The organism is Rosettibacter firmus, from assembly GCF_036860695.1.
Classification (GTDB): domain Bacteria; phylum Bacteroidota; class Ignavibacteria; order Ignavibacteriales; family Melioribacteraceae; genus Rosettibacter; species Rosettibacter firmus.
This window is the reverse complement of sequence record NZ_JAYKGJ010000001.1, coordinates 288,358-403,700: the sequence shown is the minus strand read 5'-3', so window position 1 is coordinate 403,700 and position 115,343 is coordinate 288,358. Positions and strand designations below refer to the sequence as shown.

The 115,343-nt window shown below is 29.6% G+C and carries 106 protein-coding genes, 4 tRNA genes and 1 riboswitch (2 of these 111 only partly in view); of the genes, 78 read left to right on the top strand and 32 right to left on the bottom strand.

Annotated elements, in window-relative coordinates; genetic code table 11:
* The 16 genes from cas10 to VJY38_RS01645 all read left to right on the top strand — a co-directional run.
* Positions 1-1,908 carry the 3' portion of a type III-A CRISPR-associated protein Cas10/Csm1 gene (gene cas10 / locus VJY38_RS01720; protein ID WP_353678942.1) on the top strand. The gene continues 627 nt to the left of window position 1, outside the view, so 1,908 of the gene's 2,535 nt are visible here — the last part of the coding sequence; its start codon lies off the left edge, out of view; the stop codon is at positions 1,906-1,908.
* On the top strand, positions 1,909-2,361 hold the full coding sequence (gene csm2, locus VJY38_RS01715) for a type III-A CRISPR-associated protein Csm2 (protein ID WP_353678941.1): 453 nt from the start codon (positions 1,909-1,911) through the stop codon (positions 2,359-2,361).
* Position 2,362: 1 nt separating this feature from the next.
* The gene (gene csm3 / locus VJY38_RS01710; protein ID WP_353678940.1) at positions 2,363-3,157 is read left to right on the top strand and encodes a type III-A CRISPR-associated RAMP protein Csm3; all 795 of its coding nucleotides are present in this window, start codon (positions 2,363-2,365) and stop codon (positions 3,155-3,157) included.
* Between the two features lie 9 nt (positions 3,158-3,166).
* Positions 3,167-4,168: a type III-A CRISPR-associated RAMP protein Csm4 gene (csm4, locus tag VJY38_RS01705; protein WP_353678939.1), complete on the top strand. Its 1,002-nt coding sequence runs from the start codon at positions 3,167-3,169 to the stop codon at positions 4,166-4,168.
* A complete protein-coding gene (csm5, locus tag VJY38_RS01700) occupies positions 4,155-5,411 on the top strand; it encodes a type III-A CRISPR-associated RAMP protein Csm5 (protein ID WP_353678938.1) in 1,257 nt (418 codons plus the stop codon). Before csm4 ends, csm5 begins: the two co-directional genes overlap by 14 nt.
* Positions 5,412-5,533: 122 nt before the next feature.
* The gene (locus tag VJY38_RS01695) at positions 5,534-5,947 is read left to right on the top strand and encodes a GxxExxY protein (protein WP_353678937.1); all 414 of its coding nucleotides are present in this window, start codon (positions 5,534-5,536) and stop codon (positions 5,945-5,947) included.
* Positions 5,948-5,985: 38 nt separating this feature from the next.
* Complete coding sequence (gene csx2, locus VJY38_RS01690; protein WP_353678936.1) at positions 5,986-7,212, top strand: TIGR02221 family CRISPR-associated protein; 1,227 nt, start codon at positions 5,986-5,988, stop codon at positions 7,210-7,212.
* Between the two features lie 23 nt (positions 7,213-7,235).
* Positions 7,236-8,273: a Card1-like endonuclease domain-containing protein gene (locus tag VJY38_RS01685; protein ID WP_353678935.1), complete on the top strand. Its 1,038-nt coding sequence runs from the start codon at positions 7,236-7,238 to the stop codon at positions 8,271-8,273.
* Positions 8,270-9,352, top strand: a complete 1,083-nt coding sequence (csm6, locus tag VJY38_RS01680; RefSeq protein ID WP_353678934.1) for a CRISPR-associated ring nuclease Csm6 — start codon at positions 8,270-8,272, stop codon at positions 9,350-9,352. Before VJY38_RS01685 ends, csm6 begins: the two co-directional genes overlap by 4 nt.
* A 491-nt stretch (positions 9,353-9,843) precedes the next feature.
* Positions 9,844-11,034, top strand: a complete 1,191-nt coding sequence (locus VJY38_RS01675; protein WP_353678933.1) for an MFS transporter — start codon at positions 9,844-9,846, stop codon at positions 11,032-11,034.
* A 3-nt stretch (positions 11,035-11,037) separates the two neighbouring features.
* On the top strand, positions 11,038-11,979 hold the full coding sequence (locus VJY38_RS01670) for a hypothetical protein (protein WP_353678932.1): 942 nt from the start codon (positions 11,038-11,040) through the stop codon (positions 11,977-11,979).
* Complete coding sequence (locus tag VJY38_RS01665; RefSeq protein WP_353678931.1) at positions 11,966-12,124, top strand: hypothetical protein; 159 nt, start codon at positions 11,966-11,968, stop codon at positions 12,122-12,124. Before VJY38_RS01670 ends, VJY38_RS01665 begins: the two co-directional genes overlap by 14 nt.
* 621 nt (positions 12,125-12,745) lie before the next feature.
* On the top strand, positions 12,746-13,093 hold the full coding sequence (locus VJY38_RS01660) for a hypothetical protein (RefSeq protein WP_353678930.1): 348 nt from the start codon (positions 12,746-12,748) through the stop codon (positions 13,091-13,093).
* A gap of 2 nt (positions 13,094-13,095) precedes the next feature.
* Positions 13,096-14,172 carry a type I-B CRISPR-associated endonuclease Cas1b gene (gene cas1b / locus VJY38_RS01655; protein WP_353678929.1) on the top strand — a complete coding sequence of 359 codons (1,077 nt, stop codon included), beginning with the start codon at positions 13,096-13,098 and terminating at the stop codon, positions 14,170-14,172.
* Positions 14,150-14,443 (top strand): CRISPR-associated endonuclease Cas2, encoded by a 294-nt coding sequence (cas2, locus tag VJY38_RS01650; RefSeq protein WP_353678928.1) that lies wholly within the window; start codon positions 14,150-14,152, stop codon positions 14,441-14,443. Before cas1b ends, cas2 begins: the two co-directional genes overlap by 23 nt.
* 11 nt (positions 14,444-14,454) lie before the next feature.
* The gene (locus VJY38_RS01645) at positions 14,455-16,158 is read left to right on the top strand and encodes a hypothetical protein (protein WP_353678927.1); all 1,704 of its coding nucleotides are present in this window, start codon (positions 14,455-14,457) and stop codon (positions 16,156-16,158) included.
* A 318-nt stretch (positions 16,159-16,476) separates the two neighbouring features.
* Here VJY38_RS01645 and VJY38_RS01640 read toward each other — a convergent pair whose 3' ends face one another.
* Complete coding sequence (locus VJY38_RS01640) at positions 16,477-16,620, bottom strand: hypothetical protein (RefSeq protein WP_353678926.1); 144 nt, start codon at positions 16,618-16,620, stop codon at positions 16,477-16,479.
* A 728-nt stretch (positions 16,621-17,348) separates the two neighbouring features.
* Between VJY38_RS01640 and VJY38_RS01635 the strand changes: the two genes are divergently transcribed.
* From VJY38_RS01635 to VJY38_RS01525, 23 genes are all read left to right on the top strand, one after another.
* Positions 17,349-18,128 (top strand): hypothetical protein, encoded by a 780-nt coding sequence (locus VJY38_RS01635; RefSeq protein WP_353678925.1) that lies wholly within the window; start codon positions 17,349-17,351, stop codon positions 18,126-18,128.
* 140 nt (positions 18,129-18,268) lie between these two features.
* Complete coding sequence (locus VJY38_RS01630; protein WP_353678924.1) at positions 18,269-18,505, top strand: hypothetical protein; 237 nt, start codon at positions 18,269-18,271, stop codon at positions 18,503-18,505.
* 1,271 nt (positions 18,506-19,776) lie between these two features.
* A complete protein-coding gene (locus VJY38_RS01625; protein ID WP_353678923.1) occupies positions 19,777-23,505 on the top strand; it encodes a PAS domain S-box protein in 3,729 nt (1,242 codons plus the stop codon).
* Between the two features lie 534 nt (positions 23,506-24,039).
* Positions 24,040-25,362 (top strand): MFS transporter, encoded by a 1,323-nt coding sequence (locus tag VJY38_RS01620; protein WP_353678922.1) that lies wholly within the window; start codon positions 24,040-24,042, stop codon positions 25,360-25,362.
* Between the two features lie 17 nt (positions 25,363-25,379).
* The gene (locus VJY38_RS01615) at positions 25,380-28,895 is read left to right on the top strand and encodes a molybdopterin-dependent oxidoreductase (protein ID WP_353678921.1); all 3,516 of its coding nucleotides are present in this window, start codon (positions 25,380-25,382) and stop codon (positions 28,893-28,895) included.
* A gap of 9 nt (positions 28,896-28,904) precedes the next feature.
* Positions 28,905-30,332, top strand: coding sequence for a rubredoxin (locus VJY38_RS01610; RefSeq protein WP_353678920.1), 1,428 nt, complete (start codon positions 28,905-28,907; stop codon positions 30,330-30,332).
* Between the two features lie 107 nt (positions 30,333-30,439).
* A complete protein-coding gene (locus VJY38_RS01605) occupies positions 30,440-30,682 on the top strand; it encodes a MoaD/ThiS family protein (RefSeq protein ID WP_353678919.1) in 243 nt (80 codons plus the stop codon).
* Positions 30,683-31,114, top strand: coding sequence for a molybdenum cofactor biosynthesis protein MoaE (locus VJY38_RS01600; RefSeq protein ID WP_353678918.1), 432 nt, complete (start codon positions 30,683-30,685; stop codon positions 31,112-31,114). It begins immediately after the preceding gene.
* An 11-nt stretch (positions 31,115-31,125) separates the two neighbouring features.
* Positions 31,126-33,675 carry a nitrite reductase large subunit NirB gene (nirB, locus tag VJY38_RS01595; protein ID WP_353678917.1) on the top strand — a complete coding sequence of 850 codons (2,550 nt, stop codon included), beginning with the start codon at positions 31,126-31,128 and terminating at the stop codon, positions 33,673-33,675.
* A 4-nt stretch (positions 33,676-33,679) separates the two neighbouring features.
* On the top strand, positions 33,680-34,492 hold the full coding sequence (locus tag VJY38_RS01590; protein WP_353678916.1) for a uroporphyrinogen-III synthase: 813 nt from the start codon (positions 33,680-33,682) through the stop codon (positions 34,490-34,492).
* Positions 34,479-34,841, top strand: coding sequence for a nitrite reductase small subunit NirD (nirD, locus tag VJY38_RS01585; RefSeq protein WP_353678915.1), 363 nt, complete (start codon positions 34,479-34,481; stop codon positions 34,839-34,841). Before VJY38_RS01590 ends, nirD begins: the two co-directional genes overlap by 14 nt.
* A 194-nt stretch (positions 34,842-35,035) precedes the next feature.
* Positions 35,036-35,890, top strand: coding sequence for a diaminopimelate epimerase (gene dapF / locus VJY38_RS01580; RefSeq protein WP_353678914.1), 855 nt, complete (start codon positions 35,036-35,038; stop codon positions 35,888-35,890).
* An 11-nt stretch (positions 35,891-35,901) separates the two neighbouring features.
* Positions 35,902-36,204 (top strand): antibiotic biosynthesis monooxygenase, encoded by a 303-nt coding sequence (locus tag VJY38_RS01575; RefSeq protein ID WP_353678913.1) that lies wholly within the window; start codon positions 35,902-35,904, stop codon positions 36,202-36,204.
* 50 nt (positions 36,205-36,254) lie between these two features.
* The gene (locus VJY38_RS01570) at positions 36,255-37,295 is read left to right on the top strand and encodes a CehA/McbA family metallohydrolase (protein WP_353678912.1); all 1,041 of its coding nucleotides are present in this window, start codon (positions 36,255-36,257) and stop codon (positions 37,293-37,295) included.
* Positions 37,296-37,345: 50 nt separating this feature from the next.
* A complete protein-coding gene (locus VJY38_RS01565) occupies positions 37,346-38,035 on the top strand; it encodes a tetratricopeptide repeat protein (protein WP_353678911.1) in 690 nt (229 codons plus the stop codon).
* 196 nt (positions 38,036-38,231) lie between these two features.
* Entirely contained in the window at positions 38,232-38,705 is a 474-nt protein-coding gene (accB, locus tag VJY38_RS01560; RefSeq protein WP_353678910.1) for an acetyl-CoA carboxylase biotin carboxyl carrier protein, read from the top strand.
* A gap of 26 nt (positions 38,706-38,731) precedes the next feature.
* On the top strand, positions 38,732-40,072 hold the full coding sequence (accC, locus tag VJY38_RS01555) for an acetyl-CoA carboxylase biotin carboxylase subunit (RefSeq protein WP_353678909.1): 1,341 nt from the start codon (positions 38,732-38,734) through the stop codon (positions 40,070-40,072).
* A gap of 8 nt (positions 40,073-40,080) precedes the next feature.
* Positions 40,081-40,461, top strand: coding sequence for a glycine cleavage system protein GcvH (gene gcvH / locus VJY38_RS01550; RefSeq protein WP_353678908.1), 381 nt, complete (start codon positions 40,081-40,083; stop codon positions 40,459-40,461).
* 42 nt (positions 40,462-40,503) lie between these two features.
* Positions 40,504-42,045, top strand: a complete 1,542-nt coding sequence (gene guaA, locus VJY38_RS01545) for a glutamine-hydrolyzing GMP synthase (RefSeq protein ID WP_353678907.1) — start codon at positions 40,504-40,506, stop codon at positions 42,043-42,045.
* A 1-nt stretch (position 42,046) separates the two neighbouring features.
* On the top strand, positions 42,047-42,727 hold the full coding sequence (gene radC, locus VJY38_RS01540; RefSeq protein ID WP_353678906.1) for a RadC family protein: 681 nt from the start codon (positions 42,047-42,049) through the stop codon (positions 42,725-42,727).
* 144 nt (positions 42,728-42,871) lie between these two features.
* Entirely contained in the window at positions 42,872-43,147 is a 276-nt protein-coding gene (locus VJY38_RS01535) for a hypothetical protein (RefSeq protein WP_353678905.1), read from the top strand.
* 31 nt (positions 43,148-43,178) lie between these two features.
* A complete protein-coding gene (locus VJY38_RS01530) occupies positions 43,179-43,874 on the top strand; it encodes a LysM peptidoglycan-binding domain-containing protein (RefSeq protein ID WP_353678904.1) in 696 nt (231 codons plus the stop codon).
* Positions 43,875-44,105: 231 nt separating this feature from the next.
* A complete protein-coding gene (locus tag VJY38_RS01525) occupies positions 44,106-44,933 on the top strand; it encodes a PhoH family protein (protein ID WP_353679929.1) in 828 nt (275 codons plus the stop codon).
* Positions 44,934-44,963: 30 nt separating this feature from the next.
* On the opposite strand, the gene mazG is transcribed toward VJY38_RS01525, so the two are convergent.
* On the bottom strand, positions 44,964-45,725 hold the full coding sequence (mazG, locus tag VJY38_RS01520) for a nucleoside triphosphate pyrophosphohydrolase (RefSeq protein ID WP_353678903.1): 762 nt from the start codon (positions 45,723-45,725) through the stop codon (positions 44,964-44,966).
* A gap of 130 nt (positions 45,726-45,855) precedes the next feature.
* Between mazG and VJY38_RS01515 the strand changes: the two genes are divergently transcribed.
* From VJY38_RS01515 to argS, 5 genes are all read left to right on the top strand, one after another.
* The gene (locus tag VJY38_RS01515; protein WP_353678902.1) at positions 45,856-46,314 is read left to right on the top strand and encodes a RidA family protein; all 459 of its coding nucleotides are present in this window, start codon (positions 45,856-45,858) and stop codon (positions 46,312-46,314) included.
* Positions 46,315-46,426: 112 nt separating this feature from the next.
* Positions 46,427-46,921, top strand: coding sequence for a hypothetical protein (locus VJY38_RS01510; protein WP_353678901.1), 495 nt, complete (start codon positions 46,427-46,429; stop codon positions 46,919-46,921).
* Positions 46,922-47,099: 178 nt separating this feature from the next.
* A complete protein-coding gene (locus tag VJY38_RS01505) occupies positions 47,100-47,456 on the top strand; it encodes a LytR C-terminal domain-containing protein (RefSeq protein WP_353678900.1) in 357 nt (118 codons plus the stop codon).
* A 7-nt stretch (positions 47,457-47,463) separates the two neighbouring features.
* The gene (gene rsfS, locus VJY38_RS01500) at positions 47,464-47,874 is read left to right on the top strand and encodes a ribosome silencing factor (RefSeq protein ID WP_353678899.1); all 411 of its coding nucleotides are present in this window, start codon (positions 47,464-47,466) and stop codon (positions 47,872-47,874) included.
* 3 nt (positions 47,875-47,877) lie between these two features.
* Positions 47,878-49,506: an arginine--tRNA ligase gene (argS, locus tag VJY38_RS01495; protein ID WP_353678898.1), complete on the top strand. Its 1,629-nt coding sequence runs from the start codon at positions 47,878-47,880 to the stop codon at positions 49,504-49,506.
* Here argS and VJY38_RS01490 read toward each other — a convergent pair whose 3' ends face one another.
* From VJY38_RS01490 to surE, 3 genes are read right to left on the bottom strand one after another with little or no spacing between them, the layout of a single operon-like run.
* Positions 49,507-50,190 (bottom strand): ComF family protein, encoded by a 684-nt coding sequence (locus VJY38_RS01490; protein ID WP_353678897.1) that lies wholly within the window; start codon positions 50,188-50,190, stop codon positions 49,507-49,509.
* A 23-nt stretch (positions 50,191-50,213) separates the two neighbouring features.
* Positions 50,214-52,343: a vWA domain-containing protein gene (locus tag VJY38_RS01485; RefSeq protein WP_353678896.1), complete on the bottom strand. Its 2,130-nt coding sequence runs from the start codon at positions 52,341-52,343 to the stop codon at positions 50,214-50,216.
* Positions 52,344-52,346: 3 nt separating this feature from the next.
* Complete coding sequence (gene surE / locus VJY38_RS01480) at positions 52,347-53,129, bottom strand: 5'/3'-nucleotidase SurE (RefSeq protein WP_353678895.1); 783 nt, start codon at positions 53,127-53,129, stop codon at positions 52,347-52,349.
* A 164-nt stretch (positions 53,130-53,293) separates the two neighbouring features.
* Between surE and VJY38_RS01475 the strand changes: the two genes are divergently transcribed.
* The 21 genes from VJY38_RS01475 to VJY38_RS01375 all read left to right on the top strand — a co-directional run bounded on the left by VJY38_RS01475 (position 53,294) and on the right by VJY38_RS01375 (position 71,554).
* Entirely contained in the window at positions 53,294-54,124 is an 831-nt protein-coding gene (locus VJY38_RS01475; protein ID WP_353678894.1) for a hypothetical protein, read from the top strand.
* Between the two features lie 26 nt (positions 54,125-54,150).
* Positions 54,151-55,350 carry an exodeoxyribonuclease VII large subunit gene (gene xseA / locus VJY38_RS01470; protein ID WP_353678893.1) on the top strand — a complete coding sequence of 400 codons (1,200 nt, stop codon included), beginning with the start codon at positions 54,151-54,153 and terminating at the stop codon, positions 55,348-55,350.
* On the top strand, positions 55,322-55,561 hold the full coding sequence (locus VJY38_RS01465; protein ID WP_353678892.1) for an exodeoxyribonuclease VII small subunit: 240 nt from the start codon (positions 55,322-55,324) through the stop codon (positions 55,559-55,561). The genes xseA and VJY38_RS01465 overlap by 29 nt, the downstream gene beginning before the upstream one ends.
* A complete protein-coding gene (dxs, locus tag VJY38_RS01460; RefSeq protein WP_353678891.1) occupies positions 55,558-57,477 on the top strand; it encodes a 1-deoxy-D-xylulose-5-phosphate synthase in 1,920 nt (639 codons plus the stop codon). The genes VJY38_RS01465 and dxs overlap by 4 nt, the downstream gene beginning before the upstream one ends.
* Entirely contained in the window at positions 57,477-58,475 is a 999-nt protein-coding gene (locus VJY38_RS01455) for a Gfo/Idh/MocA family protein (RefSeq protein ID WP_353678890.1), read from the top strand. Before dxs ends, VJY38_RS01455 begins: the two co-directional genes overlap by 1 nt.
* Before the next feature lies 1 nt (position 58,476).
* Entirely contained in the window at positions 58,477-59,163 is a 687-nt protein-coding gene (locus tag VJY38_RS01450) for a response regulator transcription factor (protein ID WP_353678889.1), read from the top strand.
* Complete coding sequence (locus VJY38_RS01445) at positions 59,150-60,178, top strand: sensor histidine kinase (RefSeq protein WP_353678888.1); 1,029 nt, start codon at positions 59,150-59,152, stop codon at positions 60,176-60,178. The genes VJY38_RS01450 and VJY38_RS01445 overlap by 14 nt, the downstream gene beginning before the upstream one ends.
* A gap of 21 nt (positions 60,179-60,199) precedes the next feature.
* Positions 60,200-60,790 carry a YdeI/OmpD-associated family protein gene (locus VJY38_RS01440; RefSeq protein WP_353678887.1) on the top strand — a complete coding sequence of 197 codons (591 nt, stop codon included), beginning with the start codon at positions 60,200-60,202 and terminating at the stop codon, positions 60,788-60,790.
* 101 nt (positions 60,791-60,891) lie between these two features.
* A tRNA-Leu gene (locus VJY38_RS01435) sits at positions 60,892-60,978 on the top strand.
* A 77-nt stretch (positions 60,979-61,055) separates the two neighbouring features.
* Positions 61,056-61,129 (top strand) — tRNA-Val (locus VJY38_RS01430).
* Positions 61,130-61,173: 44 nt separating this feature from the next.
* Entirely contained in the window at positions 61,174-63,105 is a 1,932-nt protein-coding gene (gene thrS / locus VJY38_RS01425) for a threonine--tRNA ligase (protein ID WP_353678886.1), read from the top strand.
* A gap of 11 nt (positions 63,106-63,116) precedes the next feature.
* Positions 63,117-63,644, top strand: coding sequence for a translation initiation factor IF-3 (gene infC, locus VJY38_RS01420; protein WP_353679928.1), 528 nt, complete (start codon positions 63,117-63,119; stop codon positions 63,642-63,644).
* Positions 63,645-63,656: 12 nt separating this feature from the next.
* Positions 63,657-63,848, top strand: coding sequence for a 50S ribosomal protein L35 (rpmI, locus tag VJY38_RS01415; RefSeq protein ID WP_353678885.1), 192 nt, complete (start codon positions 63,657-63,659; stop codon positions 63,846-63,848).
* A 17-nt stretch (positions 63,849-63,865) separates the two neighbouring features.
* Entirely contained in the window at positions 63,866-64,213 is a 348-nt protein-coding gene (rplT, locus tag VJY38_RS01410) for a 50S ribosomal protein L20 (protein ID WP_353678884.1), read from the top strand.
* Positions 64,214-64,283: 70 nt separating this feature from the next.
* Positions 64,284-65,276 carry a phenylalanine--tRNA ligase subunit alpha gene (gene pheS, locus VJY38_RS01405; RefSeq protein WP_353678883.1) on the top strand — a complete coding sequence of 331 codons (993 nt, stop codon included), beginning with the start codon at positions 64,284-64,286 and terminating at the stop codon, positions 65,274-65,276.
* Positions 65,277-65,285: 9 nt separating this feature from the next.
* A complete protein-coding gene (gene pheT, locus VJY38_RS01400) occupies positions 65,286-67,688 on the top strand; it encodes a phenylalanine--tRNA ligase subunit beta (RefSeq protein ID WP_353678882.1) in 2,403 nt (800 codons plus the stop codon).
* Positions 67,688-68,002, top strand: coding sequence for a hypothetical protein (locus VJY38_RS01395; RefSeq protein ID WP_353678881.1), 315 nt, complete (start codon positions 67,688-67,690; stop codon positions 68,000-68,002). The genes pheT and VJY38_RS01395 overlap by 1 nt, the downstream gene beginning before the upstream one ends.
* 30 nt (positions 68,003-68,032) lie before the next feature.
* Positions 68,033-68,332 (top strand): cell division protein ZapA, encoded by a 300-nt coding sequence (zapA, locus tag VJY38_RS01390; RefSeq protein WP_353678880.1) that lies wholly within the window; start codon positions 68,033-68,035, stop codon positions 68,330-68,332.
* Positions 68,333-68,561: 229 nt separating this feature from the next.
* Positions 68,562-70,130, top strand: coding sequence for a ribonuclease Y (gene rny / locus VJY38_RS01385; RefSeq protein ID WP_353678879.1), 1,569 nt, complete (start codon positions 68,562-68,564; stop codon positions 70,128-70,130).
* Positions 70,131-70,204: 74 nt separating this feature from the next.
* Positions 70,205-70,807 carry a dephospho-CoA kinase gene (gene coaE, locus VJY38_RS01380; RefSeq protein WP_353678878.1) on the top strand — a complete coding sequence of 201 codons (603 nt, stop codon included), beginning with the start codon at positions 70,205-70,207 and terminating at the stop codon, positions 70,805-70,807.
* A 72-nt stretch (positions 70,808-70,879) separates the two neighbouring features.
* Entirely contained in the window at positions 70,880-71,554 is a 675-nt protein-coding gene (locus tag VJY38_RS01375; protein WP_353678877.1) for a CDP-alcohol phosphatidyltransferase family protein, read from the top strand.
* Between the two features lie 61 nt (positions 71,555-71,615).
* Here VJY38_RS01375 and VJY38_RS01370 read toward each other — a convergent pair whose 3' ends face one another.
* The 13 genes from VJY38_RS01370 to tatA form a co-directional block, all read right to left on the bottom strand.
* Positions 71,616-71,900 (bottom strand): GYD domain-containing protein, encoded by a 285-nt coding sequence (locus VJY38_RS01370; protein ID WP_353678876.1) that lies wholly within the window; start codon positions 71,898-71,900, stop codon positions 71,616-71,618.
* Positions 71,901-72,133: 233 nt separating this feature from the next.
* Positions 72,134-72,736, bottom strand: a complete 603-nt coding sequence (gene mobA / locus VJY38_RS01365; RefSeq protein WP_353678875.1) for a molybdenum cofactor guanylyltransferase — start codon at positions 72,734-72,736, stop codon at positions 72,134-72,136.
* Positions 72,721-73,923, bottom strand: coding sequence for a molybdopterin molybdotransferase MoeA (locus tag VJY38_RS01360; protein WP_353678874.1), 1,203 nt, complete (start codon positions 73,921-73,923; stop codon positions 72,721-72,723). The genes mobA and VJY38_RS01360 overlap by 16 nt, the downstream gene beginning before the upstream one ends.
* Before the next feature lie 71 nt (positions 73,924-73,994).
* The gene (locus VJY38_RS01355; RefSeq protein ID WP_353679927.1) at positions 73,995-74,480 is read right to left on the bottom strand and encodes an MOSC domain-containing protein; all 486 of its coding nucleotides are present in this window, start codon (positions 74,478-74,480) and stop codon (positions 73,995-73,997) included.
* The gene (gene moaC / locus VJY38_RS01350) at positions 74,458-74,943 is read right to left on the bottom strand and encodes a cyclic pyranopterin monophosphate synthase MoaC (protein WP_353678873.1); all 486 of its coding nucleotides are present in this window, start codon (positions 74,941-74,943) and stop codon (positions 74,458-74,460) included. Before moaC ends, VJY38_RS01355 begins: the two co-directional genes overlap by 23 nt.
* On the bottom strand, positions 74,940-75,935 hold the full coding sequence (gene moaA / locus VJY38_RS01345; RefSeq protein WP_353678872.1) for a GTP 3',8-cyclase MoaA: 996 nt from the start codon (positions 75,933-75,935) through the stop codon (positions 74,940-74,942). Before moaA ends, moaC begins: the two co-directional genes overlap by 4 nt.
* Positions 75,936-76,200: 265 nt before the next feature.
* Positions 76,201-76,725 (bottom strand): chromate transporter, encoded by a 525-nt coding sequence (locus VJY38_RS01340; RefSeq protein WP_353678871.1) that lies wholly within the window; start codon positions 76,723-76,725, stop codon positions 76,201-76,203.
* Positions 76,722-77,039, bottom strand: coding sequence for a carboxymuconolactone decarboxylase family protein (locus tag VJY38_RS01335; RefSeq protein ID WP_353678870.1), 318 nt, complete (start codon positions 77,037-77,039; stop codon positions 76,722-76,724). Before VJY38_RS01335 ends, VJY38_RS01340 begins: the two co-directional genes overlap by 4 nt.
* A gap of 192 nt (positions 77,040-77,231) precedes the next feature.
* A riboswitch (molybdenum cofactor riboswitch) is annotated at positions 77,232-77,511 on the bottom strand.
* Between the two features lie 15 nt (positions 77,512-77,526).
* On the bottom strand, positions 77,527-80,028 hold the full coding sequence (locus VJY38_RS01330) for a molybdopterin-containing oxidoreductase family protein (RefSeq protein WP_353678869.1): 2,502 nt from the start codon (positions 80,026-80,028) through the stop codon (positions 77,527-77,529).
* Positions 80,029-80,040: 12 nt separating this feature from the next.
* Entirely contained in the window at positions 80,041-81,327 is a 1,287-nt protein-coding gene (gene nrfD, locus VJY38_RS01325) for an NrfD/PsrC family molybdoenzyme membrane anchor subunit (RefSeq protein ID WP_353678868.1), read from the bottom strand.
* 11 nt (positions 81,328-81,338) lie between these two features.
* The gene (locus tag VJY38_RS01320; protein WP_353678867.1) at positions 81,339-82,181 is read right to left on the bottom strand and encodes a 4Fe-4S dicluster domain-containing protein; all 843 of its coding nucleotides are present in this window, start codon (positions 82,179-82,181) and stop codon (positions 81,339-81,341) included.
* 59 nt (positions 82,182-82,240) lie between these two features.
* On the bottom strand, positions 82,241-83,338 hold the full coding sequence (locus tag VJY38_RS01315; protein WP_353678866.1) for a porin family protein: 1,098 nt from the start codon (positions 83,336-83,338) through the stop codon (positions 82,241-82,243).
* Positions 83,339-83,355: 17 nt separating this feature from the next.
* The gene (gene tatA, locus VJY38_RS01310; protein ID WP_353678865.1) at positions 83,356-83,517 is read right to left on the bottom strand and encodes a twin-arginine translocase TatA/TatE family subunit; all 162 of its coding nucleotides are present in this window, start codon (positions 83,515-83,517) and stop codon (positions 83,356-83,358) included.
* A gap of 225 nt (positions 83,518-83,742) precedes the next feature.
* Between tatA and VJY38_RS01305 the strand changes: the two genes are divergently transcribed.
* Complete coding sequence (locus VJY38_RS01305) at positions 83,743-84,087, top strand: hypothetical protein (protein WP_353678864.1); 345 nt, start codon at positions 83,743-83,745, stop codon at positions 84,085-84,087.
* 66 nt (positions 84,088-84,153) lie between these two features.
* Here the strand turns inward: VJY38_RS01305 and VJY38_RS01300 are convergent, their stop codons facing one another.
* From VJY38_RS01300 to VJY38_RS01275, 6 genes are all read right to left on the bottom strand, one after another.
* On the bottom strand, positions 84,154-85,509 hold the full coding sequence (locus VJY38_RS01300; protein WP_353678863.1) for a sigma-54-dependent transcriptional regulator: 1,356 nt from the start codon (positions 85,507-85,509) through the stop codon (positions 84,154-84,156).
* A 114-nt stretch (positions 85,510-85,623) separates the two neighbouring features.
* The gene (locus VJY38_RS01295; protein ID WP_353678862.1) at positions 85,624-87,153 is read right to left on the bottom strand and encodes an ATP-binding protein; all 1,530 of its coding nucleotides are present in this window, start codon (positions 87,151-87,153) and stop codon (positions 85,624-85,626) included.
* The gene (locus VJY38_RS01290; RefSeq protein ID WP_353678861.1) at positions 87,134-88,012 is read right to left on the bottom strand and encodes a substrate-binding domain-containing protein; all 879 of its coding nucleotides are present in this window, start codon (positions 88,010-88,012) and stop codon (positions 87,134-87,136) included. The genes VJY38_RS01295 and VJY38_RS01290 overlap by 20 nt, the downstream gene beginning before the upstream one ends.
* Positions 88,013-88,347: 335 nt before the next feature.
* Positions 88,348-89,442: an ACR3 family arsenite efflux transporter gene (arsB, locus tag VJY38_RS01285; protein WP_353678860.1), complete on the bottom strand. Its 1,095-nt coding sequence runs from the start codon at positions 89,440-89,442 to the stop codon at positions 88,348-88,350.
* Between the two features lie 94 nt (positions 89,443-89,536).
* Positions 89,537-89,974, bottom strand: a complete 438-nt coding sequence (locus VJY38_RS01280) for an arsenate reductase ArsC (protein ID WP_353678859.1) — start codon at positions 89,972-89,974, stop codon at positions 89,537-89,539.
* Positions 89,975-90,081: 107 nt separating this feature from the next.
* Positions 90,082-90,486 carry an ArsR/SmtB family transcription factor gene (locus tag VJY38_RS01275; RefSeq protein ID WP_353678858.1) on the bottom strand — a complete coding sequence of 135 codons (405 nt, stop codon included), beginning with the start codon at positions 90,484-90,486 and terminating at the stop codon, positions 90,082-90,084.
* A gap of 838 nt (positions 90,487-91,324) precedes the next feature.
* On the opposite strand from VJY38_RS01275, the gene VJY38_RS01270 reads away from it, so the two are divergent.
* From VJY38_RS01270 to VJY38_RS01250, 5 genes are all read left to right on the top strand, one after another.
* Positions 91,325-93,769 (top strand): histidine kinase, encoded by a 2,445-nt coding sequence (locus VJY38_RS01270; protein WP_353678857.1) that lies wholly within the window; start codon positions 91,325-91,327, stop codon positions 93,767-93,769.
* A gap of 115 nt (positions 93,770-93,884) precedes the next feature.
* The gene (locus VJY38_RS01265; RefSeq protein WP_353678856.1) at positions 93,885-94,532 is read left to right on the top strand and encodes a response regulator; all 648 of its coding nucleotides are present in this window, start codon (positions 93,885-93,887) and stop codon (positions 94,530-94,532) included.
* A 137-nt stretch (positions 94,533-94,669) separates the two neighbouring features.
* Entirely contained in the window at positions 94,670-96,313 is a 1,644-nt protein-coding gene (locus VJY38_RS01260) for an ELWxxDGT repeat protein (protein ID WP_353678855.1), read from the top strand.
* A gap of 38 nt (positions 96,314-96,351) precedes the next feature.
* Positions 96,352-96,879, top strand: a complete 528-nt coding sequence (locus VJY38_RS01255) for a hypothetical protein (RefSeq protein ID WP_353678854.1) — start codon at positions 96,352-96,354, stop codon at positions 96,877-96,879.
* A 34-nt stretch (positions 96,880-96,913) separates the two neighbouring features.
* Positions 96,914-97,318 (top strand): hypothetical protein, encoded by a 405-nt coding sequence (locus tag VJY38_RS01250; protein ID WP_353678853.1) that lies wholly within the window; start codon positions 96,914-96,916, stop codon positions 97,316-97,318.
* A gap of 203 nt (positions 97,319-97,521) precedes the next feature.
* On the opposite strand, the gene VJY38_RS01245 is transcribed toward VJY38_RS01250, so the two are convergent.
* From VJY38_RS01245 to VJY38_RS01215, 7 genes are all read right to left on the bottom strand, one after another.
* On the bottom strand, positions 97,522-99,627 hold the full coding sequence (locus tag VJY38_RS01245; RefSeq protein ID WP_353678852.1) for a heavy metal translocating P-type ATPase: 2,106 nt from the start codon (positions 99,625-99,627) through the stop codon (positions 97,522-97,524).
* Between the two features lie 43 nt (positions 99,628-99,670).
* The gene (locus VJY38_RS01240; RefSeq protein ID WP_353678851.1) at positions 99,671-100,312 is read right to left on the bottom strand and encodes a hypothetical protein; all 642 of its coding nucleotides are present in this window, start codon (positions 100,310-100,312) and stop codon (positions 99,671-99,673) included.
* Positions 100,309-103,398 carry an efflux RND transporter permease subunit gene (locus VJY38_RS01235; RefSeq protein WP_353678850.1) on the bottom strand — a complete coding sequence of 1,030 codons (3,090 nt, stop codon included), beginning with the start codon at positions 103,396-103,398 and terminating at the stop codon, positions 100,309-100,311. Before VJY38_RS01235 ends, VJY38_RS01240 begins: the two co-directional genes overlap by 4 nt.
* On the bottom strand, positions 103,395-104,516 hold the full coding sequence (locus tag VJY38_RS01230) for an efflux RND transporter periplasmic adaptor subunit (RefSeq protein ID WP_353678849.1): 1,122 nt from the start codon (positions 104,514-104,516) through the stop codon (positions 103,395-103,397). Before VJY38_RS01230 ends, VJY38_RS01235 begins: the two co-directional genes overlap by 4 nt.
* A 94-nt stretch (positions 104,517-104,610) precedes the next feature.
* Positions 104,611-105,918, bottom strand: coding sequence for a TolC family protein (locus VJY38_RS01225; RefSeq protein ID WP_353678848.1), 1,308 nt, complete (start codon positions 105,916-105,918; stop codon positions 104,611-104,613).
* A gap of 74 nt (positions 105,919-105,992) precedes the next feature.
* Positions 105,993-106,316: a hypothetical protein gene (locus tag VJY38_RS01220; RefSeq protein ID WP_353678847.1), complete on the bottom strand. Its 324-nt coding sequence runs from the start codon at positions 106,314-106,316 to the stop codon at positions 105,993-105,995.
* A gap of 323 nt (positions 106,317-106,639) precedes the next feature.
* Positions 106,640-106,713 (bottom strand) — tRNA-Arg (locus VJY38_RS01215).
* Between the two features lie 296 nt (positions 106,714-107,009).
* On the opposite strand from VJY38_RS01215, the gene glmS reads away from it, so the two are divergent.
* The 7 genes from glmS to rpmA all read left to right on the top strand — a co-directional run bounded on the left by glmS (position 107,010) and on the right by rpmA (position 113,106).
* Complete coding sequence (gene glmS, locus VJY38_RS01210; RefSeq protein ID WP_353678846.1) at positions 107,010-108,842, top strand: glutamine--fructose-6-phosphate transaminase (isomerizing); 1,833 nt, start codon at positions 107,010-107,012, stop codon at positions 108,840-108,842.
* Positions 108,843-108,858: 16 nt separating this feature from the next.
* On the top strand, positions 108,859-110,178 hold the full coding sequence (locus tag VJY38_RS01205) for a cyclic 2,3-diphosphoglycerate synthase (protein WP_353678845.1): 1,320 nt from the start codon (positions 108,859-108,861) through the stop codon (positions 110,176-110,178).
* A complete protein-coding gene (gene arcC, locus VJY38_RS01200) occupies positions 110,175-111,122 on the top strand; it encodes a carbamate kinase (RefSeq protein ID WP_353678844.1) in 948 nt (315 codons plus the stop codon). The genes VJY38_RS01205 and arcC overlap by 4 nt, the downstream gene beginning before the upstream one ends.
* A gap of 85 nt (positions 111,123-111,207) precedes the next feature.
* Entirely contained in the window at positions 111,208-112,140 is a 933-nt protein-coding gene (gene argF / locus VJY38_RS01195) for an ornithine carbamoyltransferase (RefSeq protein ID WP_353678843.1), read from the top strand.
* A 134-nt stretch (positions 112,141-112,274) separates the two neighbouring features.
* Positions 112,275-112,347: transfer RNA gene (locus VJY38_RS01190), tRNA-Phe, on the top strand.
* A 174-nt stretch (positions 112,348-112,521) separates the two neighbouring features.
* Positions 112,522-112,830, top strand: a complete 309-nt coding sequence (rplU, locus tag VJY38_RS01185; RefSeq protein ID WP_353678842.1) for a 50S ribosomal protein L21 — start codon at positions 112,522-112,524, stop codon at positions 112,828-112,830.
* Positions 112,831-112,845: 15 nt separating this feature from the next.
* Positions 112,846-113,106: a 50S ribosomal protein L27 gene (gene rpmA, locus VJY38_RS01180; RefSeq protein ID WP_353678841.1), complete on the top strand. Its 261-nt coding sequence runs from the start codon at positions 112,846-112,848 to the stop codon at positions 113,104-113,106.
* 69 nt (positions 113,107-113,175) lie between these two features.
* Here rpmA and VJY38_RS01175 read toward each other — a convergent pair whose 3' ends face one another.
* Positions 113,176-115,343, bottom strand: partial view of a two-component regulator propeller domain-containing protein gene (locus tag VJY38_RS01175; RefSeq protein ID WP_353678840.1) — the 3' portion only. The gene runs 1,168 nt beyond the window's last position; the window shows 2,168 of its 3,336 coding nt (coding positions 1,169-3,336); its start codon lies off the right edge, out of view; its stop codon occupies positions 113,176-113,178.

The following is a 115,343-nucleotide window of genomic DNA, read 5'->3' as shown; positions in this document are numbered from 1 at the left end:
TCAATGTTTAGATTTATGATTGAAAATTTTGGTCAAGATATTACCAAGTTCAATGATTTTGGAAATAGAGATGAATACCGCTATCAACTTGTTCTGGCTGATATAACAGGAATACAGAATTATATTTATAATGTTGGTCATAAAGGTGCAGCAAAAGCATTAAAAGGTAGGTCCTTTTATTTAAATCAAATGTTGGAAAATATTGCCTATTACTTCTTAAATAAACTCGATTTACCAATAACAAATCTTATTTATTCAAGTGGTGGTAAATTTTATCTTTTTGTGTCCAATACACCTAAAGTAAACTTAATACTCGAAGAACTTCAAATGAATGTTGAACAAAAGTTTCTTGAAGAATATAAGGGAGCGTTAGGTTTAATCATCGGAAAAATTTTAATCAATGGTAGGGATTTAGAGTATAATGAAGTGGGAAAGGACCATCCTATTTCCGAAAAGTGGGATGAATTAAATTCTATAGTAGAAAAAGAGAAGAAAAGAAAACTTTCTAATAATTGGAGTTATTCATTATTTGAACCTTCTGGCCCTGACGGCGAGCTAATAAAATGTGCATATACTGGAATTCCTTTGATTGAAAAAGAAGTTGTGTTAGAAAAGAAAACCTTGGCCGAAGAGGTAAAACTCGATGAACACTCACCAGTTAAGTTTTTAAAACATACTATTGATAGAGAAGTATTTTATCAGGTTTATGATGGTGATACTTTAACCGATGATTTTATTTCAAAAGAACAATTTTATTCCCAAAAAATTGGAAACGATCTTAAAAAAAATTTTGATTCTCTAATTTATCAAGATGTCTTAGAAGGCTATTCTGTTTTAGGGTTAAACTCTTTTAACATCAGCAAAGAACGGAAGTATGAAAATAAATTAAATGCTAAAGAACCTAGACAATTTTTAATAAATAGCCTAAAAATAACTGAGCTGGAAGGCGATGCAAATAAAGGCTTTAAATTTTATGGTGGTGATTGGAGGTTTGGAGATACTTACGAAGAAATAGTAAAAAATAAGATAGGCATTCCACGATTAGGTGTTCTTCGACTTGATGTCGATAATCTTGGAAAGATCTTTAAAGACGGATTTGGCAAACACGCAACTTTTGGACGCGTTGTTCAACTTTCTTTAATGCTTGATTTCTTCTTTAGTCATTATTTGAATAAACTAAAGTTTTATTCCTGGGATCCTATTGAAGGATTATCAAATATATTTAATAAACATAATTATAAAGTGAGAGATTTAATTGAAATTATTTACTCTGGTGGTGATGATGTTTTTATTGTTGGGCATTGGTCAGTTTTACCTGACATAGCAATTTGGATAAATGATGAGTTCAAAAAATTTACATCATATAATGATAACTTTTCTATTTCAGCTGGTATCTCACTTTTTGATGCTAAATATCCAGTCTACAAAGCAGCAATAGAAGCTGGCGAGCTTGAAGAAAAAGCCAAAAGAAATGAAAGAAAAAATAAGGAAAGCAACACTATAAAAACTAAAAATGGAATTTGTTTCCTTGATGACAAAACCCCAGTAAGCTGGAATGATTTTAAGCAAATTAGAAAATGGGTTGTGAAATTTTATAAATGGATTGAAAAAGGATTAGATAATCAGAATAAAGAAAATAAAAAAATCAGTAAGGGTTTAATTTCCCGTTTGTATAATATTTACTATGAATTTGAAGAAGGTAAATATAGTAATTGGGCAAAATGGCGCTGGCGTGCATCATATTCTTTAACAAGATTAGCAAATCAATACAAAGATCCTTATGATAATGAAATTAAAGAATTTGCTGCAGAACTTTTTACAAGTTCTAAAACTGAACAAGAATTAATACAATTACTATACATAATAGCTAATTGGACAGATTTATTAACAAGAAAGGAGAATAAATAAATGGCAACAACATTTAATATCGATGGTCAACAAGTGGATGGTATTCTAAAAGCTCCGCACTGGATTCAAAATGGCCTTGATAAAGAAGCAATTGCTTTTGCAGAAGCTTTTGGGCAAGAATTAACAAAACCCCATAATCCCAAAAAACAAAATAATCCAGATGATAAAGAAGCTTTAACAACTTCACAAATAAGAAATGTTTATGGGGAAGTTCAAAGAATGAAAATGAAAGGATTTAATAAGTCAGATTTACTTTTACTAAAACCGAGGCTTGCTTATTTAACAGAAAGAAAAGGAACCATAGGTTCTAAGGAATTTCGTAAAGTTATAGAAAAAGCACTTGATGAAGTTCTTAATAGTAATAATGAGCAAGTAATGGAAACGAAGTTTAATAACTTTGCAAATTTTTTTGAAGCAATTTTAGCATATCACAGATCATTTGGAGGTAAATAAAATGAATAACAATAATGGACAACTTGTAAAGAAAATTTTAATTGAGGGAACAATAACCGCAAAAACCGGTTTACATATCGGTGGTACTAGCGTAGGAATGTCAATTGGCGGTGCTGATGCTACAGTAGTAAGAAATCCAATAACAAATGAACCATACATTCCAGGTAGCTCATTAAAAGGGAAAATGAGAAGTTTACTCGAGAAAGTTGAGGGTAAATTTGGTCCTGCTGTTGGTGAACATGTACAACGAGGCCCACTTACAGAGTTTGTAAAAGCTGGAAATGGATTAAAAGAAGAAGATGCTGATAGAATAAATCTCATTGTGAAAATATTTGGAACGATGCCAGAAAAGATCAAAGGAAGTGAAGAAGTCCCTTCTCGTTTAATTGTTAGAGATTGTGAACTTGAGAGAACAAGTGCAGAGAAATTGGCTACTTCTAAAGATACAGATATGCCTTTCACAGAAGTTAAGACCGAAGTTGTTATTGATAGAATTACTTCTGCTGCAACACCGAGACAACTAGAAAGAGTTCCAGCTGGAGCTGTTTTTAATATGAGAATGATTCTTAATGTTTATAATGGTGATAATGAAAAAGCGATGCTTGATAAAATTTTTGAAGGATTGGCACTTGTTCAAAATGATTATTTGGGTGGTAAAGGAACAAGGGGAAGCGGCGAGGTTGATATTAAAATTTCTGGATTGAAGTATAAGGATAAAGGTATATATGAGACTGGTGGTATCTGGAAAGACTATAAAAATAATGAAGTTAAAATTCCTGATGAATTAAAGAATTAAGAGGCTCGTATGAAAGCCTATAAACTAAATTTTCATTCATCATTTCATATTGATTCTGGAACAGCAGTAGATGGTTCATCTGAAACTTTTATCCGCTCAGATACATTGTTTAGTGCCTTGGTAAGTGCTGCAATAAAATTTTATGGTGATGACATTACTCGAAAATTTCTTGAGCCCAAAGCAGTGATATTGTCTTCTGCATTTCCATTTTTTAAAGATGAATACTTCTTACCAAAACCGTTTCATTTTTTCCCAGAAGATCTTAAAGAATATGAGATGATAAAAATATTTAAGAAAGTAAAATTTATTTCAAAAGATTTACTATTGAAGATTTTGAAAAATGAAAAAATTGAACAAACATTATTTAATAAGGATTATATCTTAAATGGTTGCTGGAGAGTGTTGAAAAATCAAAAAGATGGAAATAATGAAGACAAAATTTTTGATGAGAAAGAAGTTCCACATATTATTATGGACAGAGTAACAAATCAAACTCAGATTTTTTATAAAACCGAAGTTTATTTTCATAAAAATGCTGGTTTATATTTTATTGCTGAGGTAAAAGACGAAATACTTCAAAATTTTGAAACTGTTTTAAGATTTTTAGGTGATGAAGGGATTGGAGCAGATAGAACAACTGGCAAAGGTTTCTTTGAAGTAGAAGAAGTACAGAATTTTAATTTTGATTTAAATACGGAGTCTGATTATTATTACTTATTATCACTTTATTCACCGACAGAAGAAGAATTTGAAAATATTAATCCTAGAGAATCTTTCTACGATTTTACTATTAGAGGTGGATGGATTTCAAATAACACCCTAAATAGAAAAACACTTCGAATGTTTGTTGAAGGTTCAGTATTAAAATTATCTACTAAACAAAAACCGGTGGGTAAAATTCATAAGGTCTTGGAAGCAAAAGATTATCCTGATCATTTAAAATATGATGTTTATAGAAGTGGACAGGCTTTATTTTTACCAATAGCTGGAGGAATTAATGGAAACAATTGAAGAAAGAATAAAGTCAGCTAAACAAAAACTTGGAGAAAAAATTCCTTGTTCAATTGAGGTATTGACACCAGTACATGTAGGAAGTGGTGTTAAACTTGCTGAAGGAATTGATTTTATTAAAACCGATTATTCAGTTCACATTGTATCTCAACCAGAGTTAATGGAATATCTTGCACATAATCCAGATGAAATGAATAAATTTATTGATGGTAATTACAAGTTGTCTGCATTAAAGAAAATTCCTCCTGGTAAAAAATATAATATTTCAATCGGTAAAACTTCAGAAATAAACGAGTTTGAAAAAAATGGTAATGGAAAACCTTATATCCCTGGTTCTTCTATTAAGGGAGCTTTGAGAACAATCATATTAAGAAAAAGATTTAATCAATTAACCCCTATTGAACAAAATAATTTGTTACAGAGAGTAACAAGTAATAAAAAAGAATGGGCATCTGAACCAATTGTTAAAAAACTGCTGGGCGATACTTCAAACGAAAATTTAATGAGAATATTAGAAATTTTTGATGCTGAATTTGAAGAATTAGAATTAGAAAAAATCTTGATATTAAGTTTAACAAATAATGAAGGAACCAGCTATGGATGGAAACAATTGTGGAATAGACAAAATACCTCTAATCCAAATCAGGCTTCACAAATTATAGCAGAGACATTACCTATAGGAGCTAAGGGTTATTCATCAATTTCTCTAAGTAATTTCTTATTTAATGACCCAACGGCTCAATCAATTTTGCATTTTCATGAAAATGCACTTCAAAGTTTTCAAAATTTAATAACTGAATTAAATAATTATTCAATAGAAAAACTTAAAAAGGATAAGGAATTCTTTGAAAAACTGACTAATCCTAAAAAGTTAAATCTCGTTATAAAAGAAATTGATAATCTCATACATAAAATTAAAAATCTTTCTAAAGATGAATTTATCATGCGAATTTCCTGGGGTAGTGGTTGGAAAGGAATGACGGGCGATTACTTAGATGAAACTTGGTTAAATAATTTCAGACAAAAATATCAGTTAGGGAAAAAAAATTTCCCAATATTTCCCAAAACCAGAAGAATTGTATTTGAGGATAATGAACCTAAATATTTGACTGGTTGGGTTAAAATAAAATTGTATGATAAAAAGCCAGAAATATCAGTAACTGATAAAAAAACAGAAAATGAAAATGACCCAATAGAATCCCTTAAGCAAAAATTTAAGGTAATAGAATCAAAAAAGAAATAATAATAACTTTGCCGTTCAATTCGGCATGCCTTTTACTTTTAATTTTAACTTAGTGAGCTAAGTGGTCTAAGTGGTTCAACAAATTATGAACCACTAAGGGCACTAAGAGCACAAAGATTTATATGAGAATTACAAAAAAATATGTTAATAATCTCTCATATCAAATTGTTGGGGCAGCAATAGAAGTTCATAAAACTCTTGGACCTGGTTTATTAGAATCTGTTTACGAAAAGTGCCTCTTGCACGAACTTAAACTTAGAGGATTAATGGCTGAGCAACAAGTGTTTGTACCTTTGGATTATAAGGGACTTAAATTTGAGGTAGAATTAAGAGCTGATGTTATTGTAGAAAAACTTATCGTAGTAGAGCTTAAAACAGTTGATATAATTCTTCCTATTCACAAAGCACAGTTACTTACTTATCTTAAGTTACTAAATGCACCTAAAGGTTTATTGATTAATTTTCATTCTACAAATATAACAGAAAGTCTTATCCCTCTTGTTACTGAATATTTTGCTAAGTTATCAGACGAGTAATTTTAAACCACTAAGTTCACTAAGAACATGGAGGAAATATGATATTAATTTCATTTTTAGGAAAGGGGAATTATCAAGAAGTAATTTATTTTTTGCCAAATGATATGAAAGAATTTAAAACAAAGTTTTTCGTGCATGCTTTAAATGAGTTTTATAATCCACAGAAAACAATAATTTTTATGACAGATGAAGCTGCAAGAAAATATGAAAGTGAAATGCGCACATTTATTTCTTTTGATAAAGTAAAGATTATGGAAGGTAAAAATGAAGAAGAGTTATGGAATATCTTTGAAACTTTAGCAGAATCTATACCAACTGACGACGAAATTATTATTGATGTTACTCATGGTTTTCGTTCTATTCCTATAGTGGCACTTTCTGTAATTACATTCCTGAAAATTTTAAATAATATTAAAATAACAAAAGTATTATATGGAGCTTTTGAAGCAAAAGATACCTATGGAGGTAAAGCACCTATATTTGATATAACTAATTTTCTTGATCTAATTAATTGGTCTTATGCTATAGATGAGTTTATCCATTTTGGTAATGCAAAGAGATTACGAAATATTCTGGAGTTAATTCATAATGAAACTTACAAACAAGACTCTGTTATTAAATCTAAATCATTGAAATCTCTTGGTAAGAATCTAGATGAATTGACTACTGCACTTTCTGTTATCAGACCTAATGAAGTTTTTAAAAGTGCTAAGGAACTACCAAAACTTATTAAAAATGTTAAAGATGATATAGAAAAATTAGCGAAAGTCAAACCTTTGGGTAAATTGTTAGATAAGATACAATCTGAGTATAATTTAATTTCTGAAGCAGAAGGTAATCTATTTGATGATAAAGGATTCAAAGCACAGGCTCAAATGATAAATTTTTATATTAAGATTGAAAAATATCAACAAGCAATAACGTTAACTCGTGAAGCATTGGTGTCTTATTTGTGTATTAAAGAAAAATTAAATCCTCTAAGTAAAAGTGATAGAGAACAATCAGAAAAAATGCTTAACGAATGGCTAGATTTATCTCGCAAAAATATAGAATTAGATGAAAAAGCTTCTCTTTTTTCAAAAATATGGAGTGATTTAATAACTTATCGTAATGATATTAATCATGCAGGTATGAGAGAAAATCCTATTCCGGCTTCAACATTAATTGCGAATATTAAAGAGATTTGTGAAAAAGTTGCACATCTAATACAAAATAACTTAGTGTTCTCAGTGTTCTTAGTGGTTCAGAAATTTTTAAATGCATAGAACACTAAGATCTCGGAGAAATTATGAATACTATTTTCTGTCTTGTCTCTCGTCAATCAATGGCTAATGTTTTACCAATTTTGATGTTTCAACCAAAACAGGTCGTTCTTTTTTCTACCCCCGAAGAATGTAGAAGTGCAGATAATCTTGAAAAATTATTCAAATCAAAAAATATAATTGTTCAAAGAAAAGATGGTCTGAATGCATATGATTTTACTGAATTTAAAAACGTAATTAATAATGAGATTAACAAGTTTCATGATGATGTTTGCTTAAATGTTACAGGTGGTACAAAATTAATGGCTCTTGCAGCTTACGAAGCTTTTAAAGAACATAATAAAAAAATAATTTATTGTGATACTGAACATCAAAATATAATATTTCTTTCTCCCGAATATAAAATAGAAAATCTTAAAGCCGATCTAACAATAAAAGATTACTTGCTTTCTTATGGATATCAAATTAAAGAATCGAAAAATGTTAATTTAGTAGAAAAGTTCTTTCCCTTATTCGAGTTTATTTTAGCAAATAATTTAATTTATGAGTTCGTTCTGCTCTTCAAAGAAATTAGAGAAAGACATGTTGAAGATTATCCTAAAATAACAATTACAAGTAGAAGTAAAAATTTTATCTTTTCAAAAAACTTTGATATGTATAACATTATCTTCGGAATTCAAAATAAAAGAACAATTTCCATTCAAAGCTACGAATATAAATCTGGTGATTGGCTTGAATACTATGTGTACTATATCCTTAAAAAACATTATAAATTAAATCCATTGACTGGAGTAAAAATTGTAAGCGATAAGAATGTTGAAAATGAAATTGATGTTTTGGTTTTAAAAGATTACAAACTTTATAGTTATTCATGTAAAAGCGGGAAGAGCGATAATCAATATGATTTATTTCAATTAGAAACTTTGAGAAATATTACAAGCGGAACATTTGGTAAAGGAATTTTTGTCTCAAGTAAAAAAGCTAATAGAAAATTTTTAGAACGTGCTAAAGAACTCAGTATTAAGATTATTAATATCTTGGATAAACAGGAGCAATATATATGAAGCAAAAAAATTTGCTAATATGTGTCTCGGGACTTACTCCTCAAATTGTAACCGAAACTCTTTTCTGTCTTACTTTTAAAGAAAAAATTAAAATTGATGAAGTATATGTACTCACAACCAAAAGAGGTCGAGATGTTATTCTTGGTAAAGATACTGCACCTGCAACACCAAAAACTTCTTTGAAAAGTGAAATAAAAAGTATGTGTGAACTTTATAAAATAAAACCACCACGGTTTGAAGAAAACAATGAGCACATAATTGTTGCAAAAGAAGAATCTATTGAACTCCCTGATATTCGCTCTGATAAAGACAATATTTTATTTCCAAATAAAGTTTGTGAATTTTTAAGAATAAAATCTTCTGATCCAAATAATGTCCTTTATTGCTCTATAACTGGTGGAAGAAAATCAATGAGTGTTCATCTGGCAAATGCACTTTCTATATTTGCCCGAGAAAATGATAGATTGTTACATGTTTTAACAAAAGAGGAGCATGAGTTCAAAGGATTTTATCCAAAATCTAAAAAAGAAATTGATGATCTTGAATTAGCAGATATTCCTTTTGTGCGATTAAGACCTATTCTTACCGCTGAGATTAAAGATCCTGACTTACTTAAATCTAATTTTGATGACATTGTAAGATTCACACAGGCACAATTAAAAATTTTAGCACCTTCTACTAAAATGATTATTGATATTGAAAGAAGGGAATTAAGATTTGGTAACGATAGTGTAATTTTAGAACCAATGGAATTTTTATTTTATTATTATTTTGTTGAATCAAAAGAAAGAGGGAAAGGGAATATATCTATCTATGAATTTTGCTCAGATGAAACCAGAATTAGATTTAATGAACTTCGCGAAGAATTCTTTCCTATGAGAGATCGAGATGATAGAAGATTAACTAAAAGGTTTAATGATAATTTTTTCTTGCAAAAAAGATCTAAGGTTAATAAAAAATTAGACCAGTTATTTGATGATGCAGAAGTCGCTGATTTCTTTAAGATAAATGTTAATAGAAAATGGGGAGATTCAACTTATTACATTAAAGCAACCAAAGATAGTTTTATAATAAAATAGTAATTATTGTAGCACAGACTTTCAGTCTGTGATTAATACTTTTTGTTGCACAGACTTTCAGTCTGTGATTTACACATTATCCACGATTTCGAACTAAAAAGAAAACTTCCAGATAAATATTTAATGATGGTACGTTTTTTATTGCTTCACAGTATTGCAGCACAGGTTATTAGATTATGATAATACATACTTATAGTCTGTGTACGTTTAATACTCCATACTACAATTTTATTTCCAAAATATTTTCAAAATGTTTCTATCGTTTTATATATAAAAATTAATACAGATTTTTCAGAACAAAAATTGAGGGCTTTATAATGCAAGTAAAACTAATATCATTTCAGAAAAAAATTATCAATAGTTCAATTTTTATATGAACCAGCAAATTCTTTAGTAATAAATTAACTTGGTTTTTTACTCTTTCATATCAGGGCAATATGATTCATACATCTTTATCAAATAAAAACATTTGAAATCATAAAGGAGGATTTATGTCGTCAATTTTACCGTTTTTTAAAGATCAAAAAGATGAATCATTAAATAACACAAATCATGATTTCTTTACACAGGGCTTTCGTGATGCTGGTAAAGTTGGAGGAGCTACATCTGCATTTAATATAAGTCTTGAAAATTTTTATTCAGATTTAATATCTAAAGTAGAAAGAATGCAATATACAGTTGAAGCAAAGAATGCTGAAATTGAAAAGCAGAAAGAAGTAATAATGGAAAAAATTTCAATTCATACAGAAGAAAAGAAAAGATTACAGGAAAAAGAATTACCAGAAGCCGAAGATCAACTTAAAGAAGCTACAACTGCACTGAATGAATTTAAAAAAGATCCATCGAAATTTATCTCGCTTGAGAAAGATAATATGTTCCTTTGGATATATGGACTTTTAAGTTTATTTGTGGCAGTATTTCTATATTTCTTTTATACATCTGTTGTTTACTCTGCTGTTTTTCGCGATATCAGTATTACAAAATATACATTGTTCGATTCAATATTTTATCCAAAAGCAATTGAAGAAGCTTTTCGTAAAGGAATCTCTGCTTTTATGCTGGTTATTTTTTCTCCTTTTATATTTCTTGGATTGGGATTAGTTATTGAATATGTAAAAAATAATAAAACAAAATATTATAAATATACTTGGGTAGGAGTAGCTTTATTTACTTTTTTTGTTGATGCTATTTTAGCTTATCATATCTCAGAAAGAATTTATAACTCTAAAGCAATAAATACTTATGGTAATGTCAAACCTTTTACACTTATAGATGCATTACAAGATTTAAATTTCTGGGTAATAATTGCACTTGGCTTTTGTGTCTATTTACTTTTTGGTAAACTATTTGCACTCTACAACGAACAAAGAATGCATAAAAATAAATTTGAACAAATGGAACAATATCTTATTGACAAAAAATTAGAAGCTGAATCCAGAGTAAATGAAATTAAAAACCAGATTACTAATCTCGAAAGCTTGGTTTATAATCTTAATATTGAAACAACAGAAATTACTAAAGTATACGACAAAATTGGTTTTAGTAATCATGAAATAAGAAAAATTATTACTGAATATGCAATTGGCTGGATTAATTATCTTAAAAATGGTAACTACGAAGAATCTGAAATATTAAAAATTGAAAACTCACTCGAAAACTTTTGTAATAAAAAAGGAATTTAAACAATGCACAAAAAAGTATCGATTAAGATTATAATAAAAATACTTTTGTTACTGTATGTTAGCTTATTTATGTCATGTTCAGAAAATGAAACAAACAAAAAGAAAAATGAATCTCAACGTTATAATTACAAGAATTTAAATGTTTCTATCTTACTCGATCTTTCTGATAGAATATCATCAAAACTAAATCCAGAACAGGCAGAAAAAGATATTTACATTATATCATATGTAATTGATGCATTCAAAAATTATTTGAATAAAAAGGGAGTTGTTCAAAGTGATGATAAAATTAAAACAATTTTCTATCCTTCTCAGAATTATTATATATATCAGGAAATTGCAGATTCTCTTAATATCGATTTTGGTCGATTAGAATTTAAGCAACGCAAAATTATGTTCGAGAAAATATCACAACTTTATAATGACCAGCTAAAAAAATTATATTCCTTTGCAACAAAATCTAAAGTTTATGACGGTTCTGATCTTTTTAATTACTTCAAACATAGAATTGTAGATGATTGTATATCGAGAGATACTAATTTTATTAACATACTCGTTATACTTACCGATGGCTATATCTATCATAAAAATAGCATGTATAATAGTGGTAAAAGATTTAGTTATTTGATTCCCAGAGCAGAACACGTAAGAGCATTTAGAAATTTAGAAAATTGGGAAGAAGTTTTTGATCGAGAAGATTATGGACTCATAAAATTAAATAATGATCTCTCAAATCTTTATATACTTGTTACAGAAATGAATCCTTCTGAAAATTCACCAAAAGATTTTGATATTCTTAAGAAATACTGGTCAAAGTGGTTTGAAGAACAAAATATGAAACCAGATCAATATAAAATTCTTAGAACAGATCTTAATACATTAAATCGCGATTTAATTTATAATTTCTTTCAAAAAATACTTGAGGGTGAATATGACAATAAATAGCTTGCGGAATATTCTCTATACACTTGCTCGTCTACTCGGCGATGTTAATGCAATTAAAAAAGGAAAAATTGGAGAAAGAATTTTAAGACGTAGTGCGGGTAGAATCACTGGAAAATTTTTGCAAAAAATATTTAGAAAATTTTGAAACTCTCATCTTATCAATCTCTTATTCAATAGAAAAAATAATTTTGTATTAGAGGGTTAACAGTAGAAAAAATTATGAGATTGAACTTTCTATTTGCATCCTGATAAATAACATTTCTGAAATGTTTCTATTCTTTAATTCTTGACTACACTGTGATAATTTTTGATTGTTAGATTTTTGTTCTTTCAGTCATTCTGAGTGCGGTTAAAATTGTGGTTCACTGAATTTGAGGGCATTCAGTCCCGAATCACATTTTGCCGCACTTCTTAAATAAATAATAATTATAACATTAACTGGAGTTTAAATGGAAAAAATATTTCAAACTATTAAAGTTCACAAATGTAGTGTTAAGAACTGTACTAATTTAGTTAAACATAAGGATTCTTTTTGTCAGGAATGTTTGGACAAGCTTTCGAATAATTATTATGTAATGAATTTTTGTTTTTATTGTGAGGAGTTTCTCAGTATTTCACATACAGATATACGTGGACAATGTATTCATGAACTTATCGAATATGATTGCTGTGACGAGTGCAGAGAACGTCACATTGATTTAGATTATGACTCTGATATGGATGATTTCTAATAATAAATTTTATAATCAAAAATAAAGAGGTAAATATGCAAAAGAGTATGAATGTAAATAAAAATTACAAATGCAGCATAGAAAATTGTTCTAATTCAGTTCAATACAAAGGTTCTTTTTGTTCTAACTGCATTGATAAAATTTATCATAATCAGTTTTATGTTGAGATATGTGGATTTTGTGAAAATGTATACAAAATTTTTACAACTGAGAACTCAAAGAATGATGATGAAGAATTATTTATATACGTAGCATGTGAAAAATGTAAAAAGCATATTATGGATCAGTTACAAGATACAATAAATAGAATTAACGATGATGATAATAACGATGATAGTGATGAATCAGATGATTGGTTAAACGAATTAGATAAATTCTTTTAAGTATGAAAACCAATATCTACATATTTTCAAATTCTATATTAAGCAGAAAGAGTAACTCATTTACAATCGATACTATACCAGAGACTGAACCTGTTCACAATATTGATATATATGAAGGTGAAAATGAACAGGTTTTATTACCTGCTACTAAAGTTGAAATTAATGGTAAATCTAAGCACATACCAGCAGAATCAATAGAGGCATTCTATACATTTGGAGAGGTGAGATTCAATACTCAATTTTTCAAATGTGCTTCTTTTTATGAAATACCAGTTCATATGTTTAATTATTATGGGAATTATATAGGCAGCTTTATACCAGTTAATAATAATGGATCTGGCGAAGTTCAGATTCTACAATACGAAACTTATCTAAATAATTATAAAAGAATCTATTTGGCAAAAAGTATTATAGAAGCTGCTGTAAAAAATATGCTACATATACTTAAGTCTTATTCTTATTCAGGTTCAGATTTAATGGAAATTATATCAGCTTTAAATTCAATTATTGAACAAATTCGCTTTGTAGATTCTATTAATGAATTACTTGGAATTGAAGGTATTGCAAGAAATCATTACTATGAAAGTTGGAGATTAATTTTCAAACACGAAACAGATTTTGAAAAAAGAATTAAACAACCTCCTTTTGGTGTAATTAATTCACTTATTTCTTTTGGGAATTCATTGCTATATGCTGTATGTCTTAATGAAATTTATAGAACAAAACTAAATCCATACGTTGGCTTTATTCACGAAATTGGTGATAAAAAACAACCTCTTGTTTACGATATCTCTGAAATATTTAAGCCTGTTATAGCAGATAGAGTAATATTCAAAGTAATTAATATGAATATGATTAAAGAAAAAGATTTTGAAATAACTACTAAAGGTTATCGTTTGAAAGAAGAAGCTCGCAAAAAATTTGTTGAGGAATTTGAAAATAGGTTATCGACTGTAATTCATCATAAAAGATTGAATAGAAAAATATCATATAGATCTTTAATTCGAATGGAATGTTATAATCTAATTAATTATTTAAAAGGTAATATCAAATCCTATGAACCATATAGAGCCAGTTAATAAGGTGTTTTACATAGCAGTTTACGATATAGCCAGTAATAAAAGATTACAGAAAGTTCTCAATACTCTTAGAAAATATATGAATTGGGTTCAAAACTCTGCTTTCGAGGGAGAACTTACTGCAAAACAATTTCATAGCTTAAAAGAAGAACTCAATCAAATAATAAATAAAGAAAAAGATTCAATTATTTTCTACCATGCAGAAGAACAAAAATATATTGGTAAAAAAATTCTTGGGATTGAAAAAAATGAAATTACTCAATTTTATTAATGGAGAATAAAATGATTTTTATAATTGCTACATCCAATACTTCATTAAATGATAATAGTAATTTATACTGGGGTAAAGAATATTTTAAAAAAATATTACAATTCAATAAAGATAACATTAATGAACTTTCAAACATAAACTCTGCAATTGTATATTTTACCAAAGCACAGAACAAAGATAATCTTGCATATAAACTGAATATTCTATCTTCAAAACTAACGGATAATTATCTTCTTATTAATTATAAAATTGATAGACAACTGGAATTTAAATCATACCATATTCGAAATTCTCTCAAAAGATATTTTGAAATTCATGATATCTCAAGTATTCCTTTCTGTACAATAGTTGACGAAAATAAATTCATTGAAATATTGAGCGATATTAGAATACAGACAGAACTTGATATTTTAATTCAAAAAAATAACTGGTCAGCTATATATGAAATATTAAAAAATTATTTTCCTCTCGAAAAAAGTTATATCTGGAATGATCCTACTTTATTAAATAAATTTTCGTTTGCAACTGCTAAACTTGCTGAATGCACTGTTAACTTAAAAAAGATGTTCCAGGATAAAAAAGATAAAAACAAGTTTATTGAAGAAAAAAGATATTATCGAAATCTAACATTAAAGCTTAGAACAAGATGCATTGAACTTGAACCTCATAATGCAGCCTTTTATTCTTCTCTTGCTTATTCATATTATCAATCTATTAATGAACTTACAAGGCCAAATGGAAGAAAAGATGGGAAAATAATTGATGAGATAAATAATGCATTAAATCTATTGGATAAAGCTATTGAACTAAATCCAACAAATATTAAAGATTATTACAGAAAAGGAATAATATTATCAGAAATAATGACTAAACAAACTTTATTTGTAAATAATGAGCAGAAACAATATAACGAAATAAAAATGACAACTTACGATTTACTAAAAAAATCCGAATTGTCATTCAAACAATTAATAAAAAATTATGAAAGAGACCCAGAACAAAATAAGATTCATAAAAAATATTACATAAAAGCTTTATACCATCTTGCATTAACCTATATAAAATTATTTAGAAATAAAATAAAAGTAGAGGATCTAATAATCGATGACAACGAGCATGGTTTAAATTATGCTGAACCTATTAATTATTTAGAACTGGCAGATAAAACTATTAATAAGTGCATTATTGCAGATTATAACAGAAATGAAAATTCTAAAAATTTATTAGACTTAGTTGAACAAAATAATTACTTATGTGGTGCATACAAGGCATATATAAAAGGAGTGATTAATTTGTATCTTTACATTACAAAGAAAGATGATAAATACAAAAATATATCGTACGAGTATTTAATGAGAGCAAACGAGATAAGATTCCCGGAAGAACTAAAAAGACAAAATAAAATCTTTATACTTGATAAACTTGCAACTTTAAATTTATTAGAAAAAAAATCTGCAGCTGCAATTAAAATATTAGAACCAATCTATAAAAGAGGATTACCAGATTATGCACAATATACCTTGGCATTAGCATATTATAAAAATAATCAGTTAGATAATGCATTAAATATTATAGAAGAACAGCTGAAGAAAGAAAATACATTAAAAAATAAATTTGAAAGATTAAAAAGAGTATTAGAATCACGATTAGAAAAGAAGAATATTTTAGACAATCATTACACGAGATACATAAATATAGAGAGCAAAAAGCACTGATTCTGATTCTAAAAACTCAGGAATTAACTCAAACCCGAAAGTAAATTCTTGAAACTCGAGAAAAATAAAAAAGAACTTTAATAAAATAATGGAAGAGCAAAAATTGGTGATTTTAAAAGCTTTGAAAACAGAGTAAAAACTAAGGAAAAATTTTGAACCTCGAGAAAAATTTTAGAGAAATTGGGAACTTTTTTAAAAAAATGTGAAAATGAGCTAAAAACTAAACTTGAATCTCCCGGGCTTTTTAAAGAAAATGAGGTTCAAAAAAATTTTTTTAGTTACTGCTTGATTTTAGTAAGAAAATGCATATTTTTGTTATCAAAATAGACGTATGAATCGAACCTGCCTGCTGTAAGCAGGCCATAGTGGAATTGTGACAGATTTAGCATCGACTGGATGTCCAACCAGATGCCATGTATGAATCGAACCATAGTGGAATTGTCCGATAGGCTTAACAGCCAATCGAGATCTCCGTGGCTAAAGCCACTTCGATGATTTAAAATGATATTAAATATAATCGCAAGTATTAAGTATGAATCGAACCTGCCTGCTGTAAGCAGGCCATAGTGGAATTGTGACAAATCTAAATCTCCTTCAATTACTTCTTGTTGGAGTAGTATGAATCGAACCATAGTGGAATTGTGATGGTATCTCCTCGGTAATAAGTACCCTTAATGTTGTTTGGTATGAATCGAACCATAGTGGAATTGTCCGATAGGCTTAACAGCCTATCGAGATCTTCGTGGCTAAAGCCACTTCGATGATTTAAAATGATATGAAATATAATCGCAAGTATTAAGTATGAATCGAATCCGACTTCGTCGGGACAAGCCATAGTGGAATTGTTCCGATAGGCATTAGAGCTTATCGAGATCGTGGCTAAAGCTACTTAGAAAAATCTAAATTGAATGATAATATTGATTGCTTATAAAAGTAAGAATCGAATATGCTTACCTTGAGAGCTGACCTTTCATTAGATAATAATGAAATTAAAATTATTTTAGACAATCCTATAAAAAATGTAATAACTGAATATTGTTAATGAAATTTTATGTAATGCAACAAGAAGAGTTAGCCGATGCTAAGACAGATTATATCGCTCAGTTATAAAGATAGCATTCTTGAAAATCAATTTGATATCTCTATTTGAAAATAAAAATATATTAACTAATAAAATGGAGTTAAAAAATATGGTTCATCTTAGAGATATTCTTGTAATCGCTGAAATGGTTAATGCTATTAATACTAAAGCCGAAATCTCTGAGATAGTTTTATCTCTTGAAAGCGAGATTCAAGCATTACGTTCTGCTGTTGTATCAGGAACAAAGGATGCTATTGATTTAAATACTGTTTTGATTATTTGTAATAGTTTGTTGTTAGCTCATAAACTTTCTTTGTCCAAAAAAACAATTGATGCTTTTATTGCTGATGTTTTAGCAACGTTTAAAAAGTCAAAAGAAAGTAGTGAAAGTGTATCTGTCAATAATGATGAAAAGAATTATTTTGCAGACGATGCAACAGTTAAGATTTTAGCAGGCTGGTTATTTGATGATGGAAATATTGAAATAGAGCAGATAAAGAAAGAACAGATTAAGAGTGTAGCACAAGCAAATAATTTAATGGACAGTATTAAATTTGATAATAAAACAGGTCAAATAATAAATCTAAATTTGCCAGCAGAGTTTAGACCTACAATTTTTACCAAGAAAAATAATCGTCCTACTTTAATATTAACTGGATATGTTAATGATGATGAAGCCAAAAATTTTGGAACTCATGAATATTGTGTAAAAATCTTTGATGCTTGTGTTTTAGAAAAGTTTAATAATAAAAATGAAACATACGCAGAAATTGATGGCTTTACAGTTGATATGGATTCATTGATGAATGAATTAAAATATTTCGTTTTGAAGCGTAATGGTAAGGCATTTGCAATTCTTGCTGATTATACCAAACAGTATGCGAGTTGATATGAAATTATATCAAAGTGTAACAAAAAGTAATATTGGTAATGTTATTCCATTTATGATTTTGAATTCTGGTTTTTGTGGTTATTAATATTAATTAAAGAAATGGCTAATTTATTCTACTCACAATAAAAGTGATAATCGTGAGAACGAGAAAACTTAAAAGTAATTTTATTATTGAATTGATACGTGCAATACAGCCCAGGGCAGTAACATTAGCTTGTGTGTTCTTTTGTATTATTGGACAATTTGGTTTAGCTATTTTTTGTGCTATCCTTTACTTCGCTCTTTTTTTCATAAGAGCTATTATTGACACTTATTTTGAAAAATCAACAGAAGGACTTAAAAATCAAAATGAAAATCAAAACAATACTGTATAAAGCACAGTAATGTTTTTTAATAAAAATCAGACTTAACAATGTTTAATAGAATCTTATATACCTAAATTCGTTATATCATATTACTTTAATCAATAAAAAATTTTTTTTAATTCTGGGGCATTTAAAACCTTATTGAATAAAATAGTAACAAACATATTCAAGAGTTTGCAAGAATATTATGAATTAAATAATACTTAGATGAAGTAAGATTTTTAGAAAGATCAGGATTTTTAATTTTACTGCATATAAAAAATTGAATTACAAGGTGACTTCTCATTTGAAACTGTAAAGAAAGTCTGGAAAGTAAAAGAGATTCAATTTTTGATTTTAATAAGAATATAGTTTAAAGAGACCGTTGATTATTGATTTGAAAAATGAAAATAAGTGTAATCTTTTTTAGTTTAGTTTATTTAGAATATCTTGGTGATAATTATATAAATAGATAAATGATTAAGTTCATTGAACTTGAACAGGTACAGATTACGAGTAGATCAACACTGGAGAGTGTTAATCGAACCTGTCTGCCTTTGGCAGACTATAGTAGAATTGTCCGATAAGCTTTGCTCCCTAACGAGATTTTCGTAAATAAAGTCACTCCTAAAAATCTTTAATGGATTTGATAATTTTAAATAATATTCAAGTGTTAATCGAATTTACCTGCCTTCAGTAGGTTTACACCTGCCTTTATGAAATCAAGTTGAAAATGAATTCATCTTAATGAGAGAAATAATGTTATAATTATTGTAGGATTTAAAGTGATTTTATTTTTATTTCATTAATCATAAAACTCACAAAATAGGTATAATTAATTCCAAGCTTTAGTACTTTGTGTTTTTACGAGCTCACGCAGGTTCAGTATGGTTAATTCTCAATGTGGAAAATAGTCGCAGATCTCATAGAAAATCAAAACTTCATATACATCACAATCTAATTTATTTTCTTGTTGGACTAGTAAACCAATTGCATGTTTTTCCGAATATAAATTGTTTTATCAAGGATGTACATGTTCAAACTAATATTAATGTCTAAGGTGATGTTTTTTATTGTGTTTCTGACTTAGCTTATTTATAATTTATTCCTGAAATTACATTGTTGTTAATCATTTAATTACAAATAAATACATTTTGTAAGAACTTATTCAAATAAAGTTATGTTTTACTACATTGTCTATAATTTTAAAACTAATTAATTTTTAAGCAGGGTTAATTAAACCAGATAAAATAAAACAACTCATTTTCGATAATAATAGTGTTAATACTATAAATTAGTCTATGTTTATTATTCAATTAATTTATAACCTTTCTATTCTTGTTGCAGCAAGTGTTATATCGAATTTTATTGATGTAAGATGGAATAAAAATTCTGTTTCTGGTAAAATTCTTCAGGGAATTTTGTTTGGTTTCATTTCTATACTTGCAATGCAATATCCATTTGTATTAACCAGAGGAATTATATTTGATGGTCGATCTGTTGTTCTGAGTATCTGTGCTCTGTTCTTTGGTCCAGCATCAGGTTTTATAGCTGGTATTATGGCAATTTTAATGAGAATCTCCATTGGAGGTGCTGGTGCTCTAATGGGGGTTTCTGTAATCTCTTCTTCTGTACTTATTGGATTAATTTTTAATCGACTAATCAAAGAAAATAAAATCACTCTTAATAATTTTACACTTTATCTACTGGGTCTTATAGTTCATACCATAATGATATTAATGATGTCATTGTTGCCTTCAAATTATACAGTGCATGCATTAAAAACTATTGGAATAACTGTTATAATTTTTTATCCTGTTGCTACTGTATTAATAGGTAAAATTTTACTCGATCATGAAATAAATCTAAAAACTAATAAAGAATTAAAAGAAAGCGAAGAACGTTTTAGATTACTGTTTGAAAATAGTGCTGATGGAATAATATTAGGTTCACCAGATGGTTCTATATATGCTGCGAATAAAGCTGCATGCAATATTTTACAAAGAAGCGAAGAAGAAATCTGTCTACTTGGAAGAGATAAAATTGTTGATATGACAGATCCTAATTTGAAAAAACTATTTGAAGAGAGAAGTAAATATGGTAAAGCTGAAGGTGAACTTCATATAATTAGAAAAGATGGTACAAGAATTTTAGTAGAGGGTTCTTCTACATTATTTACAGATAAAAATGGTAAACTGAAAACAAGCTTGATTTTTAGAGATATAACTGAAAAGAAAAAAGCAGATGAAGAGATAAGAAAACTAAGTCGTTTGTATGCAGTACTAAGTGATATAAATCAGATGATTGTAAGAACTAAAGATATTCAGAAAATTTATGATGAAACATGCCGAATTGCAGTTGAAATTGGAAAATTTAAATTTGCGTGGATTAGTGCTGTAGATAATAAAAATCAAAAAGTTGTTCCAGTTGCTTTTTTTGGACCCGATAAAAGTTATTTAGATAATCTAAATATTGATTTGACAGACGAAATTAGAAGTTCAGGTCCAACAGGTAAGGCTGTTAAGTTTAAAAAATATTTTATTGCAAATAATATTGAGCAAGATCCTCAAATGAAACCATGGCGTGATGCCGCAATGCAATATCAATATAAATCGTCAGCATCTTTCCCTATCATTACAGATAATAGTGTAATTGCAACATTAAATCTATACTCAGAAGAATCATTTTTCTTTGATGAACAAGAAATAAAATTATTAGATGAATTAACAAAAGATATTTCATTTGCTATACAATCCATCGAAAATGATAAACAAAGACAGCTGGCTGAAGAAAAAATTAGAGAAAATGAAAGATTCTTATCTACATTAATTGATAATTTGCCTGGATTTATTTATCGATGTGCTAACGATAGAGATTGGACTATGCTTTATATTACAAAACAATGTGAAGATGTTACTGGCTATAAACCCGATGAGTTTATAAATAATCGTGTCCTTGCTTTTAATGATATAATTCATCCTGATTATAGAGAATTAGTATGGAATAAGTGGCAAGAAATCTTAAAGCAGAAAAAATATTTTGAATATGAATACCCCATTATTACAAAATCAGATAATATAAAATGGGTTTGGGAAAGAGGTAGAGGAGTTTTTAATGAAAATGGTGATCTTCAATATTTAGAAGGTTTTATTACAGATATAACAAAAAGAGTGCAATTAGAAACAGAACTTAAAGAAAATGAAGAGAAGATGCGTCTTCTTGTTGAAGGTACATCTTATTTCTTTTTCTATACGCATGATCTGGAAGGAAGAATTACTTATATATCTCCATCTGTAGAAAAAATTACTGGTCATAAAGTAGAAGAATGGCTAAATCAGAATCATTGGTTTTTAACAGATTCACCTATTAATGAATTAGCAAAAGAAAATACAAGAAAAATGCTAAGAGGTGAACAAGCAGAATATCCTGTTTATGTAGAAATTTATAATGCAAAAAACGAAAAATTACTTCTCGAGGTTTTTGAAGTAACCCATTATAAAGAGGGCAAAATAATTGGTCTTCATGGAGTAGCAAGAGATGTTACTGCACAGAAACACGCCGAAGATGAAATTCGTAAATTATATTATGCTATCGAGAAAAGTCCAGTTTCTATTTTTATAACAAATATTAATGGTGAAATAGAATATGCTAATGAAAAATTTTTCCAAATAACTGGATATTCAAAAGAAGAATTAATTGGGAAACATATAAGCATAATACGTTCTGGTTACCACGACGATGAATTTATAAAAAATTTGTGGAATACTATTCTTCAAGGTAATGAGTGGCGTGGTGAAATATTAAATAAAAAGAAAAATGGCGAAACTTACTGGAACCTTGTCCATATTTCTCCATTAACAGATAAAAATGGAAAAATTACTCATTTTATTTCAATACATGAAGATATTACGGACAAGAAAAAAGCAGAAGAATTATTGGAGAAAAGTGTTATTAGACTAAATAGAGCAGAAATAGCATCCAAATCTGGTAACTGGGAACTTAACCTCGAAACAAGAAAAATTGTAGGATCAAAAGGTGCACAATTAATATATGGAATTGAAGGAGATGAGTTTGATTATGAGATTATAAAAAAAGTACCTTTGCCGGAATATCGTAAGATGCTCGATGATGCATTGAAAAATTTAATTGAAAATAACATTCCTTACGATGTTGAATTTAAAATAAGAAAATTTGATACCGGAGAAATTAGAGATATACATTCAGTTGCTCTATATGATAAAGAAAGAAAAACTGTATTTGGTATAATTCAGGATATTACAGAAAAGAAAAAAATGCTCGAAGAATTAATTAAAGCAAAAGAACGTGCAGAAATCTCAGAAAAAATTAAAACTAACTTTTTAGCACAAATGTCTCACGAAATTAGAACTCCTATAAATATAATTATGGGGAATATGTCACTAATTAAAGAGGAAGTATGCAGTGAAAAAAGATCAGAAATTTGTGAATTATTTGATGGAATTGAACTCGCAAATAAAAGAATCATGAGAACAATTGATTTGATATTAAATATGTCTGAACTACAAACAAAATCCTATGAACCAATTTTTAGAGAAATTGACCTTGAAACAGATGTATTAAAAAATCTAATTGATGAATATAAATTAATGGCAGAGAAAAAGAAATTAGAATTAATATTTATAAATAAATTAAAGAAAAGTAGAATTAAAGCAGATGAATATAGTGTAACACAAATATTTGCAAACCTTATTGATAATGCATTGAAATATACAAAAGAAGGGAAAGTAGAAATTATCCTGAATGAAAATGAACAAAAAGAAATTTATGTTGAAGTTAAAGATACTGGAATAGGAATGAGTGATGAATATATGGAAAATTTATTTAAGCCCTTTAATCAGGAAGAACAGGGTTATTCAAGAACTTATGATGGAACTGGACTTGGACTTGCTCTCGTAAAAAGTTATTGTGATTTAAATAATGCAAAGATCGATGTAGAAAGTAAAAAAGGAATAGGTACAACTTTTAGAGTTACTTTTCAAAATATTAATTAAATTATTAACACACTTCCTTAAATAATTTCCAGGATAAATACCTTAATCTAATAAAACATTTTGCCTGCATGACTCACAACCGAATAATCTTTCCCATTAAATAAAAAGTATCAAGATTAAGCAGGAATTAATATTCTAATTTTTTAATCCCCAAAACTATTCAATATAATTTTTCATAAGAGTATGAATAAAACTTGACATCTAATCTTAATTACTTTATATTTGTAGGTGAAACAGCATAATAGACTATTTTATTAAGGGATATAATTAAATACAACTAAATTATTAAGTTTATAAATTGAGGTTGCCTTATAAGTTTTTTAGTTCTTAAATAAAAAAAGCAGGTAAACTAAGCTATTATCACTATTGTTAACGAACTTGCCGGTCCGTAATAGTGATAATTAATAACTATATAAGAAAGTATAATCCTTAAATGGATATAGCTTTCTTATAATTAGGCTTTTTTGTTTACCTGCTCGAATTAAATATAAGTATTTTGTAATTCATAGACAATAACTAATAATGAGGGGGAATATGAGTTATACAAAGCCACTGGATAAATTAAACTTATTTGACCTTTCAAGTGTACAGATGAAAACTTTTCATATTGTTTGGGTTACTTTCTTTACTTGTTTTTTTTCATGGTTTGCTATTGCACCATTAATGCCAGTTATAAGAGAAGAATTAAAATTGAGTAAAGATGAAATTGGTAATATTGTCATAGCTTCTGTATTTGCAACTACATTTGCTCGTATAATTATAGGAAGAGTTTGTGACTCCATAGGTCCCAGATTAACACATGTAATGTTACTAATAATTGGTGCCATTCCGGTTTTACTGGTGGGTTTAAGTTATAACTATATATCATTGTTAGTATTTAGGTTATTAATTGGGATAATTGGTGCATCAATTGTAATTACCCAATTTCATACAACTCAAATGTTTGCTCCTAATATAGTAGGAACTGCAAATGCATTAACAGCAGGGTGGGGAAATTTAGGTGGAGGAGTAGCAAATCTTATTATGCCTATAATTTTTACAGGTATAATATCGTTGGGTTTTACAAAGTTTGTTGCCTGGCGTATAGCTATGATTATTCCTGGTATCTTACTATTGTTGATGGCTTATATTTATTATAAATACACCCAAGATACTCCTTATGGGAATTATAAAGATCTTAAGAAAATAAGAGACTCTAAAAAAACTGGTCAAGTAAAATTTATAGAAGTCATTAAGGAATATAAAGTATGGTTATTAACACTTGCTTATGCAGCAAGTTTTGGAATAGAGATTACATTCGATAATGTAGCTGCTATTTATTTTGTGGATTATTTTGATGCTAATTTAATTCTGGCTGGTACACTTGCAAGTCTTTTTGGCTTAATGAACATCTTTGCAAGATTTTTAGGTGGCTTTTATGTTGATAAAGTAGGAAATAAATATGGAATTAAAGGGAAATGGATTTTTTTAGGTATACTATTACTTTTTGAAGGCTTTGGAATATTTCTATTTGCCAATACACACAATTTATCATTGGCTATTATTTCAATGTTTACATTTGCCCTATTTCTTAAAATGGCAAATGGTGCTAATTATGGAATTGTTCCTTTTATAAATAAAAAAGCAACGGGTACTATTAGTGGTATTGTAGCTGCAGGTGGAAATGTGGGGGCTATTTTAGCAGGTTTCCTTTTCAAATCAAATTCTATCAGTTATAAAGAAGCTTTCTTGATTATAGGTATAACAGTTTTTGTGATAGGATTAATATTTACTGTTTTGGTTATGAAGTTATTGCAAGAGAGTAAGAAAGAAATTGAACAATCTGAAAATTTAGTAATTGAGCCTATAAGTGATTAAATAAAAAAGAGGTTTTTATGGGAAGTAATAGTTATAAATCTACTTGTTGCTACTGCGGCGTTGGATGTGGTATTGTAATTAAAAAAATATCTGAAAACAAAATTGTTGTTGAAGGCGATTATGATAATCCAGTCAATCGAGGAATGCTTTGTTCGAAAGGGATTAATCTGAATTTTACAGTTAATGATGTATCCGATAGGTTAACTTATCCAATGATGAGATTGTCACGTAATCATAAACATGAACGAGTTTCCTGGGACGATGCTCTTGAGAGAATAGCAAGTGTGTTTAAAACATTAATCAAAAAATATGGTCCGGATTCGATCGGATTTTATGGATCAGGACAATGCTTAACAGAAGAATATTATCTTCTAAATAAATTGGTTAAAGGGTTTATTGGTACAAATAATATTGATACTAATTCAAGATTATGTATGAGTTCTGCAGTATCGGCTTATAAAATGGCATTAGGAGAAGATGCTGTACCTGTTTGTTATGAAGATATTGAATATGCTGATTGCTTTTATATAGTTGGGGCAAATCCTGCATGGTGCCATCCAATATTATTTAGAAGAATTGAAAAACATAAAGAGAATAATCCTGAAGTAAAAGTAATAGTTGTTGATCCGAGATATACAGATACTTGCTCAATTGCTGATATACATTTACAAATAAGACCAGGCACAGATATATTTTTGAATAATGCAATAGGACGTTGTTTAATCGAAATGAATTTTATAGATAAAGATTTCATTGATAATCATACAGAAGGATTTGATGATTATAAAAATTTAGTAATGAAATATAGCGTAAGTGAAGTATCTGAAATTTGTGACATTCCTGTCGAACAAATATTTAAAACAGCAGAATTTATTGGGAAATCAAAAGGCTTTTTATCTCTCTGGGCAATGGGATTAAATCAAAGTAGTATTGGAGTTAAAAAGAATTTGAGTCTAATAAATTTATCACTGATTACAGGTAAAATTGGTAAAAAAGGTTCCGGACCATTTTCTTTAACTGGTCAACCTAATGCAATGGGAGGAAGAGAAGTTGGTGGTATGTGTAATTTATTGCCCCATCATAGAGAATTATCAAATCCAGAACATCGAAAATTTTTACAGGAATTTTGGGATTCAAAAGAAATTAGTCCAGTTCCAGGACTTTCAGCAACAGAGATGTTTGATGCATTAATTACCGGGAAATTAAAAGCAATTTGGATTATTTGTACTAATCCGGCAGTAACTCAACCTGATTCAAGAAAAATTGCAAAGGCATTACAAATGGCAAAATTTGTTGTAGTCCAGGAAATATCTAAAAATGCAGAAACTATTAATTATGCAGATGTGATTTTACCAGCTGCTACCTGGGCTGAAAAGGAAGGTACAATGACAAATTCCGAAAGAAGAATTTCATATTTATCTCAGGTTGTTTCTCCGCCAGGCGAAGCCTTACCTGATTCAGAAATAATAATTCGTTTTGCACATAAGATGGGCTTTGAAAAAGCATTTAATTATAAAAGTGTAAGCGAAATTTTTGATGAACATTGTAAACTATCTAAAGATACAAATGTTGATATATCAGCACTTAACTATGATATTCTCAAACAAGTAGGTACAGTACAATGGCCATTTAAACAGTATAACGATTTCCATACAAAAAGATTATTTACCGATCATATTTTCTATACACAATCAAAAAAGGCTAAAATTTATCCAGTAGATTTTGAAGTTGAATCAAAAATTACAAATGAAAATTCTTCCTTAATTCTCACAACAGGAAGAATTCGTGACCAGTGGCATACAATGACTAAAACTGGAAAGATAAATAAACTTAAACTGCATTCACCTTATCCTTATTTAGAAATTAATAAGTCTGATGCAAAAGAAAGAAATATAAATGATGGGGATTTAGTAGAAATATTTAATAATAGAGGGAATGTTATTGTAGAAGCAAAACTAACTGATGATATAAAAAAAGGAGTGGTATTTCTACCTATGCATTATGGTAAAATTCTGGATTCTGATTTATGTAAGACAAATAATCTAACTGATAATAAAATAGATCCTATTTCTAAAGAACCTGCACTTAAATTTACATATGTTGAAGTAAAAAAATACATTAAGCCAAAACAAAAAATTATTCTGATTGGAACAGGTATTGCGTCATATAATTTTGTTAAGCACTATACTGGTTTGAATAAGAATGATGAAATAATAGTTTTTTCAGAAGAATGCTATTCATCTTATAATAAAAATTTATTACCAAATTATTTCTCTTCTAAATTAAACTGGCAAAGTATTAGTATAAAAAATTCTGATAACAAAAATAACTTTATACTTAAAAATGACGTAGTAATAACAAATATTATAAAAGATAAAAAAATTGTAGTGGATACTTTTGGTAATGAATATGATTATGATATTTTAATTTTAGCTACAGGTAGTAAGCCTAAAAATTTAGAATACTTTGATTTTAGTAAAGAGGGAATTTTTCATTTAATTACAACTAATGATGCAGATAAAATTCATAAATATTGTAAACAGAATTCTCAAGTTGTTATTGTAGGGGGTGGATTCTTAGGAATTGAATTAGCATTTGCATTATTTGAGAAAGGGAGCAATGTAAGTATAATTCATAGAAACTCTCGCCTGATCGATAAATATCTTGATTTCCACGCAAGCCAAATTTTGTTAGATGAACTTTTAGAAAGGGGAATAAATGTCTATTTGAATAATGAAATTGATTTAATTTTTGGAAAAGAACAAATCTCTGGAATTAAACTGAAAAGTGGGCACTATTTGGATTGTGATATTTTGGTCATTGCAACAGAAACTGTTCCTAATATTGAACTCGCAAAAAGGGCAGGTTTAAATTGTAAAAAAGGTATTATAGTAAATGAATACCTGCAAACATCAGACACTTCAATTTATGCTATAGGTGAAGCAGCTGAGTTTAATAATATTTGTTATTCCAACATCTTAGCAATTAAAGAACAATCAGAAATACTTGCAAAACATATTTCAGGTAATATGAGCTTTATTTATGAAGGCTCATTATTAACTAATACAATTAAAGCTAATAACTTTAACTTAGCTTTTATGGGGTTAACTCAAAATTTATATGATAATAAGGATTATGAAGAAATTATGTTTATAGATAGAAAGAGAAGATATTATAAAAAATGTATAATTCACAATAACAAACTAATCGGAGCTATTTTAATAGGTGATATAAATAAATCTAATGAATTTAAAAACCTTATAAAAAATAAAATCGAACTATCTGAAGAAAAAAGATCAAAGTTATTGATGACATCCGACGGGACGATATTATCTGATCTTAAAGTTGTTTGTTCTTGCAATAGTGTTAGTGAATCGTCACTTATTGATAAGATTAATTCAGGTGTATCCAGCATTGATGACTTATGCAATATAACAGGAGCTGGAACAAATTGTGGCAGTTGTATTCCTGAAATTAAAAAATTGTATAAAACATATAGTAAAAACAATGTTAATCAGTTTGTTAGTTTATGAGAAGTTACTATGAAAAGAAAACAAATTATAGTTATTAATTTCAAAGGTGGAATTGTTTATACAGAATTACTCCGTACTATAATTAGTATTGAAAATGTAAAATTTTATTTTGGATGCAGACAAAATTTATATTTAGTAATTAATTCACATCAGGTAGATGAAATTTATGAACTTCTCAAGCAGAGAAATATAAATTGTTTTCTTTATAAAGAAGGTTATTCAAATATTGTTAGTTCTTATTTAGCAATTGATATTTTTGATACAAATGCCTGGTTAACAGAAAGTATTTTTGATGAAATATTAGATAGTTTTGATCTCTACCATAAACTAAAAATTAATATTGTTAATTTAGAACAAAATTTTGTATCACCTTTTGATGCCGATTTATGTTTCATTCCATCTAAATATCCCAATTTCTGGTATTTATTAATTAAAAATCCAGAAAGTAAAAAATTCTTTTTATGGTTTAATCTAATTTATAGCACAGATTTAGGATTACTGGCAAAAGAAATTGAAAATTATATTTGGCTTACAGGTGATTATAACATTAATAATATTTACAATGCAATTAATAACAAAATAAAATACATTTTTATTGAAAAAAATGTTGAACCTGATTTTAAAATTCACTCTCAATACCACTATAAAAATAACAATTCGTGGATTGAACTTTATAATTCAAAAAACTTATATGATTTTTTGAAGCTTGTTGTAGATGAATGTTTATTAAATAAAATTAACAAAATTTATTTTACTACAAAAAGAACCATAGTTATAAAAAACTTAACCGAAGATGATTTATATAAATGGAAAATTTTTATAGGTAAACATAACTCTATTATTAAACTACAAGATTTAGAAAGTAACTGGAAGTATAAAGATTTTGATAGAAGAGCAGAAAGATTAAAATCATACTTAATAAAAGAATTATATAAGAATAATATTAATTGCCAGAATATAACATTTTCTATTGTAAGTGATGAAAACTATGAATTAATATCTGATATAATAATTAAGATTAAATATTTATCTCGTTATATTCCATTACTCAAATATTATGAAATCTATTATTTAGAAAAAAATACCTTTCCGAATTTTCACTACACATCGTTTTATAGATGTTTATTAAAAAGCAATTTGATAAATGTCATCGAGTATCTTTATAAAAAATATTACGATGATTTATGGAGAAAATTATTTACTGAAGAAAATGTAATTAAAAAACCTGCACAGATAAAACAATACTGGGTTCCAGGTAAAATTTATTATTGTAAAGACTGTCTAACAGTTTACGATCCAGAAGTGGGCGATTCTATCAATAATATTCCACCAGGTACTAAATTCGAAGATTTACCAGATTCATATATGTGCTTTGTATGTTCGGCTCCCAAAAGTAATTTCGATATAAAATTGAAAACGATGAAAAAATTTGAATAATAATATGATTCTAATTACAGTGAATATTTATAGTAAATATTTATGATGGCTTATTGTATAAGATAGCATTTATTCAAATACAAGATGTATTATAAAAAGGAAAGCTTATGAAAATAACAATAAAAATATTTGCTGGTTTAAGAGAATTTATACCAGATGAGTTTAATATTAATGTGGATAATAATTGTACTGTAGAACAACTTAAGAAATTGCTTATAAAAAAATTTCCAGAGGCAAGTAAACTTCTTAATAGTTCAAGATTTGTAGTAAATGAAGAATTTGTTGACAATAAAGAAGTAATAAACAAAAATGCTACTGTATACATTATTCCACCTGTAAGTGGGGGTTGAATGAAATATCTAACTAATAAAAAAATTAATCTGGAAAAAATATTCACAAAAATATTTCGATATAACGGAGGTGCTATCGTAGTATTTTTAGGTAAAATTAGACCATATAATAATTCAAAATCTATTAAATATATTTTTTATGAATCATATGAAGTAATGGCAGAAAAATTAATTCAAGAATATATACAATTAGCAAAATATAAATGGAATTTATCTGATGCCCTGATCATACATAGAATCGGGAAAGTTAAAGTTAATGAGATTTCTGTAATTATAATTACACAACATGACCACAGAAAAGAAGCTTATAAGGCAAATTTATTTCTAATAGAAAAAATTAAACATGAAATTCCTATATGGAAATGTGAGTATTATGAAGATGGCACATATGAATGGAATACTAATCAATCTGGAAAAATTTTAAAAATATAAAAGGAGGGTCTATGAACTTAATTACAAAAGATAAACCTAAAATTATCATAATCGGAAACGGTATGGTTGGATATAAATTTTGTGAAAAACTTATTGAAAAAAGTGGCAAAGATTATTTTGATATTAAAATTTTTGGAGAAGAACCAAAGTTAGCATACAATAGAGTTAATCTAACCAAATACTTTTACGATAAAAATGAAGATGATTTTATATTAGCACCAGAGGAATGGTACAGAGAAAATAATATAGATGTATATATTAATAATCCCATTATATCAATTATCCCGGAACAGAAAAAAGTAATAGATAAATATGGAAATGAATACAGATATGATAAATTAATATTGGCTACAGGTTCAACTCCTTTTATACCTCAAATAGAAGGTATAGAAAAGGAAGGAATTTTTGTCTATAGAACTATTACTGATCTAAATAATATAGTTAGATATGCAGAGAATTCAAGAATTGGTGCAGTTTTAGGTGGAGGCTTATTAGGACTTGAAGCAGCTAAGTTACTTGTAGATTTGGGACTGGAAACTCACGTTATAGAATATTCATCTCGTTTAATGCCACGCCAGCTTGATAGTGAAGGCTCTAAAATCCTAAAATCTAAAATTGAATCTATGAATATTAAAGTTCATTTAGGCAAATCATCTAAACAAATTTTTGGTAATGGCAAAGTTGAAAAATTAGTTTTTACCGATGAAACGTTTTTAGAAGCTGATTTATTAATTGTTGCAGCTGGAATTCGCCCTCGAGATGAATTGGCAAGAAAGGCAGGTTTATTGGTGGGCAAAAATGGTGGTATAGTAGTGAATGATTATTTACAAACATCGAATCCGGATATTTATGCAATTGGAGAATGTGCTTTGCATAATAATAAAATCTATGGACTTGTTGCTCCTGGTTATGCAATGGCTGATGTGGTAGCATCTAATATTGTTGGTTACGATAAAAAATTTGTTGATTATGATATTATTACAAAATTAAAATTGTTATCCATTGATGTCGTAAGTTTTGGAGATGCAGTTGATGAAAAGAATAATAGTTATTCGGTTGTTTATAATAATTTCTATAAAGGAATTTATAAAAGAATAAATATATCAACTGATGGTAAATATCTTCTTGGAGGAATTTTAATAGGTGATATTAAAGATTATAACAACTTAATAAATTTATATAAGAACAAAAGCATTATCACAGGTAATCCAGAAGATTTAATTCTTACCAACTTATTACCAAAAGAAAATAGTGATAAAGGAATTTCTATTTTGTCTGAAGATGCTATAGTATGTTCTTGTGAGGGAATTCCGAAAAATAAAATTTGCAATGCTATCTTAGAATATAATCTTACAGATGTTAATTCAATTAAAAAGATAACGAAGGCAGGTACTGGTTGTGGTGGTTGTACACCAGTACTTAATGATTTATTGAATATGACATTGAAACAAATTGGTATTGAACGAAAAAAAATCTTATGTGAACACTTTAAATATTCACGTCAGGAATTGTTTCATATTATTAAGATTAACCGGATTAAAACATTTGATGAATTAATCAAAAAATATGGTTCTGGTACAGGTTGTGAAATTTGTAAACCAGCTATTGCATCTATACTTGCAAGTTTATGGAATGAAAATATTCTTAGCGAAAAAAATAGACACTTACAGGATACAAACGATAGATTTTTAGCAAATATTCAACGTGGTGGAACTTATTCTGTTGTCCCTAGAATTCCTGGTGGAGAAATAACTCCAGATAAATTAATAATTCTTGGCAAAATTGCTAAAAAGTATAACCTTTATTGTAAAATAACTGGTGGTCAGAGAATTGATATGTTTGGGGCACATCTAAATGATTTACCTTTGATATGGAAAGAATTAATTGATGCTGGTTTTGAAAGTGGGCATGCATATGCTAAAGCAGTTCGAACTGTTAAAAGTTGTGTGGGTTCTACCTGGTGCCGATTTGGTGTACAAGATTCTGTAAGTTTTGCAATTAAGATTGAAAATAGATATAAAGGAATAAGGGCACCTCATAAAATTAAAGGAGGAGTATCTGGTTGTATAAGAGAATGTGCTGAAGCACAAGCTAAGGATTTTGGTATAATTGCTACTGAAAAAGGCTGGAATTTATATGTATGTGGTAATGGAGGTGCTAAACCTCAGCATGCTGTTCTATTAGCCGCTGACCTCGATGAAAACACCTGTATTAAATATCTTGATAGATTTCTGATGTTTTATATAAGAACCGCCGATCCATTGACAAGAACCGCAACTTGGTTGAATAATTTAGAAGGTGGCATTGATTACCTAAAAGATGTAATAATAAATGATACTTTAGGTTTTTGTGAAGAGTTAGAAAAAGAAATGCAAAGTCTGATTGATTCATATAAATGCGAATGGAAAGAAGCTATAGAAAATGAAAACATTAAAAAGCATTTTAAACAATTTTATAATTCAGATGAAAAAGATCCAACTTTAGTTTTTAAAGAAGTCAGACAACAAAAGATTCCCGAAGGTTGGGGGAATATTTATAGTATGGAAAAATTTGAAGTGTAAAACGATGAACAAAAAAACAATTGCAATTTTAGAAAACAGAGCACAAAGGCAACTCGCAAATTTAATATTGAAAAATGGCTGGTCTCCTATCCTTGCACCAGTTATTGTAGAAGTACCTGATATAAATTTAGTAGAACTTAAAAACATTGTTACTCAATGGGAAAATAAACCACCGGACTTTTTTATCTTTCAGACTGGTGCAGGTGTTAGATATTTATTTGATGCTCTTGAGAAGCTTGGTTTACTACAAAAGTTTTTTGATTACTTAAAGTATGCTAATATAATTGTAAGAAGTATAAAACCAGCAGCAGTATTAAAAACTTATGGAATAAGTCCAACAGATTATACCGAAAATCCGTTTACTACAAACGAAGTTATTTCTTTATTAAGTAAATATGATCTGCAAGGTAAACACGTTTTTATCCAGGGTTATGGAGAAAAAAATAACTTATTGATTGATTTAATTAAAAACAAAGGTGCTGATGTTATTGAAGTTTCAGTATATAAATGGGATTTGCCAGAAGATTTAGAACCTATTATAAATTTTTTCCATTTATTAAATGAAAACAAAATTGATATTGTAGTTTTTACAAGTGCTGCTCAGGTTATAAATTTAATTAAAATAGCCGATAAACTAAATAAATTAGAAGATCTGAGAAGAAATTTAAACAATACAAATATTGTATCCATTGGACCATATTGTTCTTCTGTGCTAAAACAATTTAATATAAATGTAACAAAAGAAGCTAACCCTCCAAAAATGAATTTTATAATTAATGCTATAAAAGAATTAGAGGAAAACTATGACAAATTTTAATGACGACAAAATCTGGATCCATGCTTGCAAAATAGATGATGTCCCGGAAAATAGTGGTATATGCTTAAAATATATGGGAAAACAAATTGCACTATTTAATTTTACTTCTTATGGTAAATGGTTTGCTGCACAAAATATGTGTCCACATAAAAATCAATTTGTTTTATCAAGAGGGATTTTAGGAGATAAAAATAATGAACCAAAAATAGCATGTCCGTTACATAAAAAAACTTTTTCACTTATAAATGGTAAAAATTTAGAAGGAGAAGATTATGAAATTGAGATTTATCCTGTTAAAATTGTAAACCAATCAATATATATTGGGATCCCTCAAAAAGTTAAGTATTAATTTACAAAATAAAATTTTTGTGGAATTTTGAATGATTTTGTTTAAAGAAAGTTATTCCAATTTTTATTCAAATTACTAATTAATCTTTAGTCTGTTCGTAGATTCGTAAATATTAATAAGCTTAAATTAAATTTCCCACCCAAATACCTTTTTCGTTGCTTTCAGTTTAAGTTTGCCTTAAATTTGAAATCGTTATGAATAATTTTTTATTTACAAAATTAACTGCTGCAGGAAATGATTTTATATTAATCGATAGAAAGCTGAATCCTTCTATCGATTTAAATAGTGCTTTTATAAAAAAAATATGTGATAGAAGAACAGGAATTGGAGCCGATGGAGTTCTGGAATTTTCTGATTCTTCTACTTATCCGTTCGAATTAAAGTATTTTAATTCTGATGGATCTACAGGAGTACTTTGTGCAAATGGTGCACGTTGTGCTCTTAGATATGCTTTTTTAAGTGGTAGAATTGGCAAAGAACACACAAAATTTATTGTAAATGATACTGAATATAGCGGAGAAGTTCTGGACGACAAACTTGTTAAATTTAATTTGAATGAACCAAAAAATATTAAAATGAATTTTAAGATTAAAGCAGCTAATCAATTAATTAATGCTTCTTATATTAATACTGGTGCACCACACGTTGTTATTAAAATTACTGATATACTTAAAAATCCAAAACAACCATATTCTTTTTATAATGAACTTGAAGAAATCCCAGTTTTTGAGATAGGAAGGGAAATTAGATATCACAGAGACTTTCAACCTGATGGTACAAATGTAAATTTTATTGATATTCAAAATGATTATATAAAAATAAGGACTTATGAGAAAGGGATAGAGGATGAAACACTGGCATGTGGTACTGGAAGTGTGGCTTCTGCATTAATTGGATACTTTAATTATAATATTCATCCTCCCATCAAGTTAATTACCAGATCGGGAGAGACATTTATTGTTGATTTTAAAATTGAAAATAATTCTATAAAGGATTTGTCGTTGACAGGTCCTGCAATTTTAGTATTTAAAGGTGAATTAATAAATTAATAGAGGAATACATGAGTAAAGTAATTTTTTCAATTCGCTACAATATTTATCCTGAAAAACGAAAAGAATATCTTGACATTGTTCGAGAATTAAAGACACTTGTAAAGGCAGAAGGCTTGGAAAGCTATTCAGTATATGAACAAAAAAATAAACCTAATAACTTTGAAGAAGTATACATATTTTCTTCACAAGAAGCTTTTGAAAATTTTGATGATAATCAAGATGAAAGGATAGACATTTTGATGACAAAACTTTCTGATCTAATAAAAGAACAATCTACTCAGTACACAACATTGATTGAGGTGAACAGCTGATAAATAACAATCCAGGATTAAAAAGCCTGCCTTTACAAGAAAGGTAATTTATGTTCGAATATACAGGTGCAATACATGTACATTCTATTTTCTCTGATGGCTCTGGTGATATAAAGGAAATAACTCAGAGTGCTAACGAGTCAGGATTAGATTTTGTTATTTTGACTGACCATAATACTCTGCGTGCATTACACGAAGGATATGAAGGTTGGTATGGTAATACTTTTCTTCTGGTTGGTTGTGAAATAAATGATAAAGAAAATAGAAATCATCTATTGGCACTTAATATAAACGAAGCTTATTCAACCCGTCTTCCTGCAAAAGAATATGTTCATAAAGTTAAAGAAGCCGGGGGGCTGGGTTTTATTGCACATCCTCACGAAAAAAGAAATTCAATGGAAAAACATCCACCATATCCCTGGACTGAATGGGACACAGATGAATTTACTGGAATAGAAATCTGGAATCATATGTCTGTATGGATGGAAAGTTTAACAGAAGAAAATAAGTATAATTATTTTGTTCACCCTTTAAGATCTATAACTCCACCACCAAAAGAAACTCTTGAGGTTTGGGATAAACTTAATCTTGAAAGAAAAGTTGTGGGCATTGGAGGAGTCGATGCACATGCTCATAAAGTAAATCTGCTCGGTTTTTTTGAAGTGGAAGTTTTTCCATATAAAGTTATGTTCAAATCTATAAGAACAAATATTCTACTTGATGAAGAAATAAATCCTTCCTGTGATATTTTGAAGACCAAAAGATTAATATACGATGCATTAAAAGAAGGAAGGTGTTTTGTGAATAATTATTACTATGGTGATGCAAAGGGTTTTCGCTTTTATGCTTTTGATGATAAAAATATTTTTCAAATGGGAGATACAATACCTCATTCACATGAACTAAAATTAAAAGTGATTATACCAGGCTCAAATGCCGAAATTAGATTAATTAGAAATGGAGAATTAGTTACAAAACAAATTGCTTCGGAATTAGAGTTCATGGTTATGGAAATTGGAGCTTATAGGGTAGAAGTTTATTTAAACGAAAATGCCTGGATTTTTTCAAATCACATTAGAATAGGTTTGTAATATTTACTAAATTTTAAGCTGTATTTTTTAAAATTTTTAAAGAGGTAACTGTGTTAGAAAAAAAGAAAAAAATCACAAAAAAAGAAATTAAACATGACCCATTAGTAACTTCATATTACAGGGCTTATAATTTCTTTCTGGAGAATCAGGCAAAAATTTTAATTGGTTTAGCAGTAGTAGCTTTAATAATTGTTTCAATAATTATATACTCTAATAAACGTTCCAGCGATAATATAACTGCAGCAAATTTACTTTCTAAAGTAATACCACTTTATAATAATGGAATGTATCATGAAGCTATTTATGGTCAGAAAGCTCAAAATATAACAGGATTAAAGACCATTGTAGAAAATTATGGTAACACAGAACAAGGGGAAGCAGCAAAAATATTTCTTGCAAATAGTTATTTGTTTTTAGGTAAAGTTGATAGTGCTTATCAATTTTTTAAAGATTACGATGGTTCGAATTTAATATTTAAAGCTGCATCTTTAGCAGGACAGGCTGTATATTTTGAAACTAAAAAAGAATATGAAAAAGCAGTAGATGCTTATAAAAAAGCAGCTAAAATTTCTAAAGAAAATCCTCTGAATGCAGATTATTTATTAAAAGCAGGGATCGACCTCCTCAAATTAAATAGAAAGGAAGAAGCTAAAGAAGTATTTGAAATTATTAAAAAAGAATACAAATCTTATCCCGAAGCAAGAGAAGTTGAAAGATATTTAATTCAAGTTGAAAGTTGAATTTTAAGTATTAACTTGATTTTATAGTTAATGCTAAATATATTTCACTGTATTTAAAGAATAAATTAAATATAAAATTATTATTTGCTTAAGGATGGACTTGTTTATAAAAAAAATTACCTTTCTAAAGCCTTCGGGGAAGAAATTAATTGTAATACCAATCTTCAATTAAAATAAAACTAATTTAAGAACGAACATGGATATAAATTTAATTAAGAAGTTGATTAAAATCGTTGAACAAAGTCAAATAACAGATTTCTCTGTAGAAGAAGGTGACTTAAAAATCAAAATATCAAAAAACTCACATTCTGGAAATGCAATAGCATATCAACAAACACCAGTATCAACTGAAACAATTATTAATCAAAGTACTGTACCTGCTTTAGAAGCACCAAAATTAATTGAAGCTAAAGAAGAAAAGAAAACGAATTTACATGAAATACGGTCTCCTATAGTAGGAACATTTTACAGAGCACCTGCCCCCGATGCAGATCCTTATGTGCAGGTAGGGGATATAGTATCTCCTGGAACTGTCTTATGTATTGTAGAGGCTATGAAATTAATGAATGAGATTGAGAGTGATGTGAGCGGTAAGATAGTAAAAATACTTGTCGAAAATGCCACACCAGTAGAATACAATCAACCTCTTTTTTTAATTGAATTAATGTAGTTTAATCTAACTTAAGAGAGGTTCTATTGTTCAAGAAAATTTTGATAGCTAATCGAGGCGAAATAGCACTTAGAATTATCCGAACTTGTAAAGAAATGGGGATTAAAACTGTTGCTGTTTATTCAGAAGCAGATAAAGAATCATTACATACATATCTTGCCGACGAAGCAGTATGTATTGGTCCTCCACCAAGTTCAGAAAGTTATTTGAAAATCCCTAACATAATTTCGGCAGCTGTTATTACAGGAGCTGAGGCAATTCATCCTGGTTATGGATTCTTAGCCGAAAATGCCTACTTCAGCGAAATTTGTGCTGATTCCAATATAAAGTTTATTGGTCCATCTGCAGATGCAATAAGAAAGATGGGCGATAAGGCTTTTGCAAAAGAAACAATGAAGAAAGTTGGCGTGCCTGTGGTTCCAGGTAGCAATGGAGTAGTTAAAGATATTAATGAGGCTAAGAAAATTGCTAAAGAAATTGGTTATCCGATTATGCTTAAAGCATCGGCAGGTGGTGGTGGAAAAGGTATGAGAATTGTCTGGGAAGAAAAAGATTTGCCAACTTTATTTCAAACCGCTAGTTCAGAAGCTAAAGCGGCATTTGGTGTACCTGATTTGTATATCGAAAAGTATATAGAAAACCCAAGACATGTTGAAATTCAAATATTAAGCGATTCGCATGGTAATGCTTATCATTATGGTGAAAGAGATTGCTCTATTCAACGAAGACATCAAAAACTAATTGAAGAATCTCCTTCGCCAATTATTACTCCAGAAGTACGACAAAAAATGGGCGAAGCAGCTTTACTTGGAGTAAAAGCTGTAAATTATGAAGGAGCTGGTACTGTTGAATTTCTTGTTGATAAACATCTGAATTTTTATTTCATAGAAATGAATACAAGAATTCAAGTAGAACATCCTGTAACAGAGATGGTTCGTAATCTTGACTTAATTAAACAACAAATTTTAATTGCTGCCGGAGAAAAAATTCAGGATCCACCATTAGAACCCAGAGGCCATGCAATTGAATTTAGAATTAATGCAGAAGACTCTGAAAATGGTTTTAGACCTTCTCCTGGCAAAATTGAATACCTTCATTTCCCCGGTGGTTTTGGAGTTCGTGTAGATTCTCATGTTTATAATGAATATGTTATTCCACCTTATTACGATTCTTTAATTGCTAAATTGATTGTTTGGGGAACCGATAGAAAACATGCTATTAATCGTGCACGTAGAGCTTTTGAAGAATTTGCAATTGAAGGAATTAAAACTACTATCCCATTCCATAAAAAAGTTCTTGAACACGAAAAATTTATAGAAGGAAATTTTGACACTTCTTTTATTGATAAATATTTTAATAATAAATAGAGGTAATTATGAACATTCCGAATAATCTGAAATATACAAAAGATCATGAATGGCTAAAGATTGATGGTAATATTGGTTATATTGGCATCACCGATTTTGCTCAAAGTGAATTAGGTGATATAGTTTTTGTCGATATTAAACCTGATTTAAAAGAGGTCAAAATGGGTGAACCTTTTGGTACTATAGAAGCAGTAAAAACAGTAAGTGATTTATATGCACCAGTTGATGGAAAAATTATTGAGATTAATCCTAAAATTAATAGTGAACCACAATTAATTAATTCAGATCCATATGGCGAAGGATGGATAATTAAAATTGAATTAACAAATCCACAACAAGTTAATGAACTATTGAATGCCGAAGAATATGAAGCACAACTGAGTAGTTAATTAAGTTATTATATGAATTATTATTGATAGAATTTGTTTATTATGACTCATCCACAAAAAATATTGGTATTAGATTTTGGTTCTCAATATACTCAATTGATTGCTCGCCGCATTCGTGAATCTAAAGTTTATTCTGAAATTTTACCCTGTAATGTTCCAATAGAAAAAATTATAAATGAAAAACCAACTGGAATCATCCTTTCTGGTGGCCCAATGAGTGTTTATGATGAAGATGCTCTTACAGTCGATAGAAAAATATTTGATCTGAATATTCCAGTACTTGGTATTTGTTATGGAATGCAATTAATAGCAAAATATTTTAATGGTAAAGTTGAACCTGCAAAAAATAGAGAGTATGGAAAAGTTCAATTGCAAATCATTGACAAAGATGAATTGCTTGAAGATGTTACGAATAAATCAATTGTGTGGATGAGTCACGGCGATTTTATAACTGAATTACCAGAAGGTTTTATAGTAACAGCTAAAACAGAAAATTCGCCTATCTGTGCAATATCAGATTCAAAAAGAAAAATTTATGGACTTCAATTTCATCCAGAAGTAGCACATACACAGGAAGGTAAAAAAATCATCGATAATTTTTTATTTCATATTTGTAAATGTAAACCTGATTGGACTCCGGAAAATTTTATTACAACAACAATTAATGATATTAAAGAAAAAGTTGGTAACAAAAAAGCAATTTGTGCTTTAAGTGGGGGAGTTGATTCTTCTGTTGCAGCAGTTTTAGTGCATCGAGCATTAAAAGAAAATTTAATTTGTATTCATGTCGATACTGGCTTGATGAGAAAAAATGAAAGTTCTGAAATTATTAAATTATTTCGAGACAATTTTAATATCCAGTTAATATTTGTTGATGCTTCAGATTTATTTTTAGAAAGATTAAAAAATGTAATCGATCCGGAAAAGAAAAGAAAAATAATTGGCAACACTTTTATCGAAGTCTTTGAAAATGAAGCTCGTAAATTTCAAGATGCAGAGTTTTTAGTACAGGGAACATTATATCCTGATGTAATAGAATCTGTTTCTGTAAAAGGGAAATCCGTTACAATTAAAACTCATCACAACGTTGGTGGTCTTCCAGAAAAAATGAATTTAAAATTAATTGAACCTTTTCGAGAATTATTTAAAGACGAAGTGCGTGCAATAGGGAAAGAATTAGGATTACCTGAATTATTTATTAATCGTCATCCCTTCCCTGGTCCTGGACTTGCTGTTAGAGTTTTGGGTGAAATAACAAAAGAAAGATTAGATATTTTACGCGAAGCTGATGATATTTTCATTAATTTATTACACGAAGAAGGTTATTATAATCAAATCTGGCAGGCTTTTGCTGTATTACTTCCAGTTCAAAGTGTTGGTGTTATGGGAGATTCCAGAACTTATGAAAATGTACTGGCTTTAAGAGCTGTAACTTCTGTAGACGGAATGACAGCTGACTGGTTTCGATTCGACTATAACTTTTTAGAGAAAGTAGCAAATAAAATAATTCGTTCTGTTAAAGGAATAAATCGTGTAGTATACGATATAAGTTCAAAACCACCTTCAACAATTGAATGGGAATAAAATGTCGAGGGTAAAAGAACTACCACCTGACGATAGGCCCAGAGAAAAATTAATTTTAAGAGGTGCACAAAGTCTTTCTGATGCAGAATTGATTGCTATATTATTAAGGACAGGAACTAAAGGAAAAAATGTAATTCAAATTGCACAAAGCTTGATAAGTAAATATGGAAATTTGAATATACTCTCTATGCAAACTATAGATGCAATAAGAAATTTCCCGGGTATAGGGAAAGATAAAGCAGCTACATTAATAGCTGCATTTGAAATAAGTAGAAGAGCTGATGCACAGAAGAAATGGTTCTCAAATAAAAAAATTACATCTCCACAGGATGTAGCAGAAATTTTTATTCCTCTATTACGTGATGAAGTAAAAGAAAAATTTTATGTAATATGCCTTAATACTGCTAATAAAATTATAAAGTATGAACTAATCTCAGTAGGTAATTTAAATTCAAGTGTTGTACATGCAAGGGAAATATTTAAAGTTGCAATTGAAAATAATTCTGCAAACATAATTTTACTTCACAATCATCCAAGTGGTAATCCAGACCCAAGCAAAGAAGATATTTCTATAACCAGAAAATTAGTTGAAGCTGGAAATTTATTGGAGATAAAAGTTTTTGATCACCTGATTATAGCCGGGAACAACTATACCAGTTTAGTTGAAAAAAGGCTGATTTAATAATAATTTTATTTAATAGTATAACGAATTTACTTTATTTTATTAAGAAAATAATTATATTTATATTTAATTATAAACGCTCTTTAATTTTTTAGTAATACTTAGATAAAGTTTACAAATTTTCACTAACTAAAGGAGAAGCATATGAAAAAGACCAAAAAATTAATTAGTACCGGGCTTATTACAGCCTTATTTGTTGGATTGTTTAGTTTAGCAGGTTGTGGTGGAGTATCGGAAAAAGAAATGGCAGAGTTAGAAGCTTTACGTTCAGAAGTAAAAGCACTTGAGAAGGAAGTTAATTCTTTAAAGAGTGAAAAAGCAGCCCTTGAAAGAGAAATTGCAGAAAAAAATGCAAAGCTCGATGAGTGCGCAAAAATTAAAGCAGAGACCAAAAAAAATCTTGAAAAACTTGGTTTATAAAAATAAAGTTTAATAACATAAAGGAGGAATAATGAAAGTTTACAAATATTTATTCGGAATTATAGCTTTAATACTCCTCTCCGCTAATGTTTTTGCGCAGGAGCAAGAAATGACAAAAGAGGAGTGGCAAAATGAAATAAATCGTTTGACTGAAAGAAAGGCATCTTTAACAACAGAATTAAACGCACTTAAGAAAGAAGTTGCTGATTTGAAAGCTACAAATGAAAAACTACAAAGTTATGATGATTGTATGAAAGAATTATATTCTATGGTAGGTGCAACAAAAGCTGATGTTGATAATTTTAGAACTAAACTTGATGCATTAACCAAAAAAATTGACAATAAAGAAGCTCCAAAAGCAGATCGACAGGCAGAATTAGATGGGATGAAGAAAAATAAAATATCTGCTCTTCCAGAATTTTTTGATAAAGTTCATAATCAATTACAAAGAAAACTTGATGCATGGGTAGAAGCTCCAAAGGAAATTAATTATACTGTTGTAAAAGGTGATTGCCTCTGGAATATTGCTAAAAAGAAAGAACATTATGATAATCCATTTGCCTGGCCAATTATTTACAGAGCTAATCGTGATAAAATTAAAAATCCAGATTTGATTTATCCTAAACAGGTATTTAAGATTCCTAATTTGACAGAAGAGGAAAAGGCTAAATATGATAAAATTAGAAGAAATTACAAGCCAGCTCCTCCAGCACAAACTGCAAAATAATTGGGTTTCGTTTTCAAAAAGTGTTAAAATATAATTTACATAAAGCCCTTTTCATTTAATAATGAAGAGGGCTTTTTGTTTATTAAAAAGGAGGTGCTTACGCAAATAGAAAAAGTATTAAAATTAGAAAACGTTGATTTAATTTCTTTACTCGGTTATAGAGATTCAAATCTGAAACCAATCGAAAATAGATTTTCGAGTAATATTGTTGTAAGGGGTGATAATGTAATTATTCAGGGTGTCGAAGAAGAAGTTAATGCTATCGAAAAAGTTTTTAAGGAAATGATTTTTGTTCTAAATACTACAGGAAAATTACAGGCTAATGATGTAGAAACTATAATCGATTTAACACTTCAAGGTAAAGAAATTATAAGTGAGAATGAATATGATAACATAGTTTTATATTCTAAAAAAGATGTTATAAAAGCTAAAACACCAAATCAAGTTCAATACATAAAATCTGTTAGAGAAAATGATATCTGCTTTGCTATTGGTCCAGCTGGCACCGGTAAAACTTATCTGGCAGTTGCTTTAGCAGTGGCTGCACTCAAAAAAGGTTTGGTGAAAAAAATAATATTAGCACGACCTGCTGTAGAGGCTGGAGAAAGTTTAGGATTTTTACCCGGAGACTTCAGAGAAAAAATTGATCCATATTTAAGACCTCTTTACGATGCACTTGAAGAAATGTTACCTTTAGAACAACTGAGAAACTATATTGAAAAAGGAATTATTGAAATTGTACCACTTGCTTATATGCGAGGTAGAACACTTAATAACGCTTATGTAATTCTTGATGAAGCACAAAATGCTACTGGCATGCAAATGAAAATGTTTTTAACAAGATTAGGACCAAATTCTAAAGCAATAATTACTGGTGATATAACACAAATCGATTTACCTTCATATTCTCAAAGTGGACTAGTTCAGGTAAAAGAAATATTAAAAGGTATTGAAGGTGTAAGTTTTGTTTATTTTGATAAGACAGATGTTGTTCGCCATAAACTTGTAAAAGATATTATTGATGCTTACGAAAAGCATTATAATGGAAATAAAAGTTGAATCTTAATTTCATAAATTGTAAATGAACACTTATAATTTAGATTTACTTTCCTCCCAGTATTTATCCATCTCTTCGAGAGAAGATTGAGTTATAGATTTACCACTTTCTTTAATTTTACTTTCAACATAATTAAAACGTGCAATAAATTTTTCGTTGGTTATTCTCAACGCATTCTCTGGATTAATACCAAGAAATCTTGCATAATTTGTTAAAGCAAAAAAGACATCCCCAATTTCTTCTTCTAATTTTTTATGATTATTCAATTTTTCACAGGCATGCATTTCATTTATTTCTTCTAAAACTTTTTTCCATACATCCTCTTTATTGCTCCAGTCGAATCCTATCTTGGAAGCTTTTTCTTGCAATCTATATGCCCTTGCTAAACTGGGTAAATTTTTTGGAACACCTTCCAGAATCGATTCTCTCCCTTCTGATAATTTAATTTCTTCCCAGTTTTTAAGAATCTCATCTGTGCCATTTACTTTTACTTCACCAAATACATGTGGATGACGTCGAATTAATTTTTCTTTTATTGTATCAATAACATCATTTATATTGAAGTGTTTATCTTCTTCAGCCATTACAGAGTGAAACAAAATATGAAGTAAAAGATCTCCAAGTTCTGCTTTCATTTCATCATAATTTTTTTCATCTATTGCTTCTATCAATTCATAAGTTTCTTCTATCGTTGCTCCTTTAATTGAATCGTGAGTTTGTTCTCGATCCCATGGACATTCTTTTCTTAATCTTTTCATAATATTGTATAGTTCTTCAAATTTTTCACCAGTCATAATTCACCTTTTTTTATTGCAAAGATAAGTATTGGTTTCTATAAAAATCTAATTTTAATAATATTTATTAATTTTTATAAATAAAAAAATAATTTCAATATATTTGCAATGAAATTATGGAGGAGTAAAAATGTATGAACAAAAAATTCGAGAAATATTAGGTTTCGATCTTCCAAATGCACCCAAACCAATTGCAGCTTATGTACCAGCTAACAGAATTGGAGATTTTATTTTTACCTCGGGGCAGCTACCAATTAAAAATGGTAAATTAATAGCCGAAGGGAAAGTAGGTTACGAAGTAGGAGAGGAAAAAGCAAAAGAATGCGCTCAAATGTGTGTTGTTAATTGTTTAAGTGCAATTAAATCATTGATAGGCGACCTTGATCGAATTGAACAAATTGTGAAGTTAACTGTCTATGTAAATTCCAGAATTGGATATTTAGAGCAACCAAAAATTGCTAATGGTGCATCAGAGTTTTTAATTAACGTATTTGGTGAAAAAGGGAAACACGCACGCTCTGCAGTAGGTGTTAGTGATTTACCATTAAATGCACCTGTTGAAATTGAGATGGTAGTTTTAGTAAAGTAATGTGATAATATTTTAATACCTTGATACTTTAAAAAAGATATTCTAAAATTGTGTAAGAATTTTGAAACAATCTTTAAAGTCGAATGTTAAATGTCAAAAAGCGAGGTTTACTATGAAAAAGCTTTTATTTCTTATGTTAATTGGTGTAGCTACTCTTAATGCACAGTTTAAAGATCAGAATAACAGTGTCGACATTAGAAATGGGGTCATTAAAAATTATTCATCCAGTTTATTTAATTTTTTTAAATCAGAAAATTTTAAAATGAACCATACATTTGATATATCTTATCAAACATTTGGTGCAGCAGGAAGTTTAGCATTAACCACATATACAAACAGTATGTTTTACAGAATTAATGATAAATTAAATATTCAAGCTGATATCAGTCTTGTAAATTCACCTTTTAATTCATTTGGGAAAGAATTTTCAAATAAAATTAATGGACTGTATTTAAGTCGTGCACAAATTAATTATAAACCTACTGAAAATATGTCCATAACTTTTCAATACAGAAACATACCTTCTTATTATTATCCTTACAATTATTACTCAAATTTTTATTACAGGGATATGTTTGAAAGATTCAATTATGATAATGAAAGATAGATTTTTATTAAATTTAGATTCGTAATTTTAGCTTAAATAATCCGCACAACAATTGGAAAAAAATAGCATTAAAAAATCCGCTAAGAAAAGAACAGATATAAAATCTTCCTCTGTAAACCTCCTTTTGAATATTATTAATTTCTTTTTACTTGCTATTATCATTTTTATGTTATACTCTTTGTATCTAAAAATTTCTGATGCTAAGACTACAACTAATACAGATCTACAATTACCTTCCGATATTATTCAGGTTGAAGTTTTAAATGGTTGCAATGTTTCTGGTGTTGCAGATAGATTTACAGAATATTTAAGAAACAATGGATTCGATGTTGTTAATATTGGTAATTATATTAACAATGATATGGATGAAACAATAATTATTGATAGAACTGGAAGAAAAGCTAATGCATATAAAGTTGCAGAAGCTCTTGGAGTAAAAAGAGAAAATGTAATTCAACAATTAAATGATAATTACTTTCTCGATGTTTCTATTATTATTGGAAAAGATTATTATAACTTAAAACCATTAAAATGAGGCTCTGGTGGATTCATTAAAATTTGCAAAACAGATTGCTCAATTAATACTTAATAAAAAAGGCTACGATATCAAAATACTCGATATTCGTAAAATATCTACTATTTCTGACTTTTTTGTTATCTGCTCGGCAGAAGTTGATAAACAGGTAAAAGCAATAGCAGATGAAGTAGAAGAAAAACTTACTAAAAAAGGAATTAAGTGTTTTAGCAAAGAAGGATACGAAACTTTGAACTGGGTTATTTTAGATTACTTTGATGTAATAGTTCATATATTTAGAAATGAAACAAGAAATTATTATAATCTTGAAAAACTCTGGGGTGATGCCCCATTAATTTCTTTCGATAACGAAGAAGAATCAACTATAAAAAGTACTAACAAAAAATCTAAAAGTACCACAAAAAAGAAAACGGAGTAATAATTGAAAAATTATCTTTATACTATTTTCGAAAAGCTCTCTAGTAGACTGGATTACTTAAAAAATGTTGATTTAATTTTTACTGTACCTAATCAGCAGTCGCATGGAGATTATGCGACTAATGTTGCAATGATTTTAGCAAAGTCATTAAAAAGAAATCCAAAAGATATTGCTAATGAAATTATTTCTAATCTTGATTATGATAATTCAATTATAGAAAAAATTGAAATTGCTGGACCAGGTTTTATTAACTTTTATTTTACAAAAAAATATGTGACAAATGTAGTTAAAGAAATAATAGAACAATCAGATAATTATGGTAGGTGGAATAAGTATAAAGGTAAAATTGCACAGGTAGAATTTGTATCTGCAAATCCAACAGGACCATTAACAGTTGGACATGGTAGAAATGCAGTTACAGGAGATACAATCGCAAATCTATTAGAGTGGATTGGTTATAAAGTAGAACGAGAATACTACTTTAATAATGCTGGTAGACAAATGCGTATACTTGGTGATTCTGTGCGTCTGCGATATCTTGAATTATTGGGGAATAAAATTGATTTTCCAGAAGAATATTATCAAGGAGATTATATAAAAGATATTGCAAAGAAATTATACGAAGAGTATGGTGATAAATTAATTAACGAAGATGCTGAAGGTATTTTTAAAAAGAGAGCAGAAAAAGAAATATTTGAAGACATTAATAAAACACTGAGTAGACTCAATATTCACTTTGATAATTATTTCAATGAAAATAGTTTGTATGAAGATGGTAGTATAAAAAAATTACTTGAAGTATTTGAAGAAAAGAATTTATCTTATGAGAAAGATAATGCTATCTGGCTTAAACTTTCTGAGCTGGGAAATGAAAAAGATAAAGTAATAGTTAAATCAACTGGCGAACCTACTTATCGCTTACCTGATATTGCATATCATATTACGAAGTTTGAAAGAAATTATGATTTAATTGTTGATTTATTTGGCTCTGACCACAATGCTACATACCCTGATGTTCTGGCAGGACTAAAAGCACTCGGTTATGATATTAATAAAGTAAAAGTGCTAATTCATCAATTTGTTACAATTGTTCAAAATGGCGAAGTTGTAAAAATGTCTACACGAAAAGCAAATTATATCACACTCGATGAACTGATTGATGAAGTCGGTAGTGATGTAGTTAGATACTTTTTTAACATGCGAAGTATTTCAAGTCATCTTAATTTTGATGTAGGTTTGGCTAAAAAACAAACAGAAGAAAATCCAGTATTTTATCTGCAATATGCTCATGCAAGAATATCTTCGATTTTAAGAATGACAAAAGATGAAAATCTAAATCTTTCTACTGAAAATCTTGAATTATTAACTACTGATGAAGAACAAAATCTCTTAAAAAAATTATATGAATTCCCAGACGAAGTTTTATATAGTGCAGAAAATTTTGAACCACATAGATTATGTATATACCTTGAAGAACTTGCAGCATTGTTTCATAAATTTTATACAGAGTGTAGAATAATTGGAAGTCGAAAAGAATTAGCAGAAGCAAGAATAGCACTGATTGTAGCTGTTCAAATAGTTTTAAGAAATGGTCTTAAAATTTTAGGAGTAACAGCACCCGAAAAAATGTAGTTACTGTGCTATTGCTATTGATAAAGCAAAAACATTTGATGCACCATTTAATTTTAATACTTTTCCACATTCCGAGATAGTTGCACCTGTCGTAATCACATCATCTACAAGAATTATGACTTTATCAACAATTAAATCTTTATTCTTAACTGTAAAAGCACCTTTTACATTTTCTTTTCTTTCTTCTAAATTTAATTCTGTTTGAGAAATTGTATAACGATTTCTTTTTAGTGCTCTCTCACTTACAGATATCGATGTAATTTCACTTAATCCTTTTGAAATATAATATGATTGATTATAACCCCTTTCAGCTTTTTTTAAATGAAATAGCGGGACAGGTATTATTAATTCAGCTTTCCAGTTTTTAATTTCCTGATAGAAATACTCACCAAGTAATTTGCCCAAATAGTGTCCTACTTTTATGTTTCCATTATACTTTAAATCGTGAATTACTGTTTGAAGTGCTTTATCTTTTTCAAAAACAAATAAAGAATAAAAGTCAGAAATTATTTTTTCTGTTTCAAACTTTCTTAAGAATTCATTTTTTAAAAACTCTTTATCTGTCCTTTTGATTGCAGCTAAACAGGTATTGCAAATATATTTTTCGATCTTTTTTAGTTTTGATTGACAGGATATACAGGTTCTCGGTAGAAAAAAGTCAATTGTTTGACTAATGATATCCATTTTAGAACTAAATTTGATTTATACTAAATCATTCCAGACCTTTTTCTTATAACCCATTCAACAGTAAGTAATATTATAATAATTATCAAAGTCCATTTATCTGTATGTAAATCTATTTCGATATTAGAAATTTTTTCTTTTGAAGCAGTTTTAAGAATTTTTGATAAATCTTCTTTTAATAAGTTAAGATCATCAATAAAATAAAATTTACCATTTGTTGAATTTGCAAGTTGATTCAAGAAATTAACATCCATTCTGGTGTTTAATTTTTCAATTTCGGTATCGGTTATAGTAAATCTATCTTTGTTGCTTTTCAATGTTATTCCATCATATTCTGCAGTAGCTTCGTAATAAAAATTTCCTGGTTGATTAATATTTAATTGTGTTTGGAATAAGCCATCTTTTATCTTATCTAAAACTAAGTTATACTTTTGTGTTTGATTATAGACTACTAAATTTATTTTTGCTGAATCAATAGGTGAAAAAGTATTATCATATAATTCAGCAATAAATTCAATAGGTTCACCAGTTGAGAAAATCTTTTTGTTTGTTCTAACAATAAATTGATTCTGTTTTTCTGAAATATTAAGCCATTTAATTATGTTATTGATAAAGTTAGAAAAAAATAAAGGATTTTTTTCTGCAGTTAAAAGTTGCCACTTCCATAAATCGCCAGATAATATTGCAAAAGATTTTATACTACCTAAATTCATACTTATAATTAAAGGAATATTTGTAGAAAGATTTCTTGATGTTCCTTTTACAAGAATTTCGCTTGCAGGCTTTGGTGTTAATTCTGTTGTGGTTCTCGTTAATGGAGGAAGATTTGACCATTCATTTTCTTCAAAAGATTTTTGAAAAATTAATTTAATTGAATTGCTTATAATGTTTGGTTCGATTTGAATAAAATTATTTGAGATATTATTAATATTAAAAGGTAATATTCTTTCAAAATTTTTTAATTGATGAATATCTGTATTATTTGAAACAACAATTAAGAAAGGTATTTTATTTTTTTCAATCTTTGAAAATATTTGCTCAGAATAATTGGAAGAAGTATTTATTGAAGGGAAATCGATTAGTATAATTACGTTTGCACTATCTACTTTATTATTAAAATTATCCCAGAATTTATTTTTTGTTATTTGAATAATTTTCTTTAGTTCTATACTTTTATCTTCTTCCAGTGCTTTTGAAATAGCTGATAAATCTGGTGAAGGACTCCCTGCAATTAAAACAACTTTTATCTTATCTTTTAATACATTTATAAAAAATGTTTTTTTATTGTTATAAGGATTTTCTTCTTCTTTTAATTGAGAAGTTTGTAAATGTAATTTTACATTGCCTATCCGTGATGGAGTGTAATCAAATTTAATTCTGTTCAATCCACTTTCGCTTAAAGTAATATTTTTTGTGCTGATTAATTTATCTTCTTCAAATAAAGAAACCGAAATAGTTTTATTACTTAAACCTGTATTTGTGATTAAAGCTTCAATTTCAGTTTGTTTGTTAGCATAAATAAATTTATTATGAATAACTTCTTTGATAGAAATATCTTTATAAGATGAAGTATCACCAATACCTACAGTGTAAATTGGTATATTTAATTTTTCAGCATCATATACTGGATTAGTTCCTTCTGTAATTATTCCGTCGCTAATAATTACTGCAGCAGCAATGTTATCTTCTGATTTTGAAAGATGAGAAATAACATTATTGAAGTTTGTCAGTGATTCATTATTATTAATTTTATTTAATGAATCAGGAGAAAGGGGAACTACCTTTACTCCAAATGTATGAATATTAAATTCTGAATTATTAACTGTAATTAATTCCTTAACAGCATTGATATTATCTTTAATTCTTTTTAAGCTATCTTTTACTACTATTGATTTTGAGTTATCAACATAAACATAAATTTTTGGTTTAATAATTTTCTTATAAGCAATTGTAACTATAGGTTCGAAAACCAGAAGTAAAATCAAAATAATGGTTAAACTTCTTAGAATAATTAAAAAAGTTTTAACTGGAGATGATACTTTTGGTAATGTATGTTTATAGATAAAAAAAGAATAAGCTGCCAGTATTAGAAAGAATATAATCAGGTAAACAAAATTTATGTCAGTAGAAATATTCAAGTAATCGAAAAACATTTGTTAACCTTTTTCAACAATTGATAACAAATTCTCTATATTCCAGGATTTCATAGTATTGTAGGTGGAATAATCAGTTAAATCAAAATGAATGGGAGAAATTGATACATAGTTATTTTTTATTGCAAAATGATCTGTGTTTAAATCTTTGTCTGTTTCAATTAGATTTCCTGTGAGCCAGTAATATTTTTTTCCATAAGGATCAATTCTTTCTTCATAAATATCGTCCCATTTAGATTTTCCCTGTCGTGTTAATTTTATTCCAGCTATTTGATTTTCTGGTAAGTCAGGCACATTAACATTTAATAATGTACCATTTGGTAATCCATTTTTTAAAACAAGTAAGGTAAGTGCTTTTGAAATTTTAGCTGCGTAATCGAAATGTTTTGCTGTATGATTGGTTACAGAAACAGCAATAGAAGGTATATCCATTATAGCCGCTTCTCGAGCAGCAGATACAGTTCCTGAATAAATAATGTTAATTGCAGTATTAGAACCATGATTAATTCCCGAGATAACAATATCAGGGGGACTCTTCATTATATTTCTTATGCCAATTTTCACACAATCAGCAGGTGTCCCTTCAACTGCATATCCGAAGAATTCACCATTATTAAAATATTCAATCACTCTTAATGGTATTTTCATTGTTATTGCATGACCAACTGCACTCTGTTCTGTTCTGGGAGCTACAACAGTTACTTCTCCAATTTTTTTCATTTCATTAGCAAGGGCTTTTATTCCTGCCGAATCGATTCCATCATCATTAGTAATTAGTATTTTCACAAGTCACCCTATTTTAATTAAAAAAGTATTGTTAGTTTTTTAATGCAAATTAAATTGATTTTAAAAACAAATATACTTAATAAATCATTTATTCATGATGTATAATTTTGTAATAAATCTTATCCTAAAATATCTTAATTTTGTAAATAATAATTATGGTCATCATGAATTTCAAAAGCACATTTTTTATTTTAATTATTTTTCCGTTATTAATAAGGGCACAGATTGATTCTTTAGAGAGTACCTACATTGATATTTACATAATTGATTCCTATATAACACCTGAACAACATAATTTTGTTCTTTCTTTTTTTACAGGGGACAGTTGTAAATCAAAAATTTTATTTGATAGTAAAGAAATGGTTGTATCGGATACTTTAACGAAAACGCATAAAATAGAAATTAATTTAAATGGAATGATAAATAATACAAGTGTAATTAAGTACAAAATATTATTAACAGATAAAAACAATCATAAAATCGAAAGCCAGATTTACGAAGTTGAAATTCCAGGTAACATATTATCTACATATCGAAAAGATGTTAGTCTAATGCAGGTTTGTTGTTTTGGTGGTATCTTTTTTGGTTTACCTTCACCTACATTAATTTTTAGAAACAATCAAAAACACTTAAGTCTAACAAAAGAAATTCCTGTTTTCTCTTTTTATAAAGGGAGTTACAACTATCCTTTTGGTTATATTGGTATTGAATATTCTTATATTTTTAAAGAAAAAGAGAATTTCTTGCGAGCAGGATATAAGCAATTAATTCAATTGAATTTTATAAAATATATTTCTTTGGGATTAAACTATTTTATGAACTTCAAAGGTTATAATGGTATTAGTTCTGAATTATCACTTGGATTGTTTCAAATACAAAATGTGTTTACTGCATATGTTCGTTATAGATATAACTTTCAACCCGATAGAAAAGGGACAGATTTTCATGAAGCTTCAATAGGAATTTACTCAAATTTCTTTTCAATAAATTTATGATGAGATAGGAGTGATAAACTAATTATATGTATGAAAATATTTTATCCGTAAGTGAAATTACAAATCTTATAAAAGTAACACTTGAAGAAAATTTTTCTGAGATAAATGTAATTGGTGAAATATCTAATTTCAAAGCTCATGTATCAGGTCACTGGTATTTTACATTAAAAGATGCCGAAGCTCAGATAAATTGTACAATGTGGCGTGGTTTAAACAATTATGTTTTTTTTACTCCACAGGATGGAATGAAAGTTATAGTTAGTGGAAGGATTACTGTATATCCACCTCGTGGGAATTATCAGATAGATGTTCGCTCTATGAAACCTGCTGGTGTTGGTGAATTACAACTGGCATTTGAAAAATTGAAACAGAAATTAGCAGCCGAGGGTTTATTCGACACTGAACATAAAAAGCCAATTCCCAAATTCCCTAAAAAAATTGGGATTGTTACTGCAATTGATGGTGCAGCACTTCAAGATATGAAAAGCATTGCTTCGAGAAGATATCCACTGGTTGAATTAGTAATTGCACCATGTCGAGTTCAGGGAGAAGGTGCAGCTCAGGAAATTGTTGAAAGTATAAAATTACTTAATCAATATAATGATATTGATGTAATTATTGTTGGTCGTGGTGGTGGTTCGCTTGAGGATTTATGGCCATTTAATGAAGAAATTGTTGCTCGTGCAATTTTTGATTCACAAATACCAATCATAAGTGCAGTTGGTCACGAAATTGATTTTACGATTGCTGATTTTGTTGCAGACCTGAGAGCTCCAACACCTTCAGCTGCAATGGAACTTGCTACTCCAGATATAAATGAGCTCTTTGCCTTTATAAATGATTTTTCATATTATTTCACAGAAAATATGTTTGAAATTATTAAAGACTATCGATATAAAATTAATCAGTTAATTACTTCATATGGATTTCGTTTACCGCAGGATAGAATTAAAAATAAAATTCAATATCTGGATAATATTATTTTTAAATTACAAACATTAATAGATAATAAAATTACATATAACGGAAAGCATCTTGAATTATTAAATAGTAAAATAAATTCTTTTGATGTTAATAATATTCTTAAAAGAGGATTTGCAATTGTTAAACAAAATGAAAAAATAATTCATCGAGCAAAAGAACTATCATTAAATCAACCTGCACATTTACAATTTTATGACGGAGAAATTATAATTAATGAGCAAGAAAAAAGAAAATTCATTTGAGGAATCATTAAAAAGACTTCAAGAAATTTCCGAAATTCTTGAGAGTGGAGAAGTAAGTTTAGAAGAATCCATTAAACTTTATGAAGAGGGAATAAATTTAGCAAAACATTGCTATACAATTTTGAAAGAAGCTGAGCTTAAAGTAACAGAATTAAAAAAACAATTTGAAGCTGACTTAAAAAATAATATTCAAAATGGAAATGAATTATGATTGATCAATCTCAGTATAAAATTCTTTTTAATGTAAATACCCCGGCTGATATTAGAAATCTTACGATAGAAGAATTAAAAATTCTTTGCAGTGAGATTCGCCAGTATATGATTGATGTAATTTCTCAAATTGGTGGTCATTTTGGTGGTGGACTTGGTGCTGTTGAATTAACTGTTGCATTACATCGTGTATTTAATACACCATACGATCAGCTAATATGGGATACAGGTCATCAAGCATATCCTCATAAAATTATTACAGGAAGAAGAGAGCAACTCAAAACAATTAGACAACTGAATGGAATAAGTGGATTTTTAAAGAGAACTGAAAGTGAATACGATGTTTTTGGTGCTGGTCATGCTTCAACTTCAATTTCAGCTGCACTTGGAATTGCTGTAGCACGAGATATTTTAAAAACAGATCGAAAAGTTATTGCTGTAATTGGCGATGGAGCTATGACAGGTGGAATGGCTTATGAAGCAATGAATAATTCGGGATTAATTAAAAGTAATTTAATTGTTGTCTTGAATGATAATCAGATGTCAATTGCTCCAAATAAATGGCAATTATCAAACTATTTTACAGAAGTGATTTCACATCCTGAGTTTAATAAATTAAAAGGAGCAATCTGGGATTTAACTGGTAAATTAGACCACTTTGGAGATAGAATAAGAAAAGTAGCTGTTAGAATTGAACATGGGATTAAAGCTATAGTTACACCAGGGATGTTATTCGAAGCACTTGGCTTTAGATATTTTGGACCTATTAATGGACATAATATTGTCCAGCTGATTAAAATCTTTGAGCATGTAAAAAAACTTAATGGACCTATTTTAGTACATGTTCTTACAGAAAAAGGGAAGGGATACGAACCAGCAGAAAAACATAATCAGCGATTACATGCAGCAATACCTTTCGATAAAATTACTGGACAGGTTATTCAAAAAACTACTGCTCCTCCTTCTTATACTGAAATTTTTGGAAAAGCTCTTGTTCAAATTGCTAAACAATATTCAAATGTAGTTGGTATTACTGCTGCTATGCCAGATGGTACCGGTCTTGATTATTTGCAAAAAGAATTTCCAGAAAGATATTTTGATGTTGGAATAGCAGAAGAACATGCAGTTACTTTTGCAGCAGGCTTAGCTACTCAAGGGATTATTCCTGTTGTTGCAATATATTCAACATTTTTACAAAGAGCTTTTGATCAAATTATTCATGATGTTGCTCTGCAAAATCTTCATGTTGTTTTTGTACTTGATCGTGCAGGATTGGTTGGTGCAGACGGACCAACACATCACGGTGCTTTTGATTTATCATATTTAAGATTAATTCCTAACATGGTAATTATGGCTCCAAAAGATGAAGCTGAACTCAGAAATATGTTATTTACTGCTATCAATTATAAAAAAGGTCCAATTGCTTTAAGATATCCAAGAGGATCGGCTCTGGGTGTTAAATTAAGTGATGATTTTGAAAATATTCCGATTGGTAAAAGCGAAACTATTTTAAATGGTAATGATGTTGCATTTCTGGCAGTCGGTAATATGGTTCAATATGCTAAAGAAGCTTCTCAACTCTTAGCTGAACATGGAATTTTTTCTGAAATTGTTAATATGAGATTTATAAAACCACTCGATCAAGAAAAACTCGATGATATTGCTAATCGGTTTGATAAAATTGTTACACTCGAAGAAAATACTTTGATTGGTGGTTTTGGTTCTGGTGTACTGGAATATTTTGCACAAAAAAATTATAAGAATGATATATTAAGAATTGGACTTCCTGATAATTTTGTTGAACATGGTACACAAAAACAATTACATCATCTATTGGGTATTGATCCTGAAGGAATTACAAATCAAGTATTAAAATTTATTGATAAAAAAATAATTAAAAATGGAATTGTAGCTTAATGGATAAAACTCGTATTGGAATTATCGGTCTTGGTAGCATAGCTCAACTTGTACATCTTCCAATTTTATCAAGATTGGAGAATGTTGATCTTGTTGCTTTATCTGAAATCAATAAAAATAGATTAAGAACAATAGGCGAAAGATTTCCTTCTGCATCAAAATATCAAGACTATAAAGAAATGATATCAAATGAAAATTTAGATGCAGTTGTTATAGCCACTCCTACAGATACACATCATGAAATAGCACTTAATTGCTTAAAAGCTAATATAAATGTTTTAATAGAAAAACCAATTACAATAAATTATGATGAAGCTCGTGAAATTAATGCGGTTGCAAAAAAGCATAAAAAAATTGCTATGGTTGGAATGAATTTAAGATTTAGACCAGATGCCATGCTAACGAAAAGCATAATAAATAGTGGCGAACTGGGAGATTTATTCTTTATTAAATGTAGCTGGTTAAGGGAAAAAAGTAGTAATCAAAAATGGTTTATAAATAAGAAACAATCTGGTGGAGGTGTAATTATTGATCTCGGAATAGTTTTGCTTGATTTAGCATTATGGATGTTTGATGATGAAAAAATTGAATCTGTTTCTGTTCAAAAATATAATCATACATTGAAAGATATTGAAGAATCTGCAATAGGTTTAATAAGATTTGAAGATGGAAAGATTATTACATTTGAAGTAAGTTGGGAATTACATTCAGAATCCGATAGCTTCTCGATGTCCATACATGGTACAAAAGGTACAGCGCATTTAAATCCACTCAGAATTTATAAAAAAATGGAATCTGGATATATTGATTATACACCTTCGAAAACCAGTACATCTAATCTCTATAGAAAATCTTATGAAAATGAATTAAAACATTTTATTGGTGCCATAAGAGAAAATATACAACTTATCTCATCAAGCGAAGAATCATTAATAAGAATGAAATTACTCGAAGCTATATATAAATCAGCAAAAGCTTGTAAAGAAATAAGAGTATAACATGGCAAAAATTCTTTTAGTAGATGATGAAAAAGATATAATTGAATTTCTCAAGTATAATCTTGAAGCAGAAGGCTATGAAGTAATTACTGCCTATAATGGCATGGAAGCTTTATCAAAGTTATCAGAAAATCCAGATTTGATCGTACTCGATATAATGATGCCACAACTTGATGGATATGAAACATGTAAAAGAATAAGAAGCGATAAAAATCATACAACAACACCAATAATTTTTTTAACAGCAAAATCTTCTGAAATAGATGAAATTCATGGCTTAAATATTGGAGCAGATGATTATATAAGAAAACCAATCTCTCCAAGAAAATTAATTGCAAGAATAAAATCCAATCTTCGAAAAGTTGAAATAAATAGAAATTCTACAGGTGAAATATCAATAGGTCCATTAAAAATTAATCGTAATGAGTATACAGTTTATGTTGATAATAAAAAAATAATATTACCACGAAAAGAATTTGAAATACTTGCACATCTGGCATCTAATCCCGGTACCGTATTTACAAGAGAAAAAATATTAAGTGATATCTGGGGAAACGATATCATAGTTGTAGAAAGAACGATTGATGTACACGTAAGAAAAATTAGAGAAAAATTAGGTAAATATGCCGACTTAATTGAAACAATTAAAGGGGTGGGATATCGATTTAAAAATATTGAAAAACATTAGATACGAAATTTCTTACATTAAAAATTATATTTTCCCATTTATTATCTCTAATCTGCTATTTTTATTTATTGCCTACTTTACAGATCTTAATATCACTCAAATTTTGCTTATAATTTTTCTAATAGTAATTACTTTTATTTTGATGATATACTTTTCATTTAGAAAAAGAGAGCAGGATTTTAGGATTATTATCAACACAATAAAATCAATTCGCAAAAATCAATTTAACTCTCCTGATGAAATTAGACTTCCCGAAGATCTGTTTCAAATAGAAAAAGAGATTCATAAGATGTACAGAAAAATTGAGAATGATATTAGTCATTTAAAAAAATTAGAAAAGATAAGAACAGAGTTTTTGGGGAATGTATCGCACGAACTGAGAACACCCATATTTGCAATTCAGGGATACATAGAAACTTTATTAAATGGGGCAATAGATGATAAAAAAGTTAATCGTACATTTTTAGAAAAAGCAAATCAACATGTTAATAATCTAAATAACTTATTAAATGATTTGATTGATATTTCAATGATTGAATCAAAACAAATGAGAATGAGTTTAAGATTTTTTAAGATTGCACCATTTCTCGAAAATATTGTTTATGAATTTAAACCTTATGCAGAAAAGAAAAATCTTGAATTAGTTTTACTCCCTTTTAATAATAATATTGAAGTTTATGGAGATAAAGAAAGATTAAAACAAGTAATGAACAACTTGATTACGAATGCCATTAAGTATACTGAAACTGGAAAAGTGGAAATTGGTGTAGTTGAGTTTAATAAGAGTGTTAAAATTTTTGTGAAAGATACCGGAATAGGTATACCCGAAAAAGATTTAGATAGAATATTTGAAAGATTTTATCGTGTAGATAAAAATAGATCAAGAGAAATGGGTGGGACTGGATTGGGACTTGCAATTGTTAAACATATTATTGAAGCTCACAATTCAAAAGTAGAAGTTAAAAGTCAACCTGGCAAAGGAAGTGAATTCTCTTTTGTGCTTAAAAAACTTTAATAATTATCCAGGATTATAACAATGAAAAAATTAATTGAAGATTATATTGCAGATTTTCCTGAATGGAAAACTGTTCTTTATAAATTACTAAGCATTACAAAAAAATTGCTTATGAAACCCGTTATAAAATGGGGCATACCAGTATTTGTCTATGAGAATAAAAATATAGCAGGTTTTGCAGTATTTAAAAATTATGCGGCAATATGGTTTTATCAAGGGGCATTATTAAAAGATAATTATAAAAAATTAGTAAATGCACAGGAAGGTAAAACCAGAGCATTACGCCAGTTGAGATTTTCATCACCGGAAGATTTCAAAGAAAATGAGAAAATTCTTATAGAGTATCTCAAAGAATCAATTGAAAATCAAAAAAAGGGAAATGTAATTAAACCAGCTAAAAAAGAACTAATAATTCCTCAAGAATTAAAAAGTGCACTTCAGAAAGATTTGGAACTTAAAGATGCATTTGAAAAGTTGTCTTTTTCTTGTAAAAGAGAGTATTCAGAATATGTAGCAGAAGCAAAAAAAGAAGAAACGAGATTAAAAAGACTTCAAAAAATAATACCAATGATTTTGGAGCGAAAAGGTCTTAATGATAAATATAGGAAATAAAGTAATTTTTAAATTTCTAACTAAAATAACTTATTGCAAAGAATTGAAAAAAAAGATTATATTTGCACACATTTAATAAATATTGTTCTCAATTTATTGTTGCCGGGGTGGCGGAATTGGTAGACGCACAGGACTTAAAATCCTGTGGGTGTTATACACCCGTGCCGGTTCGAGTCCGGCCCTCGGTACAGAATTATTGATATTTTATCAATTTCTCAAAAGGGAATTATAGGATTTTAAACAATAATGACTATATAATATCTATGGGTTCTTAGCTCAGTTGGCTAGAGCGTCTGCTTGACGTGCAGAAGGTCATAGGTTCGAGTCCTATAGAACCCACATCATCCGGAGTTATCTCCGTTTTTTTTTATTAAGGAATAAGTATGGAAACTATTAAAATAAAATTTCCTGATGGCTCTATAAAGGAATTTCATAAAGGTATTACACCTCTTGAAATTGCTCAAAGTATTTCACCTCGACTTGCTGAAGAAGCTCTCGTAGCAAAAATTAATGGAACTGTTAAAGATCTTTCAACAAAAATAAACGATGATTCTGAAATTTCTATTTTAACATTTGAAGATAAAGAAGGAAAAGAAACTTACTGGCATTCTACTTCTCATTTAATGGCTCATGCTGTTCAATCTCTTTTCCCTGAAGCTAAATTTGGTGTAGGACCAGCTATAGATTCTGGTTTTTATTATGATATCGATATTAATACAAAGCTAAGCGAAGAAGATTTAAACAAAATCGAAAACAAGATGCTTGAAATTGCTAAGCAAAATAATTCATACATTAGAAAAGAATTGAGTAAAAAAGAAGCAATCGAATTATTCGAAAAGAAGGGAGATAATTATAAACTTGAAATCTTAAGTGAACTGGATGATTCAAAAGATGTAATAAGTATTTATGAAGAAGGAGATTTTATTGATTTATGTACAGGTCCACATTTACCAAGCACAGGAAAAATTAAATATATAAAATTACTTAGTGTATCAGGCTCTTACTGGAGAGGTGATGAAAAGAACAAGCAACTTCAGAGAATTTATGGTATCTCTTTCCCAAAGAAAAAAATGCTGGATGATTATTTATTATTCCTCGAAGAAGCCAAAAAGCGTGATCATAGAAAATTAGGTAAACAACTTGATTTATTTAGCATTCACGAAGAAGCTGGAGCTGGTCTAATTTACTGGCATCCTAAAGGATCCAGAATTAGAAATACAATAGAAACATTCTGGAGAGCACAGCATATTAAAAATGGTTACGACCTTCTTTATTCACCACATATGGGGAAAAGCTGGTTATGGGAAACTAGTGGACATCTTTCGTTCTATAAAGAGAACATGTATGCCCCAATGAATATAGATGAACAGGATTATTACATTAAACCAATGAACTGCCCATTTCACATTATGATTTATAAATCTAAACTTCGTTCATATAGAGAACTTCCATTAAGATGGGCAGAATTAGGTACGGTTTATCGTTATGAGAAGAGTGGAGTACTTCATGGTTTATTAAGAGTAAGAGGTTTTACACAGGATGATGCACATATTTTTTGTACTCATGAACAAATTGAAGATGAAGTTGTTGAAGTTGTTCGCTTTTCCATTTTTATGTTAAAGTCATTTGGATTCAGTGATTTAAAATTTTATATAGCAACAAAGCCAGAAGATGCAATTGGTGATGATGAACTCTGGAATAAAGCTACCAATTCACTTAAACATGCTCTTGAAAGAGAAAATTTATCTTATGAAATTGATGAAGGTGGCGGAGCTTTCTATGGCCCTAAAATAGATATTAAAATAAATGATGCTCTAAACAGACAATGGCAATTGAGTACTGTTCAATTCGATTTTAATTTACCTGAACGCTTTGAAATGAAATACATTGGCGAGGATGGAAAAGAACATAGACCATTTATGGTACATCGTGCTTTACTTGGTTCGATTGAAAGATTTATGGGAATTTTAATCGAACATTATGCAGGTGATTTCCCAACCTGGCTTGCACCGGTTCAGGTGGCTGTTGTTCCGGTATCTCAAAATTATCTTGATTATGCAACAGAAATATACAAACAATTGAAAGATTTAGATATTTTTGTAGAGCTCGATGAAAGAAATGAGAAGATTGGATATAAAATTAGAGATTGGGAAACTCAAAAAGTGCCTTATATGTTAATAGTTGGAGAAAAAGAAAAAAATTCTGGCACAGTTTCAGTTCGCCAGCATAAAGTTGGTGATAAAGGAAGTTTATCATTAAAAGAATTTATTGATTTAATTCAGTACGAAATAAAAAATAGAATAAATCACAAATAAAGAGGTAATATATTACACAAACAAAACATCGTGTTAATCAGGAAATTAAATCTCCAGAAGTAAGATTAATTGGAGCTAATGGAGAGCAGATTGGCATAGTTAGTATTAAGGAAGCTTTATTAAAAGCTGAAGAAGCTGGTATGGATTTAGTTGAAATTGCACCACAAGCTAATCCACCAGTTTGTAAAATTATTGATTACGGTAAATTTGTCTACGAACTACAAAAAAAAGAAAAGTTACAAAAGAAAAAACAACAGGTTAGCGTTCTTAAAGAGATAAGGTTGCATCCAAATACCGATACTCATGATTTTGATTTTAAAGCTCGTCATGCAGCAAATTTTATTGAAGAAGGAAATAAAGTAAAAGTTTCTGTTATATTTAAAGGTAGAGAATTAGCATATACAGAAATTGGCGAAGAACTTTTGAAAAGATTTATCGAAAGATTATCTGATATTGCAAAAGTTGAACAGGAACCAAAGTTTGAAGGCAGAGCGATGCATGCCATATTAGCACCGCAAAAAGGTAAAAAGAAAAAATAGATAGGTGAGACAATGCCAAAAATGAAAAGTAATCGTGGTGCCACTAAAACTTTTAGAGTTACTGGCACTGGAAAAATTAAAAGAAATAAAGCATACAAATCACATATTCTTACTACTAAATCCAGAAAAAGAAAAAGAAATTTAAGAAAAGCAACTCTTGTTTCTAAAGCTGATTTGAAAAGAGTTAAAATAATGATTCAATAAATTAGTGAGGAATTGAAATGCCACGTTCAGTAAATCATGTAGCTTCTAAAAAAAGAAGAAAAAAAGTACTTAAATTAGCTAAAGGTTATTGGGGAGCTCGCAGTAAAGTTCTTACTGTAGCAAAACATCATGTCGAAAAAGCTTTACTTCATGCATACAGAGATAGAAAAGCTAAAAAAAGAGAATTCCGTTCTCTATGGATTGTAAGAATTAATGCAGCTGCAAGAGAAAATGGTACTACTTATTCTCGTTTAATTGGTGCACTTAATAAAAAAGGAATTAGTATCAATAGAAAAATTCTTGCAAGCCTTGCAGTTGAAAATCCAAAAGCTTTCTCTGATGTAGTAAAATTTGCCATGAACTAATTTTTTTCCCTTCCTTACTTTTCTATGTGCTGATAAGGAAGGGAATTATTTTAAATACTCGGGATTTATTATGATCGATAAAATATCTCAAACCCGAACTGATTTTGATAATGATTTAAATAAAATCTCTAATCTTCAATCACTTGAAGAATTTCGTATCAAGTATCTAAGTCGTAAAGGAATAATACCACAACTTTTCGATGCATTTAAAGAAATTTCAAAAGAAGAAAAAAGAATTGTTGGCCAGGCTCTCAATGAATTAAAAAATTATGCTCAAGCAAAATATGAAGAACTAAAATCAAAATTAGAAGCTGAAGAAAAAACTAAAAAAGAATTATCGCTTGATGTTACACTCCCAGGAAGAATTAAAACTCTAGGAAGCAAACATTTAATTACTCAAACACTTGATGAAATTAAATCAATATTTAAAAGTCTTGGATTCTCTGTTTACGAAGGACCTGAATTAGAATCTGATTATAATAATTTCGAAGCATTAAACTTTCCCGCAGATCATCCTGCAAGAGATATGCAGGATACATTTTTTATTAATCAAAATTTTCTTCTAAGAACACATACTTCACCTGTTCAAATTAGATTAATGAAAGAAAAGAAACCTCCTATTCGAGCTATAATGCCAGGTAAAGTTTATCGTAATGAAGTAATAAGTGCAAAAAGTTATTGTTTGTTTCATCAGGTTGAAGGCTTATATGTTGATAAAGATGTTACATTTGCAGAACTGAAAGGAACTCTTGTTGCCTTTCTTAAACAATTTTTTGGTAAAGATGTAAGATATCGCTTTCGTGCAAGTTTCTTCCCATTTACAGAACCAAGTGCAGAAATGGATGTATGGTGGCAACCTAAGGGAAAAGAAGGAAGATGGCTCGAAGTTCTTGGTTGTGGTATGGTCGATCCAAATGTTTTAATTAATGTAGGTATCGATCCAGAAGAATATGTAGGTTATGCATTTGGTATGGGAATCGAAAGAACTGCTATGAGAAAATATGGCATCGATGATATAAGAATTCTTTTTGATAGCGATATACGATTTCTTACGCAATTCTAAAGGTGAATTATGAAAATTTCTCTTAACTGGCTTAATGATTATATTGATTTGAAAGATATTTCAATTGATGAAATAGTTGAAAGATTAACTTTAGCGGGACTTGAAGTTGAAGAAATAATTGATCAATCAAAAAATTTCCAGAATATAGTTGTTGGTTATGTAAAAGAAAAAAGAAAACATCCAAATGCCGATAAACTTTCTGTTTGTATTGTTTCAGATGGTACAAGGGAATATAATGTAGTTTGTGGTGCACCAAATGTTCAGGAAGGTCAGAAAGTTCCTTTTGCAAAAGTAGGAGCAAAAATTCCTTTCAATGGTTTGAAACTGGAAAAAACAAAAATACGTGGTGAATTATCTGAAGGAATGATTTGTTCTGAAAAAGAGTTGGGAATTAGTGAAAATCATGATGGAATAATGGTACTTAATTCTGAATTGAAAGAAGGAACACCACTTGCAGATGCTCTGGGAATGAATGATATAATACTTGATATTGCAATTACACCAAATCGAGCTGATGCTTTAAGTCATATTGGTATAGCAAGAGATCTATCTGCAATTTTTGATAGGCCAGTAAAATTACCAGAAGTTAGATTAAAAGAATCAAATTTTAAATCTGAAGAGATTGCTTCAGTTGAAATTGTTGATGTGGTTAACTGTCCAAGATATATTGGAAAAGTTGTTCTGAATGTTGAAATAAAAGAATCACCTGAATGGTTAAAGAATAGATTAAAAAGTGTAGGCTTAAGACCAATCAATAATGTTGTTGATGTAACTAATTACGTTCTTTATGAAATTGGTCAACCACTGCATGCTTTCGATTTAGACAATCTAAGTGAAAGAAAAATTATAGTTAAATGTGCCAGCGATGGAGAAAAATTTGTAACACTTGATTCAAAAGAAAGAGAACTCACATCAAAAGATTTAATGATATGCGATGCACACAAACCTGTTGCAATAGCTGGAATAATGGGTGGTGAAAATTCAGAAGTAACATCATCAACAAAAAATATCTTAATTGAAAGTGCATTTTTTAATCCTTCTTCAATAAGAAAAACAGCAAAAAGATTGGGACTTCAGACCGATGCATCTTATCGATTTGAAAGAGGAACTGATTATGATATAACAGTATGGGCAGCACGAAGAGCAGCACAACTCATTTATGAAATTGCAGGTGGCGAAGTTGCAAAATCTGAAATTGATGTTTATCCTGCTCCTTTTCCCAAGAAATCTGTTGAATTGCGATATAGTAGAATTAAAAAAATATTAGGTTATGAAATACCAGAAGAAAAAGTAAAAAAGATTTTTATAAATCTGGGTTTTGAAATTAAGAAAGAAGATGATACAAAAATATCACTTATAATCCCTTCATATCGTCATGATATTGATAGAGAAATTGATTTAATTGAAGAAGTTGCGAGAATTTATGGTTATGATAAGATACCAGAAGTAGATAAAATTTCGGTAACACTTGAAGAAAAAATAGACCAGACTTATTTTAATGATGAAGTAAGAAACATCTTAATTTCTTTAGGCTTTTTTGAAATTGTCACAAATTCTTTGTTGAGAGAAGATATAGCAAAAAGATTTGGAAAACCAATTAGTGTATTGAATCCACAAAGTATTGAAATGACTCATTTGAGACCTTCTTTGTTGCCAGGAATGTTACAGGCTGTATTAAACAATCTAAAAGTTAATGAAAAAAATCTTAAGTTATTTGAGATTGGAAAAGTATTTGAAAGAAAACACGATAACGAAATTAAAAGCTTTGATGATTTCTATGAAAAAGAAAGTTTAATTATTGCAATCACAGGTAATGCTGTCGAAAGGGAATGGTATGAAAAAGATAGACAATATGATATTTATGATTTAAAAGGTTATGTTCAATCATTTCTTTTAAAATTATTATCTTTATCTAATATAGAAATAAAAAAAGTTACTGATACAAATGAATTTGATTTGGCAATACAACTAAAATATAATGAAACAATACTTGGACAGGGTGGAATTATAAAAAATGAATTATTAAAATTATTCGATATTGATCAGAATGTACTGGCATTTATATTTGATCTGGATTTAATTAAATCTATTCAAATTCCCAAAAAAGAATTTAAAGAATTATTAAAGTATCCAAAAGTATATCGTGATTTTGCATTTATATTTGATGAAACAGTAGAAGCAGAAAGTGTAATTGAAATTATTAAAAAATCAAGTTCTAAGTTGTTGCATCATATTAAGTTATTTGATATTTTCCAAAGTGAAAGTTTAGGTAAAGGTAAAAAGAGTCTTGCGTTCCAGTTAGAGTATTATGATGAGAATAGAACTTTAACTGAGGAAGAAGTTGATAAAGATTTCTGGAATGCAATAAAAACGGTAGAAGAAAAATTTAATGCAAAATTAAGAGGCATTTAGTGGCAGAAGTTACAAAATATGATATGTTTTTAGAAGAACTGAATGCACTCGAAAAAGATATTTATTATTTCATTCAAAAAGGGAATGAAATAATTGAAGCTAATCAAGCATTAAATAATAGGATTGTTCAATTAGAAAAGGAAAATGAAATATTAAAAAAGAGATTAGCTGAGATTGAAAATAAATTATCTAAGTCAAATATTAGTCAAGATAATTTATTTAGTTTAGAAAAAATCAGTATTGAAGAAAGAGAATCATTAAAAAACAAAATAAGCGAATTGATAGCAAAAATTGACTATCATTTGCGTTCTTAAAATATTGTCTGATGATGGAAAAGACATAAAATGGGCGAAAAAAAGAAGCTTAAAGTAAAAATATTTGATAAAGAATATTCGTTACTTGTAGAAAATCAAGAAATTGCAGCTGAACTTGCTGAGTATGTAAATACAATAATGGAAGAAACAAGAGAAGAATTACCAGAGCAACCAAAAGATACAATTGCAATAATTGCAGCATTAAATATTGCATATGATTTATTTGTGGAAAGGAATAAGTATCGAGAGTTCAGTATACAGGCAACAGATAAAGTAAAAAGAATTAGGCTTCTTTTGGACGAATCCAATTTTATGTCCTCTCCATCATAAAAAAGTTTCCGCACTGCCGACCCATACAAAAGAACTAACAGTAAGAAATAATAGGGTGATTGGCTCGCGGCGTGTATTACAGGCCTCAACCGCCTTTTTGGCGGTCTCCCGTTAAACGGGGGCAGTGGAAGTAAAAAGCGTCGGGCAATTACCCACATTGTATAAAAAAGGGTTCTTTGTTTGATGGTGTCGGCAGTGGCGGTATTAATTTTCTTATAATGGAGGATTTATGCAGTTGGAAATGTATATGGTAGTTCTTATAACCTCTGTAACTGCTTTGGTTTCGTTCTTGCTGGGTTGGTTTATTAATTCTAAAATCGGCAGGAATAATATAGCTGTTGCAAAAGAAAAGGCTCAAAAAATTATTGAAGAAGCTGAAAAAGAAGCTAAACATATAAAAAGGGAAAAACTTCTCGAAGTAAAAGATGAATGGTTAAAGAAAAAACAGGAATTTGATAACGAAGTAAATACAAAACGTCAGAAACTTCAAACATACGAGAAGCAGCTTGAAACTCGAGAAGAAAACCTTGAAAAAAAATATGACATCGTAGTTCAAAAGGAAAAAACACTTAAAGAACTCGAGAAACAACTTCAGCTTCAGAAAGAAGAACTTGATAGAAAAAATCTCGAATTAGAAAAATTAATTGAAGAACAAAATAATCGCCTCGAAAAAATTGCTGGCTTTACATCTGAAGAAGCTAAAAAAATGCTTATGGAAAATATGATTAATCAAGCTAAAGCTGATGCTGCTCAGATGATTAAAGAAATTCGTGAACAAGCAAAACTCGAGGCGAAAAAAGAAGCTCAAAAAATTATTGTTCAGGCTATTCAAAGAACAGCTGTCGATCATTCTGTTGAAACAACAGTTTCTGTTGTTCAAATTCAAAATGATGAAATGAAAGGAAGAATAATTGGAAGAGAGGGCAGAAACATTCGTGCCTTCGAAGCAGCTACTGGTGTAGATGTTATAGTCGACGATACACCAGAAGCCGTTATACTTTCTGCTTTTGACCAATTTCGTAGAGAAGTAGCAAGAATAGCTCTTGAACGATTAATTGCCGATGGTAGAATTCATCCAGCAAGAATCGAAGAAGTAGTTGCAAAGGTTGAACAAGAACTCGATGAAGAAATTCAAAGGGAAGGCGAAAATACTTTAATTCAACTTGGATTACATGGCGTACATCCAGAATTAGTTAAACATATTGGCAAAATGAAATATCGTTCCAGCTATGGACAGAATTTATTACAACATAGCATTGAAGTTGCTTATCTTACAGGTATAATGGCTGCTGAACTTGGTTTGGATGTTAATCTTGCAAAAAGAGCAGGATTGTTACATGATATTGGTAAAACAATTGATAGAGATGTTGAAGGACCACATGCATTATTGGGTTACGAATTAACAAAGAAATATAATGAACATCCTATTGTTGTTAATGCGGTCGGAAGTCATCATGAAGATATTGAAATGGAACACCCGATTGCAGCTTTGGTTCAGGCAGCAGATGCAATAAGTGGCGCTCGTCCAGGTGCAAGAAGAGAACCACTTGAGAGTTATATTAAAAGACTTGAAAATCTCGAAGCCCTTGCTAAATCTTTTGAAGGAGTAGCAAAAACTTATGCTATTCAAGCTGGTAGAGAAATTAGAGTTGTTGTTGAACCAGATAAAGTAGATGATGTACTGGCAGATCGATTATCTTATGAAATAGCTCAAAAAATTCAGGAAGAAATGGAATATCCTGGACAGATTAAAGTTACTGTTATTCGTGAAGTTAGAAAAATAGCTTACGCAAAATAAATTTTAGACTGTGTTTAATTACTATATTAAATAATTCTTGTTATGTTTGTAATTAAACACAGTCTTTTTTTCTTATGAAAGATAAACTACTTATAGCAATTACAGGGGGAATTGGTTCGGGCAAATCTATTGTAAGTTCTATTATTGAATCTCAGGGCTATTGTGTTTTAAAGTCAGATTCGATTGCTAAAAAAATAATGCTTGAAGACAATGAAATTAAACAAGAAATAATAAAATATTTTGGTACTCAATCTTATATTAATAATCAACTTAACACAGAATATTTATCAGAAAAAGTTTTTTCATCAAAAGAAAATCTTGAAAAAATAAATTCAATAGTACACCCAAAAACTATTAAGAAAACTTTAGAACTGGCAGAAAAAGAGTTTCAAAAGTCAAAATATGTTTTTGTAGAATCAGCTCTAATTTACGAAGCAAAAATTGAAAAGTACTTTGATTATATTATTTTAATTTACTCTGATGAACAATCCCGTATTAGAAGAGTAATGGAAAGAGATAAAATACCTGAAGATAAAATTCGTCAAAGAATGAATTTTCAAATTCCTGATGAGAAGAAAAAAGCTCGAGCAGATTTTGTAATTGAAAATAATCACGATCTGGTAGAATTAGAAAAAAAGGTTCTTTTTGTTTTGAACTTGATAAAGTTTCTTAAGTAGTACTAAGTGAAAATTATAAACAAGAATTAAGTAATTTAAAATAATTCATATATCATTATTTCGGTATACTTAATGAATAAACACACAAGAGTTAACGACATTTTACTCGGTCCACTTGAACGACCAGCATTAAAATGGTTAGCCCAAAAAATGCCAGACTTTATAACCCCAGATATTCTGACCGTTATTGGTTTAATTGGTTCTTTCATAACAGGTCTGAGTTATTATTTATCTTCTTACGACGAACTATTTTTATGGATTGCAAGTTTAGGTTTAGTTATCAATTGGTTTGGTGATAGTCTTGATGGTACATTAGCAAGATACAGAAAAATCGAACGACCTAAATATGGTTATTTTATTGACCATACACTCGATTCTTTAAGTATTATAGCTATTGCAATAGGAGCAGGTTTATCTCCATATGCAAGATTTGATTTTGTTATGTTTGCTCTTGTTGGTTATTTATTAATGTCTATTCTGGTCTATATAAGAACATATGTATATGGGATTTTCAAAATATCTTATTATAAGATTGGTCCAACAGAAGTTAGATTAATCATTATCATATTAAATACTCTGGTTTACTTTTGGGGAGCTAATGAATTTGCTTATGAAGGAGAAAAATATACTATTCTCGATGTTGGAGCATTAATTCTTGCTATTGGATTATTAATTTTATTTATAGTTTCTGTGATATTTGAAGGAAGAAAATTAAAAAATACAGAAATAAATAATGTTGATAAATAAACGGAAAGGTCATCTAAAATTTATTGAAAAACTTTAGATGACCTTTTAAATGTTCATTATTTCATGACTCACTTGCAAGCTTATCAAATGTTTCTATGGAAATTGCTGGATGCGTAGAAAATGAGATTCCGGTTAACTTGAAAAGTGCTAAAGAAGCTTGCAATGCCTTTTCGTTATCCGGAAGGTCAAGAATAAATATTAAATCTTTCTCACCAAGTAAAGCATGCATCGATTTAATTTTGCCTCCCAGTTTTTCAATTAACTCTGTAGCTTTTTTTGTTCTGTCTGCACTTACCTGTTTGATAGATTCTGAAGTATACTTACCAAATAATACATATTCAGCCATAACCCCCTCCTTTAATTAGTTATGAAATCATAAGTCATATTAATTGAAATTCAATGAGCAACTAAAATTATCTTTAATACGGGATAAGTATTTGAAATAGGATAGATTTTTATAAATATGAATATCAGGATTTCACTATAAAATCATAATTTTCTTAATTAATAGCAATATTAAAATTAATATTTTGTTTGGCTTGATAAATTATTTTATAATAGCTCTTTGATGAATAATTACTATTCTGTTTTAAGAAACTTTTTCAATATTGTATCATAGTCCACAGGATTGTTAACATTGAAAAATATTTCATCGCTATAAAAAGTTAATCCTTGTGGATAAATTATTTCTGCATTAACATTTTTTAGAAATTGATGAAATGATTTATCATTTGTCTTTTCGCTACTTATAATATTTTCAATATCTGCTATTAATGATTTTGAATAAACTCCAGCAAGTGGTTGATGATAACCAGCAGCCTCACAAAATTTAATTGGTTTATCACTTTCATAGTTAATAATATACTCGATCATTTCTTTTGTCATCAAAGGCATATCACAAGATAGGACAAAAACTTTTTCGGTTTTTGAATTAATCAATGCTGAATGAATCCCTGCAAGTGGTCCTTTCCATTTATAAATATCTTCGAATAAAGGAAGTTGGAGAAAACTATATTCATCTGGAGAATTAGTTATAATAATAACTTCCGGGAAAATTGATTTCATCAGATCAACAGCTATCTCTATTATTTTTTTATCACCTAATTTCAATAATGCTTTGTTCAAACCCATACGTGAACTTTTTCCACCGGCAAGAATTACTCCTGTTATATCAGAATACATTTTACTTTTTCTCCTTTTTTCGGATTCAATCTTGATTCCTCAATTTCAATCAAACAATTTGCACGGCTCATTTCAACAAGATTGCCAGATGATTGTGAGAATTCTGAAGTTACTTTCAGTTCGTCATTTTCTATGTATAAAACTCCACGGGAAAAATGTCGTTTCTCATCTTTTTTCTTTAAATCGTTTTGAAGAATAGCGGTAAATTTATTTAAACTATTTTGCCTGTATAAATAATCAATTGCTGGTTTAATGAATACATAAAAATTAACAAGCGACGAAACTGGATTTCCAGGCAATCCAAAAACTAAAATTATTCTATTATCACTTTCATAAACTCCAAAATAAATTGGCTTACCTGGTTTGATGTTTACTTTCCAGAATTTCTCCTGTACACCCAGTTCTGCGAAAATTTCTTTTAGAAAATCATACTTGCCAACAGAAACACCTCCGGTTGTAATCAATATATCAATATTCATTTCTAGTGCTGCTCCTACTTTGTTGCGAATCAATGCTTTATCATCTTTTGTAAAACCAAGATTGATAACTGTATGATTCATTTCTTTCATTGCTGTATAAAGAGAATAGATATTAGAAACCCGAAATTTATCTTCTGCTGGTTTTTCGTTAATCGGGATTAATTCATTTCCAGTTGAAAGTAATGCACTTTTTAATTTTGAATAGACTTTAACTTTCTCTTTCCCACAACTTGCAAGCACTGCAATTGACTTTGAATCAATTTTTGTGAATTGTTTTAGAGCAATTTCGTTTATTCTTAAATCATTACCCTGAGTGCGAATATTAATTCCTTTTTTGATAGTTATGTTTTGTTTCAATTGAAGATTATTACCATTCACGTTAACATCTTCAATAGGAATAACAGTATCTGCATTTTCTGGAAGTTTACTACCTGTTGCAATTAACACCGCATCATTCTCTGTGAGATTGAATGACGAATAATTTCCAGCTGAAATTTCTCCAATTATATTCCATTGATTTCTATTTGAAAATTTAATTGCATAGCCATCCACTGCCGAGTTATCAAAAGGGGGAAGGTCAACATCTGCAATTACATCTTCTGCAAGTATGCGGTTATATGATTCAAATATATCAACTTCTTCTAAATTAAGTTTTATTTTACTGATTTCAGATTTTATTATTTCAATAGCTTCATTATAATTAATCATAATTCTCCTTCGTGTTCTTTTTTGAAAGTACTTTGTGAACTTCTTTGTAATACATTTACCACGAAAAGTCACTAATTTAAAATTTTGATTTGATCACCAATAAATATTTCTCCACCACGAATTACTCTTGCAAAAATTCCTTCACGTGGCATTACACAGTCGCCAACCTTTGTAAAGATTGCACATTTGCTGTGACATTCTTTTCCAATTTGAGTTATCTCCAGTATTGCATCATTACCAATTTGAATTCTTGTCCCGACTTCAAGATTTGGTAGAGTTATAAATTCTGTTGTAATGTTTTCTGCAAATGCACCTGGACGAAGATTTGGTAATCCTTTCTCTCTCATTTTATCAATACTTTCTAATGCAAGAAAACTTACCTGTCTGTGCCAGTTTCCTGCGTGAACATCTCCTTCAATTCCAAAATTTTCTATTAGCTTTGCTGATTGAACATTTGTTTTAGGAATTCCTTTTTTCTTGCTAATTGAAATTGCAACAACTTTACCAGTGGAAATTGAATGCTGAGAAAATTGATTAACGTGTATTTCTTTTAGTATAGTTTCCACTTTTTCCTCCAGTTTTACTCAATAATTTTATTTCGTTTATAACCATTGATTTATCGATCGCTTTGCACATATCGTAAATAGTTAATGCTGCAACTGAAACAGCTGTTAATGCTTCCATTTCAATGCCTGTTTGTGCAGTTGTTTTTGCATACGATTTTATTTCAATTGTTTTCTTATTCGAATTCAGTTTTAATTCCAGATCAATTTTAGAGATGAAAATGTTGTGACAGAGCGGGATTAACTCACTTGTTTTTTTTGCTGCCTGAATTCCAGCAAACTTAGCAATAGCAAGCACATCACCTTTTTTTATTTCATTATTTTTTATTGCATCAAAAATTTCTTTTGAAACTTTTACTTCGGCATAAGCTTCGGCAGTTCGTATTGTAATTTCTTTTTCGGAAACATCAACCATCTCTGCTTTGCCAGTGCTGTTTATGTGTGATAATTTTTTCATCCTCCAATACTCATCATATTATTTTGATTTAATTTTGATAACTCATTAACATCTGGATGATTAAACCATTTTGTTTTTAATGAACTTTGTATGAACTCTGCAATTTCATCATCTGTTATTGATTGATTTGAGAGAAGAGATTTCAAGCTTTGTTTTTCAGGTTTTGAAAAGAGACAGGTTTTTATCTCTCCCTTCGCTGTTATTCTTAAACGATTACAACTATCACAAAAATGATCTGATATAGAGCTGATGAATCCAATTTTTAATTGTGCATTTTCAATTAAATAGTCTTTTGATATTTTACCATCGTTTTCAATTTCAATAAGATTATATTTTTTTATTATTTCTGATTTCATTTCATTCCAGCTTAAAAATTTAGAATCGTTCCATCCATTTCCAGTAAATGGCATATATTCTATAAATCTCAAACTGATCGGGAAAGATTTGAAATATTCGATAAAAGAAAGCAACTCATCATCATTAACATTTTTAATAACAACCATATTTATTTTGAGTGACTTGAAGCCAGTTTCGATTGCTTTATTGATTGCAGAAATTGTTTCGTCAAATAAGTCTTTTCCAGTAATAGAGATGAATTTTGATTTGTTTAAAGTGTCAAGACTTATGTTTAATAATTCAATTCCATATAAACGAAGTAATTCAAGTTTATCGAGCAAATGTGTTCCATTAGTTGTGATGCCCATTTCAAAATCATATTTATTTTTTAATGGATAAATCATTTCGAAGAATTTCATAATATCTTTTCTGATTAGCGGTTCTCCACCTGTAAATCGAATTTTTTTTACTTCTAAATCTTTTACAAGAATATGGATTAATCGAAATAACTCTTCATAAGAAAGTATAGATTTGTTTGATTCATACTTTACTAGTGTATTTAAGGGATTGCAATAAATACAGTTTAGATTACACTTATCAATTAATGAAATACGCACGTAATCGTGAATGCGATTGTAATTATCTGTTAATTTCATTTGTTCTCGATTCATTTAATTTGTAATTCTTTATAAATCTTAGTGTTACCACAGTCAAAGAATTCCTTCGAAATATGTAATGCTTTGTATTTAATTTTGCTTTTATCCCAAAGGAACACAAAGTACATTACAAAGATTCCCGGAGTTTTTATTTCTTCTGTGTCTTTTAGCATAATTCTTCGTTATACTTTGTTGTTAATTTTATTTTTCTTACAGAGATATACGAAGTCCATTTCAAAGATTGTCAAAACTAATAATGGAGATTTCACAATATTATTATTCCTATTAATGCTGCAATGAGCACTATAAAAGCTGGATGTAGTTTAAAGAATATTATTAATATTGCTCCAATAGTAAGTAGTAAAAATTCCTGCCAGTGATTACCATTCTTAACTGCATATTGATACATAATGGCAGCAATCATTCCGATCACGGCGAATTTAATTCCATTAAATGCTTTAGTTACAAGAATATTTTTTTCATAAATTGAATAAATGTAGGTACTAAACAAAATTAATATTGCTGGAGTAAAAATATTTCCAAGATTTGCTACAATAGCACCAAGAATACCAGCTGTTTTATAACCAGTATAAGTTGCAAACTTAATGGAAATTGCACCAGGAAATATTTCGACCATACCGAGTACTTTTAAAAATTCATCGTGACTAAGCCATTGATAATTTTTTACAACTTCTCTTTCAATCAATGGAATTAGTGAATAAGCACCACCGAATGAAAGTGAACCTACTTTAATAAATGCCCAGAAAAGATTTAATAAACTTTCAATCATTTTTTATCCTCAATTATATCATCAATCCAGCTTAAGGCAGCCATCATAGAAGGAAGTCCAATAGTAGGGAGTGAAAGTAAAACAACATGTCGCATCTCTTCTACAGTACATCCAGCTTTTAATGCTTTGCGAACATGTGAATGAACTGCTCCTTCTAATTTTGCTCCAGTTGAAATTGCAAGTTTAATAAGTGCTCTTGTTTTTTCATCGAGAGGACCAGCATTATGGACAGCATCGCCAAGCTGTTCATAAGCTTTGGCAACTTCAGGATAATCTTCAGTGAATTTTTGAAATCGTTTTGGTATTTGTGACATTATTAACTCCTTTAATTTTATTCGAAAATAATTATTCACTTTGTATTCCTTCGTAATTCTTTATTGTTAGTATTTTCTTTTCACAACAAAGAGCTCGAAGGAAATCATAAATTAACATTAAGAATCTGAACAATAACAAAAAACCCCGCTTTGCATTTGCGGGGTTAATAAAATTATCGAGATTGAAATCAATCTGTAAAAATTAACTCTCCTTTGCAAAGCGTCCCATCGAAATACTTCGACGAACTGGCAGGCTAATCCGTTTCCAGATTAACCCTATCTGTCTGAAGCCAGACAGTGCGGTTGATGAATCATGAAGATTTTTGAACTTAAATCCTATGTGTTAATTTGTGAAAAACTTTGTGTGCCGTTGTTAATATCTTTTTATCACAAAGAGTACAAAGGGCATCACAAAGTATCTCATTGAAAATCAAATCTTTTTAGACTCATCAACTCGGAGAAAATATTTTAAAGAACATTAGCAAAATTATGCTTTATAAACTTTAACGCAAATCTCTTTATGCACTGCCATTCCAGAAAGTGGATCTGATTTTGTAATGTTTAATATTCCAGTGTTTGTACCTCTATCTTTTGCAGATTTACCGAGAGCAGTATGTCCAAATCCATGTTGAGCGCCAATTACTTCAGGATGAATTCTTTTTGTTAATTTAACTTTGCCTTTTACTTTGCCATAAGGTGATTCCAACCATATTTCATCACCATCTTCAATTCCATACTTTGCTGCAGTTGTAGGATTCATTATAATTGGATTGTGTCCTTTTATTTCCAGAAGCCATGCATTGTTTTGTGTTCTTGTGTGAGTATGACTTGCTTCTTTCCAATTGATTAAATATAATGGATACTCATCATTTGGTTGCCAATCTCTCGGTTTGTATTCAGGTAAAGGATTAATGGGATTTCCATCTGCATCTTTCTTTTCTACAAGCCATTCAGAATAAAATTCAACTTTTCCAGATTTAGTGAAGAAGCCTCTTACTTTTTTACCATTTATTATTGTTCCGATTCTCTTTCCACCTTTATCTTTTGGTTTATCGTAAATTGCATTCCCATCATAAAAAGCTCCTTTCAATTTATCAGCAGGTAATTCTTTTGCATATTTTTCATACTCAGTTCCTTTTTTATCAACCCAAACTGCACCTGGCAATTCCTTTAATTGTTGCAAAGTAATTTTGGGTTTACCTTCAAGAAGTTCTTTTGATAAATAATCTTCATACCATTTTGTCAGATCTTCTATTTTTTCACCGGATAGTGGACTAATCTCAAAAAATTTCTTTCCATCTTTTGTTCTTAAATCTAATTTTCTTCCAAGTGCAATTACAGTTTCATATTCAGTGAGTTGACCAAATAATGGTTTTACAACAGGTTGACGTAATCCAACCGCAGGCCAGGTAACCCAGTGTGTATTTAAATCATAACGTTCGAGATATACAGTTCCTGGCAATACATAATCTGCAAGCATTGCGGTTTCACTCATCATAGTATCAATAACAACAGTCATTTCTAATTTTTTGAAAGCTTCTACAACAGTTTTTGTACCACCTGGAACACTCATCACTGGATTTTGAAAAACACAAACCAACATTTTTGCATCATATGGTCCTTTGCCATCAATGATATTATTAAATGTCTGAGTATAAACACCAGATTTATGTCCCAGTGGATATTTATTCAATTCATCAAATCTTGGTTGTTTTAATGTTTTTTCAGCAAATTCACTTGGTTCAATTTCAATATGTTTATTTCCGCCAGTATTTGGTAGAATGAGAGTACCTGGTTTATCATAGCCTCCAATTAAAGCAGCAAGTGCAGCAATAGCTCTACCGCCTTGCACTCCATTGGTATGCTGACCGGGACCGCTCCATGCATCTACTACTGCAGGTTTAATTGTTGCCAGATCGTGTGCAACTTCTTCAATTTTATGTGCAGGTATACTAGTAATCTTTTCAGCCCACTCAGGAGTTTTATCTTTTACATATTCAGCATATTTATCAAAGCCAACTGTCCAGTTATCGACAAAATCTTTATCATACAAACCATCGCGAATAATGCAATGAGCAAGAGCAAGTGCAAGTGCACCATCAGTGCCTGGACGAATAGCCAGCCAGTCGTGTCCCTTTGCAGCTGTATCCGAAAGATAAGGATCAACAACAACTAAACGAGCACCTCTTTCGATAGCTCTTGTTAAAATTCTTGGAAGATAAACCCACTTTATTGCGCTAGTAGGATTCCAGCCAAAAAGCAAAATATATTTTGATTGAATGAAATCTGCTAATGGTCGTTCGTCGCCAACGACTGTTTTAAAGGAAGCTTTGCGAGCTACATCACAAAGGTTTGAATGCATTGAATAATTTGGTGTTCCAAAGAGCTTACAGAAGTCTGCTTGAATATGAGTAAAAGAATGATCTTCACTCATCCATAAAAGTTTGTGAGCTTCGTTGTTATCGCGCAGTTGTTTGAGTTTTGCAGAAATTTCATTTAATGCTTGTCCCCAGCTGATTTCTTCCCATTGTGGATCAACATCAAGACCGCGTTCTGGATTCTTTCTCTTCAAAGGTTTTTTAATTCTATCCGGATCGTATAATGCCATTATGCCTGCATTTCCTTTTGGACAGATACATCCACCTTCTTTTGTTCCATATTCTTCTGTGTAACCATCGAAGAAATCAGTTGAAATATTTGAATAGTTATTAGGATTCCAGTGGTTAGGTTCAATTTTTTCGACAACACCATTAACTACGTGAACAAGAATTCCCGATTGTCCACCACACATATTACAGCACGAAGGAATCCATTCACCGGCTTGGCGTCCCCATTGTTTTAATCCTTCTTCATTTATACTAAGTTCTCTTTCTTTTGAACCCCATGTTGCACAGCCACTTAATCCGAGAGCGGATGCAGCTGCTGCTGAAAGTGAAGTTGTTTTAATAAATTTTCTTCTTCCAACTTTTTCGTCAAATATATATGCCATTTTTTTTCTCCATTAAACTTTTGATTCAGATAATAATTCTGTTTTGCTTTCATCCTCCTTCGGGAGAAAATATTCTCCTAATCCAAATAACAACATACCAAATCCAACAATACCAAATGTTAAGAGCCATTCTGATAAACTTGGGAAGTAGTGAGGATCAACTCTATGAGAATAAATTGCGCTTGTCAAACCATGAATTTCTTCAACTGCAAGACCGGGAATAACAATGTTGAGACGCAGTCCAAAAATTCCTGCTGCAATTAATAAACCTGCTAAAGCAACCCACTGAGGTGATTTTCTTTTTAATGTTAATAAAAATAGTGGGATAAGAGTTCCTACAAAACCCTGCCAGCCCCAGAAAACCCATGCGTAAGGTCCTTTAATTACAAGATCCCAACCAGCGATATGTCCAGGAATACCACCACGATAAACAATCAGGAATTCAGAAATTTGGAATAAAATATCAAGCAATAATAATCCTAATACCATTTTACCAAGATCTATAACAATTTCACGATTTTTTGTCCATCCTTCTTGAAATATAGAAGAAATAAGAGTAAGCAAAGCTCCTCCACTAACTAATGCTGAAAGCAAAAACAATATTGGGAATAATCCACTATGCCAGTGAGGGCGAGCTGCAACGACTCCAAATAATGCTCCAACTCCACCATGAAATAGTATTGCAATTGGAACGCCGGCAGTTGCTAATACTTTTACAATCTTTTTATCTCGTAACCTGGATTCTTCACTTTTATCTTTTGAGCCAAACGAGAGTATTTTATAAAGTTTTCCTTTCAGTGTTTCATTATTTGCACCTATAACAAAATCGTATCTTAACAAATAATAAATTTCAAAAACTAGTAATAACATATAAATTAAGTAAAGATAAATCATCCATGCCATTGGTGATTTAAAATTTGGATAAATCATTACATGCCATGCTCTTCCCATATGACCAAGGTCAGCCCATATAGAGAGTAAAGCCATCAGTAAAGTTATAAGTGCTGTAAAAACAGCAAGTTTACCGATACGTTCAAATTTTTTGTAGTTAAATACATAAACCAAAGATGAAACAAGAAATGAACCTGCTGAAAGACCAATAAAATAAATATATGCTGCAACCCAAAGTCCCCAGGTAACTATACTTCCATAATTAGCTTTGATATGACCATCAATTAATCTTACTGCCCATCCATAAAAGCCAACAAGAAAAAGCAAACTTCCTATTATCCAAAAAATTTTTTTAAGATTTTGTGAAACTTTATTTTTATCACTTAATAATTCTTTTATGAAATTCATCTGACCTTCTCCTATATTAAGTAATAAACATTTGGACTTGTACCAAGTTCTTCTTTCAAGCGAATGTATTGACGTTCGCGAAGCAAAATAGAAACTTCACTATTTGGATCATTGAAATCACCAAAGTGAATGGCTTTTCCTGTACATGTTTTTGCACATGCAGGCCAGCGTCCTTCGGCTTTATTGTATTTGCCTTCTTCATCCTGTAGATGTAAACAAAAAGTACACTTGCGAACATTACCAATTGGAGATTGTTCGTGTTCTCTTTTCCTGAATTGTTTATACTCTGGAGATGGAACATTTGACCAATCAGTACCTTGTTCGATAGCTGGATAATTTTCACCGAAGTCGAACCATCGTGCAGAGTAAGGACAAGCAGTCATACAATAACGACAGCCAATACATCTATCGTAATCTACCACAACAATTCCATCTTGCTCACGTTTATAAGTTGCTGAAACAGGGCATACATCTGTGCAAGGTGGATATTCACAATGAAAACAAGGTTTGGTCATAAAAACGGGTTTGTCGTTTGGTCGATTCTCTAAAATTTCTTCGAATACAACTGTATAAGAAACTCCTGGAGGAGTTTTATTTTCTGCTTTGCAGGCAAGTACACAAGCACGACATCCAACACATCGACGAGTATCGATTACCATTCCATAATGATATTTTCTTTTTACAGGTGTTTCATTTTTACTTTTTGCAATCAGTTTGGATGCAGTCCCTAACATTCCATTACTCACAATTGTAGCTGCAAGTGTACCGGCTCCAATTTTTATTAACTTGGAAAGAAACTCATCTCTGCTGATTGATGATGTTTCTTTTTCAATTTCTTTTATTTTTTCTGCCATTGCTTCTCCTTTTATTTTATCTAAACTCAACACGAACTATTAATCTGTACTACGAGTTTTTATAAAAATGTATAAAAGAATGTTATTCTTGGTGTTATTGATGTATCAAATTTTCGTCTATTTGGTAATGATTCATAAGTTTCAATAATAACATTAGGACTAATTGTAACTTTATCATTTGGTTTGTAATTCAAGCTGAATATGAACCAATTTCTAGAATCTCCTTTTACGTCAGAATCAGTGTTTGGATCGTAATAGTCATATCTTCCAACAACTGCTACTTCTTTTGTAAAATTATATAAACCAAAAACTGTCAAACCTATTCCGGTTTTATCTTTTAATGTCCCTTTACTTATCATTCCATTTTGTCTCTGATTTAAAAAGCTTTCTATTCCAAATGTGTATGCATCTTTTTCTTTATATCCAAGAAACAGGGCATAAGTCAAATCATTATTTGCAACAGTTTCTGGTGGATTAGAAGTACTTGCAGGGTCATTGATATTTGGTCTTGCTTTAAAATCTGCATAAAATGTAGCAGTGAATTGTTTGATTGGTGTGTACTGAATATGAGCATAGAATCTTTTGTATTTATCTGATTCAAAAGAATTACCTGAATTATTACCAATCATCAACCAGTATTTAAATATCCCTTGCTTATCAATTTTACCTTTTAGTGAAATACCAAAATCTCTTGAAGTAGCTATCCCTCTTAAATCTAGAAGAGTTTTCTCAAGAAATCGATTTCCCCAGATTGTCTCTGATACTTCCCAGGTTGGAGTAGGTTGTATTCCAAAAATAAAATCGCTCCCAGCCCAGATATTATTCCATTGTATGTAAGCATCTTTAATAAAGAATACTAATTTGTCATCGCTTCCATAAGTTTTAGGTTCATGAGAAAGGCGAAGCCGTGTAGTAAATTTTTCTGAGATATTGTAATCGTAAGTAAAATAAATTCTTCTGAACTGAAATCCATTAAAATCCTTTTTGCCTCCATTTGCAACATTAGAAAGTGATGAAATGCCAGTATCTCTTGCTACATTATAAAAATAATCACCAAACATATAACCAGAGAATCTACCTTTATTAGTAACTTCTTGTGAAAGCAGAAAATTTGTTGATAGCACAATTGCTATAATGGTAAGAAATGTTTTTTGCATTGGATTCTCCTTAGATTTTATTTTTTTGTTATATCTTCAATTGATTTAATTTCTTTTTTGAATTCATAAATTCCTTTCCCAATTCCTTTTGCAATTTCAGGAATTCTTTTTGCACCGAAAAGGAGCATAATAATTCCAGCAATAATTAGTAATTCTGTAAATCCTAAATTCCCAAACATTTTGTAAATCCTGAAAAATTATTTTAATGTTTTTAATCAATCATAATGCCAAGAGTTAATATTTAATTTTATTAAGTAATTAGGTCATTTGAGGAAATAATTAAAACCGTGTCGACGAAATCCAGACGCAATAGACGAGTTTTCGTTTCTTAATTATTTATTAATACTTCCTTAACATTAACATAACAATGAATATATATGTTTGCATTAAAAAAGGAAAGAATTATGAAGAACATAATACTTTCATTTGCTTTTATATTATCATTTGGATTAACTAATATATTTGCTACAATAGGTGATAACGGTGGTTATTCAATAGTTGAAGTTGTTACTCCAGTTAAGATTGTTTATGATGATGGAATGTATAGAAAAGTATATTCTTCTTTTATAATTTATGATGAAATTGGGAATAAAATTGTGAGTTCTGGTGAAGTTTTTGACTTTGCAGCAAAGGTAAAATTACCTAAAGGTAGTTATAGAATTTTGACACTGAATGACAGAGGAGATTTGTTAGAGAAAAACTTTGTGATTGATAAAGAAAATGTATTCCAAATAATTTTTTGTAAATAGTGATAATTACTTTTTATTATATAACAGGGCATATAAAATAAATAGTGAAAGTTTTTAATTAATTAGTTATTCAATTCTGTATTTCTCAATTTTACTTTTTAATGTTGAAGGTGGTATACCTAAAAGTTCTGCTGCTTTAGCTTTATTGTAATTTGTTTGTAGTAGGGCATTTTTAATTAATTTTATTTCAACTTCTTCAAGAATCTGGTTCAATGTTTTATTTGAATCAGATAATAAATTTATATCAGTTGAAAAGTTTGTAATTATTTCTTGAGGAAGTTTTGATGGATCAATTTTACAATCGTAACAAAGAATAGATAATCTCTCAGCCATATTTTTCAATTCTCTAACATTTCCAGGCCAATTATAATTCATTAGAATTTCATAAACTTTATCATCAATTTGGAATGTTTTTCCAGCCGAAAATTCTGAGAGAAAATAATTGAATAATGGTATTATATCTTCCTTCCTTTCACGAAGAGGTTTAAGGTTTACAGGTAATACATTTAATCTGTAATACAAATCTTCACGGAATTTACCTTCTTTAATAAGTTGTTTTAAATTTGCTTTTGTGGATGCAATAACTCTTACATCAATTTTTATTGGGATACTGCTACCTACTCTTTCGATTTCTTGTTCTTGCAGAACACGTAATAATTTAATCTGTACTTCAAGTGGTATATCATCAACATCGTCGAGATAGATAGTTCCCTGATCTGCTTTTTCAAATCTTCCAATACGGAGTTTATCTGCTCCTGTAAATGCACCTTTCTCGTGACCGAATAGTTCACTTTCAATTACTTCTTTTGATAATATTCCACAACTTACTTTTATTAGTGGTTTATCTCTTCTCGGAGAATTATAATGAATAAGATTAGCAACTAATTCTTTTCCTGTTCCTGTTTCGCCAGTGATTAGAATTGTTGAATTTGTTTGTGAAATGATTTTTAATGTTTCTTTTAATTCCTTAACAAAATTGCTCTTCCCAATGAATGAATCAAAATTGAATTTATCTTCAAAGTAATCTTGATATTCTTTGTTTTTGTTTTGAAGTGATTTTAGTTCTTTAATTCTATCAATTAATAATAATAATTCTTCTTTATTAAAAGGTTTTGTTATGTAGTCATAAGCTCCCATTTTCATTGCTTCAACAGCGTTTTCAACACTTCCGAATGCAGTCATCATAATCACATAAGTGGTAGGATTCATTGATTTTATCTTGGATAGCAATTCTAATCCATTCATTTCAGGTAATCGTATATCAGAGATTATAATATCGCAGCTTTTCTTTTTAAAGTATTGAAGTGCCTTGATTGGATTTTCAAATGCACCAACAGAATATCCTGCATCAATTAGATCATCTTTCAATGATTCCCTTAATGTTTCTTCATCTTCTATAATACAGATATTTAATTTTTTCATAGTCAATCCCTGTAAAAATTTTTTCTTAGTGTTCTTGTGAAAACTTTTGTTATACTTCGTTGTTATTAATTTTATCACAAAGTGGAACAAAATATATCACAAAGGTACACGAAGTTATTTATAAACAGGTATAGATATTATTACACTTGTTCCTTTTCCTTCTTTACTTTCGATTCGAATTTTTCCGTTATGCGATTCAATGATGTTATAAACAATTGATAAACCAAGTCCAGTACCTTTACCTGGTTGTTTGGTTGTAAAAAAAGGATCAAATATTTTGTCTAATAAATTCTCAGGAATTCCTGAACCAGAATCTTCTATTTTAATAATTAGAAAGTAATTATCACTTGTGGCACTTATATTAATTCTTTTTTCACATTGTGGTTGAGTTTTACTTTTTTCTTCAATAGCATCAATTGCATTAATAAACAAATTTAAAATTACCTGTTCAAGTTGATTTTTATTAGCTCTAATAGCAGGTAAATTGAGTGGTAAATTTTTTGTAATCGATATTTTTGCGTTCTCAAAACGATGGCTCACAAGCAATAAAGAATTTTCAATAATTTCGTTTATGGACAATTTTTCAAAATCTGTGCTTTGCCTTCTTGTGAAGTTTAGGAGATTACTAACTACTTTTTCAATCTTATCAATGGCAGCTTCCATCATGTTAAGATATTTAATACTCTGTTGAATATTTGATGGATCATTCTTAATTCTTCTTATGCAATTTTGTAAACCAGCAACGGGATTATTTATCTCATGTGCGAGTCCTGCTGTTAATGTACCTACAGTAGCAAGTTTTTCTGATTGAATAATTGTTGATTGTGCTTTTTGTAAATCTTGATAAGCTTGATCGAGACGAACGATCATCTGATTAAATTTATCTGCAAGAATATCAATTTCATCTTCGGCTCTGAAAAGCATTTTGATTTTATTAAGGAATTTTTCTCTTATTTTAATCTGAGGAATTTTATTTTTACCAATCTGATTTAAGTCGATGTTATCTGCAACATTCTGAATTTCTTTAATTGGTTTTGTAATAAACTTAGCAAACACAAAAGCACCAATAATACCAATTGCAAGGAAAGTAGCAACCATGAGCCAGAATACATTTACAGTTTGCTGAACATCAGAAATTATGGAACTTTCTTTAAGACCAACTCTAACAGTACCAATTCTTCCATCCATAATTGGTACAGCAATATCAAGGATTAACTCTTCTTTAAAATCTTTCAGCAAAAGTAATTGTGTTTTTGAAGTTTGATTATCTTTTAAGGAATTTGCATCAAGCAATGAATAGGGGAATTCTGATTGAAACGTATGAACTATCAGTTTATTTTTATTGTCAACTACAAACACATAAAAAATATTTTCATCTATTTCTTTAATGTTGTTGATTGTATTTTGTAAAGTGATATAATCTTCGAACAGAATTGAAGGGATAATTTGATTTGAGATGCTTCTGGCAATAAATAAAGCTCTTTTTTCTGTTTCTGATTGTAGAGACCTTTGAACATTATTATAAATTAGTATGGAATTAATTGAACCAAAAATCATAACGATAGTGATTATTGCTATGGAGAATTTCCAGAATAGAGGTAGTCTGAATCTAACTGGTTTTAGATTATTTATAAAGAGAGTCATCTGCTTCAATAAATTTATCAATCATGATTTTATTCAAGATATTTCTACCTTCAGCATCAAGGTGCATATTAAGCATAACTTTTTTTAGTTTTTCTTTTATTTCTTTATTGAGATCTTTTTGTACAACAAATGGTGGTATTCCAAACGGTTTTGATTTATGAACTATCTTAATCTTCTCCACTTTATCTGGCTGGAAATGTTTTAGATATTCATAGACCAATCCATCAACAGTAGCTCCATCAACTATTTTTCTTTTTACTGCTTGAATTGAATAATCGTGTGCGTATGTAAAAATAGTTTTTGAAAAAAACTTTTCTGGAGATGTACCATTATCTTTTAGTAACTGGTTAATATATTCATAGCCTGTATTAGAAAGTGGATCTGTAAAAGCAAAGGATTTTCCTTTCAGGTCACTTAAATTATTGATATTACTTTCTTCATTTGCAATAACATATGCATTATAATAGGGTTTACCTTCGACAACAGGAACAGCAAGTATTTCTATCGGGTATTTACTTTTCAATTGCATATAGGCACCAGTGCAAATAAATGCAAAGTCGAGTTTATGATCTATTAGTAAATCGTTGACTTCTTGATAAGTTTTTCTCTGTTTGAATTCAATATGAATATCAATTTTTTTTGAAATGTAGTCCATCACATCTTTATAAAGATTAAAAGTTTCCATTGGTGAAATCATGTTTGAGACTGCAACATAAATGACAGGAGCGGAATCATTTTTTGTCTGGTATATAGATGAGGTATTTTTTTTAAATATTTCTACTTCTTTTATATTTGATTTGTCATTGCATGCAATAAATAGGATTGTAATTAACAAGAAAGGATTTATAAATGATTTCATGATTCTTAATCTATTGTTAATTCAAATATAAAAAATTAGATAAGAATTTATAATACAGAAGTATAACAAATAGAATTTATCAAGCTTGTAACTCCATATTGAATATATCATCTTACGTTTCATATACTCTATAAAGATTTTTAGTTTGTGATATTGCAATAACACCATATTTAGCAAGTATAATTTTTCCAAGATACTACCGCAAATTGGTTTACCATAAATTAAACATGCTAAATACCTGCTTCAAATTTCACAGAATCAAGCAAGAATAAAAATTAAAATTGATTTTTATACTTTTATAAAATATCTCTTAGATATAAATATTTTCTTTGTTGTCAAATATCTTTTTCGTGTATTAAAACGTCAACAAACTCTGTTACTTTGGTTTGTGTATCAAAATACTTTTTCTTAAGTATCAAAGCTACATTCACAAGCATAATTAATACGGGTACTTCAACCAGAGGACCAATTACCGTAGCAAAAGCAGCAGGGGAGTTAATACCAAACACTGCCACAGCAACTGCTATTGCTAATTCAAAATCGTTACTACCCGCTGTTAAAGCAACAGTTGTAGTTTTTTCGTAAGAAATACCCTGTCGTTTAACAAAAAAGAAAGTAATAAAAAACATGATAGCAAAATAAAAAGTATAGGGAATAGCAACACGAATAACATCAAGTGGAAGTTCAATTATCTTTTCACCTTTTAGTGAAAACATAACAAAGATTGTGAACAGTAAAGCAACTGGAGTTAGAATTGAAATTCTGGGAATGAATTTAGTATTGTACCATTCTTTGTTGTTTATCTTAACTAAAATTAAGCGTGATAAAACTCCACCTGCAAAAGGAATTCCAAGATAAATTAAAACAGTAACAGCAATATGCCAGATCGAAACTTCAATTAATGCACCATTCCTACCAAATATAGGAGGAAGTATAGTAATAAAAATGTATGCATAAACTGAATATAGCAACACCTGAAATATTGCATTAAAAGCTACAAGTCCTGCAGCTAATTCTGAATCACCTTTAGCCAGATCGTTCCATACTAAAACCATAGCAATACATCTTGCCAGACCAACTAATATAACTCCCATTGCCATTTCAGGTTTATCAGGTAAAAGAATAAGTGCAAGAATAAACATTACGAGTGGACCAACAATCCAGTTCTGAATAAGTGATATAGTTAATAGTTTTATATTTTTGAAAACAATGGGTAGTTCTTCATATTTAACTTTTGCAAGCGGGGGATACATCATTAAAATTAATCCTATTGCAATGGGAATGTTTGTTGTACCAATACTTAAAGAATCCCAGAAATCAGCAATGTCAGGGAAAAGAGAACCTACAGCAACACCAATAAACATTACAATAAAAATCCATAGAGTTAAGTATCTGTCGAAGAATGAAAGTTTTCTTGAAATAGGATTCATATTATTTCCTCATTTATTAGAAAAAAATGGAACGATAGTTCAATTGATTGAGCGGATTTAAAATGATTTAATTTACTGGAATCATTTTGATCTGCTAAATCTGAATTCTGTTTTTTATCTCCTGAATATAAAACTCATAAAAATCTCCTTTGATTTCATCTCTCACTTTTCTAAATACAGCAAGAATTTCTTCTTCAGTACCTGTTGCTTCGGCTGGGTCTTCAAATCCGATGTGTAATTGTTTACCAACTTTTCCGATAAAAACAGGGCAGGTTTCCTTTGCATTATCGCAAACAGTAATTACATAATCAAAAGATTCATTTAAGAATTGGTTTACAGATTTAGGATAGTTTTTTGATATGTCAATGCCAGCTTCTTTCATCACCTGTACTGCTTTTGGATGAACCTGGTTTGATGGATTTGTACCAGCAGAATAAACTTCAAGGTTTTTATCAAATGATTTTAGAAATCCTTCTGCCATTTGACTTCGGCAGCTATTGCCTGTACAAAGAATTAATATTTTTTTATTCATGATTATTCTTTCTTATTAATTAAGATTATTTAAAACAGTTTATAAAAATTTTTCAATTAGTAGGTTTGAGTATTTCATTTTCTAATGATTTTTCTAAATCAAAGAAATTAAACCTTCACTTTTTCTTTTATTAACTTTAATAATTCTTTTTCAGGTAAAATACCAATAACACATTTGTTATTTTTTCTTAATAATAATCTCTCATTCAATCTTTTTTCGTCTTCTAAGAATATATCATTATTAAGATAATTCTTTAAGAAAGAAAACAAGTTTCTATTTTCAGGAGTACTCTTATTTAAATTGTAATATACCCAGGTACCTTCTTTTTCTGCAGTTAGTAAATTTACATTTCTTAATATGCTCAATGCTTTTGATATAGAATATTGTGGTAGTTTTAATGCATCCATTAATTCACATACACAAAGATTTTTCCCACTTTTAATGAAAAGATTGATGATTCTTAGCCTTGTCTCATCTGTTAGAGCTTTTAGAACATTAATTATATTTATCATATTTAAAAAACCTATAAAATTATGTAGAACAAAATATATGCTAATAATTGCATACAAATATATGCCATAATTAGCATATTGACAAGGGTCTATTTTTAATAATTGATAGTAAGAAAAGAAGAATAATAAAAGAAGAGCTGACAAAACTCTTAATATAGATTTCAAAGATGCCAGAGAGTTTGAATTCTATAAAAGCGGTAATTTTACAGCAGCTAAATAAAATTGTATTTGTAATGGATTTATAGAAAATTTTTATAAGTTCATTATACTGAGTTTCAGTACAGAGTATTTTTAGTAATATAGATTTAATTTATAAATGAATATGTCGAATATCACTTTTTTATAGTTTACTCAAATGCTATTAATGAATTCAGAATAATTTCATCTGTAAAAGCATCATAATTTAGATGATAATCCAATTCTTTCATAATTTACACAAAAGTATATAATTTAATTAGAATTGTTGATAGTAGAGCAATTAAGTAATTTTTGTAGAAGATTATTTATACATTTTGAGTTAATACTTCAATTCAAAATTGGAAATAAATAAAATTATATTGCTCTCTAATTAATTTTATTCAAAATCTTTTTAGAGTAATTTGTTCTAACTTAATTTACAAATAAAATATCTTAGCTGATAATTTCATATTTGATAACTTTTTTTAATATAAATTCTATCTTCCCTAAGTGAAATTCATAAAAAAATATACTATATTATTTCAGAATTTAAATCCAAGAAGGGTCAAAAGTTCTCTAATAGCATTAAAAACAAATGAATTTAAGAGGGAAATTACATTAGCCTATTATTCAGTAGTCCAACCTCTTTAAAGAATTTGAAATGCAAAGTAAATTTAAATTACATTTTCCGCAGAGTTTTCGGAAGTTGTTTCCTGCTTTTCCTGAGAAATTCCATTTCCACTATTTCTTGTTTACTCTGTTAGTAATTATTGAAAGTCTTCTCTACTTAAAAGGTAGATATGATAGTGTATATTTTCCAGTTTTATGGGAATATGGAGCAAATGGAATAGTCTATAATGCCAATAAGGATTCAGAATCTTATCAATTAGGATTTAGACAAGGCGATAAAATTATTAGTCTTAATAAATATACATATCAAGATCTACTTATATGGACTACATTAGACAATTTTTCTCCGGGAGAAACTATTAATGTAGAAGTTTTAAGAGGTGATAAAATTTTAGTTATGCCAGTTATACTTAAGTCAGTTTTAAATAAGTTTGCCTTCTTTTTTATACCATATTATATGCTTATTGCATTTGTAACTTTTATCGGGATATTTGTTCTTTATAAAAAACCTACTGATAACTCTGCAAAAAGATTTTTCATATTCACACATGTATTTGCTTTTTGCCTAAACGAAACTGTTTTTTTAAATAACTCACTTTATGGAATTATACGTGATGCAATTTTCTTTTTAATATTTCCTTTTTCAGGTGTAGTGGTTATTCATTTTTTACTTATGTTTCCTTCACCAAATAAAATAGCTAAAAAGTTTCCCTATTTAATAAAAATTATTTACTTAGCAACAATTTTACTATCACTTGTTGGTTTCTTTTCTCATTCATTGTTTTTAGAACAAATTAATTCAACTAATACTCAATTTGTTCTCAGAATTCTTTCATTAGATATTTTGTGGATGAGTATCTGTCTTTTGTTTGCTCTTTTTATAGCAATTTATAACTTCTTTACAATTAAAGGAACAGTAGAACATAACCAATATAGATGGATAATGGTCGGAATTATACTTGGTTTATTACCTGAAACTGCTTTTGGTTTTGTTCAGGACTTTTTTCAATCTCTCAATAATGAAACTCCTTATTTAAGACAAACAGTATGGGGATTGGGCACTACCATTTTTCTAACTTCATTTTCCATTGCCATACTGAAATACAAATTATGGGATATTGAAATAATAATTAAGAGAACTTTGCAATATACAGTTCTCACTATACTGGTAGTTGGTAGTTATTTCATTTTCTTTTCATTAGGTGAATTACTTTTTGAAGCTCAATCAAACACTGCAAAAATATTAAGTATTATTTTTTCAGCGATTCTATTTATACCAGTTCGCGAAGTTGTTCAAAAAAAAATTGATATAATATTTCATAGAGAACCTTATGATCCTACAGAAGCTGCATTAAATTTTGAAAGCAATTTGATAAACAATTATAATAGTCCTAATCTTTATGGAATAATTGGACAGCAGATTGATAATATTTTTCATTTCACCAATTTTAAATTTTTTATAAGAGATAATGATGATAACTATAAAACAGTTTTTAAAATCTCACCAGATACTGGCAATTTAGAAAAAACAAATCTTCATGAAAAAAATTCTGAGATGAAAACAGAAATAATAAAGAATCCATTCATTCAGGATATTTCATCAAAAGATACTTTCATAATTTCATCAAAAATCGAGCAATTTCCAGAAGAACTAAAAAATATTGAATTGCTATTTCTTATAAGAAAAGTTGAAATGTCTGAGAAACGAAGGAATGAGATTTTCGGATTTTTTGCATGTGGAGAAAAAAAATCACAGCGACCATTCTCGCGACAGGACATTGAATTATTGAAACTACTTGCGAATCGTTCATCTACAATCATACAGATGTCTGAACTTTATAAAGCTGAAATTGAGCGGCGGGAAGCAATTCAGAAGGAACGAGAAAGAATATCAAAAGATATGCACGATGAAATAGGTTCAAGTCTTACACAAATTGCAGTATTAAGTGAACTTGCAATTAGAAATATAGATCATAAATCAAGCACAGAAGAAATAATAAAAAAAATCTCAAGAGTTTCGAGACAAGTTGTAGATAATATCAGCGAAATTGTATGGGCAATAAATCCTAAAAATGATTCACTTGATAATCTTGCTGCATATTTACGTGAATATGCCAGTGATCTTTTTGAATCGAAAGGAATACATTGTATCATAAATTTTAGTGACTTTAATGCTGATATTCCTTTATCATCTGAGCTTAAAAGAAATATTTTCCTTGCAGTTAAAGAATCGTTTAATAATATCATTAAACACTCCAATGCAGAAAATGTCTATTTCAATTTTTCATACGATAAAAATAAAATTAATATTTTGATTAAAGATGACGGGAAAGGTTTTGATATTAATAACCTGAAACAGAAAGGGAACGGACTAATTAATATTGAAAAGAGAATTAAAGAATGTGGAGGCATTGTAATTATTAATTCTGAAATTAGCGTAGGTACAGAACTCAAATTTGAATTACTACTAAAGTAGTATTTTTGATTTTATGTTATCTCTTTATTTTGTATTTGTTATAATGTTACGCTTGTTATTATTAAATAAATCTAGAACTAGAACAAGATGTATTTTAAAATAATAATGGTTTTTAATGGAAGAAATTAAAGTAGTTATTGTAGAAGATAATGATGAAATCCGTGATGGGTTAGCATATTTAATAAATTCTTCACAAGGCTTTGTATGTCTGGCCAAATATTCGAATGGTGAAGATTTTTTAAAAGATTTTTTACAAGAAAAGAATAATAAAAATTATGTATTACCGGATGTAATTTTAATGGATATAAATCTTCCTGGTATATCTGGAATTGATTGCATAAGAAAAATAAAGGAAACGAAAAACTCAATACAAATAATGATGTTAACGATTTATGAAGATTATGATACAATATATAAATCATTAAAAGCTGGAGCTACTGGTTATATTCTAAAAAAAACTGCTACAACAGAATTGCTAAATGCAATAAAAGATATTTATAATGGTGGCTCTCCAATGAGCAGCCAGATTGCAAGAAAAGTAGTCCTTTCATTTCAAGAACAAAAAACCTCTAAAGAAACTCAGAATCTTACTCCAAGAGAACAGGAAATTTTAAATTATCTTGCTATGGGTTATCGTTATAAAGAAATAGCAGCTTTACTTTTTATTAGTGTTGAAACTGTTCGTACTCATATAAGAAATATCTACGAAAAGTTGCATGTAAATTCCCGCACCGAAGCAATTCTTAAAGCTTACCCCCGATAAAAAATTACTACTATTATGCGATTGAACAGGTAGTACTCCAAATTTAATTTTCGATCGAATTAAATCATTAATATTAATTCTATTTGATTCATAGAAGAATAAATATTAGTAGCTATTAATCATTTTAAGGAGAAGTTATGAAGAGAATAACTAAAAAATATTTTCTCTTTTTATTATTTATTTCGATAGCACATGCACAAACACCTTATATGGTTAAAGATATTAATCCAGGTAACACTAATTCTGTTTCTGTGGGGAATATTATAAGTATAAATAATAATATTTTTTTTACAGTAACAAGCCTTGATGGGGCAACAAATAGTTTATGGAAAAGTGATGGGACAGAAGCTGGAACTGTAATGATAAAAGAATTTAATTTTCCTGGACCAATGTGGTTAACAAATGTTAATAATACTTTATTTTTTTCTGCACCACATCCCATTTATGGAGTGGAACTTTGGAAAAGCGATGGTACTGAAACGGGAACTATTCTGGTAAAAGATATTGATCCTCGATCAAATCAGAGTTCTAACCCAATGTGGCTAACAAATGTTAATGGTATCTTATTTTTTACTGCTGGTGATTCTTATGGAAGAGATTTATGGAAAAGTGATGGTACTGAATCCGGAACATTTAAAGTAAAAGATATCGATAATTTAAGAGGAGATCCATTAAATTTAACTTCTGTTGGCAACACATTATTTTTTACTGCACCTGATGCTTCTCATGGAAGGGAACTCTGGAAAAGCGATGGTACTGAAACTGGAACATTTATGGTTAAAGATATCAGACCGGGAAACAATGGAACAGAGATGTATGAACTAACTGATGTAAATGGAACTCTTTTTTTTAATGCAAATGATGTAACTGTTTATGGTTCTGAATTATGGAAGAGTGATGGAACAGAAGCTGGAACAACAATAGTTAAAGATATTAGTCCTGGTGGGCAAGGTTCTGGTCCTGGCTTGTTAACTAATGTAAATGGTACTTTATTTTTCGTCACTGATGGTGGATTATGGAAGAGCGATGGTACAGATAGCGGAACTGTTTTAGTTAAGGATGTTGCACCTGGATGGTCTCCCAGATTTATGAATTTAACCAATGTTAATGGTACTTTATTTTTCTATGCATCAGATGGTGGAAGCGGAGCTTTTGGTGAGGAATTGTGGAAAAGTGATGGAACTGAAGCGGGAACTATAATGGTGAAAGATATTTATTCTGGCTTCTTAGGATCAAGACCGCAGGATAATGAGTTAATTAATGTAAATGGAACTCTATTTTTTACTGCTGATGATGGTGTTCATGGTATGGAATTATGGAAGAGTGATGGAACAGAATCAGGTACAATTTTAGTTGGTGATATAAGACCTGGGAATTTTGGGTCAGAAATTTCATCATTAACGAATGCTAATGGAACTTTATTTTTCAGAGCAAATGATGGCATAACGGGTTATGAACTATGGGCAGTAAAAAGTATAGTTGGCGTTTCTAAAAATATTTCTACTCAATCTTTTTCACTCCAACAGAATTATCCTAATCCATTTAATCCCAAAACAAATATCGATTTTAAGATTTCTGAGTCAGGAATAGTAACTTTAAGAATTTATAATATACTTGGTCAGGAGGTGGCGACACTTGTAAATGAAGAATTAAAACTAGGAGAATATACAATAAACTGGAATGCAAGCGGTTTTTCCAGTGGTGTTTACTTTTACACTCTAACTTTTAAAGGTACTAATGAAAATTTTATTTCAACTAAGAAGATGGTTTACTTAAAGTAAGATTATACAAGTAAATAAAATAATAAAAGGAGCTAACAATGAAACGAAATATTAAGAACTCTGTAATTCTCTTTATTGCTTTTTTTATTCTTAGCAGCTGCAATTCTGATAAGAATAATCCAACTAGCAATAACGACACTGCAAATAATGATTCAAATTTTCCTCATTTAAATAATTCACCCCAACCCGCCAATGCTTCTGTTAAAATTGGTAGTAGCGTAAATGTTAGTGTATCAGTAACATCTAATACTCGCAAAATATATCTAATGCTGGGTGATGTATCTAATGGGGCTATGAGTCCTTTATACGGATCTGGTAGTATAGAAAATGGTTCCAACACAACTGTAACAATTCCAGTTTCAATTCCTTCTAATGTAACCCCAGGTCAATATTATATTGGTGTTCAACTAAATGTAACAACTGATGCATCAAACAATAATTACTTATCTACCTATATCTTGAATCCTTTTAGAGATAAAACAAATTATACACTTAATGAGGGACCGCAAGGTACAAATCCAAAATCGACTCAAATACCAATTGCAAAAATTTCTGTAACTCAATAAACAGACAGTGATAAAAGTATTTATAGGAGTCTATATGAAAAACTTATTAATTTATTTTTTTCTTTTATGTTCTTTACTAATTATTTTCAGATGTAGTAAGGATGATAATCCAGCTAATTCAGATTCTCAAAATATAATTGGTAAATGGAGAATACTTACTACAAATGGAATCGATATATCTAGTGCAGGTGGTATTTATGATATTACTGAAACTCAAATTACAGAAAGCTGGCAGTTATATTCTTGCACTAAAATATATTCATATACAAAGAATGTTAATCAATATACAACTATACTTCAAAGCACAACTTGTTCTTTTCAGGGAAATGATCCATCAAATGTACCTGGATATAAAGCAACCGGTACTTTTGTAGTCACAGGTAATAAGCTTACAATTACTTTAGAAAAAGGGACTATTGTTGTTTGCCAGAGAATTTAGAATTTAATTTAGAAACATCTAGTCAGTGTAAAATTTTTGATCTATTGCTTATAGTCAATAATTATTTTTTTAATTGATTGCAATTAAAGAAGTGATCATTTGTAAAATTTAAGAAATACTTATGAAAACATTTATAAATTTGTTTCTTTAAGTAATGAATGTGTTTTGAGTTAGGGAATGATATTGATTTACAAAATGCTAATTTATTTAGGGAGTTTAATTATTCTCATTGAATTTAATATTGCAATTATTGCCACACCCATATCTCCAAAAACTGCTTCCCACATTGTAGCAATTCCAAAAGTACCGAGAAGAATAAAGAATAATTTTACTCCCATTGCAAATGTAATATTTTGCCAAACAATTTTTCTTGTTCTTTTTGCAACTTCTATTGAATGAACAACTTGCATAGGAGAATCGGTCATAAGAACAATGTCTGCAGTTTCAATGGCAGCATCAGAACCAAGAGCACCCATAGCAATGCCAACATCAGCACGGGCAATAACTGGTGCATCATTTATTCCGTCGCCAACAAAGGCAACTTTTCCATCGTGAGAAGTGCTTAGTAGTTTTTCGATATGCTCAACTTTATTTTCTGGCAGAAGTTCAGCATAATATTCTTCTATTCCAAGTTTTTTTGCATATGATTCAGCAGCACTTTTGTTATCGCCTGTAAGCATGATTGTTTTTATTTTTAAATTGTTCAGTTCATTGATTGCTTCAACTGCTTCATCTTTTATTGAATCGGATATTACAATATATCCCGCATATTTTTTATTTATCGCAATGTGAACAACAGTTCCTTCTACTTCACATTTATTATGCTCAATATTTTCTTTATGAAGAAGTTTATCGTTTCCAATTAAAACTTCATTGCCATTTATTTTTGCTTCTATTCCGTGACCAGAAATTTCTTTTACTTCAGAAATTTCGCTTAGTTGAATTTTGTTGTTATAAGCCTCCAATATTGATTTTGCAATTGGATGATTTGAGTTTGCTTCTGCATAAGCAGCATATTTTAAGATGTCTTCTTTTTTGAAATCATTAGCAGTAATGATCTGGTTAACTTTAAATTCACCTTTCGTTAAAGTTCCGGTTTTATCGAATACAACCGTTTTAATTTTTGTAAGAGCATCGAGATAATTAGAACCTTTAACAAGAATTCCTTTTCGTGAAGCACCACCAATACCGCCGAAATATCCGAGCGGAATGCTTATCACTAAAGCACAGGGACAAGAAATTACAAGTACTACCAGTGCTCTGTAAATCCACTCTGTGAAAGTTTGTCCAGCAAAAAACAAAGGTGGAATTACAGCAAGAAGTAAAGCACCAAACACTACAAAAGGTGTGTAGTATCGTGCAAATGTTGTTATGAATTTTTCTGTTTCAGCTTTTTTGCTACTTGCATTTTCTACAAGTTCAAGAATTTTTGAGATTGAAGATTCACCAAATTCTTTTGTTACCTTAATTGTAAGTAGACCACTTTTGTTTATCATTCCAGCCAGAACCGTTTCATTTTCTTTAACTGAACGGGGGACAGATTCACCAGTTAATGCAGAAGTATCAACAAAAGAACTTCCTTCAATAATAACTCCATCGAGTGGTATTTTCTCTCCAGGTTTCACTACAATTATTTGTCCCGGATGAACTTCTGTTGGTGAAACCCTCTGTATATTGCCATCAATTTTAATGTTTGCATAGTCTGGTTTTATTTCTAATAATGCTTTAATCGATTTACGTGAACGATTAACAGCAATATCCTGAAATAATTCTCCAATGACATAAAATAACATAACTGCTACAGCTTCGGGCATTTCATCAATTGCCAGTGCTCCAAGAGTTGCAATTGTCATTAGAAAATGTTCATTAAAAACTTTTCCTTTAGTAATACTTCTGAAAGCTCCATTCAATACACCCCATCCACTAATTAAATAAGCAGAGATGAAAATTAAATATTCAACAAATTGATAAGGAGTATTATGAATATTACTTTCAAAGAGAAGTCCAGCAACGAGAAGTAGAAGTGTAACAAAGATTTTTATTAACTCATTTCTTTTTTCAATTAATTCATCTTTTATTGATGACTTTTTAATAGTGTCAGAGATTTCTGTAGTTTCAACAACTTCAACTTCTGGCTCAATTTCTTTTATTTTTTGTTTTACTGTTTCAATGTCTGGAGTATCTATTACCATAGTTGAGTTTGCAAAATTTACAGAAACGAACTTAACTTGTTCAAGTTTTGCAACTCCTTCTTCAATCTTCGCAGCACAGGAAGCGCAGTCTATATTTTTTAATTGATATTTTTTCATAATGGAAAATCTCTTTATTCTTCCTTTTATGACTTAACAATCACTATGATAAAAAATATCCGGCAATTCCCAAAATAGTTAATAAAACTCCTGTAATTGTTTTTTCGTGGTGTTCTAGAAAATGTGATTTAATTTTTCTTACACCTTTCATTCCAAGCCAGACAAGCAAAAGCATTCCTGCAATAGTAATAAAAGTGTAAATGACTGAAACTGCTATAATTCCTTGCCAGCCAAATCTGCTAGCAACAAAAAAGTATGCTTCGATCTCAAGACAGGGTGAAAAGAACATTGATATAACCAATGTAAGAACTATTGCGGCAGTAGTTTTCTTTTTGACATTATCAATAAGAAATTCGTGAGAATGATGATTATGATATTTATTTGTTCTGAAACTTAGAATAAGGTAAATAATTCCAAGAAGTATCAATAAGCTCGGGGCAATTACAGAAACAATGAAAGAATAAGAACCAGACAACTTGTAACCTAAAAATCCAACTATTATTCCGATAATTATTGTGCTTAATGTGTGTGAGAATCCTGCAATAGCTGTAATACCCATTGTTAATTTTTCATTCCACTTTTCTGCTTTTGAAAGAGCCACCAACGGAATCCAGTGATTTGGTATTGATGCGTGGACAATGCTCAATAAAAAAGCTCCTAATATTATTTGTGATAAACCAGTCATAAATCCCTTTCTTCTTTTCTTTTTTCTATCCAATCAAATATTGTTGGTAAAACAACCAGAGTTAATAAAGTTGATGTAATTAAACCACCGATTACAACTGTGGCAAGTGGTCTTTGCACTTCTGCACCGGGAGAAGTTGATAAAGCCATTGGAATAAATCCTAAAGAAGCAACCAGTGCTGTAGTTATTACTGGACGTAAACGAATTTCAGAACCTTTAATAACTGCATCTCTGATATTCATCCCTTCTTTAATCAGTGTGTTATAATAAGTTAGCATAACAACACCATTAAGAACTGCAACACCAAATAACGCTATGAATCCAACGCCGGCGGAAATTGAAAAAGGAATATCTCTTATCCACAATGCAACAACACCACCAACAATCGCAAAAGGTATTCCGGTAAAAATTATTAGTGCCTGTCTAATTGAATTAACTGAAACAAATAATAAAATAAATATTAATCCTAATGCTATAGGAACAACTATATATAATCTTTCAGTAGCTCTTTCAAGATTTTCAAATTCACCACCATATTTAATTTGATAGCCAACAGGAAGATAAATTTGTTTATCAATTTTTGATTGTAATTCTTTAACATAACTCTGTAAATCTCTTTCGCGAACATTGCATTCTGTTATTATCATTCTTCTTCCCGCAGAGTGAGAAATTTCTGCCGGACCTTCGATCATCATAAAATCTGCAATATCTCCAAGACGAACCAGTGTACCATTATTTGTTGTTGGAACAAGTAAATTTTGAATTGATTCAATATTATTACTTGATTGTTGATTCAATTTTACAACAAGGTCAAATTGCTTTTCACCTTCATAGATTTTTCCAACATTTGTGCCTGCAAGTGCAGTCTCAATCAATATATTTACATCAGCAATATTGATTCCGTAACGTGCAATTTTGTTTCTGTCAACTACTATTCGAAGCTGGGGAAGTCCTTCTGTCTGCTGAACACGAATATCTGCAGAACCTTTGATTTTCTGCATTAATTCAGCGACATCATTTGCAATACGTGCAAGTGTATCGAGATCCTCGCCAAAAATTTTTACACCCACATCTGAACGAACACCGGCAATTAATTCATTGAAGCGCATTTCAATCGGCTGTGAAAATCCTCCACCAATACCGGGAATTCTATTCATCACTTCAGTCATTTTTGCAATCATTTCGTCTTTTGTTTTTGCTGTTTTCCATTTCTCTCTTGGGAGCATCTTAATATAAACATCACTTTGATAAATACTCATTGGATCGGTTGCAATTTCCGGTCTGCCAGTTTTGGTAACAACACTTATTACTTCTGGGATAGATTTTAATTCAGCTTCAAGCATTTGTGCAGTATGAATTGATTCAGTAAGTGAAATACTTGGAAGCCGTCTTAATTCAATAAGTATATCACCTTCATCGAGAGTAGGGATAAATTCTCCGCCCAGTCTTGTAAACAAAATTAGTGATGCAATAAAAATTAAAGCCGCACTCACAACAACAATTATCTTATGCTTTAATGCAAAGAGAAGTGTTTTATGATAACGTGGTTTCAAAAATTTTATAATTGGACTTTCTTTCTCAGATACTCTTCCATTCTTAAAAAAGAAAGTACTTGCAACCGGGACATAAGTTAATGTGAGAAACAAAGCACCAATGAGTGCAAATACAACAGTGTATGCCATTGGTTTGAACATTTTTCCTTCTGTTCCTTGTAAAGAAAGTATTGGAAGATATACGATAATTATTATTAAGACACCAAATACAAGTGGTCTTCCAACTTCTAGAAATGAACCAACTAAAGTTTGTTGCACACCTTCATTAATTCCGGGCGAATGTTGTCTTTCGTGAAGTTTACGAATTGCATTCTCCATCAACACAACTGCACCGTCAACTATAATTCCAAAATCAATTGCACCAAGTGACATAAGATTACCTGATATTCCATTAAGTTTCATCATAATTAATGCAAACAACATTGATAAAGGAATTACCGAAGCAACAATAAAACCACCGCGTAAATTCATTAGTAGAAGGAATAGAATTATAATTACCAGTAAACCACCTTCAGTAAGATTTCTTATTACAGTATGAATTGTTTTTTCGACTAACTGTGTTCTATCATAAAAAGGAACAATCCGAACCCCGGGTGGAAGATTTTTTTCAATTTCCTTCATACGCTCTTTAACTCTTTCTGTAACCAATCTAGCATTTTCGCCTTTAAGCATCATTGTCATTCCAGCAACAATTTCTGTTTTACCGTTTAAAGTTGCAGCACCTTGACGAATAGCTGCGCCTTCTTTTACTTCAGCAACATCTCTTACAAAAATTGGAATTCCATCATTAGCTTTAACAATAATGTTTTCGATATCAGATATTGTTTTTGCAAGACCTTCACCTACTACAATGTATTGTTCCTGTTTATGTTCGATGTATCCACCTGGAGCGTTTGCATTGTTTTTTTCAACTGCTTCAATCACATCACGGAGTGAAAGATTATATTTTAAAAGTTTTTGTGGATCTATTTGAACCTGATATTGTTTAAGCTCTCCGCCAAAAGTATTAACTTCTGCCAATCCCGGTATTCCTGCGAGTTGTTTTGAAATTATCCAATCCTGAATTGAACGAAGCTCCATTGGAGTATAACCTTCACCGACAACCTGATACTGATAAATTTCACCAAGACCTGTTGTTACAGGTCCAAGCTCCGGTTCAAGTCCTTCTGGTAAATCTCCTTTTGCTTCCTGAAGCCGTTCGAATACTAATTGTCTACCAAAGTAAGTATCAACATTTTCTTTAAAAATTACTGTTACAACAGAAAGACCAAATTTTGAAACTGAACGAACTTCTTCAATGTCGGGGAGGTTTTGCATAGCAATTTCAATAGGATATGAAACAAGACGTTCAATTTCCTGTGGTGCCAATGCAGGCGCAACAGTAAATATCTGAACCTGATTTGTGGTAATATCTGGAACTGCGTCAATAGGCAATCGATTGGCAGCGATTATTCCACCGATTATGAGAGCAATAACTCCGAGCAATACAAACATTCGTTGGCGTACAGCGAAGAGAATTATTTTATTGATCATTCTTCCTCCTCTAGAAATGTTTCTTTTGCAAGCTCGGATTTAAGATAGAATGTTCCTCTCGTAACAACTTTTTCACCTGCTTTTAGTCCGGTAAGAACTTCACAATATTCTTTTGTCTCTTTGCCTAAACTGACTTCTCTTCTCTGAAATGTTGTATCATTTAATGCAACAAAAACATAAGCACCATTTTTTTCTTTCATAATAGCAGAAGAAGAAACTTTTGGATTTGATCCACTAAGTTTTGAATAGACTTTGACTGTGACAAACATTTCGGGCTTTAGTTTGTTAGAAGTATTAGATACTTCAAATCTTGCTTTGATTGTTCGGGAAGTTGATTCAACTATATCATAAATTCTTGTAAGCTTAGCTTTGAATGAATCATTTGGATATGCAGAAGGAATTACTTCGCCTATCATTCCTTCACTGATAAATGGAAGGTCTTTCTCAAATACATCTGCAAGAACCCAAAGATTCTGAAGATTTGCAAGAAGGAAAAAATCCTTACCAACATCAACAAATTCTCCAAGTCGAGCTTCTCCACTTATTAAAGTTCCAGCAAAAGGTGCACGAACAGGAAGCAAAGTCAATGGAGTATGGTTATCTGCAAGATTCTGAATCTCTTCTTTATTCAGTCCAATAACTTCAAGTTTCTTTTTTGCTGATTCATAAATAGATTTTGCTGTTGCATATTCAGGATCGTTTTCTTTTATCCTCTTTAATCTCTCTTCTGCTTGAATAAATTCTGATTGCATTGCAAGAAAATCCTGACTGTAAAGTTCAAGCAAAACTTCACCTTTGCTTACACGATCTGAAACCAGAGCGTGAACTTTTTCAATTCTACCTTTTATACGAGAAGTGATATGAGCTGTTAATGCTTCATTCAAAGCAATCCTACCTGAAAGAATTAGCGGGATATCAACTTCTTTTACTTCAACAATCGCTGTTTTTAAATCAATGTGTTGAAGCTGATGAGAAGTGAGAATAATTTCATTTTTTACATCTGTGTGATTTCTTTCGGGATAATTCTGATTTTCATTTTGTTCATCTGTTTGATTGCTACAACTAAGTAATAATAAAGCTGTTGTTATTAAGTAAATGAGAATTATTTTTTTATTCATATTATCTCCATTAAAAATTTTTAGAATCAATACAACTATGATTGAACAGATAACTTATAAATTCAGATGAAAAATTTTATCTGAGCAATTTGGTTTAATCTGCATCGTTAAGCAGATTATTTAAATCTGTGTTCCATTTTTCTCCTGCAGTTTCAAGCTCGACTAATGCAACAAGTGTATTGTAAATTGTGCGTGAATATTCAACTTTGGTTGCACGATATGTTCTGTAAATATCAAAAAGATTAAGCAAGTCAATCTGATTGTTTTGATACGCTGTGATTCCAGCACGAAGTTCATCTTCAATATCTCTTAAAAGAGAAGAATCAAACAATCTCAGTTGTTCTTCAGCAAATAAAAAATTATTTAATGCTGTTTTTATGTTCTGCATAATTCTTGTTTTTATATACTGATAACGAATCTCAGAAATGGAAAGATTAGCCTCAGCTTCAATAATATCACCACGCACTCCACTTGAATAAAACATTGGAAGTGAGATACCAATATTTAAGCCTAAATATTGATTGGATTTTCTGTATAAATCGGATTGTCTGTTTTGAAAAGACAAACCAAAATTAAAATCAGGTAAAGCATTTTTCTGAGCAATGGTCAGCGATGATTTATTCTGAAGTACCTGAAGTTCTGCAATTTTCAGAAAGTTACTCTGAGAAGAGTAAAATTCAATTATGCTATCTTTGTTTATTTCTGAAAAATTATAATTCAGTGAATCAGTCAAAATAAATTCTGTTCCATTTTCATTCCCTAAAAGAATTTTTAATTGTGCAATTACTTGTTGAAAATTTTTTCTTGCATCAAAAAGTTCATTCTTTAATCTTGCTATTTCAACCTTTGCACGAATAACATCCAGATAGGTACTTGTACCAGTTTGATAACGATCAGTAACCTGTGCAAGAAAATCATTAAGTAAATTTATATTTGCTTCGATGCTTTCAACAATCTGATTTGAAAGGAGTCCGTTATAATAAACTTTTTTAAATTGAGCAGTAATTAGTTTTTTAATTCTTTCATAATTTAATTCTGCAATTCTTTTTTGAATTTCTGCAGATTGAATTCTATTACTTCTTTTTCCAAAGAATTCGATTGGTTGATTAAAGTTTATATCGAGTTCTCCTGCATTTCCAAATTCATAAATATTGGGAATTTCGTTCACTTCAATTGAAAGTTCTGAATTTTGTAATCTTCCTGCCTGAAGAATTCTTCCCACCGAAGCATCAATTTCTTTAGATGCAGAAATTATTTCTGGATTATGTTGCAGAACTATCTCAATTCCTTTTTCTAATGATAATTTTATAACCCTGTTATTTTCCTGTGCATTATAAATATTAAATGTCGATATGATAATAAAGATAAGTAATTGCTTACCTGTAAAAGAAAAATTGAACATACTAACTCCAGATATTTTTAAAATTGATAATGATATTACTTAAAAAGATTTGCAGAGTAGGGAAGTGTGAAAGATCAAATTCGAAAAGTTCGATCGAAAAGATATAATTCAGTTATCTTTTGGTGAGAGTATGACCGTTCTTTATAAAAAATTATTAATGATTTATTGAATTCGTTTTTTGTATCGATGAGATCAGGGCTAATTGGTTGATTAGTAATTAAATTGAGAATTTCTTTTAATGAGTATTTTGTAATTTTTGTTGTAGCAGTTTTTACGATTTCACAATAATCGTGTACGTCATGACTATCATTTTCGGGAGCAAATAAGTCAGCTTCTGAGTGTAGAAAAACAAATACAATCACTAATAGTGTGAAAATCGAAATAAGCTTAATATTCATACTCAATAATCAAACTTTCAGGGTAATGATTTTTTTCATTTATAATTTATTCATGAAAACATACTATTTAAAAAAATAGTTCCTGTCTTCAAACACTATTTAATACAATTAATATTATCATTTAAGAAATATCCAATACAAATATATAAGAAAAGGATTACAAGCAAAATAAATGAATAACCTGATTTATTGATTCCAAAATTTTTCCTGGTTTAAGTACGCCCGGAAGGATTCTCCCAAAGGGATTCCAATGGAAGAACCCTCAACCTTCTGATCCGTAGTCAGACGCTATATGAAATTAGATTGAATAGGAAGAATATTAGTACGCCCGGAAGGATTCGAACCCTCAACCTTCTGATCCGTAGTCAGATGCTCTATCCAATTGAGCTACGGGCGCATATAAAAATTTTGAAAAACCATTGCAAATATATAACTACGTATTTCAACATTCAAACCAATAAAAATCCCTTTATATTGTTGAAAAATGTTATGCAAAATTTTAAGCAGTTGATAATCCATAAACTTTTTCAGAAATTTGGTATGGACTTTAAGCGATATTTATGAAAATTCTAAATTATATCAATAATAAAAAGAGGGTACACTTCAAATCAAAACTGCTACTGTTACGTCCTTGCCCTGATCATTAATTTAGTATTAATTATTCATCTTTTTTAAAATTAATTAGGAGTTCATATGTGTGGTATTGTTGGCTACATAGGCAACAAAAATTGTATTCCTATTCTTATTGAAGGATTAAAACGCCTTGAATATAGAGGGTACGATTCAGCAGGAATTGGTATTATAAATTCTGAGGAGTGTAAGGTTGTCAAAACAAAAGGGAAAGTAGCAGATTTAGAAAAACTTTTATATAATGAAAATTTATCTGCTAACTTAGGAATTGGTCACACACGCTGGGCAACACATGGAGAGCCAAGTATTGAAAATGCTCATCCACATATGAATAATGACAAAACATTATTCATTATTCATAATGGTATTATTGAAAATTATGCTTCTTTAAAAAAAGGTTTGATTAACGAGGGCTATAAATTTTTGAGTGAAACAGATACCGAAGTTTTAGCACACCTGATTGATCATTATCTTAAGTTAAAAAATAATTTATTCCAGGCTGTTAGATATGCTTTGAATGAAGTAGAAGGGACATATGGCATTGCTGTAATTTATAAAGAAGAGCCTGATAAGATTGTTGTAGCTCGCAAAGGTTCGCCACTTGTAATTGGAATTGGAAAAAATGAGAACTTTATAGCTTCTGATGTAAATGCTTTAATTACATATACAAGTCAAGTTGTTTATTTGGAAGATGGGGATATAGCCGAAGTTTATAAAGATCACTTTCACGCAAAGAATATTCATGATGAAGAAATAATTAAAGAAATTCATGAAGTCGATATGAGTGTTGATGAAATTACTAAAGGTGGATATCCTCATTTCATGCTTAAAGAAATTATGGAACAACCAGAATCGATTTATAATTCCATGAGAGGAAGGTTACTATATGAAGAAGGAATTTCAAAATTAGGTGGTTTGCAAGGTTATGAAGATAGAATAGCAAATTCAGATAGAATTATTATTTCTGCTTGTGGTACTTCTTGGCATGCTGGTCTTGTTGGTGAATATATGTTGGAACAGTATGCTGGTATTCCAGTTGAAGTTGAATATGCATCAGAATTTAGATATAGAAGACCAATCATTACTCCAAAAGATACAGTAATTTTTATTTCTCAAAGTGGTGAAACAGCAGACACACTTGCATCTTTACGAGAAGCCAAAAAGAAAGGGGCTCTTTGTCTTGGCATTTGCAATGTAGTTGGTAGCTCAATAGCTCGAGAAAGTGATGCAGGAGTGTACATTCATGCAGGTCCAGAAATTGGTGTTGCATCAACCAAAGCTTTTACATCTCAATTAGTAGTTCTTTCATTAATAACTTTGTTATTAGCTCGTAAGAAAAATATGAATTTACAGGATGGTCAGGAAATTATTAAAGAAATGCAATCACTTACAAAAAAGGTTGAGAAAATTCTTAAACTTAATGATGAGATAAAAACAATAGCTGATATCTACAGCGATTGTAAAAACTTTTTATATCTTGGTCGTGGATATCATTTCCCTGTAGCATTGGAAGGAGCTCTTAAACTAAAAGAAATTTCCTATATCCATGCAGAAGGTTATCCAGCAGCAGAAATGAAACATGGTCCAATTGCATTAATTGATGAAAATATGCCAGTTGTATTTTTGGCTATGAAAGATAGTGTTTATGAAAAAGTACTAAGTAATATTCAGGAAGTTAAAGCAAGAAAAGGAAGAATACTCGCAATTGTTAATGAGGATGATGATCATATAGAAAAAATTGTAGATCACGTTATAAGAATTCCTAAAACAATTGATATGCTTCAACCAATTTTAAGTGTTATACCACTTCAATTATTAGCATATCATATTGCAGTTAAAAAAGGTCTAAATGTAGACCAGCCAAGAAATTTAGCAAAAAGCGTAACCGTCGAATAAAAAAAATGAGGTAATTATGGCACGCAGAAAAGTCCTTATTATGGGTGCTGCAGGACGAGATTTTCATAATTTTAATGTCTATTTCAGAAATAATAATAATTACGAAGTAGTTGCTTTTACAGCTACTCAAATTCCAAATATTGATGGAAGAATTTATCCCCCAGAATTAGCTGGAAATCTTTATCCAGATGGAATTAAAATTTATGAAGAATCTGAATTGGTAGAATTAATTCAAAAATACAAAGTTGAAGAAGTTGTTTTTGCATACTCAGATGTTCCTTTCGATTATGTTATGACTAAAGCTTCAATTGTTAATGCTGCAGGAGCTTCATTTAGATTAATGGGAATGAATGAAACAATTATAAAAAGCACTAAACCAGTAATTTCTGTTTTAGCTGTAAGAACTGGATGTGGCAAATCTCAAACATCAAGAAAAATTGTTAAGATACTTACTGAAGCAGGGAAAAAAGTTGTTGCTGTACGTCATCCAATGCCTTATGGTGATTTAGTAAAACAGAGAATTCAGAGATTTGCAAGTTATTCAGACCTTGATAAATATAATTGTACAATCGAAGAGCGGGAAGAATATGAACCTCATATTGCCAGAGGTGGTATTATTTATGCTGGTGTTGATTACGAAGCTATATTAAGAGAAGCTGAAAAAGAAGCTGATATTATTTTATGGGATGGTGGTAATAATGATATGCCATTTTTCAAATCGGATTTAACTTTTACTGTTACAGATCCTCATCGCCCCGGTCACGAATTACATTATTATCCCGGAAATACTTGCTTACGTATTGCCGATGCAGTAATTATAAATAAAATTGATTCCGCTACAAAAGAAGGAATTGAAACGGTAAGAAATAATATTCATCTTGTAAATCCTAAAGCAATAATCATCGAAGCAAATTCACCAATTACTGTTGATAAACCAGAATTGATAACTGGAAAAAGAGTTCTAATAGTGGAAGATGGACCAACATTAACTCATGGTGAAATGAAATATGGAGCTGGAACAGTTATAGCAAAAAAACTAAATGCAAAAGAAATTGTTGATCCTCGACCTTACACTGTTAAATCAATTGCTGAGACTTATAAAAAATATCCGAACATCGGGATTCTTCTTCCAGCAATGGGATATGGTGAACAACAGATAAAAGATTTAGAAGAAACTATCAATCGTACAGATTGCGATGCTGTTGTTATTGGTACTCCTATCGATTTAGGAAGAATATTAAAAATTAATAAACCTACTACTCGTGTAATGTATGAATTGCAAGAAATTGGTGAAAATACATTAGAAAGTGTACTGAAACAAAAAGGCATTTTATGAAAAAAATTGCTGTGGTTGCCTTAGGTGGCAATGCTCTTTTAAGAAGTAATGAAATCGGTACTATTGAACAACAAGAAGCTCACACTCTTGAAACCTGCAAAAAATTAATTGGTTTGTTAAGACTTGGATATAATCTTGTAATCACTCACGGAAATGGTCCTCAAGTAGGAAATATTCTTTTAAGAAATGAAGCAGGGTATAATCTCTATAATATTCCTAAAATGCCTCTTGATATTTGTGTAGCCGATTCTCAAGGTGGAATTGGTTATATGATAGAACGCCAGATGAGAAATGCTTTAAGTAAAACAAACTTAAGAAGAAATGTTCTTGCAATAATTACACAGGTTTTAATCGATATTAACGATCCAGCTTTTCAAAATCCAACTAAACCTATCGGTAGATTTTATCTAAAAGAAGAAGCTGATTTACTTGCAAAAACAAATGGATGGGTTTTTAAAGAAGATCCTGGCAAAAGAGGTTGGAGAAGAGTTGTTCCTTCTCCTAAACCAATTGATGTTATGAATAAAAAAGTAATTAAAGATATGGTTAAAAAAGGTCATATAGTTATAGCTGTTGGTGGTGGTGGAATTCCAGTTTACTGGCATAAGGATACAAAATATCTTGAAGCAATTGAAGCTGTTATTGATAAAGATCTTGCATCAGCATTTCTCGCAAAAGAAATTCAAGCTGATAGATTTTATATAATTACAGATGTGCCAAAGGTCTATCTCAATTATAAAAAACCAAATCAAATTGCACTGGATAAATTAACTGTTTCAGAGGCAAAAAAATATTATGAAATGGGTGAATTCCCTCCTGGTAGTATGGGACCAAAAATTTTAGCAGCAATCGAATTCCTTGAAGGTGGTGGTAAAGAAGCAATTATAACAAACGAAGAAGAAATTGAAAAAGAAAATTGTGGTACAAGAATTACTCTGGAATAATTTTTATTTTCGTTTATAAAATTTTCAGTTATAATTTTATTAACACACAATTAAAATAATCACTTCAATAAATGGAGTTAATAAAATGGCAGTAAATATGAAAGGGAAAGATTTGATTTCAATTGCAGATCTTTCCTTAGAAGAAATTTATGAAATTTTTGATGTTGCCAAATCTCTAAAAAGAAAACTTTATACTGGTGAAGAACATCATTATTTAAAAGGAAAAACTTTAGGAATGATTTTTTCTAAACCATCTACAAGAACAAGAATCTCTTTCGAGACAGGTATTTATCAATTAGGTGGTTATGGAATGTATTTTAATCAAAATGATTTGCAACTTGGCAAAAGCGAAAATATTCATGACACAGCTAAAGTACTTTCTAGATATTTAGATGGTATTATGATTAGAACTTTTTCTCATCAGGATGTTATAGATTTAGCTAAATATGCTACTATTCCCGTAATTAATGGCTTAACAGATTTACTTCATCCTTGCCAGGTGCTATCGGACTTATTTACAATTTTAGAAAAAAGAAATAAGCTTCAGGGACTTAAATTAGCATATATTGGTGATGGAAATAATGTTGCACATAGTTTACTACATGGATGCTCAAAAGTAGGGATGGATATTGTTGTTGCATCACCAAAAGGATATGAACCTAAAAAAGAAATCGTCGATAATGCAATTGAAATAGCAAAATATATGGGAAGTAAAGTTGAAATAATTAATGATCCATTTGAAGCAGTTAAAAATGCAGATGTAGTATATACAGATGTCTGGGCAAGTATGGGACAGGAAAAAGAAGCCGAAGAAAGAAGAAAAGTATTTAAAAATTATCAGGTAAATTTAGAATTAATAAAGCATGCAAAAGATGATTACTTATTTATGCATTGTTTACCAGCACATAGAGGCGAAGAAGTAATTGATGAAATAATAGACTCTCCAAATTCTATAGTGTTTGACGAAGCTGAAAATCGACTCCATGTTCAAAAAGCCATAATGGTACTGATAATGTGAAATTTTTTTTGATAATTATTTATGAAGAAAACAATAATTTGTGGTAAAATTTATTAACCATTTTCATATGAAATTTTTTTTGAAAATTAATCTCTTTTTCTATAGATTTGAGCCACAAAATTTGAAATTGTGTTGGGCAGATAGCTCAGTCGGTAGAGCAAAGGACTGAAAATCCTTGTGTCGGCGGTTCGATTCCGTCTCTGCCCACAATAAAATGGGTGATAAAAAATCACCCATTTTTATTTTAATAAATTAAAGTAGAAATAATTTTCCTATAAGTTTTATAATTTAATTTATTTATAAATGTGTAATAATGAAATTGACTTAATGGATTATCAATTTTTATATTTGTAACTCAAAATTTGATTAATTGGAGGTATAATGTTTGCTGTTGTAAATATTGCTGGACAACAGTTTATTGTAAGAGAGAATCAGAAGTATTATGTACCCAGATTACATGTAGAACCAAATTCCGAAATCATCTTTGATGAAGTTTTAATGGTAAATAATGATGGCGAAACTAAAATTGGTACTCCAACACTCAAAGATGTTAAGGTTCATGCTAAAGTATTAGAACATTTAAAAGATGATAAAATTATTGTATTTAAGAAAAAAAGAAGAATCTCTTACAAACGTAAAAGAGGTCATAGACAACAATTGACCAGAATCGAAATAACAAAGATTGCATAGAAACAGGAGGTTAATATGGCTCATAAAAAAGGTCAGGGTTCATCGAGAAATGGAAGAGATAGTAATCCACAATATTTAGGTGTGAAAGCTTTTGGTGGACAGAAAGTAACTGCTGGTTCAATTTTGGTTCGTCAAAAGGGAACAAATTTTCATCCCGGTAAAAATGTGAGATTGGCTAGCGATCATTCTTTGTTTGCACTTATAGATGGATACGTAAAATTTGAGAGAAAGAGAAATAATAGAAAATATGTAAGTGTATTAGAATCTCTATCCTGAAAAATTAAATTAATCTTTTATAAAGCTGCATCAATTTTATAATATTTGTTAGAATTGTTGCAGCTTTTTTTATAATGTGTTATTAAAAATTACAGTAAAAGTAGAACCAACATTCTTTTTACTTTCTACAAAAATCTCTGCATTATTTAATTCACAATATTTTTTTACAAGAGCCAATCCAAGTCCATTTCCTTCGAATGCTCTTGTGTAACCTCGTTGCTCCTGAAAAAATGCTGTGAAAAGTTTTGGTAAAAATTCTTCTGAGATTCCAATTCCTGTATCAGAAATTTTAACAGCAGCCTTATTATTTTCTGTTAAGAACGATATGATTTCAACTTTTCCTTCAAATGTGTATTTAATGGCATTATCAATTAGATTAACAAATATTTGTGTGGCAGAATATTCATCTACTAAAACTTTTAGTTCTTCTTTTTTTATTTCTAAAATTAAATCTAAGTTTTTCTTTTTGGCTTTATATAAAAATTCCGGGTATAATCTCTTTAAAATATTTTCATTCAGATCAATTTCTTTATAAATACATTCATAAGTCCCTGCTTGAATTTCAGACATATTTAAGATTAAGTCAATTGTTCTTACAATTCTATCGCCAGCTTTTTCTATTGAATTAAAACTTTCTTTTATTATTACATTTTCTGAATTATTTAATTGTTCTTTAATTAATTCTGTAAAATTTAATATTGTGTGTATGGGAGATCTAATTTCGTGTGACATTTGAGCTAAGAATTCTGATTTTAATTTTTCTGATGCTTCTGCTTTGTCTTTTGCTGCTATTAATTCCTGTTCAATCTTTTTTCTTTCTTCAATTTCTTGAGATAATTTAGTATTTAGCTCTGTTTTTTCTTTAACAAGTATTTCCAGTTCTGCTTCATGCTTTTTAATAGATTTTATTTTTCTTTTATATGCATAGTAAATTAAAGATATAGTAGTAATAAATGATAATATTCTAAATAAAAGAGTTTGATAAAAGGGAGGAGTAATAATTAATTTAATGCTAATACCTTTTTCATTCCATACTCCATCTGGATTAGAAGCTATAACTTTGAAAATATATCTCCCAGGTGGAATATGAGCATAATTTGCAACATGTTGATTACCTACATAATTCCAGTTGCTTTCTAATCCTTCCATTATATAGGCATATGAATTTTTTTCTGGTTTTGCAAAATGTAATGCAGCAAAACGAAATGTGATGATATTATTTTTGTAAGAAAGAATTATTTCTTTTGTTTCTGTAATATTTTTATTAAGAATAATTTTATTATCAATTTTTTCACCTATCTTAACAGGTGTATTAAATAATAAAAATTCAGTGATCCAAACTTTTGGTATAACTTTATCTTCTTCAATACTATCTGGATGAAAAATATTAAATCCTTTATTCCCACCAAATAATAATTCTCCAGTTTTTTTCCTTTTAGCACATGCTCTCACATAAAATTCGTAACTTTGTAATCCATCACTCACATCATAATTAAAAAATCTAATCTTTTCAGGGTCGAATTTTGAAATGCCTTTATTTGTACTAATCCACAAATAACCTTTATTATCTTCAAGAACTGCTTGAATATTATTATCAGGTAAGCCATTTTTCATTGTGTAAGATGTGAATTCAGGTTTATTATTTTTAAATGTAAGTTTATTAATTCCCTGGATAGTCCCAATCCATAAATTCCCTTTACTATCTTCCATTATATTAAGAACTTTATTAGTACTTAGACTATTATTGTCGTCTGGATTGTGCGTATAATGATAAAATTCTTTTTTCTTGATATCAAATCTGTTCAATCCACCATCATCAGTACCAATCCAGATGTTTCCTTTACTATCCTGAAAAATACACCATATATTATCACTACTTATACTTTTAGGATCTTCTGGGTTATGCCTGTAACTTGTAAAAGTATTATTTTTTTTGTTATAGATATTTAGACCACCACCAAAAGTACCTATTAATATTTCACCAGATTTAATTTGATAGATTGAAAAAATAATATTATTACTTAGTTTATTTGCCGAGCCATCACTAATAAAATTAGTAAATTGATTTTTTTGAGGATTAAATTTTGATAAACCATATTCAGTCCCAATCCACAAATTTCCTTCATTGTCTTCAAACATAGTTCTAATTCTATCATCAACTAATGAGTTTTGATTATAGGGATTAAAATTGTAGTGAATGAATTTTTTATCTTTTGAGTTTGGGTCAAATCTATTGA

Excerpts from the sequence above, each read along its gene's own strand:
- VJY38_RS01605 (WP_353678919.1), top strand. The coding sequence starts at position 30,440 with ATGAAAATAACAATAAAAATATTTGCTGGTTTAAGAGAATTTATACCA.
- VJY38_RS01675 (WP_353678933.1), top strand. The coding sequence starts at position 9,844 with ATGTCGTCAATTTTACCGTTTTTTAAAGATCAAAAAGATGAATCATTA.
- rplT (WP_353678884.1), top strand. The coding sequence starts at position 63,866 with ATGCCACGTTCAGTAAATCATGTAGCTTCTAAAAAAAGAAGAAAAAAA.
- cas2 (WP_353678928.1), top strand. The coding sequence starts at position 14,150 with ATGAACCATATAGAGCCAGTTAATAAGGTGTTTTACATAGCAGTTTAC.
- guaA (WP_353678907.1), top strand. The coding sequence starts at position 40,504 with ATGACTCATCCACAAAAAATATTGGTATTAGATTTTGGTTCTCAATAT.
- dapF (WP_353678914.1), top strand. The coding sequence starts at position 35,036 with ATGAATAATTTTTTATTTACAAAATTAACTGCTGCAGGAAATGATTTT.
- nrfD (WP_353678868.1), bottom strand. The coding sequence starts at position 81,327 with ATGAATTTCATAAAAGAATTATTAAGTGATAAAAATAAAGTTTCACAA.
- VJY38_RS01270 (WP_353678857.1), top strand. The coding sequence starts at position 91,325 with ATGCAAAGTAAATTTAAATTACATTTTCCGCAGAGTTTTCGGAAGTTG.
- VJY38_RS01685 (WP_353678935.1), top strand. The coding sequence starts at position 7,236 with ATGAATACTATTTTCTGTCTTGTCTCTCGTCAATCAATGGCTAATGTT.
- arsB (WP_353678860.1), bottom strand. The coding sequence starts at position 89,442 with ATGAATCCTATTTCAAGAAAACTTTCATTCTTCGACAGATACTTAACT.
- VJY38_RS01375 (WP_353678877.1), top strand. The coding sequence starts at position 70,880 with ATGAATAAACACACAAGAGTTAACGACATTTTACTCGGTCCACTTGAA.
- VJY38_RS01465 (WP_353678892.1), top strand. The coding sequence starts at position 55,322 with ATGAGCAAGAAAAAAGAAAATTCATTTGAGGAATCATTAAAAAGACTT.
- VJY38_RS01695 (WP_353678937.1), top strand. The coding sequence starts at position 5,534 with ATGAGAATTACAAAAAAATATGTTAATAATCTCTCATATCAAATTGTT.
- VJY38_RS01305 (WP_353678864.1), top strand. The coding sequence starts at position 83,743 with ATGAAGAACATAATACTTTCATTTGCTTTTATATTATCATTTGGATTA.
- VJY38_RS01570 (WP_353678912.1), top strand. The coding sequence starts at position 36,255 with ATGTTCGAATATACAGGTGCAATACATGTACATTCTATTTTCTCTGAT.
- VJY38_RS01575 (WP_353678913.1), top strand. The coding sequence starts at position 35,902 with ATGAGTAAAGTAATTTTTTCAATTCGCTACAATATTTATCCTGAAAAA.
- csx2 (WP_353678936.1), top strand. The coding sequence starts at position 5,986 with ATGATATTAATTTCATTTTTAGGAAAGGGGAATTATCAAGAAGTAATT.
- csm5 (WP_353678938.1), top strand. The coding sequence starts at position 4,155 with ATGGAAACAATTGAAGAAAGAATAAAGTCAGCTAAACAAAAACTTGGA.
- moaC (WP_353678873.1), bottom strand. The coding sequence starts at position 74,943 with ATGAAAAAATTATCACACATAAACAGCACTGGCAAAGCAGAGATGGTT.
- VJY38_RS01510 (WP_353678901.1), top strand. The coding sequence starts at position 46,427 with ATGAAAAAGCTTTTATTTCTTATGTTAATTGGTGTAGCTACTCTTAAT.
- VJY38_RS01620 (WP_353678922.1), top strand. The coding sequence starts at position 24,040 with ATGAGTTATACAAAGCCACTGGATAAATTAAACTTATTTGACCTTTCA.
- rplU (WP_353678842.1), top strand. The coding sequence starts at position 112,522 with ATGTTTGCTGTTGTAAATATTGCTGGACAACAGTTTATTGTAAGAGAG.
- mobA (WP_353678875.1), bottom strand. The coding sequence starts at position 72,736 with ATGTATTCTGATATAACAGGAGTAATTCTTGCCGGTGGAAAAAGTTCA.
- VJY38_RS01245 (WP_353678852.1), bottom strand. The coding sequence starts at position 99,627 with ATGAAAAAATATCAATTAAAAAATATAGACTGCGCTTCCTGTGCTGCG.
- argF (WP_353678843.1), top strand. The coding sequence starts at position 111,208 with ATGGCAGTAAATATGAAAGGGAAAGATTTGATTTCAATTGCAGATCTT.
- tatA (WP_353678865.1), bottom strand. The coding sequence starts at position 83,517 with ATGTTTGGGAATTTAGGATTTACAGAATTACTAATTATTGCTGGAATT.
- VJY38_RS01280 (WP_353678859.1), bottom strand. The coding sequence starts at position 89,974 with ATGAATAAAAAAATATTAATTCTTTGTACAGGCAATAGCTGCCGAAGT.
- rny (WP_353678879.1), top strand. The coding sequence starts at position 68,562 with ATGCAGTTGGAAATGTATATGGTAGTTCTTATAACCTCTGTAACTGCT.
- mazG (WP_353678903.1), bottom strand. The coding sequence starts at position 45,725 with ATGACTGGTGAAAAATTTGAAGAACTATACAATATTATGAAAAGATTA.
- nirD (WP_353678915.1), top strand. The coding sequence starts at position 34,479 with ATGACAAATTTTAATGACGACAAAATCTGGATCCATGCTTGCAAAATA.
- VJY38_RS01235 (WP_353678850.1), bottom strand. The coding sequence starts at position 103,398 with ATGATCAATAAAATAATTCTCTTCGCTGTACGCCAACGAATGTTTGTA.
- accB (WP_353678910.1), top strand. The coding sequence starts at position 38,232 with ATGGATATAAATTTAATTAAGAAGTTGATTAAAATCGTTGAACAAAGT.
- VJY38_RS01370 (WP_353678876.1), bottom strand. The coding sequence starts at position 71,900 with ATGGCTGAATATGTATTATTTGGTAAGTATACTTCAGAATCTATCAAA.
- moaA (WP_353678872.1), bottom strand. The coding sequence starts at position 75,935 with ATGAAATTAACAGATAATTACAATCGCATTCACGATTACGTGCGTATT.
- VJY38_RS01515 (WP_353678902.1), top strand. The coding sequence starts at position 45,856 with ATGTATGAACAAAAAATTCGAGAAATATTAGGTTTCGATCTTCCAAAT.
- VJY38_RS01335 (WP_353678870.1), bottom strand. The coding sequence starts at position 77,039 with ATGTCACAAATACCAAAACGATTTCAAAAATTCACTGAAGATTATCCT.
- VJY38_RS01485 (WP_353678896.1), bottom strand. The coding sequence starts at position 52,343 with ATGTTTTTCGATTACTTGAATATTTCTACTGACATAAATTTTGTTTAC.
- VJY38_RS01315 (WP_353678866.1), bottom strand. The coding sequence starts at position 83,338 with ATGCAAAAAACATTTCTTACCATTATAGCAATTGTGCTATCAACAAAT.
- csm4 (WP_353678939.1), top strand. The coding sequence starts at position 3,167 with ATGAAAGCCTATAAACTAAATTTTCATTCATCATTTCATATTGATTCT.
- VJY38_RS01290 (WP_353678861.1), bottom strand. The coding sequence starts at position 88,012 with ATGAAATCATTTATAAATCCTTTCTTGTTAATTACAATCCTATTTATT.
- glmS (WP_353678846.1), top strand. The coding sequence starts at position 107,010 with ATGTGTGGTATTGTTGGCTACATAGGCAACAAAAATTGTATTCCTATT.
- rpmA (WP_353678841.1), top strand. The coding sequence starts at position 112,846 with ATGGCTCATAAAAAAGGTCAGGGTTCATCGAGAAATGGAAGAGATAGT.
- arcC (WP_353678844.1), top strand. The coding sequence starts at position 110,175 with ATGAAAAAAATTGCTGTGGTTGCCTTAGGTGGCAATGCTCTTTTAAGA.
- csm2 (WP_353678941.1), top strand. The coding sequence starts at position 1,909 with ATGGCAACAACATTTAATATCGATGGTCAACAAGTGGATGGTATTCTA.
- VJY38_RS01225 (WP_353678848.1), bottom strand. The coding sequence starts at position 105,918 with ATGTTCAATTTTTCTTTTACAGGTAAGCAATTACTTATCTTTATTATC.
- radC (WP_353678906.1), top strand. The coding sequence starts at position 42,047 with ATGTCGAGGGTAAAAGAACTACCACCTGACGATAGGCCCAGAGAAAAA.
- VJY38_RS01205 (WP_353678845.1), top strand. The coding sequence starts at position 108,859 with ATGGCACGCAGAAAAGTCCTTATTATGGGTGCTGCAGGACGAGATTTT.
- VJY38_RS01665 (WP_353678931.1), top strand. The coding sequence starts at position 11,966 with ATGACAATAAATAGCTTGCGGAATATTCTCTATACACTTGCTCGTCTA.
- cas1b (WP_353678929.1), top strand. The coding sequence starts at position 13,096 with ATGAAAACCAATATCTACATATTTTCAAATTCTATATTAAGCAGAAAG.
- gcvH (WP_353678908.1), top strand. The coding sequence starts at position 40,081 with ATGAACATTCCGAATAATCTGAAATATACAAAAGATCATGAATGGCTA.
- VJY38_RS01260 (WP_353678855.1), top strand. The coding sequence starts at position 94,670 with ATGAAGAGAATAACTAAAAAATATTTTCTCTTTTTATTATTTATTTCG.
- VJY38_RS01670 (WP_353678932.1), top strand. The coding sequence starts at position 11,038 with ATGCACAAAAAAGTATCGATTAAGATTATAATAAAAATACTTTTGTTA.
- VJY38_RS01475 (WP_353678894.1), top strand. The coding sequence starts at position 53,294 with ATGAATTTCAAAAGCACATTTTTTATTTTAATTATTTTTCCGTTATTA.
- VJY38_RS01610 (WP_353678920.1), top strand. The coding sequence starts at position 28,905 with ATGAAAAGAAAACAAATTATAGTTATTAATTTCAAAGGTGGAATTGTT.
- VJY38_RS01300 (WP_353678863.1), bottom strand. The coding sequence starts at position 85,509 with ATGAAAAAATTAAATATCTGTATTATAGAAGATGAAGAAACATTAAGG.
- csm6 (WP_353678934.1), top strand. The coding sequence starts at position 8,270 with ATGAAGCAAAAAAATTTGCTAATATGTGTCTCGGGACTTACTCCTCAA.
- pheT (WP_353678882.1), top strand. The coding sequence starts at position 65,286 with ATGAAAATTTCTCTTAACTGGCTTAATGATTATATTGATTTGAAAGAT.
- VJY38_RS01330 (WP_353678869.1), bottom strand. The coding sequence starts at position 80,028 with ATGGCATATATATTTGACGAAAAAGTTGGAAGAAGAAAATTTATTAAA.
- VJY38_RS01360 (WP_353678874.1), bottom strand. The coding sequence starts at position 73,923 with ATGATTAATTATAATGAAGCTATTGAAATAATAAAATCTGAAATCAGT.
- VJY38_RS01600 (WP_353678918.1), top strand. The coding sequence starts at position 30,683 with ATGAAATATCTAACTAATAAAAAAATTAATCTGGAAAAAATATTCACA.
- VJY38_RS01220 (WP_353678847.1), bottom strand. The coding sequence starts at position 106,316 with ATGAATATTAAGCTTATTTCGATTTTCACACTATTAGTGATTGTATTT.
- VJY38_RS01530 (WP_353678904.1), top strand. The coding sequence starts at position 43,179 with ATGAAAGTTTACAAATATTTATTCGGAATTATAGCTTTAATACTCCTC.
- VJY38_RS01255 (WP_353678854.1), top strand. The coding sequence starts at position 96,352 with ATGAAACGAAATATTAAGAACTCTGTAATTCTCTTTATTGCTTTTTTT.
- VJY38_RS01615 (WP_353678921.1), top strand. The coding sequence starts at position 25,380 with ATGGGAAGTAATAGTTATAAATCTACTTGTTGCTACTGCGGCGTTGGA.
- VJY38_RS01230 (WP_353678849.1), bottom strand. The coding sequence starts at position 104,516 with ATGAATAAAAAAATAATTCTCATTTACTTAATAACAACAGCTTTATTA.
- csm3 (WP_353678940.1), top strand. The coding sequence starts at position 2,363 with ATGAATAACAATAATGGACAACTTGTAAAGAAAATTTTAATTGAGGGA.
- coaE (WP_353678878.1), top strand. The coding sequence starts at position 70,205 with ATGAAAGATAAACTACTTATAGCAATTACAGGGGGAATTGGTTCGGGC.
- xseA (WP_353678893.1), top strand. The coding sequence starts at position 54,151 with ATGTATGAAAATATTTTATCCGTAAGTGAAATTACAAATCTTATAAAA.
- VJY38_RS01535 (WP_353678905.1), top strand. The coding sequence starts at position 42,872 with ATGAAAAAGACCAAAAAATTAATTAGTACCGGGCTTATTACAGCCTTA.
- nirB (WP_353678917.1), top strand. The coding sequence starts at position 31,126 with ATGAACTTAATTACAAAAGATAAACCTAAAATTATCATAATCGGAAAC.
- VJY38_RS01590 (WP_353678916.1), top strand. The coding sequence starts at position 33,680 with ATGAACAAAAAAACAATTGCAATTTTAGAAAACAGAGCACAAAGGCAA.
- VJY38_RS01660 (WP_353678930.1), top strand. The coding sequence starts at position 12,746 with ATGCAAAAGAGTATGAATGTAAATAAAAATTACAAATGCAGCATAGAA.
- thrS (WP_353678886.1), top strand. The coding sequence starts at position 61,174 with ATGGAAACTATTAAAATAAAATTTCCTGATGGCTCTATAAAGGAATTT.
- dxs (WP_353678891.1), top strand. The coding sequence starts at position 55,558 with ATGATTGATCAATCTCAGTATAAAATTCTTTTTAATGTAAATACCCCG.
- VJY38_RS01625 (WP_353678923.1), top strand. The coding sequence starts at position 19,777 with ATGTTTATTATTCAATTAATTTATAACCTTTCTATTCTTGTTGCAGCA.
- VJY38_RS01450 (WP_353678889.1), top strand. The coding sequence starts at position 58,477 with ATGGCAAAAATTCTTTTAGTAGATGATGAAAAAGATATAATTGAATTT.
- pheS (WP_353678883.1), top strand. The coding sequence starts at position 64,284 with ATGATCGATAAAATATCTCAAACCCGAACTGATTTTGATAATGATTTA.
- VJY38_RS01645 (WP_353678927.1), top strand. The coding sequence starts at position 14,455 with ATGATTTTTATAATTGCTACATCCAATACTTCATTAAATGATAATAGT.
- VJY38_RS01440 (WP_353678887.1), top strand. The coding sequence starts at position 60,200 with ATGAAAAAATTAATTGAAGATTATATTGCAGATTTTCCTGAATGGAAA.
- VJY38_RS01490 (WP_353678897.1), bottom strand. The coding sequence starts at position 50,190 with ATGGATATCATTAGTCAAACAATTGACTTTTTTCTACCGAGAACCTGT.
- VJY38_RS01295 (WP_353678862.1), bottom strand. The coding sequence starts at position 87,153 with ATGACTCTCTTTATAAATAATCTAAAACCAGTTAGATTCAGACTACCT.
- VJY38_RS01240 (WP_353678851.1), bottom strand. The coding sequence starts at position 100,312 with ATGACTGGTTTATCACAAATAATATTAGGAGCTTTTTTATTGAGCATT.
- zapA (WP_353678880.1), top strand. The coding sequence starts at position 68,033 with ATGGGCGAAAAAAAGAAGCTTAAAGTAAAAATATTTGATAAAGAATAT.
- VJY38_RS01265 (WP_353678856.1), top strand. The coding sequence starts at position 93,885 with ATGGAAGAAATTAAAGTAGTTATTGTAGAAGATAATGATGAAATCCGT.
- VJY38_RS01635 (WP_353678925.1), top strand. The coding sequence starts at position 17,349 with ATGGTTCATCTTAGAGATATTCTTGTAATCGCTGAAATGGTTAATGCT.
- rpmI (WP_353678885.1), top strand. The coding sequence starts at position 63,657 with ATGCCAAAAATGAAAAGTAATCGTGGTGCCACTAAAACTTTTAGAGTT.
- VJY38_RS01320 (WP_353678867.1), bottom strand. The coding sequence starts at position 82,181 with ATGGCAGAAAAAATAAAAGAAATTGAAAAAGAAACATCATCAATCAGC.
- VJY38_RS01275 (WP_353678858.1), bottom strand. The coding sequence starts at position 90,486 with ATGATAAATATAATTAATGTTCTAAAAGCTCTAACAGATGAGACAAGG.
- VJY38_RS01455 (WP_353678890.1), top strand. The coding sequence starts at position 57,477 with ATGGATAAAACTCGTATTGGAATTATCGGTCTTGGTAGCATAGCTCAA.
- VJY38_RS01340 (WP_353678871.1), bottom strand. The coding sequence starts at position 76,725 with ATGATTGAAAGTTTATTAAATCTTTTCTGGGCATTTATTAAAGTAGGT.
- VJY38_RS01250 (WP_353678853.1), top strand. The coding sequence starts at position 96,914 with ATGAAAAACTTATTAATTTATTTTTTTCTTTTATGTTCTTTACTAATT.